The following is a 115,343-nucleotide window of genomic DNA, read 5'->3' on the forward strand; positions in this document are numbered from 1 at the left end:
GCTGGGCGCACCAAAAAAGAAGTCGTCTCATCAACGAGACGACCTCTCTTGTATGCCTTCTGTTTTCGTTACTCCAAAATATCTTTACCTACACTTTAAATCTTTGCACCAAGTCGTTTAACTCCTCCATCATCTTGGAAAGAGCTTCTGCCGACGAAGCGATTTCCTCCATGGCCGCAAGCTGCTCTTCGGTGGCGGCGGAGACATTTTGCGAACCGGAGGCGGTTTCATTGGCGATATGGGCAATCTGGCGGATTACGTCCATGACCCCGTCCATTCCGGCCTTCAGCTTTTCAGCAGAAGAAGCTACACTGTCGATCTGCTGTGCTACCTCGCCTACCGAGCCTTGAATGTGGCCAAAGGATTCCCCTGCGCCATGCACCAACTGGATTCCTTCCCGTACCTCTTGGGTGGCCGACTCCATCGATGTAACGGCCTTCGCTGTTTCTGCCTGAATAGCTGCGATCAAATCAGCGATTTGCTGTGCTGATCCGGAAGACTGTTCAGCCAGCTTCCGCACTTCGTCGGCAACAACGGCAAAGCCGCGGCCATGTTCGCCAGCACGAGCGGCCTCGATCGCAGCATTCAGAGCCAGCAAATTGGTCTGTTCGGCAATACCTGTAATCACCTCGATAATATTGCCGATCTGCGTGGAACGTTGCCCCAGACCTTCGACCACTTCGGAAAGCTCCTCTACCGTGTGATTGATAGAATTCATCTGATTAATCGCGGTCTGGATCGCCTTGTTCCCTTCAAGCGATCTCTCCGATGCCTGCTGGGATGTGTGGGTGACAGATATCGCTGCATCTGTGATCCGCTTCACTTCACCGGCCATTTCATCGACTACGCGGCTGGCGCTGTCAAGCTGATCGGCCTGCTTTTGCGAGCCAGCGGCTACCTCCTGAATGGCAACGGCTACCTGCTCGCCGGCCTGCGTGCTCTGTTCAGCCGAAGCTGACAGCTGCTCCGCGGTAGATGCTACAGACAGCGTGCTGCCCCGCACTTCCCGGATGACCTCCTGCAGGTGGCTGGTCATCTTGTTAAAGTCTTGGGCCAGCTGCCCAATCTCGTCTTTTCTGATGACCTGCACCTGATCAACCGTCAAATCTCCCTGGGAAACCCGTCTGGCGTGCTCTGCTATGTTTATAATCGGACCCGTGATCCGTTTGGCAACGAATATGATGATCAGCGTACCCAAAACGAGGGAGATGCCCAAAATCACCAGGATATAGTAAAGTACCTGATTGGCTCCCTTGTAGAATTCAGACTGGTAAGCGCCAACCCCGACGATCCAGCCCCAATGGGGGTCCTGCTCGACATAAGCAATTTTGGTATCAATGGAATCTGTTGTTGCGACTCGCCATTGGTAGGTGACAAATCCGCCACCGTTTGTTCCCTTTTCCACGAAGGCTTGCACCAAATTGACTCCATCCGCTGAAACCGAATCATTGATATCCGTTCCTTCGTTGGCAGGATTCATGATGCTGATGCCCTCTGGAAGGATAGCCCAAGCGTAGCCCGTTTCTCCCATCGTATATTTCTGTACGAGCGGTCGCTTATTATCGCTCCCTTTTGGGCCCAGGATTTCATCACGCAGCCTGTTTTGCGCGTCTTCGAGCTTCAAATGGCCCGCATCCACCTCTTTTTGCAGCAGGGCAATCATTCCTAGTACCATTTGGACGTTTCCCTTGAGCCGGTCCATCCCCGCATGATCCAGCTCCACCTTGGAACGTTCGTAGCCGACCAAACCGATCAGCAGGCTGGGAATTCCCAGCAACAACAAACAGATGATCAATAAGCGGCTGCGCAAAGACATGGACCGCTTCTCTTTTTCTACTGCCATTTCCTCTCTCTCCCTTCCAAGTCCTGTATTACACGGGTACCTATTCCCTGTTTTCCCCAGTCATAAACAGAAAAATGGGCGGAGAAAAAAAAGGAATAATCCATCAATTGAACCACTGACGAAATTCCCGGAAATATGCGACTTCTAGACACCTTTCATCCCTTCGGCGACTGTGAATCAATCACCGCAACGCCGAATTGCAAGCAATCCCGGCAAATCGAGACGCCCGGCCCCAGGGCCAGCTCGCCGACATCGCTTTTGCTTTTTCCGCAAAAGGAACAGCTATCGGTGTAATTCGCCACGGTCGGGCTGTTTGCTCCCGTTTTCTCCGCGGCATGGCAAAGCTGTTCGACTGCCTCCGCCTCGATGTAGTCAAATTCGCCTTTGAGCTTTAGCGATACCGTCGTGTAGGCAATCGCCATGCCCTCGTAAAAACGCTGCCTGTCCAGACTGTCGCTTTTGTCCCTGTTTTGTTCGCAAAGCTGGATCAGCCGCTCAAGCTCTTGGATGATGTCCTCGATTTTGGCGCCGCGAAATGTTTTTTTACGGAAATCCCGATCCATCTGTTTCTCCTTTCTTCATTACTGTATACATTTGTATACGCGTATTTCTCCGCCAGGAAAATGATTCCTTCCCGGTTTACAAATTGACACAATCAACCGGTCCATTCCCCATTCTTTGACATTTTTCCAAGGACATTCGCCCCGCTTTGTTGAATTAGATCATGTTCGTAAATAAGCTGTATGGAGGCATCGTCCATGAAACCTATCGCCGACATTGCTAAGCTCGTAGACATTACGGAAGAGGACCTGGAGTTTTATGGAAAGTACAAAGCAAAGCTGTCCCCGGATATTTGGGAAAAGGTAAAGGATCGTCCTGACGGCAAACTGATTCTGGTAACCGCGATGAACCCCAACCCGGCAGGCGCCGGAAAGACACTGACCACCATCGGACTTTCCCAAGCCCTCAACAAGCTCGGGAAAAGAACGATTGCAGCGCTGCGCGAACCGTCGCTTGGCCCCTGCCTGGGGATGAAAGGCGGAGCTACGGGCAGCGGAAACGCGCAAATATTGCCCGCGGATGAAATCAACCTGCATTTTACCGGGGACATTCATGCGATCACATCTGCCCACAACCTGCTCGCTGCAATGATAGACAATCATATTTACCACGGAAATAAACTAAGGCTGAATCCGAAAAAGATCGTCTGGAAACGGGCCATGGATATGAACGACCGTTCCCTGCGCAGCATCGTGATCGGACTCGGGGACGGAAACGGGCAAACAAGAGAAGACGGCTTTATGATTACGACCGCCTCGGAGATCATGGCCATCCTCTGCCTGAGCGAAAATATGGACGATCTGCGCGAACGGCTCGGCAAGATCATTATCGGCTACGATCTCGATGACAAGCCGATTACGCCAGCGGACATCAAGGCGGTAGACGCCATGTGCGTGCTTCTGAAGGATGCGCTCAAGCCCAATCTCGTCCAGACGACGGAAGGCACACCGGTGATCGTGCACGGCGGTCCGTTTGCCAACATCGCCCACGGCTGCAGCAGCGTCATCGGCACCCGCCTGGCTTTGAAGCTGGCTGATTTCGTCGTGACGGAAGCCGGGTTTGGAGCCGATCTGGGCGCGGAGAAATTTTTCGATATCAAATGCCGGAAAGCGGGCCTCACCCCTTCCGCCGCCGTCCTCGTCATCACAGCTCGGGCGATTAAATACAACGGCGGCATCCCTGTAGCCCAGTTGCACGAGGAAAATCTGGACGCCCTCCGTGCCGGCTTTGCCAACGTCCGGCGGCACATCGAGAATTTGCGGTCGTTTGGCATTCCTGTTGTCGTCGCGCTCAACAGCTTCGCCACAGACACGGAAGCGGAGCACAATCTGGTCATTTCCATGTGTGAGGAGCTTGGCGCAGAAGTGGCGCTCTCCCAGGTGTGGGCAAAGGGCAGCGAAGGCGGACTGGACCTCGCTGCGAAGGTAGTGGCAGCAGCGGATTCGCCTTCTTCATTTGACTATTTGTACGATGACCAGCTGCCGATTCGCGAAAAGATCGAGACCATCGTGAAGAAGCTGTACCGCGGCTCCGGAGTGATTTTCTCCAAAGCGGCTGCACAGACGCTGCGCAAGGCGGAAGAGATGGGGCTTACGCACTTCCCGGTATGCATGGCAAAAACGCCCTACTCGTTCTCCGATCAGCCTGACCAGTTGGGCGCTCCTTCCGATTTCACGATACATGTAAGTGAGATCAGAATATCTGCAGGTGCCGGCTTCCTCGTCGTGTTGACCGGCAGTCTCGTCACCATGCCGGGATTGCCCAAAGTGCCGGCGGCGGAATCTGTTGCCATCGGCGAAGGCGGGCAGATCCTCGGATTGGCTTAATGCAAAGCCGCCAGAACCATGTGAAAGACAAGGCAAAACCGCAGCCGCTGCTCCGGAAACGGCGGCATCACCAATGGCTCGGGAAGCATAAAAAAGGTGCGGGGGAACTGGCTCCCTGCACCTCTTTTTCATCTTGAATAGGGCCAAATCAAGCAGAATACGAAGCCTATGAACGATGCACCTGCAGCCGCCGAGAGGACGAGCTAGTTTTCCTGCCCCGAAAACGCCTCTGCCAGCAGTCTGTAGGACCTTAGCTTGGCCTCAAAATCATGAGTGATGGTCACGATCATGAATTCCGTTGTTTCGTAGGCTTTGCTCATCTCCAGGATTCTTGCCTTTACCTGTGCGGGATTTCCGACGATCATCCTGCTGCGATTGGCCAGGATTCGCTGCCGGTCAAACTCCGTGTACGGATACTGTCTGGCGGTTTCGACGGAAGGAACTCCTTGGGCCGCTCCGCCTTTTTCCAGCAGCAGCAGGGTCAAATCAAGGCTCGATGCCACCTCTGACGCCTCCTCAGCCGTGTCGGCACAGATCACAAAGACCGCGACTATCGACTGCGGGGCATCCCCCAACAGAGACGGACGGAAGCGGCGGCGATACCAGCTCATCGCTGCTTCGCCTCCCTCCCCGTTGATAAAGTGGGCAAACGCAAAAGAAGCCCCTCTCTCCGCTGCCAGCCGGGCGCTCTCACTGCTCGAGCCGAGCAGCCACACTTCTGGCGCCGTCTCTATGTAAGGCGTAGCGCGAAGCCCTGCAAACGGATGGCGAGGATCGAGCGCGTCGTGCAAATAGCCGATCAAATCGTCCAGCAGATCGGGATACTGGTCCAACCCCGGAGCCTTTCCTTCCTGCAGCGCTCTTGTAGCGAGCGGCATGCCCCCCGGCGCTCTCCCTACCCCCAGATCGATCCGATTCGGATGCAGCCCTTCCAACACGCGAAAGTTTTCCGCGACCTTGTAGGCGCTGTAGTGCGGGAGCATCACCCCGCCCGAGCCTACCCGCAGGCGCTTTGTATGTGCAGCCAGGTGGGCGATCAAAACCTCCGGGCTGGAACCGGCGAGACTGTTGCTGAAGTGGTGCTCCGATACCCAGAGTCGATGATAGCCCAGTTTATCCAGCTCCTGTGCCAGCCGTGTCGTTTGCGCCAACGCCTCCACAGCCGTGCTGCCTTCCGCGATTGGCGATTGATCCAAAGCGCTTAATCGTATCACTGGTCCCCCTCCTTTTTTGCTTCCTTATTATGTACAAGTATACACCCTTGCAGAATCCCGCACTCTTTTTCTACAATAAAAACACGTATCCGTTCATCCGCATGAAACAGTTGTCAGTGTGAACAAACTGCCTGTACCAAAGGAGACTTCCGATGAATTCAAAGAAAGTAGAAGAGCAAATCATTGAAAATTACCAGCGTGACGAGGGCATGATGATTCTGGTTTTTGCCCAGTGGTGTGTCAATCACGGTCTGGATGCCCATGAGCTTTACCGCCGCGCATATCCCGGGCAGGCAGAAAATCCGCTGCTGCGTCAAATGACAGAAATCACCGTCCCAAAAGAAGAATCCGAAGAAATCCCGGATGCGACCCTGCTGGGTGTTCTCTCGCTTTTTGGCAACGACGACCTCGCTTTTGTCGTAAACGAAGAAATCGAGAAACGCCAAAAATAAAAACTCGGCCAGTGCGCGAACATACTGTTTGAAGATAGGCAGAGCCTCCCAGACAACGGGAGGCTCTCTCTTCCTTTACAAGGTAAAGTGGCTGGTCATTCGATTCAATTCCTGAACGTTCTTCAAGCTTCCCTTGGAATACTCTGTAAGCTTGCTGTTCTCCTGGGCAATCGTTTCGGAGAGATGAACAATCGTCTCGATGTCCTGTGAGTTTTCCTGGATCGTCTGGTTTACTCTTCCCGTTGCCTCCGCGGTGCTTTTGATCGATGCGGCCAAATCCTCAAAGGTGCGGTTGAATTCACTCAGGAGCGTCTGAAAATGAAGGGCATCCTCGTTATACGTATCCGAGGTTTCCATCAGCTCGTCCAGGCTCTCTCTGACATTTCGATCCACAAAATCAAGCAGCCGGGTCAGACTGGCAGACAGATTGTGTACGGACTCGTTCACAGTACCGATGATCTGCTGAATATCGGTAACCACCTTGGCCGATTCGGAGGAGAGCTTGCGAACCTCTTCGGCGACGACCGAGAAGCCTTTTCCGCTCTCCCCTGCGCGCGCCGCTTCAATCGCTGCATTCAATGCAAGCAAATTGGTCTGGGAAGCGATACTGTGAATGGCATCTACCAGTACGTGGATGTGGTCCACGGATTTGGTCGACTGCTCTATGGCGACTTCCGCCTGCGCTTTTACTTCGCTGTAGATAAGATTGGCGCTTTGTCTGGAAGCGACGGCTGTCTCCTTCAAATGACCTGCCCGCTCGCTGACATTTTGGGCAACGTGAACGGACTTGTTGGCTTTCTGTGAAACAGACTGAATCACATCGCTTACTTCCGTCAAGGTAGCGTCGATTTCCTGCGAGATCGCGGCTGTCTCCTGCATCCGGCTGGACATCTCTTTCGTTGCCAGCGAGGTTTGGACGGAACGGCTGCTGACATCGTCACTGACGTTTTGCACGGCGCTTGCCTTCTCCACGATGGACTCTGTTACGCTCACCAAGCCTTCTGCCATTTGACGCAGTTCAGCCCGCATCTTCACGATGGCATGAAACACACGTCCCAGCTCGTCCTGCGAGGTCATGAACTTTTCATATCCGTGCTGCTCTGTAAGGTCGAAGGCGGCTGTCCTTTCGATCAGCGCGGACATCATCCGGACCGGATGGGAGATGATCCGGCCAACCAAGTAGGCGATCAGGATCGATCCGATGACGATGACCAATAGCTGAAGCATGAATTTTGACCGGTTGGCGGCTACCGCCTGGTCGACTTCATCATGATTGTAGACGATTTGAATCATCCGCGAGCGGCTCAGATCATTCGACTGTTCGTCCAATTTATACGGAACAAACCGGTACGTGACAGATTTCCCCTCTTGATCAAGAGTCGCTTCCTTCACGGTCTGGGTCTGGTACGATTCGCTGAAAATGGACTCGAGCTCAGGACTGACCCGAAGCGACTTTCCTTCTGCATCCGTCTTGCCCAAAGCATAGCCGTCATGACTGAAAACCGTAATGTCATCAATGGAGGCATAGCGTGTAATCAGTCTGTTTGATACGTCCAGGAAATTGAACTTTTGAAATAGGGGCGTTCCTTGCACATTCATCCCCAGCTCAAGCAAATATTTGTGATCAGGGGTAGGCATATAAGCGAATTTGTTGATCGACCCGGTATTGACGGACACCTCCATGCCGTCTGCGACAAAATCCTTTCCGTCGATCCTTGTTTTTAACAGCTCGGCAAACGCTCCGGCATTGCCAAAATCAAGACCGATATCCCCCGTGTTGCTGGAGTACAGGATTTTCAAGCTTCGGTCGAGCACGAAAATGTCCATTCCGTCAAACCTCTGCTTGTAGCCCGCGAAGTTCCATGCCGAGAAATCGGGGTTCCTGCTGTATTCCTCCATCAACTCCGCCATGTTTTTTCTCATCTCTTCCTCAATTTCCACGTCAAACACCTGATAGGCCACATCGACTGCCTTGATCGAATTCAGCACGCTCTCTTCCACCAGCTTCAATTGCGTGTTTCGTTCTCCGACAATCGTTTGCTCCAACTGCCTGTTGTCGAAAAACGATATTGCCAGCGTACTGATCAGACTAAAACAAAGAATGGCCAGCACCACTTTGTTTCGATACGATATGTTTCGCAGCATGTCTCTACATCCTCCACTGTCCGAAAGCGGGTGGCTCCGGCGATTTTGCTTGCAGCGCCCGCCTTTTTCTCTCTATGTAAACGCCTCTTATAGGCAGGATCGTCGGCTCTGCCGAGCGATTGCCGCTTTGCCGGGCAAAGAAAAAAGGCTTATCCATCTTTGGATGAACCTTTTTATGAAGAAAGGACCAGGATCATAATCCTTTGCAAAATCATTCAATTGGCCCGTTTTTTAGTATATTTGAATTTTGCTGGATGTATTTTCATGTTTATTATAATACTTGAGTCATACAAAAAAGACAAATACGAATTTCCGATCATTTCCATGCGAGGTGGTTATACCCGAAAGGAAGCGACAAGGCAACGGAGCTCTTCTGCCATTTTTGCCAGCGAAGCTGCCGAAGAGGATACCTCCTCCACACCGGCGAGCTGTTCTTCGGATGCGCCAGAAACCGTTTGCGAACTGGCCGCTACTGTTTTCGCCCCCTCTCCAATCATGTGCGCAGTTTGTGTGACATGTTCGCTGCTGGCAGAGATTTGCTTGATCGCCGCGGAAATTGCCTGAATCCGTTCAGTCACTTGTTCTATAAATTGTTTAATTTCACCGAACTGGTCGCCTGCCATATTTACGGTTTGGATGCCTTCTTCCACCTCTGTAATCCCTTGCTGCATTTTTTCCACGGTTTGCTTTGTGTTTTGCTGCATGCTTCCAATCAAGCCGGTGATCTGGTCTGCGGATCGAGCCGATTCCTCGGCAAGCTTGCGAACCTCGTCCGCCACGACGGCAAAACCGCGTCCATGCTCTCCCGCTCTCGCCGCCTCGATCGCTGCATTTAGCGCCAACAGATTGGTTTGGGCAGCAATTTCCGAGATGACCCCGACAATTTTTCCTACCTGCATGGAGTGAGCATCCATTTCCTGTACGGCTTTGGCCAGATGCCCGATCGTTGCATCCAGAGAATCCATTTGCTTGACCGCTCGCTGAATCGTTCGATTTCCTTCCTCCGACTTTTGCGCCGCCTGAACGGACAGAGACGAGGTGGCTTCGGTCTGGTCCGCAATGTGCTGAATGCCCATCGCCATCTGATCCATGGCCGCTACGCTTTCCTCCACACTTCTGGCCTGTTTCTCCGCCGTGACGACCACTTCCTGGATGCCGCAGCTGATCGCCTCGGACGCCCGGCTGGTCTGCTCGGCACTGGCTGACAGCTCTTCGGACGAAGCCGCTACGCCCTCTGCGCTCACATTGATTTGCCGAATCAGATCGCGCAGATTTCCCGCCATCCGGTTGAACGAATGCGCCAAATCCCCGATCTCGTCTCTGTTTTTGACGTGAAGGTCCTCACGTGTCAAATCCCCTGTCGCGACCTGCTCGGCAAGCGCAGCGATCTGTCTGATCGGTTTGGAAATGAGCCGGGAGATCAGATAGCCGATCAAAATAGAGAGGATCAAAGCCCCTGCACTAAAACCGACAAGACTCGCCGTAGCCCCGGAAACAGTCCTCTGATTGACCAAGCTCCCTTCGGCCATCAGCTCCTGCTGTCCGGTGACGATCTGCTCAATCGTCGGTTCCAGTTGGCTTGCCAAAGGCAAAATTTCCTTCATGTACGATTCCATCAGCTTCGACCCGTCTTCTTTTTGCTTGACCATTTGCAGAAGCTCTTGGGCCTCCTTCTGGTATTGGTCATAGAGCCGCATAAATGTATCCACTGTCTCTTTATCTTCCTGGCGATGAATCAGGGATTCCGTCTCCCTAATAATCCCGCGCAATTGCTCGTCATCGGCCTGCAGGCTGTTTAAAAATTGACTATCAGCCGTCATCAAATATCCCCTCAGGCTATTTGACTGTTTGATTGTCAGCACCTGTATTTTTAAGGCACTGCTCAAAATGACCGCCCGTCTGCCTACCAAATCCGAATACGAATCATTCACCTTGTCGAAATAGTAATAGGCGACACCGGCAGTCACCGCCAAAAGCAAGGCAACACTTACAAATCCCGCAATCAATTTGGTTCCAATGGTTGTTCTCACACTTCACACCCCGTTGTCATTTTTGGTTCAAATGCCCGACTGCTTGTCAAACCGTTTCATTTTTAAGGGCATTCAACCTATGCATATCGTCCTGGTTTTTTCTCTAAAGTAATCATTGTACGATATTCCAGTGACAATTCGGTCAATCATTTTTCCAAAAAGAAAAAAATTTCCAAGTCCCTCTTGGATTGTATCAAGCCAACCAAAATTGGCCCGCCAGAACGTCACTTTTTACAGTGTCCGTCTAACGGGCCATTGCTGAAATACAGACTGCCCCTCCGGCAATCTGCTTCGCGCTTTTTGCTCCTGCTTGCTGCACAACCACTCTATCCGGCTTTGCGGAACGGTGGCCGAACGGATTGTAGCCGATAACGACGAGCTTGTCATTGGCCGTCACCAGCAAGTGATAGTGGGAGCCGGGGCCTTCAATCGCGTAATCATAGGTGGGAGATATGATTCGTGCCTGATCGCGGATGGCCTCACGCTCAAACGGCTTCCAATCATGCTCGAAGATGTGTCGATCGCGAGTAATCCGCAGCCTGCCGCTGATGGCCAGCACATCGTCCTCCTTTGCGTCACCCGCCCTCGCTTCGATCCGTTCCAGCTTTGCCGCATAGGGCGGCACCCGGTTTACGATGATTTCATGCACGCGTCCCTTTTCATCGAGCGCCCAGACGGATTCCGGCTCCATCGTGTACCGGACGAAATATTCCGGGGCCAATGCCTTCAGCCAAGTTTGCTGCGTTCACGGGCTTGAACGAGTCCAGAGGATCTCCTGCGCTACCCGGATTTTCCGTGTTCCCCATGTTTTCGTAATGGGCCGAATTCTCTGGCGGACATGAAGACATTTGTACCTGAATAGCCTCCTGCTGTCCGACAGCCTGCGACATCACGAACGCGTCTCTTGTTCGTAGGCGTATCCAAACTGGTAGAGCTTTGCTTCCTCTCCGTGCTTTCCGATCAGTTGAAACCCGATAGGCAAGCCATCCTTTGAAAATCCGCATGGCACAGACAAGCTTGGGTTGCCCGTAAAATTGGTCGGGGCTGTAAGCCGCAGCAGTGCCGGACGGACACCATCCTGATAATCGCCGATCATCACTGTTCGCTGACCAATGTCTGTCGGCAGAATCGGCAGTGTCGGCGTCAGCAGGACGTCAACGCCGGCAAACACCTCGTTGTAGCTCGCCGTGAGCCTCCCGCGCCGCTGCTGTACCTGCACGTACTGATAGCCGCGCACTTCCTTGCTGTCCAACAGGCGCTCGCACACCTCCTGATCCAGATCGGCTGCGTAATCCCGCAAGGTTTTCTCGTGAACAGCCGAGGCTTCGGCCTGGACCGTAATGCGCTGTGCTTCGACCAGCTCATCCATCATCGACAGCTCAACCTCCCGCACCTCTGCTCCGAGTTCCCGGTAGACTTCCATCACCTGCTGAAGCGCCTGTACGATTTCCCCTTCCACATGCTGATAATACCAGCGCGGAACTCCGATGACCTTTCCCCGGATCGCTGTGCCGAGCAAACGGGCGTAGTCCTCCTCAGGCCAGGAGAGCGAATACGGGTCGTTGTGATCGTAGCCTGCCAAAAGGTTCAGCAGGCCGGCGTTATCCCTGACGCTTTGTGTCATCGGCCCTACGTGGTCAAGGGTGTAGCCCAGATCAAACGCGCCGTACTTGCTGACAAGGCCAAATGTCGGTTTCATCCCTACGATGCCGCATGCGGCAGCCGGTATCCGCACCGAACCGCCCGTATCTGTTCCGAGTGCAGCATAGGCGAGATTGGCGGCTACAGCAGCCCCGGACCCGCTGCTGGACCCGCCGGTAATTTTCTGCGGATTGTGGGGATTGCGGGACGGACCGAAATGGGATTTGTCGCCGGTCGGGCCATAGGCGAATTCATGGGTGTTCGTCTTTCCGAGCACAATGGCCCCCGCTTCCTTCCATTTCCTCACGACCGTTGCGTCCTGTTCCGGGACGAACCGCTCGAACACTTTGGAGCCCAATGTCGTCCTCACCCCAGCGGTGAGAATCATGTCTTTGACCGCGACAGGAATCCCGTGCCACATGCCCCGCCACTCGCCGCGCATAATGTCGGCTTCAGCCTGAGCCGCTTCCTTCCGCGCATCCTCGGCGCAGATCGTGATATACGCATTCAACTGATCGTTTTTCGATTCGATCGCTGCCAGCGTTTGCGCGACCAGTTCGACTGGCGAAACCTTTCTCTCGCGAACAGCTTCTGATAGTGCAAAAACATCCATGCGAGTACCCCTCCACTCCTTCTTCATGCCGGCTTGGCCTCGAAAATGCCTCTAGAAGAGACACAAGCATCACGCAGCATAGTTCTTTGACTTTCATCATATACCTTTCAGAATATTTGGTCCATGCCATTCGCGTAGAGCGAAACCGGCATCCCTTTGGGCTCATCCTCGTATCTGCTGTCGGGCTGAATTTATTCTCAGCTTGAACAAAAGGGCCGGTCCCCATAGGAGACCCGCCCTATTCTTGCATCCGCTGTCCTGTCTTTGCTTGTGCGCCATGAAAAACCAGGCGTTTTGTCTTCTCCGTTACGACCTGTCTTCTATTAGTACCTTTCTCATCTTATCCGCTCTGTGCTCTTTGTTCCTGTCCTTTTTCCCTTTCTATCACTTTTTTTGCTTCTTCTGTCACTCCGTGATCTTTCCGTCCTGCCCTTGGCTCCCGCTCTTTCCTCTTCCCAATGCTTCCAGCTCTCCGGCATGCAAGGCACACAGGGCGTACGTCTGAATCGCGATCGCCATCACGCGCTCGTCGATGTCGAATTTTTCATTGTGATGCCCCGCCGCGAGAGTCGTCCCGATCACCAGGTAGGAAGCGAGGCCGCCGTTGTCCTGCACCCTTTGAAGCATGTAGGTGGCATCCTCGGAGCCGCCCGCTACGACGAAGTCGTGTACGGTGTGCACCTCCGCCAGCTTTTCCGCCTGCGAGCGGATAAACGGGATCAGCTCGCTGCTGGAGTCGCAGCTGTTGGCCATCCCGACGACCTCGATGCTTTCCTGGACGTCGTGCATCGCAGCGGCTCCTCTGATGATTTGCACTGCCCTTTCCAGCATGTATTCATTGATCTCGGAGGTAGCCCCGCGCGTCTCCACCTTGAGGAAAGCCGAGCCGGGCACGACGTTTCTCCCGCTTCCCGCCTGCAGGACGCCCACATTGATCCGGGACGAGCCCTGCGAATGCCGGGAAATGCTGTGCAGATTGAGAGCCGCCGAAGCTGCCGCGAGCAGCGCGTTTTTTCCGTCCTCGGGATGGCCGCCGGCGTGGGAGGAATACCCTTTGTAGGTGACATCGAGCTTGGTCGTCGCCAAATAGCCTCTCGCTCCGCAGACGATCTCACCCAATGGCACGCCGCTGCCGATATGGCCGGAAAAGAAAAAGTCGACGTCGTCCAACACGCCCGCCTCGACCATTGCCTTGGCTCCGCGCACCCCTTCCTCGGCTGGCTGGAAGACAATTTTGATCCGTCCGTTCAGCTCTTCCTTCATCGCCATCAGTACTTGAGCGAGGCCAAGACCGATGGTGGTGTGGGCGTCGTGGCCGCAGGCGTGCATCATGCCGGGATTGACCGAGACGTAGCCGTTTGCGGCCGGGAGATGATCCGCCTCCTCCGACTCCTGAATGTCCAGCGCATCCATGTCAACGCGAAAGCCGACCGTCGGACCCGGGCGCCCCGTATCGAGAATGCCGACGACTCCTGTAAAGCCGCCGGAAAAATAGGGCAGCCACTCTTGTTCCGCCCCTTGCTCTACTGCCCGTTTTTCCTGCTGCGCCAAAAACGCCGCTGACGGGACGCCCATCCGCGCTTCATCACGGACCACTTCCTTACCCGCCCGGACCTCATAGCCCCATTCCTTCAGCTTGGCGGCCACCTTGGAGGCCGTGCGGAATTCCACCCAGCCGGATTCGGCGTACTTGTGAAAATCACGCCGCCACGCCGTCCATTCCGGGGTCAGGCTCTCCACCAACTGTTTCATCTGCTGATTCATGTGCGTCTCCTCTTTTCTGATCATGATGCTTGCCTGCGAAAAAGGCAGCGGCCTCTCCAGAGAGATGACGGCTGCCTTTTGAGATGAAAATGTTGTTACTGCTCGAACAGATGGCAGGCGACGTGACGTCCGGGCGACACCTCGCGCCATTCCGGCACAGCCTGGCGGCAGCTGTCCATAACGTATGGACAGCGCGTATGGAAGGTGCAGCCGGTCGGCGGCGATTGCGGATTGGGCACGTCGCCTGTCAGCACGATTCGCTCCCGTGCCGCCTCCGGGTCAGGGACCGGGACAGCAGACATCAGCGCTTTCGTATACGGATGCAGCGGCTCGGCGAACATCTCGGCCGTCGGCGCCATTTCCACCATTCTGCCCAGGTACATGACGCCTACCCGGTCGCAGATGAACTTCACCACAGACAAATCGTGGGAAATAAACATATATGTCAGCGAAAACTGGCTTTGCAAGTCCTGCATCAGGTTGAGCACTTGGGCCTGGATGGACACGTCGAGCGCCGATACCGGCTCGTCGCAGACCACGAATTTGGGCCGGAGCGCGAGTGCCCGGGCGATCCCGATCCGCTGCCGCTGTCCGCCCGAGAACTCGTGGGGGAAACGGCTCGCATGATACGGGGCCAGGCCTACTACGCTCATCAGCTCGGCGATCCGGTCCTTGATCTCCGCCTCGGACAGCTTCAGGTGGGTGCGGAGCGGCTCTTCCAGCGTCCGCTGAACCGTCCACCGCGGGTCCAGCGAGGCGTACGGGTCTTGAAACACGATCTGCATGTTGGTGCGGAATTTCCGCATCTCGTCTGGCGGCAGCTTGCGAATGTCCTGGCCGTCAAACAGCACTTCACCCGCAGTCGGCTCGATCAGACGAAGAATCGCCCGGCCTGTCGTCGATTTTCCGCAGCCCGATTCGCCCACGATCCCGAGCGTCTCTCCCGGCTGGATGGAGAAGGAAACGCCGTCCACCGCTTTGACTGCGCCTACCTGCTTGCCAAACAGACCTTTTTTGATCGGGTAGTGCTTTTTTAGATCCTTTACTTCCAACAGCGGCTTCACGCTTCCACCTCCTCATACAACAGGCAACGGCATTTATGCCCGGCCTCTACTTCCAGCAGCTCCGGTTTGACGCGGTCGCAAGCGTCGATCCGGAACGAGCACCGCGGGGCAAACCGGCAGCCCGGCGGCATTTCCAGCGGATTGGGCACGTTCCCCGGGATCGACTGCAGGCGCGTCTGATCGCCCGCAAGCTGCGGCAAGGACGCCATCAGCCCTTTGGTGTACGGATGCTTGGGGTCGCGAAACAGCGTCTTTACATCCGTCTCCTCGACGACCTGTCCCGCGTACATGACGACGACACGGTCGCACATTTCGGCCACGACACCGAGATCGTGCGTAATCATCAGGATCGCTGTCCCTTCTGTCTTTTGCAAATCCCGCATCAGATCGAGAATTTGCGCCTGGATCGTCACGTCGAGAGCCGTCGTCGATTCGTCGGCGATCAACAACTGCGGATTGCAGGCCATCGCCATCGCGATCATGACGCGCTGCCTCATTCCGCCGGAGAGCTGGTGCGGATATTCGTCCGCGATCTGCTCCGGGCGGGGAATCCCCACTTTTCTCAGCATCTCGATCGAATGCTCCCATGCCGCCTTTTTTCCGAGCTTCAGGTGGAAGCGGACTGCCTCCGAGATTTGGTGTCCGATCTTGAACACGGGATTGAGCGAGGTCATCGGCTCCTGAAAAATCATCGCCAGCCGGTTCCCGCGAATCTTGCGCATTTCCGCATCCGAGAGGGACGGCAGGCTCTTTCCTTCAAACCGGATGTCCCCCGAGGCGATGCGGCTTTGTCCTTTGGGCAAAAGCCCGATGATCGACAGCGATGTCACGCTTTTTCCGCAGCCGGATTCGCCCACGACGCCCAGCGTTTCGCCTTTGTGCAAGACCAGATCGACCCCGTCCACCGCCCGAACCACGCCCGCATGGGTCACAAATTCTGTTTGTAAGCCGGTGATCGAAAGCAGTGGTTGCATAACGAGTCGCCTCTCTTTCCTAATTCTTTGAAACGCCGCCCAGTGTTTGCAGGTGCTTCATCGAGCCGTACAGCTCCTGGATGCGGGCGAACTCCTCCTCGGAGTGGAACGAGCATTTGCCCCTGCCGTACTGCTTGGCCGTCTCAACGGCGAAACGGGCCGCAAGCGCGATGTCGACCTCGTGCGAAGCGCCTGTCGCGCAGCCGGGAACTGTCGAAGCTGCCGTGACGGCTACGCCGACCACAGGAGCCGAGGTGGCCACGGCTGGCTGCAAAATGCTGTTGATGTGGTACAGGCCGTTGCCGTACGGAGTAATGTCCTGCGTCGTGACAGCAAAGGTGACGGCTGGCTGCCCGGTTACGGTCTGAAGAATTTCAACCAGATCCTCGCTGATCCGCAGTACATACCCCTCGCGCACGGTCGGAGAAATGGCGATGCCTTTGTGGTTGATGACGCGGTTACCTTTCGTCGTATCAATGGAGAGAATCGCCTCCATTTCCGGCGATACCTCGTACTTGTTCATGGTCAAAATGTCTGTCGGCGAATCCATAAACGGAACGGGATCATGCGGTCTTGTCGGCGCATCGGGGCAAATGTGGGTGGCGATGATGACATCCCCGTCCAAGGTGTCGCCCTTTGCCTGCATTTCGATCAGCTTGGCGGCAGCGGCGATGGCTGCAGCCGCACCGTCGCCATCGGATACGAAGCCGATTTGTTCAGGCCGGGCACCGATGCCGCCGAGACGGCCGATGATTCCGAGAGTGGGACTTTGTCCGCCGTTTGTCCGTCCGGTCTTCCCCGGGATTTTGATCTGAATGAAGTCGGTGGAGCCTTTCGGGGAAGAAACCGTTTCGACGTGAATCGCTGCCGCTCCCTTGCCTTGCAAGTACGCCTCCACCTTTTTTCCGTTTACTGTCGCGTCATCGAGCAAATCTACTACTTCCAATACTTGTTTTAACAAGGCAGTACCCTCCTTTTACTTGTTGGCATTTGTGGTGCCGAGATATTTCAAGGCGGTCAGCGCGTATACCTTTGCCGCCTGGATCACTTGATCGACCGGCACGCGCTCGTTGAACGAGTGGATGCCAGCAAGCTCGGAAGGACCGTATTGCAGCACCGGAATTCCGTGCTTTCTGAAGTGGCGAGCGTCGCTTGACGCCCATTGCAGCACGCCGTACGCTTCCTTTTGGCTCACGTCCGTAATGCTTTCCACCAGCAGGCGGACGATGTCTTCGGAATCCGATGTCCAGTTGGCGTTGCCCTGGAATCCAAACGGCTTCAGCTCCACATCGATTCCCTCTTCCAAGAGCAGCCGCTTCGCTTCGGCGAGCACGTCCCGATAGTCGAGGCCAAACGGCACCCGCGTATCCACCTGCACGGTGCAGCGGTCAGCCACCACATTTACCTTCGTCCCGCCGCTGATCGTGCCGATGTTGATCGTCACGTGGTCATGCACGGCGCTGACGTCCTTGCCGGGATTGCGCACGAGTGCAAACTCTTTGGAAATGTTGATGATGTCCTGTACCTCTGCCGGAATGTCCGGCTTCAGCTCCCACAGCTTTTGCAGGGCCTGGATCGCCCGGGCCGCCTTCAGGATGGCGCTCTCGCCGTTGAGCGGAGCGAGACTGCCGTGACCGGGGGTGCCTTCAACCGTAAATTCAAACCAGCAGCTGCCCTTTTGCCCGATGGTCGGGTTTTGCGGATGGGATGGCTCCGCGATCACCGCTGCTGTTCCCGTGATCAGACCGCGATCGAGCACCCAGGGCACACCGAGATCGCCGCCGGTCTCCTCGTCAGGGACAATAAAGAGAGACAAATTCCCCGCCAGCGGAACGCCCAGCCGGGCAAACAAGCCCGTGACGAAGATCAATCCGGCAAGACCGCCCTTCATATCGGTTGCGCCGCGTCCGTGAATAAAGCCGTCCTTCACCAGGCCGCTGTACGGGGGTACGTCCCACCGGGAGAGGTCGCCAGCCGGCACTACATCCGTGTGGCCGCAATACAAAAGATGGCGGTCAGGCGACGGGCTGCCGATGGTGGAGATCAGGTTCCACATCGTTTCCCCGGATTCGTGGATCGCGGTGTCGATCCCTTCCTGCTTCAAATAGTCGATGATGAACTTGCTGATCGGCCGGGAATCTCCCGGCGGGTTTTCGCTGGGAAACTGAATCAGCCTGGAGCAAAGCTCAATCAGCTCGTCTTGTCGCTTGTCAATTTCTTCGATAACCAATCGATTCCAATCAGTCATTGGTGCACCCCTTTTCACGGCAATAAGTAGATGTGATGGCCCATCGGCGAAAGGAAACTGCCAGGTACGGAAAGTGAGTGCCCCCGTTGTGCGAACCGGGGGCTGTTGTCTCTACTCTTTGGAGAGCGGGTAGAAGCGGATGATTTCATCCGGGAAGAACGCGTACCCTTTCAGGTTTTTGTTCACTCCGACTACACGGTTGTATTCGTACATGTACGCCCACGGTGCATCAGCCGTGATGAGCTGCTGCGCCTCTTTGTACATTTCGTAGCGCTTGACCGGATCGGCCTCGACATCCGCCTTCTCCCACAGCTCGTCCACCTTCGGATTTTGGTAGTTGATGTAGTTGGAGGAGCCTTTGCCGTACAGCAGGAAGCCAAGGTGATAGCCGGGGTCGTTTACAAACGAAGTCCACTTGGACAGAAACGCCGTCAGATTCTTTTCTTTTTGCATTTGCAGGAACTGCGCGCGAGCCACTTTCTTGATGTTCATTTTTACACCGATTTTTTCCAGCTCGGCCTGAATCAGCACCGCGTCATCTTCCCAATCCTGGAACCCGGAGCCGAGCGTGAAGTCAAACGAGAATCCGTTCTCAAGTCCCGCTTCCTTCAGCAACTGCTTTGCTTTTACCAGATCGTGCGTGTAGACAAAACCGGCGTCGGTAGAGCCTGGCGTGTTGCTCGGAACGGCACTCTTCAACTGTTTGGCCTGGCCGTACATGACGTCGTTGATCAGCTTGTCATACGGAATCGCGTAGGAGATGGCCTGACGGACCTTCGGGTTGTCAAACGGCTTTACTTTGTTGTTCATGGCGAAATACAGAATCCGGTTGCTCGGGTTGGAGTGGATCGTGACGTTTTCATTTTGCTTCAAGCTTTCCACGTCTTTGACGGGAATTTCGATAGCCAGATCGACGTCGCCTTTGCCCAAAAGCAGGACGCGGCTGGACGCTTCCTTGGTGAATTTCATCGTGACCTTGTCTACCTTTGGTGCGCCTTGCCAGTAGTCGGGATTGGCGACCAGAACCGCTTCGGAAGCAGGGTCCCACTTTTCCAGCTTGAACGGACCGGAGCCCGCAGCGTTTGTCTTCAGGTAGTCGACGCCCTTCTCTTTGACCACCGACGGGTCGATGATCGAGAAGTTGTATTGCGCCAGGTATTGGAGAATCAACGGATTTTGCTTGCTCAGCTTCAGCTCGACAGTCTTGTCGTCCTTGGCCGTAAAGCTTTCGATGCTGGCCATTTTGAAGATACTGGACTCCCCGTTTTTCAGGTGATCCATCGAGAAGACGACGGCCTCTGCATTGACCGGATTGCCGCTGTGGAACTTCGCGTCATCACGGAGCGTAAAGGTATAGGTCAGCCTGTCGTCGGACACTTTCCATTCTTTTGCCAGCATCGGCTTGACCACTTCGGTATCGGCGACCTGCGTGCCGTCTACCTCTTTGGTTCCGAATTGGACGAGCTGGTCGTAGGTCGCCACGATCAGCGTATCGGAGGTCAGATCGCTCGCCTGCGCAGGGTCCATCGTCGTGCCGCCTTCGGAGTACGCGATGGTAATGCCTTTGCCTGCCTGAGGCTGCGCCTGCTGCTGTTCAGGCTGTTTTTGCCCCTCGGCCGGCTTCTGGTTGGCATTGGGACTGCAGCCCGCAGCGACGAGCATGGCTGACAGTGTTAGTAGAGCTAGCCACTTGCGTTTCTTCACATGAATCTCCCCCTACTTTTGTGTATATGTGTTACCTGCTGGATCGAAGGCGCGGGTCAAGGACATCTCGCAGGCCGTCTCCCAGCAGGTTGAAACCGAGAATCGATGTGGCAATCGCCAAGCCCGGGAAGGTAACCAGCCACCATTCGCCGGAAATGATGTACTCCCGCCCCTCCGAAATCATCGCGCCCCATTCGGAGATCGGCGGCTTTACACCGAGACCGAGGAAGCTCAGACTGGCTGCGGTCAGGATCGCAAAGCCCATCCCGAGCGTCGCTCGGACGAGCAATGGCGCCAGCGCGTTGGGGAAAATGTGGCGAAACAAGATGATCGAATCCTTTACGCCGGTAGCCCGGCACGCTTCGACGAATTCCTTTTCGCGAAGGGAGACGGTCTGTCCGAACATCAGCCGGGCAAACTCGGGAATCCCGACGATCCCGACCGCGATCATCGCGCTGATCAGTCCGGGACCAATTGAAGCGGCAATCGCCATCGCGAGGACGAGCGACGGAAAGGCGAGCAAGGTGTCCATCACCCGCATGATCACGTTTCCGGTCACCCCGCCGTAGTAAGCGGCGATCCCGCCCAGCGGAACCCCGATGCAAAAGGAGATTCCCACGGCGATCAGGCCTGTCCAAATCGAAATTTGCGCGCCGTAGAGAACGCGGCTGAAAATGTCGCGGCCGAAGTTGTCCGTACCGAACCAATGCTCTGCGCTTGGCCCCTGCAATTTAATGGACGTATCCGGGGCATTCGGCGCGTACGGTGCGACCAGCGGCGCCACGAGTGCCGCTACGGTCCACATCACGATAAAAAATAGTCCGAGCGCTGCCAGCCTGTTTTGCAGCAGCAGCCGAAAAGTCGACCTCGGTTTGATTATCTTTGCACTCCCAACGGTTGTGGGCGAACTCTGTGTTGCGCTGTTCATGAAATCCCCCCTTTGCTTCGATGCCTAGTCATAACGGATGCGCGGATCGATAAATCCGTAAATCAAATCGACCGACAGATTGATCAGGCTGTACAGGATGGCGCTGACCAGGGTAAACGCCTGGATGGGAGCGTAATCCGTCGCCAAAATGGACTCAGTCACATAGCTTCCCAGGCCGGGCCAGGAAAAGATCGTCTCGGTAATGACCGCTCCGCCCAGCAACTGGCCGAACTGGAGTCCGAGTATCGTCAAGGTCGGAATCAAGGCGTTGACCAGACCGTGCTTGAAAATGACGATACGCTCCATCAAGCCCTTTGCTCTCGCCGTCCGGATGTAGTCCTGTCCGATCACTTCCAGCATGCTGGAGCGGACCATCCGTGCGACGATTGCCATCGTCCCGGTACTCAGACAGATCGCCGGGAGCAAGATGTGCGACAGCGCCTGCTTGAAGGCGATCATGTCGCCGGACAGCAGGCTGTCCACGAGGAACAGCCCCGTTACATGGGTAGGCGGATTGATTTCCCCGCCGATCCGTCCCATCGGTGCAGGGGACCAGCCCAGCTTGGAATAAAAGAAGTAGATCAGAATCAGTCCGAGCCAAAAAATCGGAACACAGGCGCCGATCAATGAAAACACCCGCGATATGTGGTCGGTGATCGACTCTTTTTTCGTCGCCGCAACGACCCCGACAGGGATGGCGACCAGGATCGCGATCAAAATGCTGAAGAGCGTCAGCTCGACCGTTGCCGGAAAGCGCGTGGCGAAGTCTTCGAGCACGCTGTGGCCGGTGTGCCAGGCAAAGCCAAGGTCGCCTTTCGCAAGGGCGCCCAAATAGTCGAAAAACTGAACGTAGAGCGGATCGTTTAGCCCCAGGTCCTCTCTGATTTTTGCCAGCTGTGCCTCGTCCGCTTGCTCTCCCGCTATCATCAGGGCGGGATCGCCGGGCAGCACCCTCGACAAGAGGAATGTAATCAGGATAATCCCGATGAGGCCCGGAATCATTAGCAGCAATCTTCGGAAAATGTAAATGAGCAATCTCCCAACCCCCCTCATACTTCCGATCCAGATCTGAAATATGAAAATTTTCATATATTTGTGGTTATTGTACCTGTACCGACTTCTTGTCCACTACGTCCGCTCGCAATAAAAAAGAGGCATAACATTTGTCCCCATTGAACAAAGAGCCCCGGTTTCACTCGCTTGCACCCGTGCAAAAAAATACCGAACAAATACATAGCATGAATGGAAAATTGTTTGTAAAAAACAGGAATCTCCAAAGCAACCTGCCATAAAGGCATGCTTATATGGAAGAGAAAGGAGACATTTGATTGTTCCGAAGGACGGTGAGACGGGGAAAATAAAGCCCGGAAGATAGGCTGGCAGGATCAACAGAAACGTATTTTCGAGTCTGGAGTACAGAGTGGAGTAATCCAATATGAAAAAACTCGATTTCCTTCGTGTACAGGAAATCGAGTTCCATCTTGCATCCAAGTCCCTAGTGTTTTTTATGGCATGAGGAGTGTGGCCACGATGGCCACATGAAGTACAAGTCGCAACAAGCGTTTTTACTACTTCTGATTATCTTCTGGAAGTAGCGAATTTTCCAAACCCATAAAACTGGCTACAGAGAGCTCTTCTTCGTTTATAACCTGAAATCGGTAATTGGCAGGAGACAATAGCGCCTGTTTATCAGCTTCCGTCAAATTTTCTTTTAGCTTCAGCTTTTGCGAAACCGTATACAGATTCTCTTTACTGTTTAACTCAATTTGAACGAGTGAAGGAGATTCAGCAAGCAAATTCTTAATTGTCTCGTTACCCGGCAGATCTCCAAACGTAAAGTAAATGGTTTTTTCCGTATGCATCATTTTTTCTTTCAAGGAATCCGAGAGTAAGATTCGTAACGTGAGTTCTACCGAATTATCGCTTTTTTTGATTTGAAGCACGGATGTTTTCAAATTCTCCCCTGTAAATTCTTCGAAATAGTCGTAGACGCTTCCATACGACTTTTCTTTGGGGACTGTTTGCATCATGTCACTTGGTGTTTTTTCCACTGTTTCTGATGAATTATCCCCGCTACAACCACTAAGAAGAACGATAAACAGAAGGAGAAGAACATGGAGAGGTCGGATCATAGATTTTTTGATTTTTTACTGGAATATTCTTTGTACGAATATTTGACGTTAACGTAGTTAGAATCTTTTACTCTCCCTTGGAAATATTTCACCAGGTTTCCGGTTGTTTTTACAGCTTTTGATCCGTATTCAACGGTTGTTATCGTACGCTTTGGTATGACCCAAGTGTGGGTTGTTTCTATAGTGTCTTCTTTTCCGAATGAAATTTCTGCATGAATCCCGACTTTCCCCTCTATTATCCTCCAGTTGACTTTCGTCTCGCCTGACCCACCTATTTTTCCGGTCAAAAAGGTTTTTCTTGTTACCTTTCTTGAAAAGGAATCGTTTTCGTCACTATCATTTTCGATTTCAGCTTCATAAGATTTTGATTTGTATAGATCCTTGGTGGACATTTCATAGACTGTACCAGTCATATCATTGCCTAAGGGACCAATCTTATTTAAATCACTCTTTGCTAGGGCTTTTGTAAAATCATATTCTACCGGGTTTTCATATACCCGTTCAACAATCGTAAGGCTCCCTATTTTAATTGTCTCGCCCTGAGATGCTGCGAAGGCAGAACCAGCTCCAGATACGACTAAACTGCTAACCAAGACAGTCGCAATAGAAAGTTTTTTAATATTCATTTTCTCATTTTCTCCTCCTAGTATTCCCCATAATTTCAACACGGAATGATTCTAACACAAAATCCCAATTATTTACAATGGTTGGGATTTGTAGCAATGCATGGCAATCGCCGCTGGATCATGATTCGTCCAGAAGACGGCTGCAGCGGGCTATTCATTTGCTTTCAAGTAATGATACGTCAGACATAGATGATAGACAAAACGCTGCCTCGGACAGCTCAAGTCGATTGGAATGATTTCGCGAATCCGCTGCAGTCTGTATTTGACCGAATTGCGGTGAATATAGAGACGATTGGATGTCTCGATCAAATTTCCCGATGACTCCAGGAAGTGGTAAAGAGTTCGCAAAAAGTCGCTGCCGTGCTCTTTGTCATGTGCATGGAGTTTCCCCAGCTTTCGCTCGAACAGCTCGGAGAAATGAGCATGATCCGCATACTCTGCCAACAGTTGAAAGGCCTCGACATCTTCAAAGGCCGTGACCTCCATGGGACGGGACAGCTTCATCCCGATCGCCAGCGCTTTTCTCGCTTCCGTATAGCTCTGATGCACATGCCACAAGGGATAGGCTCTTCCGCATCCGATATGGATATCATGCCGTTTGCCCCCTTGCTCGCGCAGACTTCGCTCAATGCCATGCCGCCACTCAAAACCGGGGACAGCTTCGGTTTCCGTGCCTTTCTTGGCCTTTCCTGGCTGTTCTTGGCCTGCCGGTTTGCTGGAGAGCAGAAGCAGCAGCGAATTATGCCTGACCTCCACGTGTGCCTGGAAGCCCCTCTGCTGAGCCTCCTGCTCCAGAGACTGGCGAAAACGCGAAGCGGGCGCCGCGATCTGGCGAACAACCGTTTCGTTGCCTTCAATAATGGCTACCTCCCAATCCTGGCTCGGGTTCAAGCCGAGCTGTCTTCCCCTCCGCTCTACCTCATGTCTGGCGGGGGGAACGGCGGAGAGCAGCTCGTCGATAAAATTTCCTCTCAATCGATTCTCTGTATCCATGGCCGTTTTGGTACGCATCAGCTCCAGGGCGACCACGACTCGCGCCTGCTCCACGCATACCTGCTGGATGTCGTCCAGGCTTTCCTTGTCTATCTGGAGCTTGCCTACTACCTGCTTGTCTACCGCTATATCCCATTCCAGCTGCTTGGACTGCGGCTTCCAGTCCGGCGGGACGGAGACGAGTACGTGTCCGTGGTTGTCCAGCACCCGGACCGCTCCTTTGACCAGCTCCGAAACATTATCTGCCACCGCTTGCAGCCCGCTGTTTTCCAAAACCATCGTCGTCAGCGTCCGGTATACCTCCTCGGAGCGGCGCAGCAGAGCCGCCTGGCGATCCAGCACCTGCTCCATGACGGCATGGGTGATGTCCATATAGGGGATCATCGCCGGCAGCTCAATGATCGGCAGCTGATAGCGATTGCTCACCGAAATCATCTCTTCCGGCAGGTCGTGGAGAAACCTCTCCGGCTTGATCGCCAGTGCCGCTGCTCCCGCCTGGGCCATATGTTCGACGATTTCGGGCAAAAGCGAAGGATCGTGACGGATGGAGTACGCTGTAGTCAAAAGCAGTTCGCCTTCTCGCAGCCACCCTCTCAAATCCGGGACTTCCATGATATCAATAAACCGCACCACACGATCCATGCCTTCAAATCCACTGATAACACGAGCGTCTTTCAAAAGGGGCATCTCCATTAACTCTCGAATGGTCACTCCGTTCACAAAGCTTCCCTCCTTCGCCGCGCTGTTTGAAAAATAGTGTAGCAAAAATATAGTCAAAATAGACAAAAAATTTAGTATTAACGATAAAATTTTCTTGCTGGTTGAAATAGACAGGGGCAGGCGACACTCTCTGTATCAAAAGGGGCAGTCCGATCAAGTAGTTGCCTACGATAGGACTGCCCCAGTTTGCTATCCATTCTTCAGTTCGTCATCCTCTGTAGATTTAGCCCAGCTCTCCCAGCACCCGCGCGACCAGCGTCCGCGACAGGATGACCGGCTTGCCTGTAATCTGCTTGACCGTCCGCTTCATTTCCTCCGTATAGCCCATGCAATCCAGCAAGATCAAGTCTACATCATGCTCCTTCAGCGAAAGTGCCGCCTTTTCGATCTCGTCGCCCGGCAAGTACGGAGAACCGGCTGCCGTGAAGACCTCGAGTCCGTCGCGTTCCCATTTCTCCAACGAAGCTTCGCGCTGCTCGGGTACCGGATTGATGACGCCGAGCTTGCCCTTTGCCAGCAAGCCGTGAACGGCGTTGTTTAGGATGCGGTCCGGCTCCAGCAGTAGAGCGTTGCAGTCAAAAGACGGAAAATGACCGGTGCACAACAGCAAAATAACGTCGACTCCATCTGCTTGCAGCTCGTCGATCCGCTGCTGCATCAGGTGCAGGATGGACTGCTTGGACATCGTAACCTGCGAGCCGTCCCGCAAGCGGCTGACCAGCACATTTTCACCCGGCTTCGGCGCAAGGGCTGCCAATTCTTCCGGGCCAAGCCCGTCCAATGCCCCTTTTTCCACGACCTGAAACTCGGTGAGAAAAGGCAGCATCTCCGGCGTTACATCGACACGCGGTGATTGACCGATGGTGATTGCCCCCAGCTTTTTCATACGGCGGCTCCATCCGGGGAAAGCGAATTCTGTTTTTTCAGAAACATCGAGGCAGTCGCTCCGATCGCCATGATCGGGTCCATGGCGGGCAGCTGCAGCCTCTCCATCAGTTCCTTGGCAAAGCCGATCGTGGCAAAGCCGGTGCAGCACAGCACGATCGATTCTGCTCCTTGTTCTTTCAGCCACTTCGCCGCTTCGAGCGCATTTTTCCGTCCTTCCGGGGTTTGCAGATCAAGAGTAGTTCGCACTCCATCGGGCCTTTTCATGCCGACATAGGCATCCCCGAGGATTTGTTTGACCAGCGGCGGTGCATCATCGAGAATCGTCAATACACCCGCCTTGCGCGACATCGCCATCGCCTGATGGGCGGCAGCCGAGCCCGCTCCGATCACCGGGACACGGACAGCCTGTCTCACTTCCGCCAAAGCCGGGTCGGCCGCGCAGCTGATCCCGATCGCTTGACAGCCCTTTGCCTCCAGGCGTTTGGCCACCTCAATGATTTTCGGGACCGCAATGTCCTCTGTTTCCTGATCGTAGATGCCTTTCGGCTGATCCCAGATGCACTCGCTCACTACCGGAATCTGGTACTGTCGCTCGATTAGCTCCCCGTGACGGTGTACATCGCGGGGATCGGAAAGCGTGAGAACACGAATAATGCCCAGCATGCCAACCCCTCCTGTCAACTTTGCCTTGTGTTTTCCTTACATTATAGGCAGAGCCGTTTGGCGAGGAATACGGCCTGATCAGCTAAAAAGACGGATAAAATTTGTCCCTTATGCACAAATCAGTGCTTGCAGAAAAAAGAGAAAAGCCACCTCTGGGGTGACTTTTCACGTCGTGTGGCATTTCAATAGCTTGACATGGCTTTGACTTCGCTTTTGTACTTGTTCCAGAAATGCTTTTCGTTCTTTCGTTCTCGTTCCTCTACTTCTGTCTGGTTTCTGTTTCCGCTTCTTCGGTAGCCACTTCTATGTGTTCAGTTTCTGCGTCTTTCGCTGTGACTTCTGCTGGTTCTGCTTGGGCTATTTCTGATTCTACGGCTTCTGTTTGTACTTCTACTGTTTCTGCTACTACTGTTTCCATAGCTTCTGCTTCCAGTTCTTCTTTTTCAACTACAACTGTCTCCACAGCTTCTGCTTCCACTTCTTCCGCTTCCGCAGCCTCTTCCGCCTCTTCTTCATCCACAAGCTTCAAATTCCAATCAAGCCTCCGCCACAGGCTGTCCTTATTCAAAACAAGGCTTCGGACATAGTCGGTATGCTGCTTGGCCTTCTCCTCACTGATCGTCCCCAGCCAAAACTGACGGCCAGCCACGTAGCTGATGCCGTACTCCAGCCAGCCCGAATACGATTCCTGGGCCACGACCGCCACTTTCCTGATCAACTCCCATGATGTTTCCTCGGATATGTATCCGACAAAAGCCCCCATCCTGCACAAATCGACATATCTGCCAAAATCCCATGCTGCGATGCCCGCCAGAGGAAGCTTGTGCATGTACGCCTTTACCAGGATGTACTGCATATGCTTTTCCGTATTTTTCGGCAGCGTCTCAAGGAAGGCTGATTGATCCGCCATAGACAGAGTGGACAAGAAGCTACGCATTTCGTAAAAGGAGGTGCGATGCCCCTCTTCCTGAAGCCAGCGCAGGTTGTTCATCAAATCCTCGGTGCTCTCGATTCCCCAGCCTCGTTTCAGAGACCGCCGGATTGCTTCGAGATTCTCTTCGGTTGGCTCGATTTCGTAGTTGTTTGCGGCATCGTAGCCGTTCATCTCAAATAAAACGGCCCCCAGCGCCAATCCCCACAAGTCGGTCGGATCGAGTGTCGCTTGTTTGCTGCTCATCGGCTATTCCTCCCCCTGCCAATAATGTATGTCGGGAACCTCTTCAAGCTCCTGGTGCCATACGAAGGGAAGCGAAGATGGCCACAAAGCTTGGGAGGATTGTTTTTTACGGAACAGACCGAAAAGCCCTTTCTTGCTTTGGCTGACGATTCCCTCGTAACGGCGCTGATACTCGGCATTTCCGGGAACGGCCTCCAACGCTTTCTTGGCAAAAGCAGCAGCCTCTTCCATCCTGCCCAGATCAAAATAGACCATGCTTAAATAACTGCATGTATCGCCGTCCGCTTTGAGCCGGTAAGCCTGCTCCAGGTAAAGCGCAGCTATCTGATAACGCTCCAGGCGGTAATGAACATAGCCGGCATAAAACAGGAGGGTCGGGTCCCACTGCTCCTTCGGTACCACATTGCGGAAATTGTCTGCGATGGCGACAGCCTCTTCCCACTCCCCTTGCTGGATCGAGATGTTGAGCAATGAAGTGGCGGCCCATTCGCGATAGTCCTCGCCCAGCAGCAGCTGCTTGAGATACGGAATCGCTCTCGTCTGAGCATTCTCCTTCAGCAGGCTGTATACAGCCATTTTGACCAGATCCTGATTGTCTGGGAACTGGGCAGCCCCGCTGCAGTACACTTCCCGTGCTTGCTCCTCGTCTCCCATCCCGCGATACACGTCGCCCATCACCAGATAGGCATCGGGGTCGTTTTCGTGGCTCTCTTTGTAATATTCAATGGCCCCGAGCGCATTCTCGTAATCTCCCAACTTGAAATGGCAGATCGCGATAAAGTAAAAGGACAGCTCGTTGTCCCCCCACCGTTCGGATTCGTGAAAGCCTTCTATCGCCCTGTCGTATTCGCCCAGACGAAAATGGCTGTATGCCTTTCGATGCCAGGCCCCGGAGAAGTTGTACTCGTGGTTGATGACGATCTGATGGTCATCTCTGGATTCCTTGTAATGATTCAGCCAATAGTGGGCGAGCCCCCTGGTCGAATAATAAATCCAGCGTGTAGGGTTCAACGAAATGGCCTGATCGGACAGCTCCACGCAGCGTTTGTATTCCTTCTGGCAGCGATATGCCTCCGCCAGCTGATGGAGAATCTCGGGATGGTTGGGCATAAGCTCCATGGCGGCGGTCAGGTCTTCGATGGCCGCCTCGTATTGGTTGCTTTCCACATACGTAGTACCCCGCTCCAGGAGAATCGCCCACTCGCTGTCCCCTGCCTGGCGGGCAAGCTCCAACGCCTTATCCAGATGAGCGAGTCCTTCCTCCGTCTGTTCCTGCTTGATCAGCGCCCGGCCCCAGAGCAGCTCCATGTCCACTGTAAGCGGAATGGCTCTCTGAATGCGGTCGAGTGATTCTACGCACTCCTCATACCGTTCCAGATCGAAGCAGACGCTCGCCAAGCAAAACCTGCGCTCGTGATCGTCCGGCGCCTCCTGCAGTTCCTCCTGAAGCTGATCGGCGAGCAAGCCGTTTAGCGCAAGCAGGCGGACTTGTACGTCGATGTCGTACGGACATTGAACGAGTATCCGCTTCAGCACCGCCCTCGCCTCGGTCAGCTTTCCAAGCGAGACATAGCAGCGGGCAAGCCCGCTCAAAGCGAGTTCATTGTCGGGAGAAAGCGAGAGGACATGCTGATAGTCTTCTTGCGCCTCTTCGTACTTGCCAATCTTCCGCAATATGTTTGCCCGATGGATGTAGCCGTCGATCTCCTCCGGAAGCACCTCGGTCAGCCGGTAAAAGGCATGAAAAGCGTTCTCCAGATCGTCTTTGCGCAGATAGAAGTGCCCGATCATCCTCAGCAAATCGGGGTCCTCGGTAAACATGTTGGAAGCAATCGCGAGGTACTTCTCGGCTTCCTCCAGCTCATTGTCCAGCATCGCCCGAAACGCGTGCTCCCGGCAATCGATAAAGTCGTCGTACTCGTAATCGCTGTCCTCGTCTTTTTTCAAAAAATCGTAGCGAAGCTCCCACGGCTTTTTGATCTGGTTGATGACAAAGCGAATGAAATTTTCCGGAAACTCCTGGGAAAGCTCCATCTCCTGATCGGTCCAGAAGAAGTAATCGTTCAACAGCCTCCATATTTGACGGGGCAAATGGTACTTCTCCATCAGGAATGTCAGCATTTCTTTGTTGGTCCGCTGCTTGACTTCCAGCTGCCAGTATTCTTCCTTTTCCAGCAGCGCCACCCATTTCTCGCGGTCAATCCGGGATGGGAAATCAGCGTAGAGCACAGTCACTTGCGAAATAAAATGCTCGGCAAGCTCCTCGGGTGTGGCCGGCTCTTTTCCCGCTGAAAAGCTTCGGCTGGCCAGCCTTTCTCCCGCTTGCTCAGGGACCCCTGCTTCAAGGGCTTCCCCTTCGCGGGGTCCTTGCTCCCGGACGCCAGTCCATACCGCTTCTGCTGCCGGAGCTGCTTCCTCCTCCGGATCGAGTACAAAAACAGAACCAGCCGCATCGCCTGACGCAGCCGCTTCCTGTAAAAATTTCGCTTCGCGGAGGGCATGCTCATACGCTTCCCGCAGCCGCTGAAACCCTTCCGGATCGTCCTCCGGGTGATAGGTTTTCAACAGTCTGGCATACGCTCGCTTGATTGCCCCCTGATCGGACGTAGGTTCGATACCCAAAAATTCCCAACTGTTCATATTAATAGTCCTGGCACCTCTCAATCCGATCCAGCACAGCCTTCAGCAGCTCCGCTTCCTTCTTGATTTCCGCATCATTTTGACGCTTGAGGACATTTTCGAAGCGCTGCAAGGCTTGGGCGATCTCGTACCGTTTTTCCGCCAGCGATTCTTCGTACATCCTCTCTCCCCGTGCCAGGAGCAGCCTGTTTTCCATCCTGTCTCGGGGATGGATCTTGATGGCCTCCAGCTCCTTCAGACGTTGCTCGATTTCCTTGCGGGAAACGGCCCCGGGGTTCTCTTCGATAATCATCCGTTTTTTCACGCCCGTCTCGACGACGGTGACCTCTACTTCCAGAATGCCGTTAATATCGTAAGTGTAGCGGACGTCCACAGCCTGCTGGCCAGCGGTGGCGGGAGGAATCGGGATTTCCATCTGCCCGAGCTTGATGTTGTTTTTCGTCAGACGGCTCTCTCCCTGATAAATCTCCACCTTGATCACCTTTTGGTTCTCGTGCACAGGGTAAAGACGCTCTACCTTGCTGACCGGGATCGTACTGTTGCGTTCAATGATCGGATAAAAATGACCCGACTCGTAGCTTCCCGAGTCCGTCTCGACCGCGACCATAGTGCCGAGCGTGTACGGACAGACGTCAGTCAATACCACTTCCCGCAGCGCTTCATTCCGCTCCTTCATCGCGGCCTGAATCCCCGCTCCCAAAGCCACGGCTTCATCCGGGTGGATATGCGATGCAGGCAGGCGCCCAAACAGTTTGCCGACAAACGAATAGATGAGCGGCATCCGTGTAGCGCCGCCGATCAGTACGATAGCGTCCAGCTCGCGCGGAGTAATCGACGAATCGCGCAGGGCCCGCTCGATCGGAGCGCGGAGCTGAGCAAGCAGCGGCTTTGCAATGACTTCAAATTCATCCCGGCCGATCTGCAATTCGTAGGTCTTGTCATCGATCATGCAGCTCATCGTGCCGTACTTTTCTGTGCCGAGCTGCCGCTTGCACAGCTCCGCCTGCTTACGCAAGGCGTTCATCGCTTTTTCGCTGACATCGCTCGCTGTCAGCAGATGGTGCTGGAGAAAGTGCGAGCAGAGAAGCTCGGTGAAATCTTCGCCGCCCAGGTAGTTGTCACCGGCGATCGCTTTGACCTCCATGACCTGATCAAACAGCTCCAGGACGGAGACGTCAAAAGTCCCGCCCCCGAGGTCAAAGACGAGGAATTTGGTTTCCGGGTCCTGGAGATGCAGACCGTAGGCGATCGCGGCCGCCGTCGGCTCATTGAGCAGCCGCTCCACTTTCAAGCCGGCCAATTCTCCGGCCCTCTGCGTGGCTTTTCGCTGCGCATCATTAAAATAAGCCGGAACGCTGATCACGGCCTCTGTCACGGGTTCTCCCAGAAATGCCTCTGCATCCTCCTTCAGCGAACGGATGACAAATGCAGACAGCTCTTCCGGGGAAAATGTATACGATCCAAGCTGAAAGGTTTTGTTGCTGCCCATATACCGCTTGAATGTCTCTACTGTCAGATGGGGATGTGTAATCAGACGCTCCTTGGCCACTTGTCCGACGAGGATCTCCCCATTTTCATCTACACTCACAACAGAAGGCGTCAGGTTGCTTCCCAAAGCGTTGGGAATGATCACTGAGCCCTCCTCTGTCCAACAAGAAACCAGGCTATTGGTCGTACCTAAATCAATGCCAATAATCGGCATAATACGATCACATCCTACAAAAAATTCTTGAAAGTAATCATAGCATTTGCCAATATATTGAATCAACTTTCACTTTTGGAAAAATCATGAATCGTTTTTCCTATATATAAGGACAAGCAAATGAAACAGGACTTTCGGACCACGCTGCCATTTGCTGTGCGGACCGCAAATGGCACAAACCGGCATTTTGCCTCGTCTCGCTTCTTTCTTCGCAAAAAAGCGCAAATCTGCTGTTGAGGCAGACCTGCGCTTCTCGATTTCCTCTATTTTAGTGAAACGATCTCCAAAAATCCCCATTCTCGCCAATGATGTCCGCGATCTGCGAAAAAGGGATGCGGAACGTCGGAAAGCCTGCAGCGTAGGGCGCAATTTCATACGGAGCAAAGTAGAGATACAGGGCGTTTTCCTTGACATAAAAAGGCTGATCGGGACTGATTCCTTTAAAGGAGTCCGGGAAAACGTGCGAGTATTCGGGATTGTTTTTGATTTGGTTGCCGACGATATCGCTCAGTACCCTGACGTAATCGCTGCCCGGCTTAAACAGGTCTTTCAGAGCATAGATCCGTCCGCTGACCAAATCAATCGGGACATAAGTCATGGTCGGCATTCCGTGAGCGGCGCCAAACGGGTAATTGTAGCCGGTCAGCTCCAGCTCCACCAGCCGATTTTTGAAGAACGCCACAGCAAAATCGCCAAAGTAGTTGTAATCCAACTGTGCATTTGGATCAATCGGTTTGATCTGGGACAGCTCACGCAAGCGTTGGTTGACCGCCTCCTGCGCCTGTCTGTTCGCCATGCCCCTGATTTCGGGGTAGTAGACGAGATAATCTCTGTTCGGAGCGTACTTGTGCTCGACAACCCGGTACTGACCAGTCAGCGGGATGGCGGTGTTTTGCTTCCAGACCAGTTTTCCGCTGCGGTCATAGTAGGATATCCGTTGATCGACAAACGCCTTGACCAGCTCCCCTTCCAGCGTCAACGTTCCGCTGCCCGGGACGACCGGAAGATTTCTCGCCACATGTCCCGTTCTGTCGATGAAAAAGGTTCTCTGGCCATCGGTTGCAGATGCTACCCCTTCTTTGTACTCGGCGACCTGGTCGTAGAGAAAATCGGTCAGGAAACGGCCGTCTGTGTCCGTTATCGCATAGGCCGATCCGATGTAGGGCTTGCTCGGATCCTTTGCCCGGCCAACAGCGAGACGCCCTGCTCCCAGCATATTGATGTCGTTGTATTCCGGCTTGATCACGTACGCCCCGGTCTTGTCGATCAGACCGTACAGATTTTCCGAGAAATCCCTGGAGGCATTGACGATGGCTCTTCCCGCTTCGAACGGCAAGGCCACCGAAAATTGCGGCGGGATGACCACCTCGCCGGATTCATTGATGTAGCCCTTGGGGCCGCTCTCCGTCTCCGAGAATGCCAACAGGCCGTCTCCCGGCGGTCCTACATAGGGATGCTGGTAGGAATGAAGCGCCTTCCCGCTGCGGTCGATGAGGGCGAATTCTCCCTCCCTGACCTGCACAAGCGCTCTTCCGTCCTGAAAGTCGTTGGCAGACATATACACCGGCGGGATAATTTCCGTGCCGGAAAGATCCAGGTAGCCGTAATGGGAACGGCCTTGTGCATCGACCTTTGTGAAAACTGCCCGCCCCTCCTTATACGTTCCGATATAGGAGTAAGGCGTGGCCGTTAACATGTTCCCTCTTTCATCAATGACCCGAAAGCCGCGGTCATCGACAACGGCTGCCCGCCCTTCGGAAAAGGGGGCAATCGACTGATAAATAGGACCTACGACAAATATCCCGAGCTGGTTGATCAGGCCGCTGTGGTTGTTTGCTTGCACGACGGCCAAACCGTTATTTTGAAAATCTTCGGCGTAGTCAAAACGAGGTGAAATGATAAAACGTCCGTTTCTGTCAATGTACCCCCATTTTGTACCTTCTGCCGTTTTGACGGGGGCGGGGTACAAAGCAGCCCTGGTTTGCAGCTCGCTGCGGATCAACCGGATAACCGACTGCCATTTTCCGGCGGATGACGGGCGCAGCTTCACCGCTGTAGCGAGCGAGTGAACCGCCTGTGCCGGCAGTCCTGCTTTTTGCTCGGCACTGGCAAGCTGGTACCAGAGACTCGCATCTTCCGGCCGTTCTTTTGCCTGTTCCCGAAGTTGCGCAGCTATCTGCTGAAAATAGGAAGGAAAGCGATCATTGGCTTGCTGCAATCGCTCCCCGTTCCATTTGTATACATCGGCCGTATACACCCCTCCCTCCTCCTGCTGCCAGAGGATGATCTCGGCAATCCCGTCCACTCCCGCAGCAGATTCGAGATCGGCTACTTCCAGCTTGTGATAGGAGAGAGGGGGCATCGCTCTGTTCAAAAGCCCGCGCTGCGTCCACTCATAGACAGCAAGCGCGGCTGGCTCTGCTTCTCCCGCTTCTCTGGTTGTCAGCACAAACGGCCAATCATGCCGGGTTTGAATCAACGCAGCTTCCCCGTCAGCCTGCCAGCCGATGATGACGTCAAACTTTTCGCTGCTGGTCACGGGCGCCGTGTGCAGATCGCAAATGACCGCCTTTCTGCTGGAAAGCGTCTGGACTGCATACCAGCCGTCCGCTCCATTTTTCCATACCGTGAAAAAGGTTTCCCCGACCCACCTGTAGGCGCCAGCCAGCTCTGCCTCTCCATCGCCGTCCAGATCGCGCAAACAAATAAACGGCGAGGGAGCCTCGTCCGACGGCGCCTTCCCTGCTGCTGCGAGGATCTTTGCTCCACAGGGCAAAAGCTTATCTACCGTAAGTTCCAGCTGTTTATCCCACATTGCCTAACTCTCCCATGTAAATGTTTTGAGATATCATATGTGGGCAAATACAGGTGGTGACCCAAAATGCTGGCCATGCGACAGCCGTTACACCGGGGGGATTTCCGGTTCAGGTCCCGGCGTCATGTACCCCACCAAGGCCTGTTGAAGCGTTCCTTTCATAATAGCTTTACTGTCAAACGATATTCCGTTTCTGATCATGACCTTTACGATTTCCGGGCGCATACCGGTGATGACACCCTTGCAGCCCATCATCGCTATGCCTTCGAGCAGGTGCAAGAAGCGTTCCATCACGGCTATCTCCATTTCGGCAACGCCGGAGAGGTCCAAAATCAGCACCTCGATTTTATTCGTGCCAATCTGCGTAATGACTTTATCCTCAATTAAAGAAAAACGATGGCTGTCTATCGCTCCTACCAGCGGCAAAATGCACATGGCAGGCTTTAACGGAATGAACTGGACAGATAAATAGTCGACGAGTTCTCTCTGCTTCTGAATAAGCTGCTCCTTGTAATCGGAGTAGCTGATAAAGAAATAATTAAGGAACCGATCGACCAACTCATTGATTTGTTTTTCCAGCGAGTAGAAGTTTTCCCGGCTGCTCTCGAGATTCTGCAGCTTGTCATAATTGTACAGGAAATCCCAAAGAACCCTGCGGATGGATTGCACCCACTCGAGCTTGAACGCTAATGTCAGCGAATGCTTGGCCCAGACAACCCCTTCCTGTCGGGCGAAGGAAATCACATCGTGCTCGCGGCCATCGACGATGTAAAGGACCAGCTTATGAGCGTTCGCCAGCAAGTTGACGTTTCCCACCTGCTGTATTTCGTGTATTTTCTCCTTGACGTTGACCGCCTCAGCCAGCAAGCATTGTTCGAATTCGTTCCGATTTTCCAGAAAGAAATCCCGCAGCTCCTGGCCTGCTGTTGAATGCAATTTCAATTCAATCACTCCACGAGTTAACCTTGTTGATTCCTTGGGGATGCTCAGCGTGAAGCGTGTACCCTTTCCTTCCTCGCTGTAAACCTGAATCCTGCCTCCATGTTGATGAATGACAGAAAACACTTGGGTCAGTCCCATCCCGGTCCCGTCGACTTTTGTGGAAAAGAAAGGGGTGCCCAGCATAGACAGCTTTTCCTGCGGAATTCCCGTTCCGGTATCCTCGATGGAGATAACCACTTGCTCCTCTTCCACCTTGTGTTCAATCGTGATGGCTCCCTTGTCCGGAATCGCTTCAAAAGCGTTTTTCAGCAGGTTGAAAAATGCTTTTTTAAGCTGATTCTTCCGTCCATACACGCAGGCGTCCGTATTGTGAATTTTCTTTCTTATCTCCACGCGATACAATTGGTCCTGAAAAAGATGTACCAAGGATTCCAGCTCTACAGAAAGATTAACGGACTGTATGGACTCCTCCTCCAGATCGGGCTTGGCTACATGCAAAAGGTTTTCAAGCGTAGCCAAAGCATTCTGCAGTTCCGATTGGGCAATGTCAACGTATGTTTCATTCGGCTCCTCCTTGAGCAACTGCAAAAAACCCTTTACGGCTGTCAGCGGGTTCTTTACCTCATGTGCAATCCCTGCGGCGATTTGCCCTACTGAGGCTAGTTGACTGATGTGCACATCATTTTTTACACGATGCGTTTCCATGAAGTTCACGTCCTGCTCCTTTCCCCAGCTTGTGAGAGAACTGTTTGCTCCCTTTCTTTCGTTGGATATTTTTTCATGGGTAGTTCTTCTTTCTTTTAAAGCTGGGCAATCTCCTTTTAAATTTGTCGAATTTGTCCCGTTTCCCCTCATTTAAACAGGAGAGGCGACAGATAAACGGAATTTTCGTGCAATAGGAGCTGCGAGCACTGACCCCTTCTTCATACAATTGCGGCCTTTTTGTTCCAGGCATAAAAAGGACCGGAGAAGTTTCCGGTCCCGATTTGCAGGAATAGGAGGCTCCTTGTCAGCCCCTTCCTTCGCTGTCTTATTCAACGGCTACGTAAATCCGAACGACTGCATTCTGCGGATCAAAGTCACGGGCATCGTACAATTCAAAGTCTCCGGTAAAGGTACGGCGCTCCTGTGAAGTCGCAGACCATTCCCAGATGCGCTTCCACGCTTCGGTCACGACGGCGCCGACCGGCCCTCTCTCCGAGGTAAAGACGGCATACTTCGCGGCCGGTACCGAAATGACCTCCATCCCCTCTTCTGCCTCGCCAGCTTCCGACTCATGGCCGATCAGCACGGTATATTCGCCAGCCGCTCCATTTTCGTAATTCGCATAAAGCGTGTAGGTGAGATGAGGGTTTTTGACTGCTTTCGCCCGTCCGCTTACATCCGTGGTGAAAAACCGTTCCCACAGGCCCGGAATTTTTCCTTCTCCCCGTGCTTCCCGCTCATTCGTCGTCCTGGCAGCAATCCCCTTTATGTACAAAGCATCCTGAAAAACATAGGTCGGTTCCATCCCAATTGCTCCCTTCATTGTCTCTGTCTTTACAAACACATTTTACGGGTAGAAAGTTGACAACTGGGTGTCATGTTTGATCAGCCAATTCCCGTTTTTTCCGGAGGCGCTTGCACCTGTATATCCCTATGCTTCTTTTTTCTGTTTCCCCTGGTAGCACATGCACGTCACAATATGGTCGTTTACCATTCCGACGGCCTGCATGAACGCATAGCAGATCGTGGTTCCCACAAACTTGAATCCCCGCCGCTTCAAATCCTTGCTCAGCCTGTCGCTTACCTCTGTGGAGGCGGGCACCTCGCTCATCTCTTTGAAATGGTTTTGGACCGGTTTCCCGTCCACAAATGACCAGATGTACGCACTGAATGAACCGAATTCCTCGACAACCCGAAAATACGCCTTGGCGTTTGCAATAACAGCGTTGATCTTCAGCTTGTTTCTGACGATGCCTTCGTTTTGCAGAAGCTCGTCTATTTTCCGCTCGTCATACTTGATGATTTTTTCGGGCTCAAAGTTGTCGAAAGCCTGCCGGTAGTTCTCTCTCTTTTTGAGGATTGTGTACCAGCTCAGCCCTGCTTGCGCGCCTTCCAGATTCAAATATTCAAAGAGCAGACGGTCGTCGTAGACCGGAACGCCCCACTCCTTGTCATGGTATTCGAGGTAAAGCGGATCTTGTGTCACCCACCCGCATCGGTTCATCTGCCTGTCCTCCTGTTTTCACCATTGCAAACAAACGTTCGCAATCCGTTTCTTCTATCATATACCGGAGCCGCTTGTTTATCAATCTCTTCGTTTCGCTCCATCGATTACCTTAGGTAACACCCGTTGTTCAAATCAAAGGTAGCGCCAGTATAATTCCTCCCCTTTTCAGACAGCAGAAATACAACCGTGTTTGCCACATCGACAGGCAGCACCGGGGACTTGATCAGCTCGTGCTCTCTGTATTCGTTCTTTCTCCACACAGGCAGCTTGTCCATCATCGAGGTATCTACCAGTGTGGGTGCTACGCAATTCACCCGGATATACGGCGCAAAATTCATCGCACAGCTTTTGGTCAGACCGACTGCGGCCGCCTTTGACAGACCGTATACGGCATCAGAGCTTCCTTCCAATCCCGAAACGGATGACAGGTTCACAATGACTCCGGCTCTTTTTTGATCAAGCAGCATTCTCCCGAACAGCCTCGAAAAGTAGATGAATCCCTTTATGTTTACGTTGATCACCTGGTCGATTTCATCCACGTCATAATCGAGGATGCTTTTTCCCAGATAAATGCCGGCGTTGTTGACCAGCCCGTTGATTGCGGGATGCCGTTCGCTGGCCCAGGCGAAAAAGCTTGCAACCTCCTCGTATCTCGTGACGTCCAAAGTGTATACGTCCAGCGCGTCCGAGTTGATAGATTGCTTGATTTCCGCAAGCTTCTCGCGATTTCGGTCGCAGGCGATTACGTGGGCATTCTCTTGAATGCATTGTCTGGCAATTTCAAGCCCGATGCCTGAAGCAGCGCCCGTAACGATAATGGCTTTCTCTTTCAGCAATGTCGGCTTCCTCCCTTTGCGGAATCAGGAATCTGAATATCCATGCATATCATCCTTGTGCATATGAACATGCTGACGAATTGCCAAGCTTCAACAAGTTCGTTACCATACGATGGAATTCTCTTTAAAATTTACATGTTTCATACTGTCTGTATTCTAATATAATTCAAAGAATAGTTTACTATCATGAAAACTGATTCTTTTTCATCTTTTTCTTCATTGAAAATGATGATGTTTCATGAAATAAACGAATGGAGATTACTTGCTTATGTCCACCGACTCGAAGATCCTGAAAGCCTTGTTTTTCATTCAACTGCTTTCGTCCTTTCTGGTCGTCGCCGGTCATTTTACCGCTTCCGTGCTGGACTTTACCGATCCCTTCTGGGTGCTTGCCTTAAACCAGATCAGCCGCTATGGCACAGTGCTTTTGGCCATCGTGAGCGGATACATGACCGCCTATACGCTTGAAAAGAAAAAGCCGGGCTTTTGGCAGTTCTTTTCGGGAAAGCTCACCTACATCTACGTGCCGTTCCTGGTGTGCGGCGTCTTGTATCATTACTTGCTCAATGACGTGTGGCCTCGCACTTCCACAGATTTTTTCAACATCTTTCTGGGAAAAACGGGCGGCCACCTGTATTTTGTGTTTATGATTTGCCAGTACTACCTGTTCGCCTACCTGTTCCGCAATGTGATTACCAAGAAAAACATCCTTTTTCTCATTTGGGTATTCATGGCGGTTCAATATGTGTACATTAATTACCTCCACCAGGGGTGGCTTGGCTTGACGACTCGCCATCTTCTCCCGACGTGGATCTTCACGTTTTATATCGGCCATCTGGTGTACTGGTATCGGGAAACCATCTTTGCTTACCTGCAAAGGAAACAGTCCTACCTGATTTTGTTTACAAGCGTCTCCGTCATCAGTGCTGTCTTTTTCATCCTATCCAGCAAAATGTATGTGGCGGTTCATCTGTCCTTTGTGATTGCGACACTGATTACCTTTTTGGTCATGGTCGTCTTCTTCCTGGAGCTGGTCGACAAGGTACAGCTCAAGTTTCGCAAAGGTCTTACCTATTTTATCTACCTGTTTCACTCGGCCTTCCTCATTCTCTACAAGGAATGGCTGAAGGATCTTTTCGGAAATGACGTCTCGTGGCTGTTCAGCAACACGTGGTATTCGCTGATGTATTTGCTCGTCGTCTACGCGAGCACGGGGCTTGCTTCCATCCTGCTGGTGCAAATTACGAAAGGCATTGAGAGCCTCATCAAGACGAGGTGGCGGGTCATTCGGGAGAGATATGAATAAGACGACAGCCGAAAAAGGCATCCAAGCTGATTGGGTGCCTTTTTATATATTTTGGTGTCCCTGCTTTTTTGCTTTCACTTTCTTGCTCTCAGAAGCAGTCTTCGCTATCCGGGTGCATGGCGGGCTGAGGATGAAATTGGTAGATGCTCAGGTTGATTGATTTCCCGCCGATCACCTCGACCCCTTCCCCTTGCAGCAGAAGCATTTGCATGGTCCGGGATTCCTCTTCCTGCAAGCTGATCTTCCCTTCCGCGTTTATGACGCGATGCCACGGAAGGCGATGCTTATTGCTCATGGAATGGAGGATTCTGACGACCTGCCTTGCCCCCCTCGGACTTCCGGCTAACGCGGCAATTTGCCCATAGGTCATCACTTTCCCCGGAGGAATACTGCGGATGATTGCCACCGCTCTTTCTGTGAATGGCCGCATGCTTTTTTCTCCTTTTCTACTGCCGGGGAAGCCACTGGCAGGTTTGTCCAGTTTCCCCTCTGTTTTTGACAGAAAATTTATGCTACGCTACTCGGTAAGCAATCCTACCCATACTAACGGGATTGCCATCCTGGTTTTTGAAAGGAGCTGAATGGTTATGAGCACATATTTGAACACTCGTTACGATACAAATCATCACCACTTGTCATTCTGCAGGGGGATGCATACCCATTGACTCCCCCCATTTCAGGAGGAGGTACTGCATGCAGCGGAAAACGGCATTGCTTGTCATTGACGTACAAGTAGGAATTGTCGAAGGACCCGAAATCGGTCCGGTTTTTCAAAAGGAAGACGTTTTGCAGACCATAACGAAACTGATTTCCACGGCGAGAAGCCAGTCCATACCTGTTGTTTATGTTCAAGATTTGGATGTAGCCGCCCAAGACTCGGCCGAATTTCAAATACATCCCGAGATTGCGCCGCTTTCCGGCGAACTGGTCATCCGAAAAAAAGCAACAGACGCGTTTCAGCTCACGGAATTGCACAAAGAACTTCAAGCGCGGAAAATCAACCATCTGGCAGTCGTCGGTTGCAAGACGGAATACTGCGTAGATACGACGTGCAGAAGGGCGACCACCCTCGGATATGATGTGACACTGGTGGCAGACGCCCACTCGACGACTGGCAACGATGTTCTTTCGGCAGAGCGAATCATCGCTCACCACAACGCGCTGCTGCATGGTCTGGACAATGTCAGCGGTTTTGTCATGGTGCGCCATTCAGGCGAAAACGTTTTTGAACCGACCCACGATCAGTATAGATAAAAGCGAATGAAACAGCAAACCCCTCCCGACAATGCTGGGACTCGCCCGCTTGTCTGGAGGGGTGTTTTTCTATCGTGGGATCTCTATATGAATGTTGCGTCCGTACTCTGAACGTGTGGCAAACTGAATGTACCCGGCCCTCCGAAAGGCATTGGCCATCGGTTCGTTATGCACGTCGGTATCCGCCCGAATAGGAGTGACCCCCGCTTTCAGCAGGATGTCCGTTCCCCGCCCAAGAAGCTGATGGATGTATCCGCGTCCTCTTTGCTCCGGCATCACGCCGATGTAGCCGATCGTAGCAAAGGCAGGGCTTTTCGCGGGCATCACCAATCCGATGCATTCATCGTCCTGGTTATAGGCAAGCTGCCACCAATGCGGATCATACACCAGCTGCTGCAGGTCCTGAAACAATTCCAGCGCTTGTCCCCTTGCTCCCAGGCGCTCACTGTCATGCAAAATGCGACGGTCCAGCGTTCCTTCAGATACGCGCATGACAGCTTCGATAAAGACCTCGTTGCCCACTTCGGCGAGCGAGCGAAAGGAGAGACCTGCAGGCACGGGAATGTCTGCAATACCCGGCTTCCACTCAAAGCGACAGGTCTCCCGCTCCAGGCGAAACCCCATCTCTCTGAGCAGCTCCCTGCGCTCTGTCGGAAACGTCTGCCACTGGGGGGCCAAAGGAGGAGTATCCAGCACATGCCCCACTTCCTTGACTCCCATGCCGCGCAGGGCTTCCAGCGCTGTTTGCAGCAGTTCTTTGCCGAGAGAAAGGGAATCCTCACTATCCCATGGAATATCGAGCAATACCAAGTCAAGCGGTTTGTCCAGCTTGGGCAGTGTCCAAAATGCTACACGTCCCCGCAGCCGGTTCGCTTCCTCTATGACAAAGCACCATTCCGGGCGCATCGAACCGACTGCGATCATCTTTTCTACGTAACGCTTTACCTCCTGCACGCGGGCCGGATCGCTATTGCCTACTCCTGCGAAATCATCAATCTCTTCCGGTCTGATCGGGCGCACTGCGGCCACTGTCATTCGCTTCCCTCATTCCTTTTTATAAAAACGGGTTTTGAAACCGAATTTATGTAACCACCAAAATAACTGTTAATAGTTACAAGCTGATTGTATCACAACCCATCCCAGCCCGGCAACCACATTTTCCCAGCGCCTTTTGTTCATTTCGCGATCCGACGCGATCCAACAGAATGCTGCCCCTTCTTAACCGAACAGTAAACTGGTTTTGCTTCTCACTTCGCCTCAAGAAACCACACTTTGCTAATCACCTGATCGTTGACCTCATAAATGGCCAAGGCTTCAAATGCTCCGCGATTGTCTCTTCCCGTAATTTCCTCGCGGTCGATGACGTAATTGGAATAGCAAATACGATCTTTGATAACGCAATGGTTGTTCGGATTTTCCTGGAACATTTTCGCGTAACGTTCTGTCAGCGCTTTTTTTCCACTGACCAACACATTTCCGCTCGGATGCTCCATGATCAAAACATCCTCGGCATACGTGGACACAAATCCCGCCAAGTCCTGGCTGTTGTAGCAGAGCAGCTGCTGCTGCACGATTTCCTCCGGCGTTTTGTTCTTGTGCACAAAAAAGCCCCCCTGCAATGTCTTTCTTATCGCGGCCTGCGGTCATGCAGCCAGTCCTTGCCTTCCACCTTGCCTACGGAAGCCATCAAGACGGAGAGATGCTCCTGGCCGTCAATTCCCAAATATTCATTCATTTCTTTGTCGAACCAGTGGCCGATCGTGGACACGCCCAATCCCAGGCCATTTGCCGCGATATGCAGATTCTGGGCAACGTGGCCGGCATCCCACCAAATGTACCGGTACGCCCGTTCCCTGTATTTATGCCGTGTACGGTTGACCACTGCCGTCCACACGAAATTGACAGCCGCCCGGCGCGTCATTTCCTGATTCTCCGTCAAGGCATAAGCCGTTTCAGACACGTCCTCCAGCTTTAACCCTTCCAGGCACCACTCTTCCACATCCAGGTGATACAATCCTTTTTCCAAGCCCTCGACGTTGTTTACGAGCAAATAGGTCTCGATCGGATACAGCGCTCCCGCGGAAGGGGTCGCGCGGATTTGGTAATCGCCCATGTCGGCGGTGATGCCTTGGGTTCCCCAGAGCAAAATGTTCAATTCATTGAGTGTCATCGGTTCACACAGGAAATTCCGTCTGGAACGCCGATTCTTCATCAGCTCCCAAAGATCCGGGGACGGGGGCAGCTCTCTTGGTCCCAAAGGTATGCGGACTACCGCATCGTCATACCGCATGTAAGTAGGCGGTCTTTTGTCAAAGTCATATTTGGCGGCCCAGCCTTCCTCCAGATCGCCGACTGCGTATGAGGTCGCCTGTAAAAATTCGTTGCATAGTCTTTGCCATTCCGGATGCATGGTGTTCTCCTCCTCTTGTGCTTGCGACTGTATCTCGCTAAAATCGAGTATACGAACAGCACAACCATTAGTAAAACGATGTTTATTAATATAATTCATTAGATTTTACTAATAATTCAAGGAGAATCCCTATGACACTGGCCCAATTGCAAGTGTTTATCGCCGTGGCCGAAGCGAAAAATTTCACGAAAGCCGCTGAATCTCTCGGTTTTACACAATCGGCTGTCTCTCAGATGATTCAAAGCCTGGAAAAGGAACTGGGCGTTCCTCTGTTTCACCGCAGCCGAAAAGGGGTCGCCACGACCAACATCGGGGAGAGAATGCTGCAGCATGCAAGGGAAATGCTGCGGATCAGCTCGCGCATGCAGCAAGAGGCAAAAGCGGCGCAAGGGATCGAGACGGGTACGCTGCGGATCGGTTCCATCCACAGCGTGTCCAATAAAATTTTGCCCGGCTTGATCGGCTCATTCCGCAAGCTGTTCCCCCAAGTGGACATCGTCTTGTTTGAGGGGGAGTATGAAGAGGTAAACAGTTGGATATCCGGCTCTGTCGTCGATGTCGGCTTTACCACCGTGCCGGGAAAGGATATGGAGTCATACACGCTTGCAACCGACAGAATGGTCGTGGTTGTCCCCGATGACCATCCGCTGCGGAGCGAGCCGTATCTCACTTTCTCCCACATTCGGGACAAGTGCTTTATTATGCCGAAGGACGAATGCATCAAAAAGCTGCTTCACACCAACGGGCTTGCTTCCACCGTTGCTTTTGAAGTCCGGGACGTGACGACGATTCTGGCCATGGTGCAGGAATGGGTCGGGGTCACGATTGTTCCGGAGCTCTACTTGCCGGAAATGCTGCCCAAGGTAGTGCCCGTCCCTTTGTCTCCCACGATTACGAGGGAGCTGGTCATCAGTACCCGCAGCTTTGATTCGGTCTCGCCGATAGCGGCAGAGTTCATTGTGCACAGCCAGCACTACATCAAGCAGCGAGCCGTCGCGATTTAAAAAAAGATCTTGCTCCTGAAAACAGGCAGCAAGATCTTTTTGGTACATACTTAAATTGTGCTTCCGTCGAATTCGATGTCGTGGTCGTCTCCATCACCGGAGAATTCATACTGGAGATCATCTTCGACACTATCAATGATTTCGCCGTCAATATTCGCATCTTCAAATTCGTCCCAGATGTCGTTGCAAATTTCTTTTACGAGTTTTTTCAACTGGCTCTTAGTCAAATCATTAAATTCATCTTCATAATCATCGAAGTCAATCGCGATCTCTACGGAGATGTCATCCTCATCGCCGCTCAGCGAGATGTCCCATTCAAGGTCTTCGTAATCGCCGTAATCGTCATTCAAATCGGTTTCCAGATCATCGATGCGATCATCGACATCGTCGTCCTTGCTGCTCTTTCTGTCTTTGAGGTCGTCGATTTCATCTTCCAGATCGGCAATTTTTGCTTCCAGATCTTTGATTTTCGCGTCCTTCGTTGCGACTTCCGCTTGCAGAGCGGTTACGCGCGTATCCGGGCGGTCTTTGACATCAATTGTGTAAGTCGTTCCATTCCAAACGACATCCTTGTTAAAGACGTTGGCCATCATCCGCACCGGGATATAGGTGCTTCCATTGACGATGAACGGCTCGATGGTCGTTGGAACATTTACACCGTTATACATAACTTTGATATTATTGTAGCTAGCCTGCACATTCTTTTTTCCGACAGCCGCATCCGTGGTGACCGGCAAGAAAGTCGCACCCGCGAGTACTACAGACGACAAGATCGGTACCCATTTTTTCTTCCACATACTACATCTCTCCCATCGTATTTTTCTGTGATGCAAAGCATTTATTTCCAATATTCAGTTGACTGGTGGCTTCACCAAAGCTTAATCGCTTTCCCTGCTACTACTGATGCTCCCGCCGGTATGTACTTTCGCGGTGCTTCCCGCATACAGTGCCCTCATCGTTCGTGGCCAAAGCATCATCTTTTACTGTACCTGTGAACGGTGAAAAAACGGTGAAATTCTGCGCCCTCTTCCAACTTTTTTTCATTCATTTTTCACGAAAATACGGTAACATGATCGCATAATGGGTTATGTGAAAAAGGGGTGGAAAGCCGTGCACATACTGGTAGCAGAAGATGATCTGATGCTGGGTCAACTGATTGCCCATCTCTTGAAGAAAAAAGGCGGATATCAGGTAGAGTGGCTGACAACAGGTGACGATGTCTGCGAGTACGCTTTGAAATCGCACTACGATGTCCTGATCCTCGACTGGATGCTGCCGGGAGAGGAAGGCGTGAGCATCTGCAGCCGATTGCGGAAAGAAGGCTATTCGGGGGCTATCATCATGCTGACCGCCAAGGATGCGCTTGAGGACAAGATTAACGGATTGGATGCCGGAGCCGATGATTATTTGATCAAGCCTTTCGAAATTGATGAGCTGCTCGCCAGAATTCGGGCTGTCAGCCGGAGAAACTTCGCTCCGATCCAGGAACAACTGGTCGAGCTGCAGAATATTCGCGTGAACCTGACACAGCGCACCGTTTTTGACGGAGAAACAGAGGTTTACCTTACTCCGCGGGAGTTTCAATTGCTGGACTTGCTCATCCGCAATAAAGGCCAGGTATTGTCCAGAGAATTGATCTACGACCGGATTTGGGGGTACGAGGCCGACGTCTCTCTGAAGACGATCGATGCCACGGTCAAGCTGCTTCGGAAAAAGCTAAACTGGAATAGCGAAAAGGACTACATACAAAGTATTCGCGGGGTGGGATACAAGCTTGATATCTGACTGGTTTTCACGCACTCGTCTTCCTTGGAGAAAGGACGTATTTGTCCATACCCAGACCAAGCTGGCCTTTCAGTACAGCATCGTCATCATGATTTTTCTCTCTCTTTTCATTACGATTGTCTATTTTTTGGTCCACTTCGCGATCTTTTTTGAACAGGAAAGACAACTGTACACCATCACCGAGCAACAGGCCCAGATCATCAAGGAATCGCTGCCGGATGAAAACCTCGACCAGCAGGATCTCGATGACCTGAGCACCATTCGCGAAAGCGGCAGGCAATTTTTTTACTATTACATAAAGCCGGATGGGAAGCTCTTGTTTGGAGATGCATGGAACCGCCGCTTGCAGCCGGAACTGCTGAAGCTGGTACAAGACTGGACACCCGGCATCCGGGAAGTCCGCTACGAGACCATGACGATCCCCACTCCTCCCAGCAACAAGCGGGGGACCAATGCTTCTCCGAACAAAGTAAAGGTAAAGAACAAAGAGGCGGATCGCGAAATAAACCTGATGATTACCGGCCAGCGCATCTATCATGGCAATGAATTAGCCGGAACGCTTTATACGGGGCGCGAAATATCGTACACCTACGAGCTGATCAAAAGGCTCCTGACGATTTTGATCGTATTGGGCATCCTGTTTCTCGGGGTTGCCGTCCTGCTCAGCTACTTTATGTCCAAACGCGCCATGATCCCGATCCGGCAATCGTTTCAACGGCAAAAGGAGTTTGTCGCTGACGCCTCTCATGAACTGCGGACACCGCTCAGCATTCTGAACTCCTCGCTGGACGTGTTTGAAATGGAAGACGGCGAGCACCTCTCCGACTTTTCAAAGACCGTCCTGGTCAACATGAAGGATGAAGTAAAGCGGATGGCCAAAATGGTCAGTGATCTGTTGACCCTCGCACGTTCGGAAACGGATCGCCCGGCTCTTACGGTTGAGCGGTTTGATCTGGTCCCGACAATCGAGCAGCTGGTGAGCTCCACAGGGCCACTGGCGCAATCCAAAAACATCAGCCTGCATCACCACATGCCCTCTATTCTGATCGTGTACGGCGATCATGAACGAATCAAGCAGCTTCTCTACATCCTCGTGGACAACGCGATCAAATACACGCCGCCAGGGGGAGAGGTGCACCTCACTGTATCTGTTGAAGCACGGGAGAAGCAAACCATGATTCTCATCAAGGTACGGGACACCGGCGTCGGCATCGCGCCAGAGGATGCGGAGCGCATTTTTGACCGCTTTTACCGGGTTGAAAAAAACCGTTCCCGGAAGATGGGAGGAACAGGTCTGGGACTTGCTATCGCCAAGTGGATTGTGGAAATCCACCAAGGCAACATTCATGTCTCCAGCGTTCCGGGCCAGGGAAGCACGTTCACCGTGGCGCTTCCGATTTCTACAAGCAAGAGCGCAGCGATTTAGTCCGCTGCGCTCTTTCCGTTGTATTTTCGAAAGCATCCACTGGCCTCCCGTTATTTCGCTAACAAAACTGAGTCAGATCAACAACTCTGGTGCACAGCCGGTTGATCAGGCTTTTCTCGTGGCTTACCACGAGCACGCCCATTTCTTGCTTGCGGGCATAGTCCAGCACGGCGTGCCAGATTTGCGCCTGGGTGATCCCGTCGAGCATCGCTGTCATTTCATCGGCGATCAAAAAACGGGTTTGCGGCCGGAGCGCCCGCGCTACACAAAAGCGCTGAAGCTCCCCGCCGGACAGCTCGTTTGGCCAGCGGCTGAGCCACTCCTCTTGAATGCCGAGAGCCGCCAGCAGCTGTTCATCCGGCCCCCCGCCCTCCGCAAGCGTTTTGCGCATCCTCCAACGGGGATTGACCGCTTTCTCCGGGTGCTGGAATACAAGCTGGACAGGATGGTACCCGGTTGCGGGGAGCGCTTTGCCATCCAGTGCAACGCTGCCCTCATGCGGGCGCTCATACCCGGCCAGGATGCGCCCCAGCGTTGTTTTTCCGCACCCGCTCGGACCGATCAGACCAACGACTTCACCCGAACGTATTGCAACGCTGACTCCCCGGAGGACCCACTGATTTTTGCTGTATCGAAACCCGATCTCACTTGCTTCAAGAAGCATGGATACACCTCACCATCCCCTCGCGAACCGCTCGCATCTCCGGCCGTCCTGCCGTACATTCGGGCGTAGCCATCGGACAACGAGGCTGAAACAGGCAGCCCTCGGGAAGCGCATTGGGATGCGGCTGAAAGCCCGGAATGGGCGCAAAGTCGTTTTTCGGAAGCGACCTCCACAGCGCTTTTGTATACGGATGGCGGAGCGCTTCGCCACCTCCGGAAAAGTCCTGTACAGGTGCGACCTCGACCGTCGTGCCTGCGTAAAAGACGGCGATCCGGTCTGCGATTTCAAGCGCCGTTTCGATATCGTGAGTGATGAGCAGCACGCCGCGCCCCTGATCAGCCAGCTCCCGAAAGCAGCCGAGTGTTTCCCGGACAGCGGCATCATCGAGACCCGGCGTAGGCTCATCCGCGATCACAAGCCGGGCACTGCTGACCAGCGCAGTGGCTACCAGCACACGCCGTGCCATGCCGCCGGACAATTGAAACGGGAGCAGCCGCTCCACTTCCGGCGCCAGGTTGTACCGGGCAAATGCCTCGCGCTGGATTTTGCGGGCAGCTGCACGGTCTGGAGAGCTCCCCCTCGCAATCTTTGCAGCGTTCCGCACCTGTTTGCCCACCTGCATCAGCGGGTCCAAATAGTTGACGGATTGCGGGATGAGCGCGATCTCCCGTCCTCTGATCGCTTCCTGGTACTCGGCTGTAAGCTTTTGGCCCGCAAATCGGATCGATCCCGAAATAGCAGCATTGCCCGGCAGTATCCCGAGTATGGCATGGGCAAGCAAGCTTTTTCCTGATCCGCTGGAGCCTACCACGGCTACAATTTCACCAGGGCAGACGGATACGCTCAAATCCGCAATCACCTTCAGGCTGCTCTGCCGAAGGCCGCTCGTATACTGCGCAAATGAAATGGAGAGCTCCTCCACCTCAAGGATCGGTTTGCTCTTCGTCTGTGTTGGCACGTACATCCTCCTCTCTTATCCCGCAAACCGGTCGGGCATCTGTTACTGATGGGCACGATGCGGGTCGGTCAGCAGCCGGAGATTGTCGCCCAGCGTATCGAAGGCCCGCACGATGATGAGCAGGGAGATTCCCGGAAAAAACGCCAGCCACCACATTCCCGAAGTCAAGTAGCGCATCGATTCCGAAAGAATGATGCCGATTGCCGGCTGGTGGGGCGACAGTCCAAAGCCGAGGAAGCTGATCGACGCCTCATGCAAAATGGCGTGGGGAAACAGCAGCACCAAGCCGACAAGCAGCTGCGGAAACAGATGCGGCAGAATATGGCGGCTGGCCACCCACCAGCGTGATTTGCCCAAACGGCGGGAGATTTGCACATACTCGGCGGACCGGAGCTGCATGACCTCAGCCCGTATGATCCGAGCCAGGCTTGGCCAATGGGTCAGCGCGATTCCAGCCACTACCCCTTTCAATCCGCCGCCCAGTGTAAACGAGATCAAGATAAGGGCGACCAGATGCGGAACGCCAAGGAACAAGTCGATCAGCCAGCTAATGGCGGCATCGACAGCCTTGCCCATCGTGGCCGCCAGCATGCCCAGCACAAGCGCAATGGCGGCACTGGCTGCAGCGGCGATGACACCCACGCCGATACTTACGGTCAACCCCTTCAGCGTCCTCGTCAGCATATCCCGGCCGAGGTGGTCTGTACCAAATGGATGCTCAAGCGACGGCGATGCGTTTCTTATGTCCAAATTGGTGGAGAGCCGCTCCTCGCCCAGCGTCAATCCGCCGACAACTACACCGATCAACAAGATGGCGGCACAAAAGGTAGTGATCAGGGTTATTTGCCTGCGGTTCACGCCGATTCCCCCTTTCTGATCCTCGGATCAACCACGCGGTAGATAATATCGGCCGCAAGATTGCCGACGAAAACGAGGAGGGCGCTGAAAATGACGATGCCCAATAGCAGCGGTACATCGCTGCGCAATCCGGCCTGAACCGTGGCCTGTCCAAGGCCGGGGTAAGAAAAGACCTGCTCGGCCAGTACCGTCCCACCAATCAGCTCACTGATGGAAGCAAATTGAATCGTAACGGCGGGCAAGGCGACGTTGCGCAAGCCATGCCGCCAAAAGAGCTGCAGTCCCTTTTCTCCCCTGGCCCGGGCAAACAAAATGTAATCGCTGGCCAAAACATCCACGAGCTTCTGCCTCGTATGCAGCGCAACATTGGCTACGCCGAGAATGCTCAAAGTCAACGCTGGCAGGATGAGATGATAGATGCGGTTTGCCAGTGTAACATCATCGGCAAGCTTTCCCGCCGGCACTCCCAAGCCGACCGGAAACCAGCCGAGCCAGACGGCAAATACCATGACGAGCAGCAGCCCCAGCCAAAATGCCGGTGTCGAAGCCAGCGTAAAGCAGTACCATTTGATCAGCCGGTCCGCCCAGGTGCCCTGCTTCATTCCGGCGACAGCCCCGAGCGCAAACCCCAGCACACCGGACAGCAGCCAGGCCGTGCTCATCAAGGCCAGCGAAGCCATAAACCGTTCTCCAATGACCTCCGCTACCGGGCGGCGGAAAATCATTGAGGTACCCAGATCTCCGTGCAATACAGCCGAGCCCCAATGCAAAAACCTCTCCAGGGGCGGCTTGTTCAGCCCCCAGTACTCGGCGATCATTTCGCTCTGCTCGCTGCTTACCCTCGTCATATCGGCTCCGACATACGCCTGCACCGGGTCCAGCGGGGAGTAGCTCACCAGCCAGAATGAGAGTATACACAGGGCAATCAGCAGTGCAGCCATTCGCAGCAGTTTTTTCAGAATAAAAGGTACCAGGCCCATTTGCTGTCACCCAAACTCCTCTTCTCTTTGTCTTTACTTCTTCCAGGACCATTCGACGATATTGTCGGTAATCGGCCATCCATGACCGTGCGGCTGAATTTTCGGCTGCCCGATATCAAGCCCGTCCCGTACCAGATACAGGTGCTGACGGTTGACCAGCCAGGCCCAGGGAGCGTCACCCTTGGCACTGAACCCGGTTTTTCCGTCCCACTGCGCCTTTTTCCAGTAGCCGAGCGCTTCTTCCTCTGTCGTCGCTTTCAGCGCCTTTTCCATGTATTCATCAACAGCCGGGTTCGCATAAAAACCTGTATTGTACCAGCCAATGCCCGCTGTTTTGCTGCTGTACAAATTGTACATCTCCAGCGGATCGTAGCTGCCCCAGCCGAACAGCACCGCATTGGAATGCATCATGCGCGCGATGTCATCCCAGCTGCCGCCTACTACTTTGATATTGATTCCGAGCGGCCTGATCATATCGGCTGCCGCGATGGCGAGCGATTGGCGCGATTGATCATCAGCCTGATAGACGAGCGTAAACTCCGCCTTCAGAGATCCTTTCTCCAGAATGCCGTCTCCATCGGCATCCTTCCAACCGGCCTCGGCCAGAATTTTCCCTGCTTGGTCGAAATCAGCATCCTCAATCACGGTATCCGGGTTCCACCACGGCATGCCGTCCGCAACCGAGTATGCGGGCGTGCCGAAACCATCAAAAATGCCTTCCACCAGCTTTTTGCGGTCGATGGCGATATTGATCGCTTTCCGGATAGCGATATCTGCGGTCACGTCATTGCCGACCGGAGCTCCGTCCTTGGTCGCTCCGCCTGCCTTTACGACCGGGAACAGAATCCCGCGGTTATCCACGCTGTTTACCGTGACCAGATGCATGCCCGGCACTTGCTGCTTGGCGGCATTCGGCAGCACGAACGCCATGTCCACTTCCCCCGCTTTGGCAGCGGCATACGCGGCATCTTCCTTCAGGAAAAGGAAGGTCAATTTTTTAAAAGCGGACTTCGGTCCGTAATATTCCGGGTTGGCCTCGACGATCAGCTGCTGGCCCGCATCCCATTGGACGAGTTTATAGGGTCCCGAGCCAATCGGCTTTTTGGCATAGTCCTCGCCATGGGCGTGTTTGGGAACAATCCCGGTGGCGACGAGTATATTGACAAATGTTGATTGCGGATGGACGAGCGTAAACTTGACCGTAAACGGGTCGACAGCCTCCACGCTTTTCAGCACGGTGAGATCAATAACCGATCCGCTCTTGGAAGCTGTGTCATAGGTGTACGCCACATCGTCCGCCGTCAGCGGCTGGCCGTCAGAGAATTTTACATCGCTCCGCAGCTTTACCGTCCAGACCAAACCGTCGTCGCTTACCTCATAGCCTGTTGCCAGGTCGTTTACGATTTTCAAATCCTTGCCGCGTTTCAGCAGGGTGCTCTGGAACAGCGGCGAGCCGTAACGTCCCCAGCCTGTCGTCGGGTCAAAGCCATCCTCGGGCTCATAGCCGATCGCCAGGATCAGCTCATCTTTTTTCTTTTCTGCCTCAGCACCCGTCCCTTGATTTTTGTCGGGTGCGCAGCCCGCCGCAAGCAGAAGAACCATCGCCATTATCGCCGCGATTGGCTTTGCGTACCATTTTCCAAGCATTCTTTTCTCTCTCTCCCATTCAGCAAGTAAATTTGTATGGAATCATCAGAATTTGGCCTATTTTTTCATCATACCTTATTCCCGGCAAGTTTTTTACCCTCCTCGAACAAAAAAGCAGCGTTCCGATTCAGAAACTTTTTACAATACTATGGCGAAACGAAAGTCCCGACGAATCGTCTTTATCGCAGTAGGAGTGATGATATGGGCAAGATCATAGAGGGATTGGTGATCACGACCATTTTGTATTTTGTGACTCTTTGGAGCGCATTTGCACTCTATTATTGGATTTATCAAATCCCTTTTGATCACGATTGGGATTTGTCCGGAAACTTTATCGGCATATTCATGATTACGATTCCGTATATCACGTACGGTCTGCTCATGCGCTTCATCCAGGACAACCCCGTCAGACAAGCGTTCACAGTCAGCCTGGTCACGGTCGTTTGTGAATTTTGCAGGTGGGCTCATCAGCGTGGCCCTGTGTGTCATCGCCGCCGGGATTCGACGAAGATAGCCACTGCCCGTCCTCCTAAAAAGCCTGGCTGCACTTGGCCCCGGTTCCTTCTTGTAAATCCAAGTCGGGAGGAAAAGTTGGTGCATGTAATTTGAACATTCTGACTAAAATTATTTCATTTCCACTTTCATGAAATATATGGTAGAATCACTTTTGCGTTTCCTTTCATTACCAAAAAATCGTTAAAGGTGGAAAAAACTCAAAATGAAAAAGGTTCTCTCAACAGCCGCACTACTCGCTATGTTGACTGTTTCTGCTTGTTCAAACCAGTCGACAGACACGAAGCCAGTACCACAAAACGAAGCAACAAACGCGACTCAGCAAGCTTCCGGCACGAATGGCAGCGACTCCTCGGCCGCAAAAACTGAGGCGCCTGCGGAAAACGCAAGCAATCAGACAAGCGACAAGCTTGAGCTGAAAAAAGTATTGTCTGACAAAGTCGAAATTCTGATTCCGAAAGGCTTTGACATCATGTCGGAAGAAATGGCAAAAGTGAAGTATCCTTCAGAAAATCGGCCAACATTGATCTACACCGATGCGGAAGGCTCCATCAACGTCGCTTTCAATCATACTGCCACACCGATCCAAGACGGCCAGATCAAGGAACTGAAGGATCAAATGAAGCAAATGTTTGAAGGGCTCTACCCGGATGCGACATGGTATAAGGACGAAGTAACCCAGATCAACGGCAAAAATGTCGGCTATTTTGAACTGTTAACGCCTGCTGCAGATACGAAGGTGTACAATCTCATTTTCTTTACGGAACTGGACGGAAAATTGTTAATGACCACCTTTAACTGTACCGAGCAACAAATGGATGAGTGGAAACCGCTTGCCCAACAAATTTTGCAGTCCTACAAAGTCAACTAAGGCTCTGTTCTCCGACTTGCAGACAGGCAGCCTCTTTCAAGCGGCACGCCTGTAATATTGAACACAATCGCATGATCGAAAATTGCCCTCCCCTCTCCAGAGCGGAGGGCTTTTCCTTATTGAAAGCCCCCTTGTCCATGCAGCAAAAAAGAAAGCCCCGCTAAAAGCAAGGCCTTCTCATAAACCTGAAACAGCTAACCGGTCATTTCCCGTATGAGACGTCGGAAGGAAGTGTTGGCTCCTTTCCTGATTTCGCCTCCGGAAACCTAGCGGATCACGGCTTTCCCGCTGATGGCATCAATATAAATGTATTTATCGGCGTACTTTTTGTCGCTCATCGGTACATAGATCAGCTTCGGCTTGGCGAGCTTTTCATCTTCCACGCCCTTGATTGTATAGGCCAATTGCAGCGGCATGTACGCCAGGTATTCCCGGACAGCCTGCTCCACGGGAACCGCTTTGCTCTTGTCGGGAAGAGCGACTGCTTCCGCCGACGCCGTTCTGTTCAAGAACCCGTTCGCTTTGCCCGTGGAAGGGTCCACCGTTACGATGTAGGCCTCATCGGGATATTGCTGAAGTACGGGTACTCCGTCATGGCTCTTGATAAATTCAAACTGCCAGTCTCCGGATGTGACCGGCGAGGGCTCTCCCGGTTTGATAATCTGGCTCACCTGTACCTCTGTGACTCCCGGATCGACGTATTTTTCCAGGACGCGGATCGCTTCCTTGAGCGCAGCCTGCTCCGATACGGAGATATTCGTATCCTTGCGGGGAATCGTGACATCCACGACCCGCCCTGTTGCGGCGTCCACGACGACCTCCAGCCTTTTTTCGTCTTTTGTCTCCCAGTGGAAGACTTTCTCTTTTCCTTCGCCCTCGCGCTTCTCTTGCTCCCGCTCGCTATACGGCAGGCCTTTCAGATCGGCTCCCCATTCCTCTGTCAGCAGGGCTGCCGCCTCTTCCTTCGTTTTGATGGCGGCCGCCTGCTTCTGCGCTGCAAGCGTGATCGGTTCGTGCGTGCCCAGGCGGTCGTACTCCATTCCGTTGTTTCCGGTTCCGAACTGGATTTTCCCTGTTTCCGCGTCGATATACCAATGAAGCGACCCGGACTGACCCATTTGAAAAAAGGCGACCGCCGGGGTGTAATCGAGCAGCGGCCCGAGGTCTTGCTGTTTTTGGTCAGAGGAGGAGCGCTCAAACAGCCGCTCGATGTAGCGCAGCTTCATGTTTGCGGCTACTTCTTTTTCCGCCGCCTCTCTGGAAACCGCTGTTGACGGATCAGGCAATGCGGCAAGGTCGTACGCTGACGCGTTCTTGGCAAAATCCGTGACGCGTCCCGTCTTGTCGACGACAACGTACAGATCGTCCCCGAGCACAGGCAATCCGTTGTGATAGCGTTGATATCCCGGGATGTCGGAGGAATCCTTTTCCCGGTAGTTTTTCAAGTCTTCACCCAGGACGCTTTGCAGGAACTGGCTTGCCTTTTCGCTTGCCAATGCCTTCGGAGCATGCACCCATCCCTCGTCCCGGGGGGCATCGACGCGGTAGCGGGAAATTGTATCGCCTTTCCCCTGTGTGATGACCATTACTGTGTTCCCCTGTTCATCTGCATTCGCAAGCGTCAGCGAGGAGCCGTCCTTCCGTTTGTCTTTGTTTACCAAAACGGCCCCGGTGTTGAACTCTGGCAGCGCCTTTGCCAGTTTGTCGAGGGTTGCCTGCTCCTCGCTGTTCAACTGTCCGAACGCGACGATCCGGCCTGCGCCATCCACCCAGAGCGTGATGTCGCCAAACGGCACCGCCTTGCCGTCTTTCATTTGTTTGTAAGTGACATACATGCCGTTTACGTCCAGCTCCAAAAAACCGTTCTGCGGGCGGTATATCTCGCCTGCCGCCGTCTGTTCGTACTGCTTGCGCTGCTCGCCAAGGAGCGCGTCCAGAAACGCATTCGCTTTCTCCGCGGCCGCTTGCTCCGTGAGAGCCTGCTTGCCGGCATCGCTTGTGAACCATTTGAACATTTCCAATTGCTCTGTGCCTGTGTTGACGGCCACTTGGGCGTACTCATTGTCGCTCTTTCTCAACTCGGCCATGACCACGCCCGGCCCGACTTCCTTCACAGTCAACTGATAGCCGCCCAGCTCGGGAATCGCTTTTTGCAGCGGCTGCAATGCCTTTTGAACGAGCGCCTTCGCTTTTTGCCCCGACAGCTCGGCTGCCGCTTGCTGCAAATCACTTGGAAATAGAGACGCCACCGGCTTCCATACCGCAAACGCCAAAGCAATGCTGGCGGCTACCGCACCTGCCGCGTACAGACTGCGATACCCTTTCGCCCGTCTTTTGCTTAGCTGATCATTGATCCGCTTTTCCAATTCGGGAGTGAATTGTATATCCTGTGCCGACTTGCGGCTGACATTTCGGACCGCCTCGCGAAATTCCTTGTCTACGTCCATTCCAGCCCCTCCTCTTCCAACAGCGCCCTGAACTGCTTCCGTGCCCGGGACAGTTTGGTCCGGACCACTTCTTCTGTTACATTCAGCACCTGCGCGATCTCCTTGATCCGCAAATCCTCGTAATTATGGAGCACGATGACCTGCCTGTATTGAGGGGACATTGCCATGACCCTCTCCGCCACCTGCTCCTTGGTCCATTTTCCGATCACCGCATCCTCTACATGCTCGTCGTCTTCGCAGTCCGGCACGTCAGCTTTTTTAAAGGTAGAGAAGATGTGCTTGAAAGACCAGGAGCGGAGGTACTTGTTCGATTCGTTGATGGCGATGCGATACAGCCAGGTTTTCATATTGCTTTCCGCGCGAAAGGTCCGCAAGCCGCGAAACGCCTTGAGAAATACCTCCTGCGTAATATCTTCGGCCATGCTTCGGTCTTTGACGATGAGGTATACGAGCTGGATGATCTTCTCTCCGTACTCTCTCATCAACTGTTCCAAGACAGCCTCATTTGTCATGCGCAGCGACTGATCCGCCTGGTTAGTTTCGGGATACACGTCAGTTTGTCTCCTTCATTTCATCTCGTCCCTTGCTCTGCGCTAGTTCGCCAGGCCGTTTTCCGGCGTCACGAGGAAGCTCCAGAAGGTTCCTTTTTTGTTGATCTGGGCGATAACGGTGGGTTTGCCCTTTTTCGTAAAGGTGTACGTATCGTGCTGGACAGCCATGTTGTATCCGGTCAAATCGATCTGAAGGTGTTTTTTCACCGCCGGGCCTGCAGCGCCGATTGCTTTTTCTTTCGTGTAGAAAGGTTTCGCAAACACTTTGGGGATGTCGCTTTCAAAGACGAAATTGTCGCCGGAGATTTGTTCAAGCATTTTGATGGATACCGGTTTCCCCGTTTTGGCTCCGATGCCCACTACGTATTTTCCGTCTTTATCCGAAAGTCCCCACAAATTGTCGATGTGCTCCTGCGGGTTTTTGTAAAGCGTCGCGGAAGGCGCCAAGGGAACCTGCTTCCCCCCGGACAGTCCTTTCAGCGTTTGCTGAGCAGCTTGAACGACTGCTGCGGGAACCTGTGCCGCTTCATATTCCGCGTTGGCGTGTAGAACTTTGCCTGTGCCGGGCTCAAGCGCCACATTGACGCCTTCTCCGTTAAACGACCAGATGTTTTGCTTTTCCCACTTGATCCGCTCGACCTCACGAATGTTGAACGAACGCTTGGCGTCCATTTCTTTCAGCGTGTTCATGACAGTCGCTTTCAAAGCGGCATTTACTTCGTCGAGCTTGAAGCGTATCCGCATCGAAACAATGTCGCCATTGCTCTTGGCGATGAGGACTTCTCCCCTGTCGTCTTTGGCAGAGAGAACCCAGCAATCTTTATTTTGGCCGCTGACTCTCTCCAGCACAATGGGTTTGCCTTCTGCTAGTTGCTGCATGGCTTGGGCTGCCGCGTCGACAACCTTTTTGTCCAGCTCCGCGATGGTGATCATTTTCGGGGCCGCAGCTGGCACTGGGGCGTTATTGGCTGCGTGCACGGTCGAAGAGATTCCTGGGAACGGCGATGCTGCGGCAGATACCAACAGCGCCAGCATGCTTATGGACAAGAGTGTTTGTTTTTTCATCACGAAAATCATCCTTTCAGCTTTCGAATCACTCATTTGATCCAGCAGCGGCAATTTCGTGACACCTACAAGCAAATATTCCTCCAGAAATTTTGGATGAGTTGGATCCGTCAGGAAATCACCTCCCAACAAATCAGGGAGCTTCCCCTCTCGTTTCAGGGAGCTCCCTTACAGATAAATCCATTGATTTCCCCTACAATTGCAAGTGAACCTATCTGGAACACACCCCGCCAGGCTGAAAGGTTCAACTACTCAAGTCACAAGATGGAGATGACCGTTATGATCGTGAACTGGCTTCGAAACAATGCATACGCCTCCGTGCTGCTGTTGCTCGCGCGCCTATACATCGGATGGCAATGGCTGACCGCAGGCTGGGGCAAGCTGACCAGCGCTGAAGGCTTTCAAACCGCCAAATTTCTGCAGAACGCCGTTGCCAACCCCGTTACCAGCCATAATGAAGTGATTTATCCGAACTTCACCGCATTTCTGGAGAGCTTCGCCCTGCCTAACGCCCAACTGTTCAACTTTCTGATCCCGCTGGGCGAGTTTCTCGTCGGGCTTGGCTTGATCCTCGGCTGCTTGACCACGGCTGCCGGATTCTTTGGGGTCGTGATGAACTTCGCTTTCCTCTTGGCCGGCACCGTCTCTACCAACCCGTGGATGATCTTGTTTGGCATCTTCCTGCTGGTCGGCGGCCGCAATGCTGGCATGATCGGTCTTGACCGCTATCTGTTTCCGTTTTACGACCGCTTGTTTCATAAGAATCCGCCCAAACCGATCCTTCTTACAAACCGGAAGATCATTTAACCGGAGCTCTTGTGTTGGATGCGTGAAAAGGCCCTGACCCTCCATGCGGCAGATTGCTGGAGGGCCAGGGCCTTTTCAAGGAAGTTATTTCTGTTTCTCATAAATGGCAACAGCTATGGAGGTCAATCCAATTACAACGGCCAAAGGCAGAGCCCTTGCACTATGTACTTCACCTATATAATCATGAAACTGATACACTACAAGCAAGGATAAGCATGAAACAACCAGAATGCATAACAAAAGCCATCTAATAAGTTGATTGATCATACGAATCTCCTATTTTCTATCGACAGAGTAGTGGTAGATCGCCGGAACTCCTACAGTGCTAGAGTATTCTTTTGTCCAAAGCTTCCCGTCCCAATTTGATCTGTGTTCCTGAACAATCCGCACCGCATGAGTGTGTCTACCATTTTTGTAATAAAAATCTCGGCTACTGTAACCAGCGTCTGGCCCCGACAGTTTTACTCTTACTGTTACTTTTTTCGTTCCGGATGAACTCAACTCAAAAGCGTCATTAACAGAAGATTTGGCTGCACTTGGAATATTTGTACCATATGAAGCTGTAAAAGTTGAAGAAACCTCTTTAGATTCTTCATATTCCATACCTCGTGCAACACTAATGATAAAATAAGGATTTGAAAGGTAAGACCAGCTTTGGGTTATTCCCTGATCGTACACATACCATACATCGTATTCTCTATAGTCCTGTGGTTTAGATTTGCCTGAATTTTGTACAGGTTCATAGTATCCTAGTAAAACCTCATGCTTCCCGTCATATCTTTTCGTTACAGGCTCATTGTATTCTATAAAGTTGTACCCTTTCAAGCTTTTCCCTGTTAAAAATTCAATATCCTTAATTGGAACTGAAGAATTTTTTGCCTCAACCGTCTTAGGAGAAGCAACTCCTGTAAACAGTATTGCCCCGATTAAAAATAACGAAGACAAAGAAGAAATTAATTTTTTCATCACTTAACCTCCACTTTTTATTTTCCAATTTCAATTCCTATTCCTTTGATGAACGAGTCACTCTATCTATAGCAAATACACCCTACAGAGTCACAGTCAACCGCAAAGTTTTCATTATGTCTCTGTAAGGTGTATCTTACTTTATAGTCTTTAACTTTTTATCTCTTGAGGTATTTTGAATCATTTCCATTGTTGGTTATTTTTTTCTTCCGTCATCTTTACAAACCTATACCCCTGCTTCTGCAGCTCTTCGATGATTCTCGGCAAAGCCTCTGCCGTGTGGATATCGTCCAGCATGTGAAGGAGGATCACGCTTCCGTTTTTCGTCTGCTTCAAAACGGCATTCACGATATCATCCGCGCTGTTTTTCGAATCGTGATCGGACGGTATGACCGAAAACATGGCGATCGTAGAATAACCAGTAGCGGCGATGGCCTTCAGCGATTTTTCGTTTTGCGCTCCAAATGGCGGCCGGAACAGCATCGCAGGCTTTTGCTGAATCGCTTCGGTAATGATCTGGTGAGCCTTGACTACTTCCTCCTGCAGCTGCTCCGGCGTAATTTCGGTGCCAGTCGGGTGCGAGTACGTATGATTAGCCACATCGTGCCCCGCTTCTGCCATCGCCCTGGCCAAATTGGGGTTCTTGACCGTTCCGTCCGCTCGCAGGAAAAAGGTCGCTTTCACCTGATGCTTGTCCAGGATGTCGAGAATTTTCGTGACGTTCGCGTCGCTCCCCCAATCGTCAAATGTCAGGGCGACCTTCTTTTCGTCCGTATCCAGCTCTTTCACGAGCTTGTACGACGCGTTGCCGTAGTCGGGATTGATTTTTGCCGCGTCGTATCCCTCAATGTCTTTGAGCGGCTTTTTCTCTGCTCCATCCTTGATCAGCTTGTCCAGCTTGACGTACTCGTATCCCGCATCTGCCGCGGCCTTGGCGAGCAGCGGAATGGATACGGCCAGATGCTTGTTCTCCTCGATATCCAAGGCGATGATGCCTCCGCGGTTGATGTACTTTCTCACGTAGTGGTACTTTTGCTCATCGGTTTCCTTTTCCCAGTTGTGCAGAAACAGGCTGTACCCGATCACGGCATCCTCTCCGTTATGAGCAGCCGCCCGTAGGACATCATCCGTATATGTTCCCAAACTCGTCCTGACATACCGGGGGACTGCACCCGTTTTCTGCTTGATCAGCTCCTGGCTCGCTTTTATCTCCCGGTCCATTTGCTCGTAGGTCAGCTTTGTCAAATCCAGCGAACGCACCGCATTGTTCTCGATTTCATGCCCCCTGGCGATAATCTCCTTTGCCAATGCAGGCTGCTTGGCTACTTTGTCTCCCGGCAAAAAGAAGGTTGCCTTGATCTTGTAGGTGTCGAGATCGTCGAGCAGCCGCTTCATCTTTTGTGCGTCCCCCAAGCCATTGAAGGTGAGGGCCAGCTCCCGTTTCGTGGTGTAGACCATCGAGATCGCTTTGCTCTTTTCGGCAGTATTGCGGGCGGTTTGGGTGGCCGGTTTGTTCAGTGTCTGGGAGCTTGCAGCAGCATTCACCCGGCTTGCCATAGAGCCCCAGCTCGTCAGCAGGACGAGGGCTGTCGCTGCCAATATCGTTCTAGCAAAAATTCTAGTTGTTGCTCGGTTTTTACAGATCGTCATGCTTTCTACTCCTTTCTCGAAACATAATTAATGAAAGTTGGTTTTTCAGAGAGGTTGAGCCCGGGTTTAAGCAATCAGCAGGGGCCATGCGGTTTGGCAAACAGTAAGCCGAATCAGCATCGTTTATCTTAGCAAGCGAAACTGAAAGGATTCTGAACAAGTAGAAATGCCCCAGTGATCTCGCCTGCCGCCGCGTTTGCAGTTATTGGAGGACGAAACCCCAAAAAGCTTAGAATCGCTTTTAGCTGCTGCTGCCAGGCAAAGGCAAATAGGATGCATCTAAAGCTAAAGAAGGCAGTCGCAGTGAGAGATCTTTCCTCTCGCTGTGACTGCCTTCTGCTGTTAATCAGTTCCCAACTGCTTTGGCCGGTACTTCTGTCCGACGTGCAGTGTGTTAAGCGTTTCTTCTCTATTTTCCTGCTCTCACGATGTCAGGCTGGGCTTCCCGCCATTTTGACAGCGTATCAAAATGAGGAACAAGCGAACGGTACACATCAGAAAACAGCTTATGCAGCTCCTGATACACTCCTGTGTGTTTTTCGTTCGGAGTATAGGTCTCCGTAATCCTGACGATCGAGCGCGTCTCCTCCAAAGTAGAGATAGCCCCGGTCGCCAGCATGGCCAGCATAATAGCCCCGAGACACGCGCTTTCCCGAGAAGCCGGCACGTGGACAGGTACGCCGAATACATCTGCCGTCATCTGCAGCCAGACCGGAGAGCGGACAAAGCCGCCTGTCGCCAAAAGGCTTTTTCCAGATTGTTCTGTCGACATCAGCGATTGGTAGACGCTGAATGCGCTGAAAACGACTCCCTCCAGCACCGCCCGCATAAAATGCTGGCGCCGGTGATTCAGCCCGGCCCCGAAAAATACACCCCGCGCCTGCGCGTTCCAATGCGGCGCACGTTCCCCGGTCAAATACGGGAGAAACAGCAGGCCCTCTGAGCCCGGCTGTATCCGCTCCGCTTCCCGCGTGATGATGTCGTAGATGTGATCCCCCGTCTCCGCCGCCAGTACCCGTTCGTCTCCGGCAAACTGGTCCTTGAACCATTTGAGCGCAATGCCGCCGTTGTTGATCGGGCCGCCGACGACCCAGTAGCTTTCGGTCAGCGCATAGCAAAAGGAGCGCATCCGCTCATCGGTCAACGGCTCTCTTCGCACGGTGCGGACAGCGCCGCTCGTTCCGATCGTGATCGCCGCCGCTTCCCCCGTGATGGCCCCTACCCCGAGATTGGCCAGGACGCCGTCGCTTGCCCCGATGACGATTGGCGTTTGCGGCGGAATCCCGAGCTCTCCGGCCTTGTCCTTTTCCGAGATCTCCAGGATATGTGTCGTCGGAACTGGCCGGGAAAGCTGCCCGGGCGAGATGCCTGCGTACTCCAACGCTTCCCGGTCCCACTCAAGCTGCCTGAGGTTGAACAATCCGGTGGTGGAGGCAATTGAATAATCGACCGCATACGTTTTGCATAGCTGATACAAGACGTATTCCTTGATCGAAATGATCTTGTGGGCGCTTTTCAGCAATTGCGGCCTCATCCGCGACAGCCAGCGCAGCTTGGTCAGCGGCGACATGGGATGGATAGGCGTCCCCGTTTTTCGGTACAGCCCAAGACCTGCGCTGCTTTCCAAAAGCTCTCTCGCTTCTGCCGCGCTCCGGTTGTCCGCCCAAATAATGCACGGTGTCAGCGGCTGATGCGCTTCATCCACGAGTATCACACTGTGCATCGCGCTGCTGAAGCCGATCGCAGCCAATTGCCCGGTCTGTGCCGCCTCTGACCGCATCAGCTGCCGGGCAACCATCCATACGGCCCGGGAGATTTCATTCGGGTCCTGTTCCGCGCAGCCGGGCTGCGGCTGGTAGATGGGATACTCCACCATGCTCTCCGCCAAAATCTCACCGGACAAATTGCTCAGTACGCCTTTGGTGCTTGTAGTCCCGATATCTAAACCCATGTAGATGGTTTGTTGTCCCATTGATGTACCCTCTCAATCAGAAAATCATATGGGGTAAGGCAAGCAAAATGGTCAATACCGCTTTTGGGCAATCAGCTTCCGAACCTGTGCCAGATTGTCGTAGGTTTCTTCTTCCCGCAGCATGGAGACGCCGATAAACAGCGTATCCAGGATGCTGATCTGCGCCAGTCTGCAAGACATCGACTCGGGGCGCAACAGCGTCTCCCGCGACGACGTATACAGCACGATGTCAGAGATTTTGGTCAACGGCGATTTGGTATAGTCCGTAATGCAAATCGTGGTCACGCCCGCTTCCTTGGCAGCCTGTACCGCGTCGATGATGTCCTTGCTGCTACCGGAATGCGAGATGCCCACCACGACACTCCCGGGCTTCAGCAGTCCGGCGGATACGATCTGCAGGTGGGAGTCTGTCAAGGCGATGCATGACAGGCCTGTCCGCACAAACTTGTGATACGCGTCCAGGGCGATGGGCCCTGAGCCTCCGCAGCCGTAGAATTCCACCCGGTCTGCTTTGGCGATCGCGTTTACCGCCTGCTCCAGGGAGTCGGGGTCCAGCACCTGCAATGTATCGCTTAACGTCTCGGCGTTTACCGTAAACACTTTTTTGGCGATCGTCGCCATATTGTCCGAGATTTCGACCTCTTCATGAATCGCCTGCAGCGGCGTCACCAGGTCGGCAGCCAATGAAATTTTCAGCGCCTGGTACCCTTCGTAGCCAAGTCGCCTGCAAAACCGAAAAATAGACGCATCCGCACAATTGGCCATCTCGGCAAACTGTGTAATCGAGAGGTGAATGATATCCTTCGGGTGATTCAGTATATAGTTGGCGATATTCAATTCCGTAGCCGTGAAATTGTCGTACATGTAGCGAATGCGAGCCAAGCAGCCCTGGTCTTCTTTCCAGGGGAAATTCGGTTTGTTCATTGGGAAACCTCCTCAAAAACACGCAAGCGGACTATTACCATGATTTTACCAAATTCCGCTCCCGCGCATAGCAACTTCTTCGGAAACCTGTTGCCCGTCGACACTCCCGCTGCGAAGGCTAGTCGGCTTTTTCCACAGCGTGGCCGCCAAACTGGTTCCGCAGTGCGGCGACGACCTTGCCGTGGAACACGTCCTCATCCAGCGAGCGGTAGCGCATCAAAAGGGACATGGCGATGACAGGCACGGATATTTTCAGGTCGAGAGCCGTTTCGACTGTCCACTGTCCTTCGCCCGACGCGTGCATCACGCCTTTGATCGTGGAAAGCCGCGGGTCTTCCGAAAAAGCCTGCTCCAACAGTTCCATCAGCCAGGAGCGGATGACCGAGCCGCTGTTGAACAACCGCGCCACTTTCTCGTAGTCATAGGAAAACGGCCCTTTGTCGAGAATTTCGAAGCCTTCTCCAATCGCCTGCATCATTCCGTATTCGATGCCGTTATGCACCATTTTCAGGAAATGTCCTGAACCGGCAGGACCCGTGTACAAGTAGCCATGCGCCAGCGAAATATCCCGCAGCAGCGGCTCTACTACAGCGTACACGTCCTCTTCTCCTCCGACCATCAGACATGCGCCATTACGTGCTCCCTCAGTTCCTCCGCTCGTGCCGATATCCAGGTAATGAACGCCGGATTGCTTCACGCGCTCGTATCTTCTGATCGAGTCCTTGTAAAACGAGTTTCCGCCGTCAATCAGAATATCTCCCGGAGACAGATGCGGCAGGACGGCCTCGATGACTTGGTCCACCAGCTCACCTGCCGGCACCATCATCCAGATGATCCTCGGGGAGACGGACAGCCGCTCGGCCAGCTCCTGATAGGATTGGCTGGCCATTCCTCCGGCCTGTTCAAACTTTTGCAGAGAATACTGGTCAATATCGCATCCAATTACGTGATGCCCTTTTGCGATCATGCTACATCCTAAATTCAGCCCCATTTTTCCTAGACCAACGAGACCAATATTCATAATTCCACCACCATGCAAGAAATTAAGACGCTTGTGTTCGACGAAAGCCTACTGTGCCTTTGGATCAAGCGCATCGCGCAATCCATCGCCAAACAGGTTGAATCCGATCACGCTTGCCATAATGGCAAAGCCGGGAATCATCACGACCCACGGTGCCGTCGTGATATAGTCGCGGGAGTCTGCCAGCATTTTTCCCCACTCCGCTTCCGGAGGCTGCGCCCCCAGTCCGAGGAAGCCCAGCGCGGCCGCTTCCAAAATGGCGGAAGCCACGCCCAGCGTCCCCTGAACGATCAAGGGAGTCCAACTGTTGGGCAGTACATGGCGAAACAGTATGCGGACCTGCGACATGCCCTGCGCTCGCGCCGCCATGATGTACTCCTCTTGCTTGATACCCAGCACCTTTGCCCTCACCAGACGGCCGTACATCGGCACGTTGACGATCGCAATCGCCAAAAGCGCGTTGAACAGTCCCGGTCCGAGGATCGCGACGATCGCGATGGCCAGCAAAATGCCGGGAAACGCCAGCATGACGTCGAAGATGCGGGAAATCAGCGTATCGATCCATTTGCCGTAAAACCCGGCAATCAAGCCGAGCAGCGTACCTACTACCAGGGAGCCCAGGACAGAGAAAATACCAATCGTCATCGAGATGCGGGCTCCGTACAAGATTCTCGAAAACATATCCCGGCCGGAGTCGTCCGTTCCAAACCAGTGCTCTGCAGACGGAGGCTGCAGCGTGTTGGCGAGGTTTTGCTCGATGGGATCATGCGGCGCGAGCAAAGGCGCAAACAATCCCGTGAGGATGAACAGCAAGACCAGCGCGCCGCCGATGACTGCCGCTTTTTGCTTGCGCAGTCTCCTTACGCCTTCACTCCATGGTGTTCGTCTCCGTACCTTGCCGGCGGACAATTCTTCTGCCGGCATCGTTGCCAAACCCGACTGCATCAGGGAACACCTCGCTATTTGTATTGAATTCTTGGGTCAAGATAGCTGTACAACAAGTCGACGATCAGATTCACGACAATGAAGATGACAGCAAGCACCAAAATGCCGGACTGGATGACAGCGTAATCGCGGTAGCCGATGGCATTGTAGATGTACTGGCCAACGCCCGGCCATCCGAAGATCGTCTCGGTCAACACGGCTCCTCCCAGAAGCCGCCCAACCTCCAGGCCGATGATCGTCATCACAGGAGCGAAGGCATTTTTCAATCCGTGCTTGTAGACGACAAAGAATTCGTGCAGGCCCTTTGCCCGCGCAGTGCGGACATAGTCGTGCTTCAGCACCTCCAGCATGCTCGACCGGGTCATCCGGGCGATGTACGCCATCGGGATCGTTCCCAGCGCCATCGCCGGAAGGATCAGGTGGCGCACGGAGGACCAGAACTGCTCGTAATTCCCCGCCAGCAGCGTGTCGATCAGATAAAAATGGGTGATGGTCTCGACGGTCACCCGCGGGTCATTGCGTCCGAGAACCGGCAGCCATTCCAACTGCAGCCCGAACAGCCATTGCTCCATCAAGCCGAGCCAAAAGATCGGCATGGACACCCCGACCAACGCCAGCAGCATCGGTATGTAGTCGATCCAGGTGTTCCGTTTCCACGCCGATACAATTCCCACATTGACCCCGACGATCACGGCAAAGATCATCGCAAACAGCGTCAGCTCCGCCGTAGCCGCCAAATGCGGGAGCAGCTCTTCGCTGATCGCCTTTCCCGTCACCAGCGATGTGCCCAGGTCTCCCTGCAAAATGTTCAGCAAGTAGTTGCCGTACTGCTGATACAGCGGCAAATCAAGCCCGAGCTCGTGACGCAGCTTCTGTATCGACTCCGCGTCCGCCCGCTCGCCCAAAATGACCTGCGCAGGATCGCCCGGAATCAGGTTGATGATCGCGAAAACGATAATGGATACGCCGAAGAGTACCGGGATTAATTGAAAGATTCGTCTGGCTGTGTACCTTATCACTGGTTTACACCCCATTGCTTCAAAATCTGTCCACAGCCTTTGCGGCCTGAACGGTATCTGTTACACCCGCCTTAGTACAAATGACAGGCAACCAGCTGCCCTTCGTGTGCCTCTCTGAAATCCGGACGGGTCGTCCTGCACACATCCATCGCATGCGGGCACCGTGGATGAAAGGCGCATCCGACAGGCGGATTGACCGGACTTGGCACATCGCCCTGCAGGATGATCCGCTCCCGCTGTTGGCTCGGGTCGGGAATCGGTACCGCTGAAAGCAGCGCTTGGGTGTATGGATGGAGCGGGTTTTCGTACAGCTTGTCGCATTCCCCCTGCTCGACGATCCGGCCGAGGTACATGACCCCCACCCGGTTGCAGATGTGACGCACCACGCTCAGGTCATGGGCAATAAACAAATAGGTAAGCTGAAACTGCTTTTGCAAATCCTGCATCAGGTTGATCACCTGGGACTGGATGCTTACATCCAGAGCGGAAACCGGCTCGTCTGCCACGACCAGCTTTGGCTTGAGGGCAAGCGCCCGGGCGATCCCGATCCGCTGCCTTTGGCCGCCGCTGAATTCATGCGCGTACCGGTCGGCGTGATACCGGTGCAATCCGACTACTTCAAGCAGCTCGCTGACACGCCGCTGCCGCTCTGTTTTGCTCTTCACCCCGTGAACCAGCAGCGGTTCCTCCAGGATCTGACCGATCGTCATGCGTGGATTCAACGAAGCGAAGGGGTCCTGGAAAATGATCTGCAAGTCTCTGCGCTTGGCCTGCATTTCCCTTTCACTCAGCGCAGCCAGATTCTCCCCTTGAAACAGCACCTCGCCATCCGTCGGCTCGGTCAGGCGCAGGATCGATCTGCCTGTCGTCGACTTGCCGCAGCCGCTTTCGCCGACAAGTCCAAATGTTTCGCCCTCATAAATCGTAAAGCTGACATCGTCTACCGCCTTGACAAAATGCTGCTGGCGACCCAGCAGCGATTTGCTTCCGACCGGGTAGTACGTTTTGAGTCCGTTTACTTCCAACAGCGCTTTTTTCATAGTCACTCGCTCCTCGCTTCCGGGTTCGCCAGGTGAGAAGGTCGTTCTTCCGCAAAGAGCCAGCATCGCACTTGGTGCGGTTTGGCGCCGCCCACCTGCTGAAGCACAGGCTCCTCCCCGAGACAGATTTCGGAGGCATGCTCGCAGCGCGGCGCGAATTTGCAGCCTTTGGGCATTTCCGCCGGTATGGGCACGTTGCCCTTGATCGAGTCGAGCCTGTCCTTTCGCTCGTGCAGCGTCGGCATCGACCGCAGCAGTCCCTGCGTGTAGGGGTGCTTCGGGTCGGAGAACAGCGTGTGGACATCCGCTTCCTCCACGACCTTGCCGGCGTACATGACGACGACCCGGTGGCACATTTCCGCCACCACGCCAAGGTCGTGGGTAATCAGCATGATGGCTGTTCCCGACTCCTTGGAGATGCGCTTCATCAAATCGAGAATTTGCGCCTGAATCGTCACGTCCAGCGCGGTCGTCGGCTCGTCGGCAATCAGCAGCTTGGGATTGCACGCCATCGCCATGGCGATCATGACGCGCTGGCGCATTCCTCCAGAAAGCTGATGCGGGTATTCGTCGACCACTTGCTCTGCCCTCGGCAGGCCTACCTGCTTCAGCAACTGGATGGCACGCTCTTTGGCCTCTTTCTTTTTCAGCCCCATATGCAGCTGAATCGTCTCGCACATCTGCTCGCCAATGCGGAAGACCGGGTTCAGGCTGGTCATCGGCTCCTGGAAAATCATCGCGATCTGATTGCCGCGGATGGCGCGCATCTCTTTTGCCGACAGCTTGAGCAGGTCCCTGCCTTCAAACTGGATTTCCCCGCCGACCACCTTGCCGGGTGGGTTGGGCACAAGCCCCATGATCGACAGCGATGTGACGCTTTTTCCACAGCCGGACTCTCCGACGACACCCAGGATTTCCCCTTCGTCCAGCGTGAGATCTACACGATCAACGGATTTGACAACCAGGTCGTCAGTGAAAAAATAGGTTTGCAAACCACGCACAGATAGTAGTGGAGCCATCGTTTTATCCCTTTCTGTCCAAGCTATTTGAGCAGTGAAAGTGCAACGTTCGTAAACGCTTTGACGCCGATGACAAGCGAATCCTCATCAATCGTAAAGCGGGGGTGGTGATGCGGATGGACGATTCCTTTGGACACGTTGCCCGCTCCCACCCAGAAATACGTGCCGGGCGCCTTCGTAAGGAAAGAAGAAAAGTCTTCTCCGCCCATCGTAGGAATCAGCGGCTGAACCTGATCTGCCCCGAATACCTCGACCAACGTTTCTTTCACTTTTGCCGTCAGCTCATTGTCGTTAATGACCGGGGCATTTCCGTACGTGTAATGGAACTCGTACGACGCTCCGTGAGCCTCGGTGACGCCTTTGATGACGCGTTCCATCAAAGTGGGAATCGTCTTGCGCACCTCGGGATTGTACAAGCGGACTGTACCGCCCAGGTGGACAGCGCCAGGAATGACGTTGTTGGCCGTTCCCCCTGTCACTTTGGTCACAGAGAGGACGAGCGGCTCGATCGGGTCCGTATTGCGCGAGACCACATATTGCAGATTCGTTACGACCTGCGCGGCTACAGCCAGACTGTCTACCGTGTCATGCGGCTGCGCGGCATGCCCGCCTTTGCCCAACACCGTAATTTCAAACGTATCGGCAGCCGCGTGGGAAGGCCCCGCACTGACGGCCACGTACCCTACCTCCAGCGGAGAATGCAGGTGAAGCCCGATCACCATGTCGACTCCATCCATCACGCCCGCCTCGACCATTTGCTCCGCTCCGCCAGGGAACTGCTCTTCGGCGTGCTGGAACAGGAAGCGGATTTCCCCTTTTACCTGCTCGCGCATGCCGGCCAGAATTTTTGCCGTCCCGAGCAGGATCGAGGTGTGTCCATCATGTCCGCAGGCATGCATGACGCCGGGATTTTTGGAAACAAACGAAAAATCATTTTCTTCCGGGATCGGCAATGCGTCGATGTCGGCCCGAATCGCCAATGTTTTTCCCGGCTCGCTGCCGATCAGCCGGGCCATTACGCTCGTTTCAGTCGGCCGCGACAGCTCCAGTCCCTCAAACGTTTGCAGCGTTTCATATATAAAGCGGGAGGTGTTCACTTCCTCATACGAAAGCTCCGGATTTTCGTGAAGGTGACGCCTCCATGCAATGACTTGTTCCTTGATTTGCTCTGCCATAGTCTCCAGATGATCGCGTGTGGTACTCATCGGGCACCGTCGCCTCCTCGCGCTTCGTCATTCTTTCCCCGTAAGGTGACCGCACCTGCACGCGTTGCCGCAAGACATGCAGGTGCAGCTCTCTATTTTTTGCCCTCACGTTTTTGTAAAACCGTGCAGGCGTTTTCTAATTGGTGAGATCTACATCCGTAAACTGCGGACCGTAGGTAACCTGCGGAACGTAATTCGCTACCCTCGCGCTAGCCGCCCGCACCGGAGTCGAGTGCACCAGCGGGTTGATCGGCGCGTCTTGATAGATGATTTCCTGCGCTTTTTTGTACATCTCCGCCCGTTTTTCCTGATCGGGCTCCTGTAGTGCATCATCGAGCAGCTTGTCCACTTCTGGATTTTTATACATTGAGATATTGTTGGTCGGCACGCTGTCCGTGGAACGGTGATGCGTGTACATCATCGTCGTCGGGTCCCAGGTAGCGGAGGACCAGCCCAAGAGAGCCATTGGCGCTTCGCCGCTCTGTACCTTGTCGAGATACGTCGCCCATTCAAACGAAACGATTTTGGCGTCGACACCGATCTGCTTCATGCTCGCCTGCAAGGCCGTTGCGATTTTTTCCGGCTGCGGCATGTACGGACGGGCGACAGGCATGGCCCACAGTTCCGTTTGGAAGCCGTTTGGATAGCCTGCTTCGGCCAGCAGCTGCTTTGCTTTCTCGATGTCAACCGGATAGGTTTTCAATTCCTTGTTGAAGCCCCAGCTCCCCGAAGGAAGAATCGTTACAGCCGGCTCCGCCTGTCCGTAATAGAAGGCGTCGATCAACGCTTGCTTGTCGATAGTCATGCTGATCGCCTGACGGACGCGCGGATCGTCAAACGGTTTTTGCTTGGTGTTGAAAGACAGATAGCCGACGTTGTTGCTCGCGCTGGTGTACGTTTTCAGATTGGGCAGCTTTTCCAGAGAGCTGACATCGGAAGGATTGACCCCTTCCATCAGGTCGATCTGCCCCGACTTCAATGCATTCAGACGAGCCGAGTTGTCTTTGATTACCTGGAAGATCAGCTGGTCTACTTTCGGGAAGCCAGGAACGCGGTATTCCGGATTTTTCTTGAGAACGACCTTGTCGTTTGGAGTCCAGCTTACAAACTGGAAGGCCCCGGTTCCGATCAGTTGGTCTTTAAACTGACCATTGCTCTTCTTCAAGCTCTCCGGCGAAACGATGCCGTATTGCGGTTCTGTCAGCATCGCGACAAACGGGGCAAACGGGTGCTTCAGCTTGACCCGTACCGTATGGTCATCTACCTTCTCGATGCCTTCGATCACGGTAGAATCATCGCCTTTGAATCCGCCCATATCCGTTTTGAAGATCGAGAACGTTCCCTGATGGTACGGATGGTTCGGGTCCCACCAGCGCTCGAAGTTGAACACGACTGCATCAGCGTTGAACGGGGTGCCGTCATGGAACTTTACATTTTCCTCCAGCTTGAAGGTCACCGACAGCTTATCGGGTGAAACCTCCCAGCTCTTGGCCAGCAGAGGAGACAGATCGGAGGTCCCTTTTTTGTATGTAACCAGGGTTTCGACGACTTCCTCTGTCACGCGATTTGATTCGTCTTCTGTGGATTGCGCCGGGTCGAGGGTGACTGTGTCTCCGCCCCGTCCCACTACGAGTATTTTCTCGCTTGCGGACTTTTCTGACGATTTATCGGACGGATTGGAACCGGACGAACATCCTGTAAGCGCTAACAGTGCAGCCAATAAAACAACAGACGTCTTGATAGCAAGCTTCTTCATTACAACTCCCCCTTTTTTTCTCCTGAAATTGGTGCCGGGTAACTTCCAAGTTGTCATTCCTGATGAAAGCTGCAAGCCTCATGTCAAACCACTTTTTTGTCAGCTCCTCCTCGCCGAGAGATTTTGATAATGTCGAAAAATAGAAAATCTTATTAATTTGTCGAATTGACTTTAAGGTGGATTATAGTAAATTTTTTTACATTTGAAAATAGTATAAAGAAAATTTTTTTACAACCGGAAGGTCATATTTCGTTAAAATGGCTTCTTTATGCCCTTTTTCGTTACTCTGGCAGTTCAGTCAAGAAAAAAAGACACCTGCGTTCAGATGCCTTTCTCTATGATTTGCAGCAACAGCAGTTTGTCGTTTGTCGCGTTTGCGGCAGCTCGCGACGATTTGTGCAGTTTGTCGCGTTTGCAGCGCTGGCGACCATTTGCAGCGGTTGCGACGTTCGCGGCAGTTTGCAGCGGTTGCAGCATCGGCAATGGTTTGCAGTATTTGCAGTATTTTCAGTATTTGCAGTATTTTCAGTATTTGCAGTATTTGCAGTGTTTGCAGTGTTTGCAGTGTTTGCAGTGTTTGCGGCGTTTGCTCCAGTTTACGCCAGGTCGCGCCAGTTTACTGCTGTTCACGCCCGGTTGACGCTATTTACGCCAGCCGGCAGCCCTGAAAAAAATTTTCTTTCTGGATTTTCGGCTGCCTTGCTATCCCGAGTCAAAACCTCCTCTTCCATGCGTTTTATTCGTTAAGGGACAAATTGTATGAATCTACTGACTTTTTATGAGCTAATTTCGGCTTATATTTATACATCACGGTGAATGACATAATCATTTTTCCACCTTATCCTTTTAGCAATGACAAAGACAATTTGGGAGGAAAAGCATGAAAAAATGGTTTTCAGCCTTGTCCGCCGCGGCTTTGCTCTTTAGTCTTGTAACGGGTTGCAGCGAGAATGCTTCACAGAATGCTCTGCCTGCTTCCGAAACGTCTTCAACCGAACCGATGGTACTGCATTGGAGCATCACCGGGGAACCGCCGACGATGGACCCGGGCATCGCGACAGATGCGTCTTCCATGGATATGATCAATCTTGCCTTTGAAGGCTTAACCGCTGTGAATCGGCAAGGAGAACTGATCAACGCAGTTGCCGAGAGCTTTACCAATACCCCCGATTTTACCCAGTTTCGTTTTATCCTCCGCAGGGATGCCAAGTGGAGCAACGGCGATCCCGTCACCGCACACGATTTTGAATACGCGATCAAGCGCAATCTCGACCCCAAAACCGCCTCAGCTTACGCCTACCAGCTCTTCTACATCAAAGGCGGCGAGGAATACTTCAACGGGACAGGGACGCCGCAGGATGTAGGAGTCAAGGCAACAGACGACTACACCGTCGAATTCACCTTGCGCTCGCCGACTCCGTTTTTCCGCGAGCTTACCTCCTTCACCACCTACTATCCACTGCATAAGGAAACGGTCGAAAACAGTCCGAAATGGGCTACGGAAGCAGCCACCATCGTTGGGAACGGCCCGTTCGTGATCGATGAGTGGGAGCATAAGGCCAAGATGGCATTCAGTAAAAGTCCGACCTATTGGGACAAGGCCAGCGTCAAGCTGGACCGCATCGAAATCGTTATGATCGAGGACAACAACACGGCCCTTTCCATGTTTGAAAACGGCGACCTCGACTGGGGCGGCTACCCGTCCTTTGGCTTGTCGCCGGACGCGGTCGGACAGCTCAAAGAAGAAGGCCGGCTCCTTGTCGCGGACAATCCCGGCACCAAGGCCGTCATCTTCAACACGGAAAAGCCGCCGTTCACCAACAAAAAGATTCGCCAGGCATTCGCCTATTCCATCAACCGCCAGGAGCTGATCGACAACATCCTGCAGACTGGAGTTCCTCCGGCGTACGGCTGGGTGCCCATTTCCATGGGGCTGAATCCGGACGGCTATTTCAAAGAAGATGTGGAAAAGGCAAAGCAGCTTCTGGCCGAAGGGATGCAGGAGCTGGGACTGAAGGAATTCCCGAAGGTCACCTACTACTATGACACCGGCGAGACGGACAAAAAGCTGGCGCAAGCCCTGCAGGACGGGTGGAAGCGAACGCTGGGGCTCGACATCGAGATCCGCACCTCGGAGTGGAAGGTGTTTAATTCCGACGTACAAAATGGCAAGTACGATTTTGGCATCTGGCTGTGGGGGGCGGATTTCAACGACCCGATCAACTTTCTGGAAATGTACAAGGACAAGGCCGGGGGCAACAACGTAGTCCGCTTTGACAACAAAAAGTATCGCGATCTGCTTAACCAAAGCTACTACGAAACCGATCCGGAGAAGCGCAAAAAGCTGATGTTTGAGGCAGAAAAGATTTTGATGGAGGAAATGCCGCTGGCTCCGCTCCACTTCCGCGGAAACGCCTATGTGAAAAACGACAAGGTGAAGGATTTCGTCATCCTGCCGCTGGGCGGTTCCTACTTCAAGTACGCGTATATCGAAAAGTAGCGTGGAAGCCGGGGCGTCCGGTTCATATCATGCACGCAGCCCACACGATGAAGTGTGGGCTGCGCGGTTTTTTGTCAAATTTTCGATTCGGGTAGAGCTATGGCGACTAGCGTTGCCTTCATTTTTCCGTACCGCTCGGTCAGCCTCGGAAGCAGGCAGCCACTCCCCCGTACTCCTCACCCAGTACGGCAAACAGGCTCGCAACCAACTTACCTGCGAATACGGAGCCCCCTTACCTTCACCCGTTAGACAAACAGATCAGGACGGCCATGCTGATCAGGCCGAAAAAACTTCCGTAACCGCTTGCCGATGACAGAAGCAGGTTCTTTCGCCATGACTTTTGTAATATATCCCCCTTCCCGGCCGACCATCGTATACAATAGTGCTTGTACTGACGCTTACTTTTGGATGTGACAGCTGTGAAAAACAAACATACAGGGCTTATGACTATACTCTTGCGCGTTGCCCTCGTGCTCCTTATCGAAGCGGACATTTTTACCATGCCGAACACCTCGCCAGTGATGAAGACTCTGTTTGCAATCGGCATTTTGCTTATCCAGGCAAATGACTATATACGGCACGCTTATCGTCTGCTCAGCACAAACCGCAGGCTTTACTATTTATCCATGTCTGCGAGTATCGTCGGGATCGGTGTCTACATGGTCTGGTTCAACAGCTCCGCCACCAGCGTTTACTATGTCTTTCCCGCAATCGAGCTGTTCCTTGTCACCGGCGCTCTTCCCGTCAGCATGCTCGTTTTGCATGCGCTCGTGTACCTCTGTGCTGTCCTTGCCCTCAAAGCTGGACTGAAAGAAGCGCTGTTCCCTTACCTCGGCATGCTGCTGATCGTTTATTTGATCCGGCAGATCAATTTGGAGAAAGAAAAAGGGGCGGCAGCGAACGCTCAATTGCTTGAAGCCAACGCCCAGCTCCTGGCGTATTCTGAGGAGATGAAAGAAATGGCCGTTGTAAAAGAGAGGACAAGGATTGCGCAGGAGTTGCACGATTCGATCGGGCACGGACTGGTGGCGCTCAAAATGCATCTGGAGTTTGCCGCAAATGTCCTCGATTCCAATCCCCGGCAGTCAAAGGAAGTGATAGCAAAGGCGCTTGGCATCTCGAAAGCGTCCATGAAAGATCTGCGCAAGGCGGTTGATCTGCTCAAGGAAGACGCCGGGAAAAACAGCGGCGGGAAGCTGCAAGAGTCATTGGAGGAAATCGCAAGCAGCATGCACATGTCCGGCAGATTGACATGCCAGCTCGTTTTTGACGAAGCCGTAGAGCACGCCATTCCGGACATCAAAAACTGCATTTACAAAACGGTGCGGGAAGCTGTCACCAATGGTGTGAAGCACGGAAATCCCGGTGCCTTTCAGATTGAAGTAGCCAAGCGAGGCCATTTCATACACGTCGCGGTAAAAGACGATGGCAGCGGCTGCAGCGAGATATCCAAATCTCATGGGCTCCGCGGCATCGAGGAAAGAATCCAGCTGCTTGAAGGCACGGTCCGCTTTTGCTCGGAAAAAGACCGCGGCTTTGCGGTAATCGCCAAGATTCCTTATGTCACAGCTAGGGAGAGTGTCTAGATGACAGATATCATGATTGTCGATGACCAGAGAATTGTTCGAGATGGCTTGAAAATGACCCTCATGGACCTCAGGATGCGCGTCATGACTGGCGCGGAAGCGACCAAGGCTGTAAAGGAAACATACCCTGCGGCCGAGCAGGTCATGCAGGGCAAGAGGCTATTGACGAGACACTGTTTCTGAGCGAAGGCACCGTAAAAAACTATGTGTCCCATATCCTTGGCAAGCTTCATCTGAACAGCCGCACTGAGCTGGTGCTGTATTTGACAAAAGAGAAATAGCGAAAGCATCTCTCCCTGTTGAGTGCCTCCGACAGCTCGTACCAGAACAAAAAACCACCCGACGAGGTGGTTTTTCTTATGTGCAGCGTATTTCAGGCGATTAGGCCTCATCGACGATCACCTGCATGCGGAATTTGAACACCAGACAGCTAAACCCGGTCTACCGCTGATAGGAACGGAAGAGAAACTTTCGTCATTCTGCCGCTTGTTACTTTCGTAAACGTTCACGATGACTATCGGAATTTCCTCTCTGCAGGGCAGCTCCCCCTGACCAAGCCTCATGCATTTTTGATACGGTCGAAATCAAATCGCCCATGCAAGCAAAAAATCGCCTGTTCCGGTGACCTGACTGAGAGATGAGGCGGACATTCCATACAGCCAAATCCGGGTGAACTAGTCGATTGCGCGGCCTGTAATATCGTGGATAAAGCGCTCCAATGCCGTCACGTCCGTAATCCTTTTGTTGCACTGGGCGCTGTCCGTGCAAATATAGTTGCCAATCGCTTTGTAATAATCGGGCGATACATGAGCCATCCTTGTTTTGCTGATAGCCGAAAACAAAGCCACTTCCCCGTGCCCATTGCATAAGGAGCACGTATTTTTCCTGTTTGCGATCGTATACTTTCCTTCGATCCCAACGACATCTTCCCTTGCAGGGTACACGATGAACAACTTGTTTGTGGCGACATCCATCCAGCCCAGATACGTTATTGCGTGGTAATCAATCGTCAGCAGATCGGGAACCTTGAGCTTTTTATTTTTAGGGAACAGCTTCTTGAGCTGTTTTTCGGTCACCTGCGGAAACGGGATTACATACGGCAATAGCGAGTGTACATACTGCTTGAAATCCTCTGCCTCTTTTAGAGAAGCTATTTTCTTCAACAATTGCACCTGGATTTCCGTAGCATGCGGAAACGCGTTCAATACCTTTGATTCCGCGCTGTACCTTACGGCTTCCAGCACTTTCGGATCGGCAACGGATACGGTCGCCTTCTGCACGATCTCCGCCTGATTTTTAATGAAGTTATATTGATGGTGTCGAATAAACGGTTCAACCATACCGTTCCCTCCTTGCAATCAATTTGTCGTCCGTTCGTTCTCGGGAGCTTTGTTCATTTGCGCCCCCTTTCACTATAAAAAAATGTGCTGCTCGCAAGAAATGCCGGATTTGATTTAGAAACGAACTCGCCATATAAAAAGCTTCCCTTTGAATCCTTTTCGCAGCAGCGGATTCTTTGGCAGCAAAAGCTGTTTATGCGGACCGGAACGCTTATACTGAGCCCTATACACTTGAGAAAAAAGTGAAACGTCCCTGCAAGAAAAAAGCACCGGCAATCGATTCCCTCGATAACCGGCGCTTCCGTCGTCTTTTCCTATTTGTTTGTATACACAATCTTTTTGATCGTCTCCACTGCAAGAAAGTGATCGTCAGCCAATTGATGGATCGTCTTTCCTTTTTTAAACGCTTCTTTAATCGCGCTGTTTCGCTCCTGGATGGCCCTTCTTCCTCCAGAACGCGCCCCCCATTTTTCATAGGTGGTTTTCGGTTTTGGAATATAGATGGTTTCACCCTGGATATATTTCTGAATTTCGCTGATCAGCTCTTCAGGTAATATGTTCGTTGCTTTTACATATTTCATTTCTGCCCGCTCCTTATTCATTCGAGAATGGAAATAAGGGGCAAAGCCAAATGATTAGAAATGATCGATGCTCATACGGGCGATGAAAAATTCATGTCCGCCCCATGCAAAGTATCGCCTCCAATACTTGGCTTTGCATGAGTGGCTGCCGTATGCGGCAACAAACCCGTTATTGCCATTGCTGCTCACCTCCCCGGACATTTGCTGTCTTTGAAACGATTGTCCGCTCCCTTTCATCATATACATGAACGGATTCGGTGTTCAATAGCAGGCCTGGATTCGGTGAAAATTTTCGTTTCTTCCATTTCCTTCAGAAAAGCTCCCGTACCGCAAACTGTTGCCTGTCGGCCTTTACTGTCGCCACGGCCATTTTCGTTTCCCTGATTTGCAAGACAAGAAAAAACACCCTGGGCGCAGTTCATTGTGGCGCACAGGGCGGTTTGATGGCATCGAATGATTTGTACAAGATCAACTTTTATACTGTTGATCTGGGGCAGCAGCAGCTCTTCGTTCCGCTACGGGCATGGCCGCTGCCTTCAGGCGAATCGTTTAGCAGCGTATTTTTTCCTGCATCCTTTTTCCTCAAGCTTGTTCACATCGACTATACGGAGGGTTCGATCAAGCCAAATCCACCGTCATTTCGCTTGTAGACCACGCTCACCTGATTGGTTTCCGCGTTGGAAAAAACAAAGAAATTGTGTCCGAGCAAATCCATTTGCAGGATCGCCTCATCCACGCTCATCGGTTTGTACTCGAACCGCTTAATTCTGACGACGCTCTCCTGTGCTTCCGCCGGTTCCTCTGCAAACGCCTCAGGCGGAGAGGTCAGCAATTGCCTGTTGCGGGTTTCCAAGCGGTTTTTATATTTGCGAATCTGTCTGTTCAGCTTGTCAATTACAAGATCGACAGATGCGTACATATCCTCGGTGGATTCTTCAGCCCGAAAAATGGCGCCTGGGGTCGGAATCGTCATTTCCGCCGTGTGGCGTTTCTTCGTTACGCGCAGGGTTACCCGGCACTCGTCGGAAGCGGTCAGCAAATCGAATTTCTCCAGACGGCTTACCTTGTTTTCCACATACTCGCTTAAAGCTGGCGTAACAACCAAATGGTCACCGTGAATATTGCATCTCATGAGCGAAAACCCCTTTCGCGGCTTCTGGGGAGCTTTTCTTGTCCTCCCTAGTTCTCATTATGGGCGATAAAAAAAAGAGCGGTGTGAGATAAATCACACTTTGCTCTCGAAAAGCGTCAAATCCCGCTCGGCAGTTGCAATATTTAAAACATTTGCCACAAATAGCCGCGGCCGCAAATAAGTGGCTCCGCCTCTATTCACCTTCCCAAGCAAACGTATATCGCGTGAATGGCTCCGATAAGCCATCTCCGAGTATATCTCGTATATCCTTACAGTTAGTGCCATCATAAAGAACTTCACGTTATCATAAGAATCATTCCGATTACTAATAAAGCGATTACAGAAATGCTTCCTAATGGATTGAGAACTTTTTGGGCGAACCAAGTTTTTTCAAATCGAGGCGTTGTAAAGATGATCAGCAAAATCAATGTTGGCACACCAATGAAAAATACCCCCGTCCATTCTGACAACAGTTTTGAGATCCAGCTCACCAAAAATAGCAGTATTAATTTATCTAACGGGTGAAAAAATCCCTTACAAATAAAATCAAAGAACTTTTTCAACATAACCACTCCTTGAATATGCTCTTAAAAAATAAAACAACCCCTGTGTCATATCCAGGTGTTGTTTCGCAGTAGCTAACCAATCACAGCAATTATTTTATTATATTCGCCGAACCGTCACGTTGTCCCTTTTTCCTTTCGCATCAGGTCGTAAGGCTTTACCGGCTTCTCCACTCTCACCAAAACCTTTTGCATCGGGTGCGGGGCTTCGTCCAGACTGTTCCCTTCTTCATCCCACATCTCGCCGATCCGCTGGATGAACCTCTCCCGTCCCGGTCCGATAAATTCAACCTCTTGCCCCCGTTTGAAATGGTTGCGCTGCTCGATGGTGGCGATGCCCGTCTCTTCATCGTAGGCAAGCACCAGTCCGGCAAAATCATAGGCGGTCATTTTCGGCGGCACGCCAAAGATCTGGTCGTCTTCGGTCGGCTGGTGGAAATAAAAGCCGGTGGTCAGCGGACGGTTGGCCGCCTTCATGATCTCTTCCCGCCACTCCGGCTTGAACACGAACGTTTCCGGGCTGTCCCAGTAGGCGTCAATGACTTGCCGGTACGCGTTGACAACGGTAGCGACATAGTGAATGCTTTTCATTCTCCCTTCAATTTTCAGCGAGTCCACCCCCGCTTCGATCATCTCCGGGATATGCTCCAGCATGCACAGGTCTTTGGAGCTCATCGTAAAGGTCTCATCACCCTCGGCAAATAACGGATGCATGTCGCCCTCTTCCTCCGCAAACAAATCGTACTTCCAGCGGCACGATTGGGCGCAGCCGCCGCGATTGGCGTCGCGGTTCGTCATGTGGTTGGACAGGACGCACCGGCCCGAGTAGGAAATGCACATGGCTCCATGCACGAACGCTTCGATCTCGATATCGACGTGCCGTTTGATTTCGCAGATTTCCTGCAGTGAAACCTCACGGGCCAGCACGACTCGCGGAATTCCCTCTTCCGCCCAAAATTGCACCGCCTGCCAGTTGGTGACGGACGCTTGCGTGCTGATATGGATCTCCAGACCGGGGGCCGCTTCCCTGCACACATCGACGATCGCCGGATCGGCCACGATCACGGCGTCAATGCCAACCTTTTGCAGCATTTGGAAATAGTCGGCCATCCCCGCGAAATCTTCGTTATGGGCCATGATGTTCGCTGCCACATACACCTTCGCTCCCCGTTCATGGGCGAATGCCACGCCCTCCCGCATATCCTCAAACGTGAAGTTTCCCGCCTTGGCACGCAGCCCGTATTGCTGCCCGCCAATGTATACCGCATCCGCACCGTACAGCACGGCGAACTTCAACTTTTCCAAGTTGCCGGCAGGTGCGAGCAGTTCCGGTTTTTTCCTGGTCTGATTTGTCATCGCAGTTTCCGTTCCCCCTTTAATAAACCTGCTCTCGAAAGTAAAAGCCGGTACCAATCGGCCGTTCCGTCGGTTGAACCGCATTGATCGCATCCAGCAAGGCAGGGTCAAGTGCAGCCTGCGGATTTTTCGCCAGGCAGTCAATCGCCTGGCGATAGACGGAGACAACCTGGCAATTGTAAGAAAGCGGTTTGCCCAGCGCCTCTATGTAGAAGGAATCGATGCCGTTTTCGATCAAAACTCCCAAGTGCTCCAGCATGCATATATCTTCATGGCTCATGACATGTGTGCCGTTGTGATCCTCAATAATGGGATAGTGCTGTCCGCTGCGCGTATTTTCCTTCAATACCATCAGCTGCTCCTGCTTGTTGTCCCCTTTGCCCAGAATGTGCAGGTAATTGCTGACCAACGGCCGCTTTGAATGAAAGATGCAGGTCATGCCGTGAACCTGGACCTGGACCGGAATCCGGCTTTGCTGTTTCACGCCAATGACTTCTTCTAAAGACAGCTCACGGGCCAGTATCGCCCGGCTCGCCCCTTTTCTCGCCCAGAAATTGACGGTTCTCCAGTTCGTCGACGTCGTTTCCGTACTCCAATGCCGCTTCAACCCGGGCGCTGTTTTCTGCATTGCCACGAGTACCGCCGGATCACCGAACACCACCGCATCCACTTTACTTTGCGCAAGCTGCCGTACGTACTCGTCCAACCCGTTCAATTCCTCTTGATGCAGCAGGGCATTCAGGGCGACATATACTTTTTTCCCTTGCCCGTGAGCGATACGGACAACGTCAGTGATCATCGGCATGGAAAAATTGCCCGGCACGCGCAGCGCATACCGCCCGTCTCCCACCGTTACGGCATCTGCGCCTGCTGCAAGCAGCTTCTCTGCTTCTTCCGGGCTGCCTGCGGAGACAACCAACTCCGGTATGTGGAAATTCATCAGAACCATCCTTTCTTTCAGACAGGCCAACAGAACCATTTTATGGACCAAAGCGCTTCCACTCAATCAGGGGGTTCCCCCATTTTCTCCGGTGAAATCACTGATTTTCGGAATGACAATGCCAGTTGAAGTCTTCTCCCGGCAAAAGGGTGGCTGGACGGATACAAAAACAGAGCCCTGGCCATCCCCACGGGCGATTAGATGACCAAGGCTCACTTTGTTACTGACGGCTTTTTTTATACACGGACACAAGAAACTTCCAATCTTCCAGAAAATAGGCCCAAAGGTTAGGGCGTCTGCGCACAGCCAATGGATGGTAGGAAACTGCCGTTTTCACACCACGGGGGAAGTGCCACTGCTGCCGCAGCGCCTTCACCTCCGCTTCCCTGTTTGCGAAAAACGCCTGTGTGGCTACATTTCCCAAACAAAAGGCGAGCTGGGGCGTTTTGCTTTGCAGTTGGACGAGCAGATGCTGCATGCAGGCTTCTCTCGCTCCTTCTTTGTCATAAGCCCGGGTCGGACGGCGCTTCAATACATACGTAACGTACACATCTCTTTCCTCGAGCCCTGTCTCGTAAGCCACCTTTTGCAGCGTTTCTCTCGTGCCGCAAACAAACGGGTTTCCGTGCCGGTCTTCTCTTGCTCCCGGATTGTCGAGCACGACCATGATCGGCGCATGCGGATTCCCTTCGCCCCAAATCATCCGCGAGCCGTGCTCAAACAGTCCGCAATCCATGCAGCTCTCAACGCCCTTTGGCGGCTCCTCCTCAGGCCAAATGGCCGGGCATGTTGCATCCATCGCGATCCCTCCGCCGTCGTTGTCGGCTATCCGCCTATGAATAGGATTGGATGGAGGAAGGAGTTTCAAACGCATACAAAGAAGAAGCAGCTCCTATGAGGGCTGCTCCTTTTTAAGTTACCCACAAGGAGAAACTGGATACACTTGGGAATGCATTTGATTACATCTATGTCGACCTGGCTCCCGAATTCCGAGGTTGATCTTTATATCCCAATCAAAAAAGTTCAATAAAGATTGTCCCTTCAATGCAAGGGACTTTTTCTTTTGTCATGCAAATGATGATCTTCCGTTAAGCAGTCAAGTTTTGGGAAAGCTAGATGAGGACACTAGCAGAACGGTATTCATAAAGGATGAACATCATTGAAAGACAAAATGTTTACCAAACGGACATTCTTACATGGACATACAAACTCCCGCAACGCGCAGGCTGCACTGAGAGGAGAGCTGTCGGGCGTAAAAAGGCTCCTTCCTTTTCTGGGCCCCGCATTTATCGCTTCTATTGCTTATATAGATCCAGGAAACTTCGCGACAAATATTACAGCCGGCTCAAAATACGGCTATCTGTTGCTCTGGGTGATTGCCGTCTCCAATCTGATGGCCGTCCTGATCCAATCCTTGTCAGCAAAGCTGGGCATCGCGACGGGAAAAAATCTGCCCGAAGTAGCACGTGAACGGTTGCCTAAAGGCGTGTCTTTTTTTCTATGGGTGCAGAGCGAACTCGTGATTATCGCGACAGATTTAGCGGAGTTTATCGGAGCGGCACTCGGGCTCTCTTTGTTATCCGGCCTTCAGATGCCTGCAGCTGCAGTCATTACGGCTGCAGGCTCGTTTGCCATATTGGAGCTCCAGCGAAGGGGCTACCGCTCCTTTGAAGCGGTTATCGCTTCCATGCTGCTTATCGTCGTATTGGCATTCGCGGTCCAGACCTTCATGGTAAAGCCGGATTTTGGAGCCATTGCAAAAAGCTTGTTTATGCCGAGGTTTGCAGGCACAGACAGTATCCTGCTGGCCGCTGGCATATTGGGTGCGACGGTTATGCCCCATGCCATTTATCTACATTCCTCGCTGACAAAAAATCGCGTAATCGGACGGAACGATCATGAAAAAAAGCAAATCTTCAAGTTTGAATGCATCGATATCGTCATCGCAATGGTTATCGCTGGAGCGATTAATATGAGTATGCTGATCGTGTCCGCCGCAATGTTTCATGTACACGGTCTATTCATCGAAGATTTAACCACAGCCTTTCACGAATTTAACGCTTATGTCGGCCCAGTCGCATCCTTTTCGTTCGGGCTTGGACTGCTCATCGCCGGATTGTCCAGCTCGTCGGTCGGAACACTGTCAGGCGATATTGTCATGCAAGGGTTTGTAAACATGCGAATCAACTTGTATATTCGCAGAGCCGTCACGATGATTCCTCCGCTGCTGCTCATCGTTTCGGGAGTAAACCCTACGAGTGCATTGGTGACAAGCCAGGTCGTTTTGTCATTTGGAATTGCTTTTGCCCTTGTCCCGCTCATTCTATTTACGAGCAACAAGAGCATTATGGGGGGATTGGCGAATCATCGTGTGACAACGCTATTAGCTTGGATCGTCGCTCTTTTGGTTGTCATTTTGAATATATTTCTGCTGGTTGAGACGCTTTTTTAAAAGGGGTTCGCCACTCACTTGCATGGCTTACCGGCAATCCGCGTCTCAGCCATGGATGGCTTGGCCTGTCGCATTCAGTATGGCCTCCAGCAGCGTTTCCGACAGAGTCGGATGGGCCGCGATAAAGTCTTCCATGGCATCTGCCGTCATTTCCGCATGCAGCATGACGGTTCCCTGACCGACCATTTCCGTCGCCCGGGGACCGACAATCGAGATGCCGACGATTTCATTGAATGTCGGCTCGACGATAACCTTCACTTTTCCCGCCTGTTCATGTAAGATCAACGCTTTTCCATTTGCGGCAAAAGGGAATTCGCCAACGCGGACATCTCCGTACCGCTCTCTGGCTTGCAACTCCGTAAGCCCGACACTGGCGATCTCCGGCGAGGTGTAGATACAGCGGGGGACAGCGCGATAGGATGCTTTCTTCTCCACGCCGCAAGCGTTGAGTGCCGCCACTTCGCCCTCGTGAAAAGCGACATGGGCAAGCTGAATGCCGCCAATGACGTCTCCGCAGGCATATATGTGGGAGACGCTTGTCTGCATAGTCTCGTCAACCTGAATGCCTTTCCCGGAATACTGCACGCCAATCCGGTCCAACCCCAGCTCCTCTACCCTCGGCTTTCTGCCAATTGCCACCAATACATGCTCCGCCCTTATTTCTTCCACTCCGGCTCCCGTTTGTACGGACACTGTTTTCGTTGCCGCATCTGCGCCCGACAGGGCAGTCCCGGTATAAATGGTTGCCCCATCCTCTTCCAACCGCCGTTTCAGCACCTCTGCGATGTCGCGGTCTTCTCCCGGCAACAGTTGTTCAGCCATTTCTACGATCGTGACCTTTGCGCCCATTCTGCTGTAGATGCTGGCAAATTCACAGCCAATCACCCCTCCCCCTACGATCAGGAGCGTGGCGGGAATGCGAGAAAGCGACATCGCCTGACTGCTGTGGATGATCCAGCTTCCGTCAAATGGAGCAAACGGCAGTTCGATCGGCTCGGAACCCGTTGCAATAATAAAGCGGTCAGCGGCGACTTCTTCCACTCCGTCCGGTTTTTCCACTTTCACGACCCGGTCCGTCAAAAAGGAAGCTTTCCCCTGGATGACTTGCACCTTGTTTTTTTTCATCAGGTATCCTACGCCGAGGACGAGCTTTTTCATCACGCTGTTTTTATATTGCTGGACCCCGTACCAGTCGACGTACACGCCGCTTGCCGGCACGGCGATCCCGAAGGCGGAGGCCCGCTTTACCTTTTCAAGCGTTTCCGCGCTTTCCAGCAGCGATTTCGTCGGGATGCAGCCTTCGTTGAGGCAAGTGCCGCCCAATTGGCGGTCCTCTATGACAATGACTTGCTGTCCTTTGCGTGCGGCTGTTATGGCAGCGACGTAGCCTGCCGGTCCTCCGCCGATAATGACTACAGTTCCCACGAGGTCTCCTCCTTACAATAGCAGACTCAGCGGATTCTCCAGGCAGTCCTTGACGCTTCCCAGAAATTGAGCCGCCGGCGCTCCATCCAGCACACGGTGATCAAATGTGAGGCTGAGTGGAAGCAGGCTGCGCCGTTGCAGCTCTTCTCCCCGGTAAACGGGCACCGCCTCGATTGCGCCGACACCGAGAATGCCGGCCTCCGGAGGATTGAGCACAGGCGTAAAATGCTCTACCCCGTACGCCCCCAAATTGCTGATCGTAAAGGTTGATCCTTTCATCTCGTCGCCGCTCAGCCGGTTGTTGCGGGCTTGCTCGCCAAGCGACTTGATCGCCTTCGATAGCTCCAGCAGCGAAAGTTGGTCAGCGTGGCGGATTACGGGGACCACGAGCCCCTTCTCCAGAGCGACGGCGATTCCGAGATGGACATGTCCATATGTCTCGATTCTCGGCTCCTGCTGATCGGTCAAATACGCGCTGTTCATCAGTCTATGCTTTTTCAGCGAAAGGACAACCGCCCGGGCGATCAAGTCGGTTACGGTAAGCTTCCCTTCCTGGCGCTTTTCCAGTTCGGAGGCAAGCTGTCTTTGCAACGCCAAAAGGTCGGTCAGGTCAGCCTTTGCGGTCATCGTTAGTTGGGCGCTCTGCTGCAGGCTTTCCAGCATGCGTGTGGCGATTACCTTTCGCATTCCGGTCACTGCGGTACGCTCCACCACTTCCTGATTGGAAGCCGTTTTTGAAGCTTCCACGGCAGGCTGCGTGGATGACAAAGGGGCTGCCGCAGGCTGAGAAGTCCCTTGCGGCTGAGGGGCCGTTTCTGCGCGGGAAGCGGCCTCCTTCGCCAACGCCTTTTCCACGTCCTCCTTCGTGATGCGGCCTTGCGGGCCAGTACCTGTGATGGACTCCAGATCCAATCCCGCTTCTTCCGCCATTTTTTTGGCGACCGGCGAAACTCTCAGATTGCTGCCTTTGCGCCCTGCCGGCGCTGGTGTCGTGTTTTCCGCCGTGACTGCTGCTGACACCGGCTCCGTTTTTTCCGCCGCGACTGCCGCTGCGGCCACGTCCTGGGTTGATTCTGCTCCTGCATGGGATGCGTGTTCAATTTGCTCCCCCGACTCTCCGATATAGCCGAGTACGGTTCCATAAGGTACAACTCCGCCATCATTGACGGCGATCGCAATCAGGATGCCGTCTGCCGGCGCTTCCAGCTCCATTTCGATTTTTTCCGAGCTGATGTCGACAATTCCCTCGCCTTTCGCGATTGGGTCCCCGACTTGCTTTTTCCAGGCGATCACCGTTCCTTCCACCATGGACATTCCCAATTTGGGCATGATCACTTCCGCTGCCATGTTTTCCATTCCCTCCCTCGTTTATTGGGCTGGCAGGCACTCCTCCGCGCTCGGGGAGTGCCCCGCTTTTTCAGGAAACCGCCATGATGGACTCGTCGCCGATCAATTCGGAGACGACCTCGATCACTTTTTTCGCAGAGGGCAAATACAGGTCTTCCAGAGGCGGCGAGAACGGCACAGGCGTATGCGGAGCCGTAATCCGTTTGATCGGCGCATCGAGCGTGTCAAAGCCTTTGTCTGCAACGAGCGCCGCGATGTCGGTCGCAATGCTGCAGCGCGGATTGGCTTCGTCGATGACGATGAGCCGGTTGGTTTTGGCTACGGAGGAGAGGATGGTGTCTTCGTCCAGCGGCGACAAGCTGCGCGGGTCTACCACCTCGACCTCGATGCCCTTCTTGGCGAGCAGCTCGGCCGCCTCCAGAGCCGTGTGCACCTGTTTGCCGATGGCGACGATGGTCACATCGGAGCCGGTGCGCTTGATGTCCGCTTTCCCGAGAGGAATCGTATAGTGTCCTTCCGGTACCTCACCCGTCATGTTGTAGAGGGTTTTGTCTTCGAAGAAAACGACCGGGTCGTTGTCGGCGATGGCCGTCAGCAGCAAGCCTTTCGCATCGTAAGGTGTCGACGGAACCACCACCTTGATGCCGGGGATGTGGGTGAACATGGCATACAAGCTCTGCGAGTGCTGGGCCGCAGCGCGGAATCCGGCCCCGTGCATCGTGCGGATCGTGATCGGCACCTGGGCTTTGCCTCCGAACATGTAGCGGAATTTGGCCCCCTGGTTCATCACCTGGTCGAGACAACTGCCGATAAAATCGTTGAACATCAGCTCCGCAATCGGCCGCAAGCCCGTTGCGGCTGCAGCCATGGCCGCCCCCACATAACCGGCTTCCGTAATCGGCGTATCGAGTACGCGGTCCCGGCCAAATTCCTGGACCAAGCCTTTGGTCACGCCAAGAACGCCGCCCCATGCTTCATCGTCCTGCAGATGATCGACCTGCGCCCCTCCGGCTACGTCTTCTCCCAGCAAAATGACGTTTTCGTCCTGCTTCATCGCAATCTTCATCGCTTCATTAATCGCTTTTGAAAAACTGAGCTTTCTCGCCATCATTTCTCCTCCCTTCCATTAATAAGAGACGTATACATCGGTCAAGAGCTCGCCCGCTTCCGGGTATGGACTCTGTTCGGCAAAGCGGATCGCGTTCTGAATCGACTGTTCCGCCGCTTCCTCTATCTGCCCCAATTCAGCTTCCGCTAGCAGCCGGCTTTCCGTCAGATAATCCCGGAACAGCTTGATCGCATCGCGTTCCTGGATGTGGGCCTGTTTTTCCGATTCCTTTTTATACTTTTGGGCGTCGCCCTCGAAATGACCGTAGTTGCGATAAGTAATGCACTCGATCAGGGTCGGCCCTTCTCCCGCTCTGGCCCTTTTCACCGCTTCTTCGGCGACACGGTAGACCTCCAGCACATTTTTGCCGTCCACGATAACACCGGGGATATTGTAAGCGCTTGCGCGGTCGGCTATATTTGTACAACTGGAGGCATACGTAAATGGCGTCGCCTCCCCGTATCCGTTGTTTTCGGCGACGAAGATCACGGGCAGCTTCCAAATCGCCGCCAGGTTGATCCCCTCATGGAATGTCCCCTGGTTGTTGGCTCCGTCGCCAAAAAAGCAGACGCTTACACTTTGAGTCCGCTTCAGCTTGGCTGTCAAAGCCGCTCCGCACGCCAGAGGGAAGCCTCCTCCCACGATGCCGTTTGCTCCCAGCATCCCTTTGTCCAGATCGGCGATGTGCATGGAGCCGCCTTTCCCTTTGCACAGCCCCGTCGCCTTTCCGTAAATCTCGGCCATCATCCCGTCCAGATCGCAGCCCTTGGCAATGCAGTGGCCGTGCCCGCGGTGTGTGCTCGTAATCGTGTCCCGCACTTCAAGATGGGCTCCGACTCCCACCGCAATCGCCTCCTCGCCAGCGTACAAATGAACAAATCCCGGAAGCTTCCCTTGGCCAAACAGGAGATGCACGGCATCTTCAAACTTGCGAATCTCCAGCATTTTTTGATACATCCATCTCGCCTTTTCCTGTGACAACACCTTATCCTTTGTCGCGGTTATCTTCATTCGAGCTTCCTCCCATCTTTCCTGAGCTTACAACCCGCAAATCAACTACTCGCACACGATTCCCAGCTTCGGCCAGCCTTCCCCCTTCCTTGCCCTATACCCGAAGCAAGTCGTGTGCCAACGCGGCAAACACCGCCGCTTCGTTGAAAAACGGGCATTGTCCGCGCGTCGTCCCATTATCTTGCAATACGAAATGAGACGAATTCCCAAACTGTCTCATTTTGTCTCAGACGTGCCCCAGAGCTGCTTTTGGACAAAAAAACAGCCACCGGTGCGGAAAACACCGATGGCTGCGCTTTTGTTTTTTCCTTACACGTGCACAGGGTACCTCCTGCGGCAATCGTCCACAGCCTGCTGCAAGCCGTCCAGCTCAAACCGCAAGCAGTCGCTGTACGGCACGAGTGATGACAGCGAGGCAAGCTGCTGTGTGAGCAGCCCGACAAAGTCTTCTGCGGTCATGTCCCCCACAAGCTCCGACAGACTCGACATGCGGGCCGGTTCCACGATGGGATGGTCTGCCGCAGACGCTCCCCCGGCGGCGAGATCATAAAACGCTTTGACCAGCTTTCCTCTCGCCTCGCCGCTTCCTTCGACCAGCACAAATGCCTGGACGATGACTGCTCTCGTCTGCCTTCTTTGGGCGATTCCGCAAAACTTTTTCCCCCTGACGCTGACGTCAAATTCTCCCGGACAGTACGAGCCGCTTACTTCCCCGGTTTCGATCCTGCAAGACCGGCTTTTCAGACTTTGCCGGATGAGCTCCGCCATCAGGGCAAAGTGGCGCTGTACATCCAGATCGCCTTGCCGATTGGGCAAAATCAGGGACAGATTGACGACGCCGGGGTCCAGCGGCACTGCCGCTCCTCCTGAATTGCGAACCGTCACGGAATAGCCTTGTCCCTGCAGCCACTGGACAGCTTCCCGGACCCGGGGCAGCTTCCAGTCTCTCGACCCGAGCACAAACGCTCTTTCATGCCTCCATAGATGAACAGCGGGCTCCAGCAGGCCGTGCCCTACTTGCCTTCCGTACACTTCATCGAAAGCAAACGGAACCACGATGTCTCCTGTCATCACGTTGGCTGCGGCATCGATAGCGCCTAGCCGAGCAGGCAAGCTTGCTTTGTCCATTCCATCTCCTTTCCGCGCTGCCTTACAGGTTGTACTTTTGCAATTTCCTGTAAAAGGTGCTGCGTGGCATTCCCAAAAGACCAGCTGCAGCGGAAGCGCTTCCATTCGTTTTCTGCAAAGCCTGGATGATCGATTGCTTTTCAAGCTCCTCGCGGTACGTCAACGTTTCCGCACGGCCGCCCCCGCTCTCGCCACCGCCTTTCACAGCAGTCAGCGATCCAGCCATCAGGTTTGGGGACGCTGCCCCTCCCGCCCCGGTCTGAAATTGTTCATGCAGGAGGTATGGCAGCTCCTCTTCGCCGATAATGCTGAGCCTCTCCAATGTATTGAACAGCTCCCGAATGTTCCCGGGCCAGTCGTATTCCATCAGCTGCCGCATGACATGAGGGATAGCCGGCAGCTCCACTTTATTCTGCTGGCAGAAAAAGCGAATCAGACTGGGGATGTCTTCTTTCCGCTCGCGCAGCGGCGGCAGATAGAGCGGGAACACGTGCAGACGGTAGTACAAGTCCTCCCGGAACTTCCCTTCCTTCACCAGCAGGGCCAGGTCCCGGTGCGTAGCGGCAATGACGCGAATATTTACCGGAATTTCCGCATGGCTGCCGATCGGCGTAACCTTCCTTTCCTGCAAAACGCGCAGCAGGGCAACCTGCATCTGATGCGGAATCTCGCCGATCTCATCGAGGAACAAGGTGCCTCCGTTTGCCTGCTCCAGCTTTCCTTTATATCCGTGGCGCCGCGATCCGGTAAATGCCCCTTCCGCATAGCCAAACAGCTCGCTTTCGATCAGGTCTTTGGGGATGGCGCCGCAATTCACCGCAACGAAGGGGCCCGCCTTGTACGGACTGTTCAGATGAATGGCCCGGGCGACGAGCTCCTTCCCCGTCCCGCTTTCCCCCCGGATGCATACATTGGCGCTGCTTTTGGAGATGCGTTCGATTTGCCCGAGAACGTGCCGGAACGCTTTGCTTGTTCCTGCTTCGCCCGGGAACTGAATCTGACTGGACGGAAACGGAGCTTGCAAACGCCGGATGCTTGCCTCGGACTCCAGCAATACCGCACAGTACCCGAGCAGTCCTCCGTGCTGCCTGGAGTAGACAGGCGTACGCTTTCGTTCCACATAGCGGTACTCGTCCAACAGGTCCTGGTAGTCGCATGCTCCCGGCCACTGCAGCATCTTTTGACGAACAGCTTTGTTGACGAAAACGACCTGCTGTCGCAGGTTCAAAATCACGATCGGCTGATTCGTCTCCGCCAGCTCCCATCCACAGCGGATAAGCTCCAGCTCTTCCAGCTCGCGCCTTCTGCTCCATTCCTGCTCTACGGTATAAGCGATGGAGGAAACGATGGCCAGCATATGGGGATGGCTTCGCTCCAGCGGGCACGAGATATCGAGGATGCCGACCAGTTTGCCTTCGTCGTCGTGAATAGGCGCGGCCGAGCAGCTCCATTTATGGGAAGCCACCGAATAGTGCTCCGGGCCGCTGATCAGGATCGGCTCTCCGGCATGGAGCGCTGTGCCAATCGCGTTTGTTCCCACCTCTTCTTCGGTCCAGCGAACGCCCTCCACGAAATTGATATCTTCGGCATATTGCAAAATGGACTTCTTCCCTTTCATGGAGAGCACATAACCCTCAGCGTCTATCAGGATGGCGATCATCCCGGTGTCTTCAATAAATTTGGACATTTTCTCCACATGCGGCAAGGTAATTTCGAGCAATTGCCGATGCTTCCGCTTCTGGCTGTCAAAAGACTCGCCCTTCAAAATTTCCCGTCCCGTCCCCAGATAGGGATCGACATACCTGTTTTTGCAGCGAAGCCACGATTCAGAGATTCGCTTGTTGATGCGTGCAGAGTCGATAACACCTTCTTGTACAAAACGTTTCCACATTTTCGAAGAAAGCGTTTCGTTATACAAGGAGCCGCCCTCCTTTGCTTTTCATGGATAAGGGAATATCTATAGATTACCTGTTTTCATCCGGTTTCTCAATATTCCGAAAATGACCTCTTTGTCTTGGCTGCCGGTGTTTCCGTCGAAAAGCCAGCTCATTATAGTTTGCCTTTTTCGTTCAATTTTTCTTCTCCTGTAGCTTGGGATAGCGAATGGCTTTCTGTGATTTCTGCTTCGCAAAAAAAAACACCCAGCGAGTTTCACGCAAAGTCTGATAATCATTTATGATGGACAAAACTGTATTTTTGCCCGTATCGACTGACAGGGCATCAGTTTTACACGGAATATGACCTTAACCACAGATTGTTAACCTTCACAATACCGCCAGGATGATGTAGCACTAAATCAGCCAATTCCTTTACCATCAACTGAAACTCATCGCTTCTTGCTTCATCTATTAGCAAATATTGTACGGTGACTGATCCGGCAGAAGGTGAAATGCCCCTCGCACTCAACCGTTTGAAAAAAATTAAGAAGAGACCCGAACCTTTTTCCCATAGAGAGGCAATATAGGGTGTAAGCTGCTTACTCAGGAGGGCCCTCTGAATGCAAAATGAAGAGATGTACCAATTACTCATAAAAATGAAAGAGGGTGATCAACAGGCGTTTCATACGGTGTATGATGCCACCTATAAGGACATCTACCGGACAGTCTCCTTTCTGGTGGATCATCAGCAGGATCGGGAAGATATCATGAATGAGATCTATATGCAAATGTGGACCTCACTTGCCAACTACGATACGAACCGTCCTTTCCACTTTTGGCTGCACGGCTTGGTAATCCGTCAAGTGCAGAGATTTCGGGTCAAGAGCTGGAGGAGATTCCGAATTTTTGAACGCATCCGTGCCTTCTCTCGGGAAGAGTCTTATTGGGATCAACATACTGCTTTGATGGATGGTACAAACCAAATGATATCGCAATCCATACGAAAACTGACCGACAAACAGCGGACAGTGATTATCTTCCGCTTTTTTCACGACTATACCCTTGAAGAAATTGCGACTTTGCTCGACATTCCGCTGGGTACAGTGAAGTCTAGATATCATGCTGGCCTCCAGGCGCTTCGAAAAAACTTAGGGAATCTCCCCCTGGAAAGGATGGAAAAGATCAATGACTATCGAACGCAAAATCCGTGAGCATCTGCACGAAGAGGCAGAAACGATGGAGTGCCCTCCGGCCATTTCCAAACGAATCGAACAATCCTACTATCAATATTTGCAACGAAAAAGGAGCGAAAAACCCATGAAAAAACGAGTAATTGGCGGAATCGTTGCTGCTGCGTTTTTGATTCCAACCGCAGCATTTGCGGCCCCTGCCCTGATTGAAATGCTTACCAGAACACCAATGACTGCTGAACAAGTCAAGGTGGATGAGGTTGGCAAAGCAGCACTGGAGAAGCTGTATAGCGCATTTCCCGAAACAAGATCGTTTGAGATTGTCGATGCAAGCTACCTTGGAGAAGCCCCCGCTGATTCAACTAAAAAGCAAGCGATCCAGACAAGCATCGCACTGCAGGAAAAGGGAGGAGCCGGCAAAAAGATCAGCCTTACCATCGGTGTTACGGGCAAGATTGACAGCGTGATTCAAGAGAATTGGGAGGAGAAGCCTGTCAGTTCTTTAACCAATCAGGAAATCAAAGAGAAAGTAAATAACCTCATTGACAAAATGTATGGCAGCATCGACGGCTATGAGGTTTCTATGGAGCCAATGGGGGAGCCGAATCAAAAGACGTTTCTATTGAATTACATCGAAAAGGGGTCCCAAATACCGTTCTACCAGGTATTTGTTAAGGACAATAGAATAGATGTTACTCTGCACGGAGGCGAGCGTACACCTTCAAACCTTGTTAAAGTAGAAGGCTTTTTCACCAGAGATGGCAAGCCTGATACTTTTGCTGATTCCTTTTTAAATGATGAAAACCTGTTTTCTTTACTAAACATGAGCCCAACAGAATTGAAACAAGAATTAGCAAAAGGCAAATCTGTTGTGGAGGTTGCCGCCTCTAAAAATGTCTCTAAACAACAAGTGATTGATGTGATTGCAAAAACACAGGTTGAAAAAGAGCTACAAGCTGACCAAAATGGAGCAAGTGTAAGCAATCATGTAAAGGAACAAATGATGAAAGCACTTGAACCAAAAGTAGTACATGTTATTGAACACAAATCTGAAACGCCAGCGAAGAACTGACCAGTCACCACAGTATCAATCGAGATTCGTAACAAGAATAAGAGGCCGGTTTCCTTATTGTTCAGGAAACCGGCTTTTTTAGATCAAACGGGGCTTAGCGTACAAAATCCGCAGTTTGTTGGCGGGACCTTTCTTCAACCGCCTGTGAGTGTAGGACAGGAAAAGTCTAGCGTCAAGGGTTGATTTATAAACTTTTCCACCCTTGTTTGAAAGGTTGAAGAAAGGCTTCGTTGCTATTGCTCTACCTGGATCGGAACTTCCCATTTTACATCATGCTGTTTGATTTTCTCATCATACGTGATCGTGAACTCTTTCACGTCTTTATTTTTCGTCCTGATCTTAATCTGGGCATTCAGCTTCCTTGTTCCGTCCTCTGCGATGGTTATTTGGGGACTGAGTAAAAGAGCGTTGGACTCTCCCTTCTCGTCTGTTGCCATCCAGCTTTTCCCAACACCCACAACATCCTTTGCCAAAGTGCCTTCCATATCAATGATGTAAATGGTATCATCCCCACGCTCTTGCTTTTTGACGGGTGTAAACGTAAACGTATTTCCTTCCTCTGTGACCGTCACTGGCTTTTTATCCAGTTCAGCAATCGAAAGCTTCGCACGAAAATCAGCTTTTTCTGCTGTATAGACAGCATCCAGTTTCATTGTTACTTTTTTTGTGTGATCAATCGGAGCGAAGGAATGAACCCAGACGTTTTTATAGGGCAAACGTCCTGCATTATACATTCCACCTCGACTTAAACCCGGTATGACATTGCTGCTCAGCTCTTCACCGGGATAAATCACATGCAAGTCGTCCCAAGAAGCCAAAACCGTTCCCTGCTCATCAATCAGGCTGTACCGGACACCTTTGTCCCGGCCGGTCCCCTCGCTGACGGCAAACTGCAGCTGAGCCGCGCTTGGGCTAAAACGAGCTTCCTTCAGATCGATCCATTCTCCTTGCGGTGTCGTGAGCTTCTGCTGGACGGAGACCGTTTTTGTCGCTGCTTTTGCCGGTCGCAGATCAATCGGGATATCAAAGTTCCAGCTCCCTTTCGTCTCTCCCAATTGCTTTACCCGTACTTCGAGTATCGCTTCGTCCGGCAGCCTGCTCCGATCGTCAAATAGCTCTGCAAAATCACGTCCGATTACAAAATTCTCACCGTTTGGCAGAGGCATCCATCGAAATGAATCTGGAAGCTTTGAATTAGGCGGGTTCAAGACACGCCCATTTTTGTCTTTTAACTGGATGACTCGATACTCTTCCACATTTTCACTGGAAATTCTGCTGAACTGGTCCTGCCAGAAGGTATCCAGCTTTTTCCCCTCCTTGTCGGCAAGCGAACCCAGAACCATGATTCGAGCAGAATCGGCCAACACTGCCTTCATTTCCATGGTCAGGCCCTGATCCGTCACTTTCAGGTTAAGGGGCTTTACATATCCCTTCTCGGCAGCTACGAGAGCTCCTTTATCTGTCTGCTCTTCTGAATACAAGCTGACAACGCTCTCGGTATCGGTATACGGCCCTTTCAGCGGATTTGCTGCATAGAACAGTCCATTCACATACGAAGCGAAAGTCGGTGACACAAGTGTTCCCAAAGCCACAACCACAGCCAGTCCTGCTACAGCCATCGTCGTTTTTTTCATCAAAGCAACACTCCGTTTTTTCCAGTCTATTTTCTGGGCTCGGTGTCTATCGATCCGTCTCAACACATTCAGGGGATGAGGCGGGACCTTTTCCATGACTTGCTGAATGACTGCATCGGTGTGCCATTTTTCCTGCTCCCCAAGCGTACCCGACTCGTCCAAATACTGCTCGAACAGCCGTTGACAAGCCGAGCAGGTGAGCAGATGATTTTGTACGTTTTGTCTATCCCGCAAAGAAAGTGAGTCTTCCAGATAAGCATCCAGCATGTCTTTGTCCAGGCATGTCATAGATAGCAGTCCCCTCCTTTGCCTCTTCTCGTCAGCGCTTCCTTCAGTTTTGTCTTCCCTCTGGACAAACGCGTACGAACCGTGCTGATCGGAACACCCAGCTTTTTACTGATTTCTTCATAACTCATGTACTGGAGATACCGCATTTCCAGGACGACACGATGCTTCGAATCCAAAGCCTTTATCCGATCCTGCAAATAAGAGTTTTGCTCTTTGACAAGGTACTCCGCTTCGGGCGTATGACTGGTGGCCAGCTCCACTTCTGTGTTCGTAACCATTATCGACCGTTTTCGGCTTCGCAGTTCATCGAAACAATGATTGGTCGCGATCCTGTACAGCCATGCGCCAAATTCGTAGCTTTTGTTGTAGTCGCCCAGATGGTAGTACACCTTGATAAATATTTCTTGAGCGATGTCTTGCTCATGGGGCGGCTGCCCTAACATCTTGCGGATCAGAAGCGTGATTCGCCTATTATATTTTTGTATGATCTGAGCAAAGGCCTCTTTGTTGCCTCGGAGGACCTCGTCCACGATCATCTTGTCGTCCTGCATCTGTTCTCCTCCCATTCAAAAAGGTCGCTGCGCAGCGGTCGCCTTTTTGCTGTACATGTATATACGACGGAAAATGGAGGAAAAAAATCGCATTTTTTTCTTTCCTGACACAAAAAAGCTGCCGGGATGATCCCGGACAGCCTTTACATTCTACTCTTTTTGATCTTACAGATTTTGCAATGGCGGAATGCTATCTTCGGCGCCTGCATGTTTCCCGTAAATCCCCATATCCAACTGTTTCGTAACCTTGCTTGTAAGCAATCCTGCTGTCATGCTCCCGCTTACGTTGACGGCTGTCCGTGCCATATCAATCAGCGGCTCGATTGAGATAAGCAGCCCGACCAGTGCCACTGGCAGGTTCATCGTAGAGAGGACAATAAGCGCCGAAAACGTTGCTCCTCCCCCTACTCCTGCAACACCAAAGGAACTGATGGCCACGACGGCTATCAAGGTCAAAATAAAGGTTGGGCTCGTCGCGTCGATCCCTGCCGCAGGTGCGACCATGACTGCCAGCATGGCCGGATAAATTCCGGCGCATCCATTTTGTCCGATCGAAATTCCGAATGATCCTGCAAAATTGGCGATTCCCTCGGGGACGCCCAATTCTTTGTGCTGTGTTTGGACATTTAGCGGCAGGGTGCCTGCACTGGAACGCGAGGTAAAGGCAAAGGTCAGGACAGGGATCGCTTTCTTTACGTAGGTCAAAGGATTTAAGCCAGAGAGCGCAATAAGCAGCAGGTGAACACCAAACATAATGAGCAGAGCGACATACGAAGCCAGCACAAATTTGCCAAGCCGCCAAATGGCATTCAGATCACTCGTCGCCGCTATTTTTGTCATTAAGGCAAGCACGCCGTATGGAGTCAGTCGCAGAATCAATGTCACGACTCTCATGATGATCGTGTAAAGGGCGTCGGTCATCTTCGCAAACATGTCGGCCTGGTCCGGTTTTTTCCGCTTCACTCCCAGATAAGCCATGCCCAAGAAGGCGGAGAAGATCACGACCGCAATCGTCGATGTCGGACGCGCTCCCGTCAGATCCAGAAACGGGTTGCCGGGGAGGAGCTCTACCAGTTTTTGCGGTGCGGACATGTTCTCAAGATTCCCCAATGTTTTTTCGATTTTCTCCAACTGGGCGACCTCTTTCGCTCCCTGATCCAGCTGCAAGGACTGCAAATCGGCCGCAAGCGATGCCCCTATGCCGATTGCCGCAGCAATCGCAGTCGTGCCAACCAATAACCCGATGATCAAGCCCCCGATTTTGCCGATATTGTGCGACAGCGTCGCTTTCGTGAATGCGGACAGGATCGAAATGAACACGAGCGGCATGACAACCATCTGCAGCAATTTGATATAGCCATTCCCCGCGATGTTGAACCAATCGACGGACAGCTTGATCACTTCAGACCCTGATCCGTAGACAAATTGCAGCAAGAGGCCAAACAGTATTCCCAGGCCCAATGCGGCAAACACCCGCTTGGTAAAAGAGGCGAACCTCTTTTGCATGGAATACAGGATGAATAGAATGATCAGCATGCCCAGGATGTTCAGAAGCACCTGTACAGTCATGAGGACTCCCTCTTTTCATGGTTTATTGGACCCATTTGTGAACGGCACTGGCCATTCTCTGCAAGCCCTCTTCCAGGACAGACCGTGGACAAGCGATATTCACTCTCGTAAACCCTTCTCCTCCCTTCCCAAATTTGTAGCCCTCGTCCAATGCCACCTTGGCCTGCTTTCGAAAGAACTGTTCGAGTGTCTTCGCATCCATTCCCAATTCGCGGCAATCGAGCCATACCAGATAGGTTCCTTCCGGCTGGATCACTTTGATGGGCTTTATATGGGCTTCAATAAAGTCTGTCAGAAAAGCCAGATTGTCTCCTACATACGCGAGGCATTGATCCAGCCATTCATCACCGTGTCGGTAGGCCGTTTCGGCAGGCCAAATGTGTTGGACAGACTCAGATGAAGCATATCCAATGCTTTCGTAAACATCGCCCGTTTCTGTTGATCCGGAATGATGATGTTGGACATTTGCAGACCTGCCATATTAAATGTTTTGCTTGGTGCTGTGCATGTAATCGACCCAAGCGCAAACTGCTCCGAAATGCTGGCAAACGGCGTATGGCGATGTCCATTGTGGATCAGATCGAAGTGAGCCTCATCGGATACTACAAGGATGTCATGCTCGGCACATATTTTGCCCAAGCGTTCAAGCTCCGCTTTTGTCCACACTCTCCCGACCGGGTTGTGCGGGTTGCAAAGAATGATCATCTTTACCTTTAGATCGATTTTGCCGATAAGATCGTCGTAATCCATTTCATACCGGCCATTGTTCAGCATCAGCGGATTTAGCACCAGCTCCCGGTTATTTTTTTGCACAATACCGGGAAAGGGATGGTACACCGGCGGCTGAATGATCACTTTGTCTTCCGGCTCCGTAAAGGTTTGGACAATGATGCTCAATGCTGTTAAAATGCCTGGACTGCAGCGTATCCATTCTTTTTTGATCTCCCAATGATGCCGGCGTTTCACCCAGCCGGCAAACGACTCAAAATAGCTGTCGGACCTCGCTGTATAGCCAAAAATTCCATGCTCCGCCCTGCTGATCAGACGTTCAATGACGGGCAGAGGGCAGCGAAAATCCATGTCGGCTATCCACATGGGCAGGATATCTTTGTCACCGAACAGCTTTTCCGTTCTGTCCCACTTGATCGAATCAGTGTGAAATCGGTTGTGGACTTGATCGAAATCGTAGTGCATGTACCTAACCTCCCCATGATGGCGCTTTCATTTTATTGTTGCGCTGCCTGTAAAAAAGCAGGCAGCCATTCCCTTTTGGCAACCGTCTATTTTCATCGGCCAGAGCCACTGATACAGACCTGCCAAACTCGCGAAGACAGGCTTCTCGATCCCGAGTGGCAGCATCGTGCTCATAAACCTACCTGGTCCATGTTCGATTAGGTTCTCCTTGTCTCTCGCCTTACGATGGGAAGCCCTTGTTTCACCCATTCGTCAAAGCCGCCGATCAAGTTCCGAACATTTTTGAAGCCGTGTGCCTGCAAAAGGCTCACCCCGATGGCGGATCTTCTCCCTGATTTGCATTGGACCAGGATCGGTTTGTCACGGGGCAATTCCTGAATGCTTGCCGGCAAGTATCCAAGCATGATGTGTTTCGCTTCGGGAATACAGCCATCAGCATGCTCTTTTGCATAACGGACATCTAGAACGTATATCTGTCCCATTTGTACTTGCTCCCCTACCTCCTCTGGCGTTACCTCCTCGTATTTGGCGAACTTCGAGTCATCATGGAGCTCGAACACATCCAGATCCATCGTGGAAGCGACCTGGTCCAATCCGATTGACTGCAAAGCCTTTCGAATATCTGGAACGGACTGCTTGTCGGCCAACAGGTAGATGGGCCGATCATAGTCGAGCAGCCAGCCAGCCCACGTGACGAATGATTGGTCATAAGGAATATTGATGACTCCCGGCAAATGCCTTTGGGCGAACATGCTTGCCGGACGGGTATCGACAACCATGCCTTGCTGCACCCATGCCTCTACTGCGTCTAATGAAGCCTCTGCTTGCAACGGAGCTGCTATCTCTTGCACCAGTTGTGGGCCCATTTTATTGAGCTGCTTCATCATCGCAAAATAGGTTGGCGGCTCGGGCTGCCCCGCCAGCAATTCCTGGATAAAATCATTTTCATGCTCATGCTGCAACGCCCAATTCGTCCGTTTCTCATAGCCGACCGTGGACGATTGGACGGCCCCGATCGCCTTGCCGCACGCGCTGCCCGCCCCATGCCCGGGCCAGACTTGCAGATAGTCAGGGAGTTTTTTGAATCGCGCCAGCGAGTGAAACATTTTCCGTGCCATCTCCTCAGCGGAGCCGCTTACCTTTGCCGCTTTTTCCAAAAGGTCTGGACGCCCCACGTCACCGACAAACACGAAGTCCCCTGTGAAAATCCCGATCGGTTCGTTTGCCGAAGAACCGCCATCTGTCAACAGCAGCGATATGTGTTCGGGGGTGTGTCCCGGCGTATGGAGCACCTCGAACGTCAGATTGCCAATCTGGAAGGTGTCCCCGTCCTTTAGCAAGCAATGCTTGTATTCGCTTGCGTATTGGTAGCGCCAATCCGCCCCTCCTGCATCGGACAAGTACAAGGCAGCTCCGAATCTCGAAGCGATTTCCCGTGCGCCGGAAAGAAAGTCGGCATGAATGTGTGTTTCCGTCACGCCAACGATCTTCACCCCGTTTGCTTTTGCAGCTTTGGCATATGTTTCGATATCGCGGGCAGGATCAATGACGATGGCCTCGCCGGAAGCCTGGCATCCCACCAGATAAGATGCCTGGGCCAATTTGTCATCATAGAAATACTTGAGCAGCATAAGTCAGCCTCCATCCATCTTCTCGTTAGTTTTTGTCGATCTGACAAGAGATCGGTAAGCAAAGCGTTTGTGCGGAATGGTTTGGTTTTACATCATCCCTTTGAGCATGCCCTTCCAGTACATCACGGGAAGCAAATCCTTTTTCAGCCAATACATACTGAGCCTTTCACGGGATTGATCAAAGGGAAACGACTCTTGGGGATTGAGCTCATAATCGAATTCCGCCAATATCAATTTTCCATAGCCGGTCACGAGCGGGCATGAGGTATATCCGTTGTATTTGTCGCAAACAGGCTTTCCGCTGATCATGGCCAGCAGGTTTTGCACGACGATCGGCCCCTGCTTGCGGATCGCGGCGCCCGTTTTTGATGTCGGCAAATTGGTGCAGTCCCCCACCCCGAAAACATTCCCAAACCGTTTATGCTGCAGTGTGTATTTATCCACATCGAGCCAACCGTCGCCTGCCGCAAGCGGACTTTTTTTGATAAAATCGGGGGCGCTCATCGGCGGCACGACATGAATCATGTCATAGGGCATGATCACACGCTCGTTGGTATCCATGTTCACAAAGACCGCTTGTTTTTTATCACCGATAATTTCAACGAGATTATGCTTGAACCGTGTCTCGATTTGTTTTCTTTCAATCACCTTCTGCAAAGCATCCGCATACTTTTTCACGGCGAATATGCTCGCTCCGCCGGAGACAAAACGGATGGATGCCCGGGAGCGTACGCCTGATTTGCGAAAGTAATCATCCGCCAAATACATGATTTTCTGAGGAGCCCCGCCGCATTTTACGGGAGTATTGGGGTTGGTAAAAATCGCCGTGCCGCCCGTAAAGCTGCGAATATTGTCCCATGTGCTCTCGACGTAATCATAAGAGTAATTGCTGCAAACCCCGTGTTTGCCAATACTCTCCTTCAGCCCTTTTACCTTCTCCCAATCAATCTGGATGCCCGCTGAAACGACCAGATAGTCGTAGCGGATTTTGTCTCCGGACGCGGTCACGACGGTGTTTTCGTTCGGCAAAAATTCAGTAACGGCATCTTGCACCCATTTCGCGCCATTCGGGATCAGCGATGCTTCCTCGCGCTCGGTAACCTCCTTGCGAACGACACCGGCACCGGCAAGCGTCCACAATGGCTGATAGTAATGCTTCGTCGAGAAGTCTACGATGGCAATCTTTCCGAACAAATCACGCGACTTGCGCAGAAGACGTGCTGCAACCGAGATGCCTGCGCTGCCTCCGCCTACAATCACGATTTTGTAGTGAGCAACTGACATTTCCATCCACCCCATCCCCATGTAAAGTCACATATTCAAGGCCTCTGCATTGAAAAACAGCATGTAAATGGCAACTGCGGCCCGCCAAACATTGACCTGCTCACCAGCAGCACTCGCCTCCTCTTGCTTTTTCTTTGGCATAGACATTCGGACAGCCATGCTCATCATCGAGATGGAAAATAAAAACAATAATTGGTTTTCAGGTATCAATGTACCGGCAAACGATCCGAAATATGCTCCTATTGCACCAAGAATGGCAAAAATCACCGCTGTTTTCCATCGGACATGACCGGCCCTGGCGTGCGGAATGAAATTGGAGCAACGACATGATTGCGAGAATCACGTGAATCGATGTCTGCTCAACCTTCTCCTTCTGACAACATCGGCCTTTTGGACAACACCCGTCCTTTTGATAACTCCCTCCTTCCCGACTCGCTTGCCCTCCCTTCAGACATACTTGACCATGAGTAATAGCAAGAAGCATCGTGCCAATTCGATTTTTCCCGTCAAATCGCCATTTTTCGCTTGTCGCTTTTATGCGCAATTGTCAGCTTTGAAAGCATAATTGATGGAATATTCAGTTATAATTTGAGCTTGAAGCCTCTTGCAACACTGACAACGGTTTGGCATTGTTGGCAAAAGGCAGGCAGAGATTCGGGAAGCTACGCAAAAAAGCCACCCTTTCAGGTGACCTTGCAAATCTTATACCTCGCCTCTCCCAAAACGGGAACGGGCTCTACCACGCCGGTTCGGCAATTTCCTGTATACACTCCGCTACATCATTTTTTGGACTTCCGACAATATGGGAGACAGGGTAGGCTCGCATCTGCGCCGCATCGTAAGGAGTGAGAAGCGACCTCAGCAATTCAGAGTCGCATGTATCGCGATCCAGCCAAATTGCTTCCTCCTCAGGTCCCTTTAAAATAACGGGCATGCGGTCATGGATGCCTGCGACAACCTCGTTGGCACTGGTCGTAATGATTGCACAGGTATGAAGCTTCACCCCATCTGCATTTGTCCAGGTATCAAAGAGACCGGCAAAAGCAAACGGTTCCTCATTTTTCATCATAATGCGCATGGGCTGCTTGCCTTTTTGCGTTTGCCTCCATTCATAAAAGCCGTCAGCCGGAATGAGACAGCGCTTGCGGACAAAGAGCTTTCGGAAAGCCGGCCTCTCGGTTAAAGTCTCGGCCCGCGCATTGATCATTTTATAACTGTTCCTGTCGTCTTGAGCCCATGACGGAACAAGCCCCCAGCGCAATTGTCCGAGTCTTTGGCGCCCTCCGTCAGCTAGAATGGCCGGAATTGGCTGGCCGGGGGCGATGTTGTACCGCGGCTTTAGGTCGAACAGGATTTCCTGCAGTTGAAACCGGCTCATCAGCTTCTCCGGGTCGGTGACAAGCGTAAAGCGCCCGCACATAGGCAATTCCCTCCTGCCACCAGCATTCCTCATTCCCAACAAAAATACCCCCTCCCCGAAGCACGGGAGCGATTAGACGTGTCATCCCCTCTCCTACTCTCCGGTACATAACAAAAAAGCCCCCGAAGGCGCTTTTTCTTCATAATCCCGCTATTCTTTTGCCCCATTTCTCTCTAATAACTCTGTGAGCTTTGCGTCGTTTATTTCCCTTGAGATTTTTAACGGCGAGTCTCCATAAAAATCTTTGATATTGGGATCGGCTTTGTTCATTAGCAAGTACTCCGCTACCTCATGCTTTTTCCCGATGACAGCATGTAAAAGCGCCGTTCTTCCATCATTGTCTGTAACATCGGGATTCATATTATTCTGGATGAACGGCTTTACCTCGTCCACATTGCCGTTTTGTGCAGCACGGATGAACTCATTTGGGTTGAAGGTTTCATCGTAATTGTCATTGTAATTCTTCGTTTGCCCGAGGTGAAAAACAGCGGAAAATTGAAATAAACCGATTCCAACAAGCACAGTGAATAGGGCAAAAATCAAATATCGTTTATTCATATCGCACCTCATTCTTTATAGACAACCCCTATGAACGTATATGGCAGCAGCAAGCCTAACTCTTTGCATCCTGTTTACGTAACAGAGTCATTTCAACGAAAGGCTGCTTTGCTTATTCCTTTCTGGAACGACAAGCACTTTGGAAGGCCACTCGCCAACTGCCACTTGTTGCTTCTGTTTAAGCTCCTCAGTATCAAACACCGATAGGGTCCCCTGTGTCATATTCGAGACAAGGAGGTTTGAACCATCCAAAGCGATAGAGGAAGGCGTTGGGGATTGCAGCTTTGCTTTCAGCTCCATTTTTTTCAGGTCATAGACTGAGATCGTGTCCCCCGTCATGTCCAAGTCCGTAAAATGATTAACGAAGGCTATGTCTCCCTTTCGCACAATGGATTGAGGAAAGGTTTCTTCCAAAGTGATCTCCTGCAAGACAGAACCTGTTTTCGGATTCAGCACCTTCATTTTGCTCGTATAGGATTCCAGACGTTTCACCCACTTCGGTTTAGGTCCTTTGGCGAACCCGGCATAGACAGCTATATAGTGATCCTGAAATGGAACAACGCCATTGGGCGGAAGTTCTTCCGGAATATCGTTCATGGTTATGATTTGGTACTTGCCCGTCTCGGCTTTGCCAATTTGGACCTTTTTTGCATACTGCCCATAATTATGCGCCCCGCCTGAGTTCACGTACATCGTTATGCCGTTTTCTGCCGGGATCATAGAGCGCACGGCCCCAGGTACGGTTAGCGTCTCGATGAGAGAAAAAGTGTCGAGATCGACAAGCATGAAATGAAAACCCACATTTCGGGATTCCACGGATGAAGCAATATACGCGATTCGATCGTGAATAAAAAGCTTTTGCGGAATGTAGGGCAGGGTCAATGTTTCGTACGAAAGGTCGTATAGATTCACGGCGTACAGGTCTTTTCTGGGCTCCTCAATTCCTGGATCAATCAGATACAGCGTTTGCCCATCGATCTGTGCATCGATCAGGAATTTGCCGATTTTCTTCTCCTTTACTACTTTGTAGTCTTTATCCAAAGTAACAACATTGGATTTCCCCGCTTGTTTGATGACTGCCAGATGCGGTGTTTTATTTTGCAAAGGCATTTCATCCGTATTCTGGCAGCCTGCTATGAACAGGATGGATACGAGCAGAAACAGCATGTATTTTTTCAATTGGGAACTCCCTCCGATCATACAGAAACGGACAGAGGCAAAATGGCTTCGGTCCATTATAGAACGCAACTACCTGAGCGAAGATTCTGGCGTGAAACGAACTGTATAAATCATCCAAAAAATTACTTAGCCGGACTGATCATCTAACGGATAATGCAACTTTTCATTTGACTATTCCGCAAATTCCACAAAAACCCTTTTCCGCGGGGACGAAAAATGAAACTGGAACTGGGATAAAATTAATTCAATGTAGTTAAACGTATCCGAAAAGAGTATAATTATGTAAATGGCAAGAAAAACCATTAGATGAGCCTTGTACGTTTCTATCAATCCAAAAGGAAGATGACATATGCGGTTGTCATCTTTTATCAAAGCAAGGATCAACTCAAGAAAGAGAGAACGATATGAAAAAAAACCTCTTGATCGTCATGAGCTTGCTCATCATGATGAGTGTACTGACAGGTTTCCAAGCGGTATCCACCAACCCGTTGCAACAGTCGGTGAAATCCAGCCTCGTCCCTGTTTCCAAAATGGCGCTTCCTTCGAAAACCATTATCGGGTTTGGGGAAGCTACACATGGCAACAAGCAATTTACGATGCTAAAGTTGGATATTTTCAAGCATCTCGTAGAAAAGCAAGGATATCGCGTATTCGCCATCGAAGGCGATTTTGGCGGAGGGCAAAAGGTCAACGAATACATACTGGGAGGCAGCGGAACTGCCCAAGATGCGGCAAAGGCAATCGGATTTACCATCTACAATACGCAAGAAATGGCAGCCCTTCTCTCCTGGATGCGCTCCTATAACGAGCATCGGGATGCAAAAGACAAAATTCATTTTTACGGGTTTGACATGCAGCGCTATGACCACAACAAAAACGGGCTGTTCTCCTACTTGAAAAAGGTGGACCCGCCACTTGCCTCCAAGTATGAGACGGCACTTGCGAATCTGAATGACAAGACAGTGTATGATCAAAAGAAAGCCACCGTACAAGACGGGCTCTCCCATATGAAAAGCCTGATGGAGCGTATGAAAGAAAATAAATCCGTTTATATCGCCAAAAGCTCCGAGCGAGAATATGAGCTGGCACTGGCCTTTGCCGAGGCGATCAAGCAAAACGCTACTCTTCGCGGAACCAATGCCAACTATAGCAATACCCGCGATTTCTATATGGCGGAAAAAGTGAAGTGGGTCTTGTCCTACGAAAAGAAATATTACGGTCGCGAAAAACTGTTCATCACCGGACATAATGGACACATTGAAAAAACCTCCACTACCGCAGGAACAGCCACTTGCATGGGGGCCCATCTCGCCAAAGCCTTTGGGGACCAGTATTACGCCATCGGCAGTGAATTTTACGAAAGCTCCTTTATTGCCAATGACGCCTTTACCAATGAGCGAAAGGAGTTTCATGTAAAAAATAGCGGCAACGATCGGCTGGCTGTACTGTTTGCACAGACAAACATGCAGGATGGATTCCTAGATTTTGCAAAGGCCAAAAATAATGAAAGTTTCACCGCCTACCTGAATAAAACGCAGCCCATCAGTGCCATCGGAGCAGTCTTTAGCGGATTGTATGAAAAAATGGAAAAGATGTATACGTTGCAGATGGTTCCGGCGAAAGCTTTTGATGCGCTGATTTTCGTGCGGACTGCTACTCCTTCGGTAATGTTAAAAGAGTAACGGAGCGGGAATTGTCGGGTTCCTTGCTGATCATACCGTAGTTTAAAGAAAGAGAATGCCCTTTTTGCTGATGCAAAAAAGGCATTCTCTTTCCTAATTCTATCTGCTTTCCGTATAAATTTGAAAGGTCACGCCAAATTTGTCAGTTACATCGCCAAACCCTGGGCTAAAAGAGTTTTCTTCAAATGGTATATTCACTTGACCGCCTTGCTGCAGGGCTTCAAAAAATCGTTTTGATTTTTCCACGTCATTCGTTGAAAGGCAAATGGTTACCTGTTTGCCCTTGGGAATAGACGAACCGGTTGGAGCATCGGAAAACATGAGTTCCGTTTCACCCACACGCAGCTTTGCGTGTGCCACAAGATTCTTTACCTCATCCGTAAAAGTATCAGGCATTTCCGGCATATCACCGTAAGTAATGATGGTGAGGACTTCGGCACCTATCGCTTGTTCATAAAACTGAATAGCTTCCCTTGCGTTCCCTTCCAAATTTACATAAGGGGTAAGTTTTACTGTCATCCTAGATCAGCTCCTTTTTTCCCATCATACCTTTTATCAAATGCGTTGATTTCTTTTCAATTGCTATCTTCAATAACCCAAACATTGTATTGGTTCTTCTGCTCATTTATCAGCCTCTCATTCAAACAAGCTGTGGTGCAAAAAATACTGTTTGACAGGACACCAAATGGTGTCGTATTATCAAAACAGACACCATTTGGTGTCCGAATGACGATTTATTCATTTTGTAAAGTTTGAATCTGAATAAGTTTGACTTGAACCAATTAAAAGAAGAAAACCAATGAGCAAGCTTATTGGTACGGAAACAACTGCGAAAGTAGAAACCCAGTCAGAGGAAAAAAGATTGAAAAAAGTGCATGCTGACGAAATATCGCCTCGTGGACACTGCGTCCGAAGAGTTGCATACTGTAAGGAGGTGGTGAAATCAACGGCTGTCCCTTAGTACACCATAGATTTCTCCTACATAAAATCATATTTTTTGGAGCGGGTAGCTGTGAACGAGAACAACCAGCGGGATGTGTTTGACGCGATTGCAGATCCAACCAGGCGCCGATTGATTCGTCTGTTGGCAGAGGCAGAGGAGATGCCGCTTCATGAGTTAACCACGCATTTTGAAATGGGCCGTACAGCGGTATCCAAGCATTTGACAGTCCTGAAAGAGGCCGGACTGGTACTTGATCGAAAAGTCGGCAGAGAAACGCGATATAGGCTGAACGCCTCTCCACTCAGAGAAATTCAAGATTGGGTGGCTTTCTACAGCAAGTTCTGGAGTACGAATATGTTGCGCTTGAGCCAACTATTAGAGGAGGAAGAAGAATGAGTTTAACCTTATCCCTGGATTTTCAGTACAAGACATCGATGGAGAAGCTTTGGACCGCCTTGACCGATTCAAGCAAGCTTGCCAAGTGGGTGGTCAACATCCACACCGGTCAGGCAATGGAAAATGATTTTAAACCCGTCGTAGGACACCGTTTTCAGTTTCGTACGGAACCGAACGAATATTGGGATGGAATTGTTGAAGGCGAAGTGCTTATCGTGGAGCCACCACACCGATTGTCCTATACTTGGGGCAGCGGAGAGGAGAAGCATACGATCACCTGGACGCTGCAGGATGTAGGGGACGGAAAGGTTAACCTTCATCTCGAACAAACCGGATTCTCAAATGCCCAAGCACTGGGTGGAGCTAAGTATGGCTGGACCAAATGGTGCGGCGAGCTTGAAAAGGTGTTGGAACAATAAGCGCATTCAATATTTATGCATCAATGGCGACAGCCGTATCGAGGCGATAAACAGCAAAAACCGGAGCACGTAATCGCTCCGGTTTTTTGCTGTGCCATGCCATGGCCCCTCAGACGTTTCGACCACGCTGGTTTCGTTTATTCGATCTCGTTTCGCTGGACGGAAGCGACCGGCTCCACGTTTTCCGTGTACATCCGCTTCACCAGCTCGCTCTCGCCCTCTACTCGATCCCCCTGCTTTGCCAAAAAGTCCTGCGACTCCCGCTGCTGATCATTCGGCTTTTTGTTGTTCGGTCTGGACATGTCTGTCCCCCTCCTGTTCTGCGGTAAACACCCTTCTTACTATGAGTGCCTCTGAGGGATTTTATTCCGGGTCCGTGAGGTTACTCAGCCAATCTTTTTGCCCCGCGCAGATCCGGTGTCCCGGTTACGCTGAAGCGGATACCTTCGATCTTTTTGCTGTTGAGGTAGTTTTCGTTGTTGAAATAGATCGGGATGACCGGCATATCCTGCATCAACACGGTTTCGGCGTCGTGCAGAAGCTTCATGCGCGCTTCCTCGTTTTGTTCGACCTTCGCTTTTTCGATCAGCTCGTCAAACTTCGGATTGGCCCAGTTGGTAAAGTTGCGGGAGCTTTTCCCCGTGTACAGCTCCAGCATCGCGAGCGGATCGAGGTAATCGCCGTTCCACCCCATGCGGGCGATCTGGAAGTTTTTCTGCTTGAACGTATCGATGTAGGTTTTCCACTCCTGATTTTCCAGCTTCACCTGCATGCCCAGGTTTTTCTTGAACATTTCCTGCAGCGCTTCGGCGATCTTCTTGTGGTTTTCCGCCGTGCTGTATTTCAGCGTAATCGGCGGAAGCTCTGTCCAGCCTTCTTCCTTCAAGCCTTCCGCCAAAAGCTGCTTCGCCTTGGCCGGATCGAACTGATAGTATGGCGCCACTTCTTCCCGGAAGTCCTTGCCCGCAGGAGTTTTCACCCCGAATGGCGTGTAGCCGTACGCCGGGAGCTGGCCTCCCATGGTCACGTTTGCCGTCAGGATGTCCCGGTCGATTGCGTAGGAAAAGGCCTGACGGATTTTCGCGTTGGTGAACGGCTCTTTCTCTACGTTAAACGTGTACGTATAAATGCTGTAGTCCGGGAACGATTTGTACTCTTCTTTTCCCTTTTCCTGCTCAATCACGTCGATTGGCAAAGAGTCGATCAGGTCAAGCTCTCCCGTTTTGAACATCTGGTAGTAGGTAGTCGCTTCGTTCACCATCTTGAAGTGGACGGTCTCCATCGTTACCTTGTCTTTTTCCCAGTAGCTCTGGCTTTTGGCGATGGTCAGCTGACTGTTGTGGTCCCAGCTCTCCACGGTGTACGGGCCGTTGGTCACGATGCCTTTCGCTTCCGCTGCCCAGTTTTTGTCCGCTTCCACAACTTTCTTGTTCACCGGCAGATAGGCGCGGCTCATCATGATTTTCGGGAAATAGGTGATGGGGTCTTTCAGTCTGACGACGAGTGTGCGGTCATCCTTTGCCTTGATCTGCACGTCATCCACGCTGCCTTTGCCCGAGTTGTACGCCTCCGCGCCTTGTATGTAGTAGAGCGCAGATGGTTCATAGGCGGCAGTCTGCGGGTTCAGCACACGCTTCCAGGAGTATTCGTAGTCATGCGCCGTTACCGGATCGCCGTTCGACCATTTCATCTCGGGGCGCAGGGTAAACGTGTAGGTTTTGCCATCCGGGGAGACTTCCACCTTTTCGGCTGCGCCTTCCACGATGTCCCCGTTTTGGCCGTAGCGGTACAGTCCTTCGTACAGATGGTCGATCACCCAGTACGAGGTGGTATCGGAAGCGAATGCCGGGTCCAATGTGTACGGTTCACCCCGCAGATTGGCGGTCATGACTTGTTTGACGGCTGCCCCCGTCTGTTGATCGGAAGACGCAGCCGGCTTATCGCTGCCGCATGCGGAGAGCGCAGGCACGGCGAGCGCCAGCAGTGCGGCAAAAGCGAGCAATCCTTTTTTCATCGATGATTTCCTCCTTGTTCTCCTCTGTCTACTGTACAAAATGGCAAGCGATCCAGTGTCCGCGCCTCACCTCCTTCCACTCCGGCGCTGCTTCGGCGCAGACGCCTTGGGCCGCCGGGCATCTGGTGCGAAACGGGCACCCGCTTGGCGGATGAATCGGGCTCGGCATCTCTCCGGTCAGGACAATCTGCTCCCGCTCTTCGCGCTGGGCAGGATGGGAGACCGGCATGGCGGAGATCAAAGCCTGCGTGTACGGATGCAGCGGTGCTGCAAACAACTCCTCGCCCGGTGCCAGCTCCATCATCTGCCCCAGGTACATCACGCCGATCCGGTCGCTGATGTGCTTTACCATCGCCAGGTCATGCGCGATAAACAAATAGGTGATGTCCCGCTCTGCCTGCAGATCTGCCAGCAGATTGACGATTTGCGCCTGAATGGATACATCCAGTGCGGAGATGGACTCGTCCGCCACGATAAAGCTCGGCTCCACCGCAAGCGCCCGGGCGATCCCGATGCGCTGCCGTTGTCCGCCGCTGAATTCATGCGGAAAGCGTTTGGCGTGGCCGGGGTGCAGTCCGACCAGCTCCAGCAGGCGGTAGATGCGTTCTTCCCGCTCTTTTCCTTTTGCCAATCCGTAGGCGTCGATTCCTTCGGCGATGATGTCGCCCACCCTGAGCCGCGGATTAAGCGAGGCTTGCGGGTCCTGGAAGATTAGCTGCATGTGGCGGTTTGCTTCCCGCCTTTCGTGTCTGTCCATCCTGGCGAGGTCTTTTCCTTGAAACAGGATGCGCCCCGCCGTAGCCGGGTACAGGCCCACGATCGTCCTGCCCAGCGTCGACTTGCCGCAGCCGCTTTCCCCGACGATACCGAGCGTCTCCCCCCGCCTGATGGCAAAAGAAACGCGGTCAACAGCCCTGACCCGTTGGCCGCCGCCAATTTCAAACGATTTGGCGAGATTCTCCACCTCCACGATGTTGTCAAGCATATGTCTCCCTCCCTGCTGCAATCCACGCTTCCGCCTTCGGGGCACGCGGGTCGTTCAGCCAGCAGCTCGCCTCATGAGAATCGGAAAACGATTCGGCTGGCGGCATATGCGCCAGGCAAATTTCCATAGCAAAGCGGCAGCGGGCGGCAAACGGACAGCCGGCTGGCGGACGAAACAAATCCGGCGGAGTCCCTTCGATGGGGACCAGCCGCTCTTTTTTTCCTGCCGCAAGACGCGGCACAGACTGCAGCAGCCCTTGTGTGTATGGATGGCGCGGGTTGTCAAAAATCTCTTCCGCCCGGCCGCTCTCCACCACTGCGCCCGCGTACATCACCGTCACGTGGTCGGCCACCTCTGCGACTACGCCCAGATCGTGGGTGATCAAAATGATCGATGTGTTCAACTGCTGCTGCAGCTCCTTCATCAGCCGAAGGATTTGCGCCTGTATGGTCACGTCGAGCGCCGTCGTCGGCTCGTCGGCGATGATCAGCTCTGGATGGCAAGCAAGTGCCATGGCGATGCCGACACGCTGCCGCATGCCTCCGCTCAGCTCGTGCGGATATTGTTCATACCGCCTCGCCGCCTCCGGAATGCCCACCCTCTCCAGCAGCTTCAGCGTCTCTTCCTTTGCTTCCGCCTTCGTCTGCTTTCGATGCTTGATCAGCCCTTCGGCAATCTGTGTCCCGATTTTCATCGTCGGGTTCAGCGAGGTCATCGGGTCCTGAAAGATCATGCCGATCTGCGAGCCGCGAATCTGCTGCCACTCCTGTTTCGTCAGCCGGGTCAGCTCACGCCCGCGAAACCGGATGCTGCCGCTCTTTACCTGGCCGGATCGGGGCGGAATCATCCCCATCAATGCCCGGGCAGTCACGCTTTTTCCGCAGCCGCTCTCTCCGACAATGGCCAGCGTCTCTCCCTCCCTCACGGAAAAGGACACCCCTCTCACTGCCTGCACCTCTCCGCCGTACGTGCGAAAGGAGACGCGCAGCTGGTCTACTTCCAACAATGGCTTCACGATGAACTCCCCCTCATTTCCTGATGCGCGGGTCCAGCGCGTCCTGCAGACCGTCCCCGAGCGCGTTGCACGCGAACATGGCAAGCGAAATCATGAATCCCGGAAAAAACAGCCGCCACCACTGCCCGCTCAGCACAACCGCCAGCGCGTCGTTGGCCATCGTTCCCCAACTGGCCGTCGGCGCTTGCACGCCCAGACCGAGAAAGCTGAGAAACGACTCGGCGAAGATCGCATGCGGAATCGTAAAGGTCAGGTTGACGATGATCACGCCAATCGTATTGGGCAGCAGATGCCTGATGATGATTTTGGCATGGGAGGTGCCCAGCTTTTCTGCCGCCAGCACAAACTCCTGCCGCTTGATCTGCATGAGCTGTCCTCTGACCAGGCGGGCCATGCCCACCCAGCCGGTCAGCGAAAGCGCAATAATGATCGTGGCGAGTCCCGGCTCCAGAACGACCATCAGCAGGATCACCACCAGCAGATACGGGATGCTGTAGAGAATTTCAGCCAGCCGCATCAGGATGTTGTCCACTCGGTCACCCAGCCTGCTCCTTCCT

102 protein-coding genes and 1 pseudogene (1 of these 103 running past the window's edge) are annotated in these 115,343 nt (G+C 52.6%); 21 read left to right on the top strand and 82 right to left on the bottom strand.

Features of this window, described 5'->3' with window-relative positions; translation table 11 throughout:
• Positions 1 to 88 precede the first annotated feature (88 nt).
• On the bottom strand, positions 89 to 1,843 hold the full coding sequence (locus EDM54_RS04180) for a methyl-accepting chemotaxis protein (protein ID WP_003390035.1): 1,755 nt from the start codon (positions 1,841 to 1,843) through the stop codon (positions 89 to 91).
• Positions 1,844 to 1,998: 155 nt separating this feature from the next.
• Positions 1,999 to 2,406, bottom strand: a complete 408-nt coding sequence (locus tag EDM54_RS04185; protein ID WP_003390036.1) for a ClpX C4-type zinc finger protein — start codon at positions 2,404 to 2,406, stop codon at positions 1,999 to 2,001.
• A gap of 180 nt (positions 2,407 to 2,586) precedes the next feature.
• Here EDM54_RS04185 and EDM54_RS04190 point away from each other — a divergent pair, with 180 nt between their 5' ends.
• Positions 2,587 to 4,230, top strand: coding sequence for a formate--tetrahydrofolate ligase (locus tag EDM54_RS04190; RefSeq protein WP_304363371.1), 1,644 nt, complete (start codon positions 2,587 to 2,589; stop codon positions 4,228 to 4,230).
• Between the two features lie 203 nt (positions 4,231 to 4,433).
• Here the strand turns inward: EDM54_RS04190 and EDM54_RS04195 are convergent, their stop codons facing one another.
• Positions 4,434 to 5,444, bottom strand: coding sequence for an LLM class flavin-dependent oxidoreductase (locus tag EDM54_RS04195; protein ID WP_031931685.1), 1,011 nt, complete (start codon positions 5,442 to 5,444; stop codon positions 4,434 to 4,436).
• Positions 5,445 to 5,596: 152 nt separating this feature from the next.
• On the opposite strand from EDM54_RS04195, the gene yxiS reads away from it, so the two are divergent.
• Complete coding sequence (yxiS, locus tag EDM54_RS04200; RefSeq protein ID WP_003390039.1) at positions 5,597 to 5,896, top strand: protein YxiS; 300 nt, start codon at positions 5,597 to 5,599, stop codon at positions 5,894 to 5,896.
• Between the two features lie 75 nt (positions 5,897 to 5,971).
• Here yxiS and EDM54_RS04205 read toward each other — a convergent pair whose 3' ends face one another.
• The 25 genes from EDM54_RS04205 to EDM54_RS04330 form a co-directional block, all read right to left on the bottom strand.
• Positions 5,972 to 8,041 carry a methyl-accepting chemotaxis protein gene (locus EDM54_RS04205; protein WP_051567445.1) on the bottom strand — a complete coding sequence of 690 codons (2,070 nt, stop codon included), beginning with the start codon at positions 8,039 to 8,041 and terminating at the stop codon, positions 5,972 to 5,974.
• Between the two features lie 335 nt (positions 8,042 to 8,376).
• Positions 8,377 to 10,071, bottom strand: coding sequence for a methyl-accepting chemotaxis protein (locus EDM54_RS04210; RefSeq protein ID WP_003390041.1), 1,695 nt, complete (start codon positions 10,069 to 10,071; stop codon positions 8,377 to 8,379).
• Positions 10,072 to 10,315: 244 nt separating this feature from the next.
• The gene (locus tag EDM54_RS04215; RefSeq protein ID WP_141334177.1) at positions 10,316 to 10,792 is read right to left on the bottom strand and encodes a hypothetical protein; all 477 of its coding nucleotides are present in this window, start codon (positions 10,790 to 10,792) and stop codon (positions 10,316 to 10,318) included.
• 168 nt (positions 10,793 to 10,960) lie between these two features.
• On the bottom strand, positions 10,961 to 12,325 hold the full coding sequence (locus EDM54_RS04225) for an amidase (RefSeq protein ID WP_122957815.1): 1,365 nt from the start codon (positions 12,323 to 12,325) through the stop codon (positions 10,961 to 10,963).
• A 405-nt stretch (positions 12,326 to 12,730) separates the two neighbouring features.
• Positions 12,731 to 14,089 carry an amidohydrolase gene (locus tag EDM54_RS04230; protein ID WP_031931688.1) on the bottom strand — a complete coding sequence of 453 codons (1,359 nt, stop codon included), beginning with the start codon at positions 14,087 to 14,089 and terminating at the stop codon, positions 12,731 to 12,733.
• Between the two features lie 95 nt (positions 14,090 to 14,184).
• The gene (locus tag EDM54_RS04235) at positions 14,185 to 15,153 is read right to left on the bottom strand and encodes an ABC transporter ATP-binding protein (protein ID WP_122957816.1); all 969 of its coding nucleotides are present in this window, start codon (positions 15,151 to 15,153) and stop codon (positions 14,185 to 14,187) included.
• On the bottom strand, positions 15,150 to 16,127 hold the full coding sequence (locus EDM54_RS04240) for an ABC transporter ATP-binding protein (protein WP_122957817.1): 978 nt from the start codon (positions 16,125 to 16,127) through the stop codon (positions 15,150 to 15,152). Before EDM54_RS04240 ends, EDM54_RS04235 begins: the two co-directional genes overlap by 4 nt.
• A gap of 19 nt (positions 16,128 to 16,146) precedes the next feature.
• A complete protein-coding gene (locus tag EDM54_RS04245; RefSeq protein WP_003390049.1) occupies positions 16,147 to 17,088 on the bottom strand; it encodes a DUF1177 domain-containing protein in 942 nt (313 codons plus the stop codon).
• Positions 17,089 to 17,103: 15 nt separating this feature from the next.
• Positions 17,104 to 18,375, bottom strand: coding sequence for a M20 family metallopeptidase (locus EDM54_RS04250; protein WP_031931690.1), 1,272 nt, complete (start codon positions 18,373 to 18,375; stop codon positions 17,104 to 17,106).
• A gap of 111 nt (positions 18,376 to 18,486) precedes the next feature.
• Positions 18,487 to 20,079 (bottom strand): ABC transporter substrate-binding protein, encoded by a 1,593-nt coding sequence (locus EDM54_RS04255; protein ID WP_024985243.1) that lies wholly within the window; start codon positions 20,077 to 20,079, stop codon positions 18,487 to 18,489.
• A 31-nt stretch (positions 20,080 to 20,110) separates the two neighbouring features.
• The gene (locus EDM54_RS04260) at positions 20,111 to 21,007 is read right to left on the bottom strand and encodes an ABC transporter permease (protein ID WP_122957818.1); all 897 of its coding nucleotides are present in this window, start codon (positions 21,005 to 21,007) and stop codon (positions 20,111 to 20,113) included.
• Between the two features lie 24 nt (positions 21,008 to 21,031).
• Positions 21,032 to 22,042 carry an ABC transporter permease gene (locus tag EDM54_RS04265; RefSeq protein ID WP_003390054.1) on the bottom strand — a complete coding sequence of 337 codons (1,011 nt, stop codon included), beginning with the start codon at positions 22,040 to 22,042 and terminating at the stop codon, positions 21,032 to 21,034.
• 533 nt (positions 22,043 to 22,575) lie between these two features.
• On the bottom strand, positions 22,576 to 23,058 hold the full coding sequence (locus EDM54_RS04270) for a hypothetical protein (protein WP_255320320.1): 483 nt from the start codon (positions 23,056 to 23,058) through the stop codon (positions 22,576 to 22,578).
• 77 nt (positions 23,059 to 23,135) lie between these two features.
• Positions 23,136 to 23,765, bottom strand: coding sequence for a hypothetical protein (locus EDM54_RS04275; RefSeq protein WP_122957820.1), 630 nt, complete (start codon positions 23,763 to 23,765; stop codon positions 23,136 to 23,138).
• A gap of 150 nt (positions 23,766 to 23,915) precedes the next feature.
• A complete protein-coding gene (locus EDM54_RS04280; protein WP_024985241.1) occupies positions 23,916 to 25,478 on the bottom strand; it encodes a PucR family transcriptional regulator in 1,563 nt (520 codons plus the stop codon).
• Between the two features lie 223 nt (positions 25,479 to 25,701).
• Positions 25,702 to 26,364 (bottom strand): AroM family protein, encoded by a 663-nt coding sequence (locus EDM54_RS04285; RefSeq protein ID WP_039070157.1) that lies wholly within the window; start codon positions 26,362 to 26,364, stop codon positions 25,702 to 25,704.
• Positions 26,361 to 27,029: an aspartate/glutamate racemase family protein gene (locus EDM54_RS04290; protein WP_003390060.1), complete on the bottom strand. Its 669-nt coding sequence runs from the start codon at positions 27,027 to 27,029 to the stop codon at positions 26,361 to 26,363. Before EDM54_RS04290 ends, EDM54_RS04285 begins: the two co-directional genes overlap by 4 nt.
• Before the next feature lie 259 nt (positions 27,030 to 27,288).
• Positions 27,289 to 28,206 (bottom strand): DUF1266 domain-containing protein, encoded by a 918-nt coding sequence (locus EDM54_RS04295; RefSeq protein ID WP_122957821.1) that lies wholly within the window; start codon positions 28,204 to 28,206, stop codon positions 27,289 to 27,291.
• A gap of 3 nt (positions 28,207 to 28,209) precedes the next feature.
• The gene (locus tag EDM54_RS04300; RefSeq protein ID WP_024985237.1) at positions 28,210 to 30,846 is read right to left on the bottom strand and encodes a J domain-containing protein; all 2,637 of its coding nucleotides are present in this window, start codon (positions 30,844 to 30,846) and stop codon (positions 28,210 to 28,212) included.
• Between the two features lies 1 nt (position 30,847).
• Positions 30,848 to 32,548: a molecular chaperone HscC gene (locus tag EDM54_RS04305; RefSeq protein WP_024985236.1), complete on the bottom strand. Its 1,701-nt coding sequence runs from the start codon at positions 32,546 to 32,548 to the stop codon at positions 30,848 to 30,850.
• A gap of 268 nt (positions 32,549 to 32,816) precedes the next feature.
• The gene (locus EDM54_RS04310; RefSeq protein WP_122957822.1) at positions 32,817 to 35,363 is read right to left on the bottom strand and encodes a WG repeat-containing protein; all 2,547 of its coding nucleotides are present in this window, start codon (positions 35,361 to 35,363) and stop codon (positions 32,817 to 32,819) included.
• 87 nt (positions 35,364 to 35,450) lie between these two features.
• Positions 35,451 to 37,010 (bottom strand): ATP-binding protein, encoded by a 1,560-nt coding sequence (locus EDM54_RS04315; RefSeq protein ID WP_122957856.1) that lies wholly within the window; start codon positions 37,008 to 37,010, stop codon positions 35,451 to 35,453.
• A 325-nt stretch (positions 37,011 to 37,335) separates the two neighbouring features.
• Positions 37,336 to 37,815: a GyrI-like domain-containing protein gene (locus tag EDM54_RS04320; protein ID WP_003390067.1), complete on the bottom strand. Its 480-nt coding sequence runs from the start codon at positions 37,813 to 37,815 to the stop codon at positions 37,336 to 37,338.
• A gap of 126 nt (positions 37,816 to 37,941) precedes the next feature.
• A complete protein-coding gene (locus EDM54_RS04325) occupies positions 37,942 to 38,514 on the bottom strand; it encodes a DNA-3-methyladenine glycosylase I (RefSeq protein WP_003390068.1) in 573 nt (190 codons plus the stop codon).
• Between the two features lie 107 nt (positions 38,515 to 38,621).
• Positions 38,622 to 39,353, bottom strand: a complete 732-nt coding sequence (locus tag EDM54_RS04330) for an SDR family NAD(P)-dependent oxidoreductase (protein ID WP_024985232.1) — start codon at positions 39,351 to 39,353, stop codon at positions 38,622 to 38,624.
• A gap of 268 nt (positions 39,354 to 39,621) precedes the next feature.
• On the opposite strand from EDM54_RS04330, the gene EDM54_RS04335 reads away from it, so the two are divergent.
• The gene (locus EDM54_RS04335; protein ID WP_003390072.1) at positions 39,622 to 40,659 is read left to right on the top strand and encodes an acyltransferase family protein; all 1,038 of its coding nucleotides are present in this window, start codon (positions 39,622 to 39,624) and stop codon (positions 40,657 to 40,659) included.
• A gap of 88 nt (positions 40,660 to 40,747) precedes the next feature.
• On the opposite strand, the gene EDM54_RS04340 is transcribed toward EDM54_RS04335, so the two are convergent.
• Positions 40,748 to 41,089 carry an MGMT family protein gene (locus tag EDM54_RS04340; RefSeq protein WP_122957823.1) on the bottom strand — a complete coding sequence of 114 codons (342 nt, stop codon included), beginning with the start codon at positions 41,087 to 41,089 and terminating at the stop codon, positions 40,748 to 40,750.
• A 263-nt stretch (positions 41,090 to 41,352) separates the two neighbouring features.
• On the opposite strand from EDM54_RS04340, the gene EDM54_RS04345 reads away from it, so the two are divergent.
• The gene (locus EDM54_RS04345; protein WP_122957824.1) at positions 41,353 to 41,913 is read left to right on the top strand and encodes a cysteine hydrolase family protein; all 561 of its coding nucleotides are present in this window, start codon (positions 41,353 to 41,355) and stop codon (positions 41,911 to 41,913) included.
• A 69-nt stretch (positions 41,914 to 41,982) separates the two neighbouring features.
• Here EDM54_RS04345 and EDM54_RS04350 read toward each other — a convergent pair whose 3' ends face one another.
• The 3 genes from EDM54_RS04350 to EDM54_RS04360 all read right to left on the bottom strand — a co-directional run bounded on the left by EDM54_RS04350 (position 41,983) and on the right by EDM54_RS04360 (position 44,323).
• Positions 41,983 to 42,948 (bottom strand): GNAT family N-acetyltransferase, encoded by a 966-nt coding sequence (locus EDM54_RS04350; protein ID WP_035990070.1) that lies wholly within the window; start codon positions 42,946 to 42,948, stop codon positions 41,983 to 41,985.
• Between the two features lie 212 nt (positions 42,949 to 43,160).
• On the bottom strand, positions 43,161 to 43,514 hold the full coding sequence (locus EDM54_RS04355) for a nuclear transport factor 2 family protein (RefSeq protein ID WP_003390076.1): 354 nt from the start codon (positions 43,512 to 43,514) through the stop codon (positions 43,161 to 43,163).
• A gap of 26 nt (positions 43,515 to 43,540) precedes the next feature.
• Positions 43,541 to 44,323, bottom strand: coding sequence for a SagB/ThcOx family dehydrogenase (locus EDM54_RS04360; protein ID WP_024985227.1), 783 nt, complete (start codon positions 44,321 to 44,323; stop codon positions 43,541 to 43,543).
• 131 nt (positions 44,324 to 44,454) lie between these two features.
• Between EDM54_RS04360 and EDM54_RS04365 the strand changes: the two genes are divergently transcribed.
• A complete protein-coding gene (locus EDM54_RS04365) occupies positions 44,455 to 45,327 on the top strand; it encodes a LysR family transcriptional regulator (RefSeq protein WP_024985226.1) in 873 nt (290 codons plus the stop codon).
• Between the two features lie 50 nt (positions 45,328 to 45,377).
• Here the strand turns inward: EDM54_RS04365 and EDM54_RS04370 are convergent, their stop codons facing one another.
• Entirely contained in the window at positions 45,378 to 46,124 is a 747-nt protein-coding gene (locus tag EDM54_RS04370) for a stalk domain-containing protein (RefSeq protein WP_003390080.1), read from the bottom strand.
• 313 nt (positions 46,125 to 46,437) lie between these two features.
• On the opposite strand from EDM54_RS04370, the gene EDM54_RS04375 reads away from it, so the two are divergent.
• Together EDM54_RS04375 and EDM54_RS04380 are read left to right on the top strand one after the other, a co-directional pair.
• Positions 46,438 to 47,112: a response regulator transcription factor gene (locus EDM54_RS04375; protein ID WP_003390081.1), complete on the top strand. Its 675-nt coding sequence runs from the start codon at positions 46,438 to 46,440 to the stop codon at positions 47,110 to 47,112.
• Positions 47,102 to 48,538, top strand: a complete 1,437-nt coding sequence (locus tag EDM54_RS04380) for a sensor histidine kinase (RefSeq protein ID WP_122957825.1) — start codon at positions 47,102 to 47,104, stop codon at positions 48,536 to 48,538. Before EDM54_RS04375 ends, EDM54_RS04380 begins: the two co-directional genes overlap by 11 nt.
• A 58-nt stretch (positions 48,539 to 48,596) precedes the next feature.
• Here the strand turns inward: EDM54_RS04380 and EDM54_RS04385 are convergent, their stop codons facing one another.
• The 5 genes from EDM54_RS04385 to EDM54_RS04405 are packed head-to-tail and all read right to left on the bottom strand — an operon-like array spanning position 48,597 to position 53,645.
• The gene (locus tag EDM54_RS04385) at positions 48,597 to 49,202 is read right to left on the bottom strand and encodes an ABC transporter ATP-binding protein (protein ID WP_003390084.1); all 606 of its coding nucleotides are present in this window, start codon (positions 49,200 to 49,202) and stop codon (positions 48,597 to 48,599) included.
• Positions 49,192 to 50,160 carry an ABC transporter ATP-binding protein gene (locus tag EDM54_RS04390; RefSeq protein ID WP_003390085.1) on the bottom strand — a complete coding sequence of 323 codons (969 nt, stop codon included), beginning with the start codon at positions 50,158 to 50,160 and terminating at the stop codon, positions 49,192 to 49,194. The genes EDM54_RS04385 and EDM54_RS04390 overlap by 11 nt, the downstream gene beginning before the upstream one ends.
• A 42-nt stretch (positions 50,161 to 50,202) precedes the next feature.
• Positions 50,203 to 51,018, bottom strand: coding sequence for an ABC transporter permease (locus EDM54_RS04395; protein ID WP_122957826.1), 816 nt, complete (start codon positions 51,016 to 51,018; stop codon positions 50,203 to 50,205).
• Complete coding sequence (locus EDM54_RS04400) at positions 51,015 to 51,998, bottom strand: ABC transporter permease (protein WP_122957827.1); 984 nt, start codon at positions 51,996 to 51,998, stop codon at positions 51,015 to 51,017. Before EDM54_RS04400 ends, EDM54_RS04395 begins: the two co-directional genes overlap by 4 nt.
• Before the next feature lie 33 nt (positions 51,999 to 52,031).
• Positions 52,032 to 53,645: an ABC transporter substrate-binding protein gene (locus EDM54_RS04405; protein ID WP_024985223.1), complete on the bottom strand. Its 1,614-nt coding sequence runs from the start codon at positions 53,643 to 53,645 to the stop codon at positions 52,032 to 52,034.
• Between the two features lie 201 nt (positions 53,646 to 53,846).
• Here EDM54_RS04405 and EDM54_RS04410 point away from each other — a divergent pair, with 201 nt between their 5' ends.
• Together EDM54_RS04410 and EDM54_RS04415 are read left to right on the top strand one after the other, a co-directional pair.
• Positions 53,847 to 54,254: a hypothetical protein gene (locus EDM54_RS04410; RefSeq protein WP_003390089.1), complete on the top strand. Its 408-nt coding sequence runs from the start codon at positions 53,847 to 53,849 to the stop codon at positions 54,252 to 54,254.
• Positions 54,255 to 54,363: 109 nt separating this feature from the next.
• Positions 54,364 to 55,029, top strand: a complete 666-nt coding sequence (locus EDM54_RS04415) for a hypothetical protein (RefSeq protein WP_003390090.1) — start codon at positions 54,364 to 54,366, stop codon at positions 55,027 to 55,029.
• 266 nt (positions 55,030 to 55,295) lie between these two features.
• On the opposite strand, the gene EDM54_RS04420 is transcribed toward EDM54_RS04415, so the two are convergent.
• From EDM54_RS04420 to EDM54_RS04430, 3 genes are read right to left on the bottom strand one after another with little or no spacing between them, the layout of a single operon-like run.
• Positions 55,296 to 57,476, bottom strand: coding sequence for a YcdB/YcdC domain-containing protein (locus EDM54_RS04420; RefSeq protein WP_122957828.1), 2,181 nt, complete (start codon positions 57,474 to 57,476; stop codon positions 55,296 to 55,298).
• A complete protein-coding gene (locus EDM54_RS04425; RefSeq protein WP_122957829.1) occupies positions 57,467 to 58,027 on the bottom strand; it encodes a sigma-70 family RNA polymerase sigma factor in 561 nt (186 codons plus the stop codon). Before EDM54_RS04425 ends, EDM54_RS04420 begins: the two co-directional genes overlap by 10 nt.
• A 42-nt stretch (positions 58,028 to 58,069) precedes the next feature.
• Positions 58,070 to 59,092, bottom strand: coding sequence for a hypothetical protein (locus EDM54_RS04430; RefSeq protein ID WP_039070216.1), 1,023 nt, complete (start codon positions 59,090 to 59,092; stop codon positions 58,070 to 58,072).
• 279 nt (positions 59,093 to 59,371) lie between these two features.
• Between EDM54_RS04430 and EDM54_RS04435 the strand changes: the two genes are divergently transcribed.
• Positions 59,372 to 59,899, top strand: a complete 528-nt coding sequence (locus EDM54_RS04435) for a DoxX family protein (RefSeq protein ID WP_003390095.1) — start codon at positions 59,372 to 59,374, stop codon at positions 59,897 to 59,899.
• A 276-nt stretch (positions 59,900 to 60,175) separates the two neighbouring features.
• On the opposite strand, the gene EDM54_RS04445 is transcribed toward EDM54_RS04435, so the two are convergent.
• From EDM54_RS04445 to EDM54_RS04495, 11 genes are all read right to left on the bottom strand, one after another.
• Positions 60,176 to 60,865: a hypothetical protein gene (locus tag EDM54_RS04445; protein ID WP_031931711.1), complete on the bottom strand. Its 690-nt coding sequence runs from the start codon at positions 60,863 to 60,865 to the stop codon at positions 60,176 to 60,178.
• 180 nt (positions 60,866 to 61,045) lie between these two features.
• Positions 61,046 to 62,515 carry a polysaccharide deacetylase family protein gene (locus EDM54_RS04450; RefSeq protein WP_122957830.1) on the bottom strand — a complete coding sequence of 490 codons (1,470 nt, stop codon included), beginning with the start codon at positions 62,513 to 62,515 and terminating at the stop codon, positions 61,046 to 61,048.
• A gap of 409 nt (positions 62,516 to 62,924) precedes the next feature.
• The gene (locus EDM54_RS04455; RefSeq protein ID WP_122957831.1) at positions 62,925 to 64,487 is read right to left on the bottom strand and encodes a gluconokinase; all 1,563 of its coding nucleotides are present in this window, start codon (positions 64,485 to 64,487) and stop codon (positions 62,925 to 62,927) included.
• A gap of 51 nt (positions 64,488 to 64,538) precedes the next feature.
• The gene (locus tag EDM54_RS04460) at positions 64,539 to 65,411 is read right to left on the bottom strand and encodes a MurR/RpiR family transcriptional regulator (RefSeq protein ID WP_122957832.1); all 873 of its coding nucleotides are present in this window, start codon (positions 65,409 to 65,411) and stop codon (positions 64,539 to 64,541) included.
• A gap of 118 nt (positions 65,412 to 65,529) precedes the next feature.
• On the bottom strand, positions 65,530 to 66,432 hold the full coding sequence (gnd, locus tag EDM54_RS04465; RefSeq protein ID WP_003390099.1) for a phosphogluconate dehydrogenase (NAD(+)-dependent, decarboxylating): 903 nt from the start codon (positions 66,430 to 66,432) through the stop codon (positions 65,530 to 65,532).
• Positions 66,433 to 66,480: 48 nt separating this feature from the next.
• The gene (gene nikC / locus EDM54_RS04470) at positions 66,481 to 67,356 is read right to left on the bottom strand and encodes a nickel transporter permease (RefSeq protein WP_371862602.1); all 876 of its coding nucleotides are present in this window, start codon (positions 67,354 to 67,356) and stop codon (positions 66,481 to 66,483) included.
• A gap of 35 nt (positions 67,357 to 67,391) precedes the next feature.
• The gene (locus EDM54_RS04475; RefSeq protein WP_003390102.1) at positions 67,392 to 68,396 is read right to left on the bottom strand and encodes an ABC transporter permease; all 1,005 of its coding nucleotides are present in this window, start codon (positions 68,394 to 68,396) and stop codon (positions 67,392 to 67,394) included.
• A 71-nt stretch (positions 68,397 to 68,467) separates the two neighbouring features.
• The gene (locus tag EDM54_RS04480) at positions 68,468 to 69,436 is read right to left on the bottom strand and encodes an ABC transporter ATP-binding protein (RefSeq protein ID WP_003390104.1); all 969 of its coding nucleotides are present in this window, start codon (positions 69,434 to 69,436) and stop codon (positions 68,468 to 68,470) included.
• Positions 69,437 to 69,438: 2 nt separating this feature from the next.
• Positions 69,439 to 70,455 (bottom strand): ABC transporter ATP-binding protein, encoded by a 1,017-nt coding sequence (locus EDM54_RS04485; RefSeq protein WP_003390105.1) that lies wholly within the window; start codon positions 70,453 to 70,455, stop codon positions 69,439 to 69,441.
• A gap of 23 nt (positions 70,456 to 70,478) precedes the next feature.
• The gene (locus EDM54_RS04490; RefSeq protein ID WP_003390106.1) at positions 70,479 to 71,660 is read right to left on the bottom strand and encodes an amidohydrolase; all 1,182 of its coding nucleotides are present in this window, start codon (positions 71,658 to 71,660) and stop codon (positions 70,479 to 70,481) included.
• A 136-nt stretch (positions 71,661 to 71,796) separates the two neighbouring features.
• A complete protein-coding gene (locus tag EDM54_RS04495) occupies positions 71,797 to 73,416 on the bottom strand; it encodes an ABC transporter substrate-binding protein (RefSeq protein WP_003390107.1) in 1,620 nt (539 codons plus the stop codon).
• A gap of 165 nt (positions 73,417 to 73,581) precedes the next feature.
• Here EDM54_RS04495 and EDM54_RS04500 point away from each other — a divergent pair, with 165 nt between their 5' ends.
• From EDM54_RS04500 to EDM54_RS04520, 5 genes and pseudogenes are all read left to right on the top strand, one after another.
• The gene (locus EDM54_RS04500; protein WP_141334175.1) at positions 73,582 to 74,163 is read left to right on the top strand and encodes a hypothetical protein; all 582 of its coding nucleotides are present in this window, start codon (positions 73,582 to 73,584) and stop codon (positions 74,161 to 74,163) included.
• Between the two features lie 133 nt (positions 74,164 to 74,296).
• A complete protein-coding gene (locus tag EDM54_RS04505; RefSeq protein WP_122957834.1) occupies positions 74,297 to 75,916 on the top strand; it encodes a peptide ABC transporter substrate-binding protein in 1,620 nt (539 codons plus the stop codon).
• A gap of 419 nt (positions 75,917 to 76,335) precedes the next feature.
• Positions 76,336 to 77,502: a sensor histidine kinase gene (locus EDM54_RS04510; RefSeq protein WP_122957835.1), complete on the top strand. Its 1,167-nt coding sequence runs from the start codon at positions 76,336 to 76,338 to the stop codon at positions 77,500 to 77,502.
• Complete coding sequence (locus EDM54_RS04515) at positions 77,503 to 77,685, top strand: response regulator (RefSeq protein ID WP_122957836.1); 183 nt, start codon at positions 77,503 to 77,505, stop codon at positions 77,683 to 77,685.
• A pseudogene (locus EDM54_RS04520) lies at positions 77,676 to 77,783 on the top strand (LuxR C-terminal-related transcriptional regulator); the annotation flags it as partial. The gene EDM54_RS04515 and the pseudogene EDM54_RS04520, both read left to right, overlap by 10 nt.
• A 393-nt stretch (positions 77,784 to 78,176) precedes the next feature.
• Here EDM54_RS04520 and EDM54_RS04525 read toward each other — a convergent pair.
• The 7 genes from EDM54_RS04525 to EDM54_RS04555 form a co-directional block, all read right to left on the bottom strand.
• The gene (locus EDM54_RS04525; protein WP_024984639.1) at positions 78,177 to 78,842 is read right to left on the bottom strand and encodes a FusB/FusC family EF-G-binding protein; all 666 of its coding nucleotides are present in this window, start codon (positions 78,840 to 78,842) and stop codon (positions 78,177 to 78,179) included.
• A gap of 314 nt (positions 78,843 to 79,156) precedes the next feature.
• Positions 79,157 to 79,423, bottom strand: coding sequence for a CD3324 family protein (locus EDM54_RS04530; RefSeq protein ID WP_122957837.1), 267 nt, complete (start codon positions 79,421 to 79,423; stop codon positions 79,157 to 79,159).
• Between the two features lie 601 nt (positions 79,424 to 80,024).
• Positions 80,025 to 80,555, bottom strand: coding sequence for a ribosome hibernation-promoting factor, HPF/YfiA family (gene hpf, locus EDM54_RS04535; RefSeq protein ID WP_024984637.1), 531 nt, complete (start codon positions 80,553 to 80,555; stop codon positions 80,025 to 80,027).
• A 296-nt stretch (positions 80,556 to 80,851) separates the two neighbouring features.
• Positions 80,852 to 81,118, bottom strand: coding sequence for a hypothetical protein (locus EDM54_RS04540; protein WP_141334173.1), 267 nt, complete (start codon positions 81,116 to 81,118; stop codon positions 80,852 to 80,854).
• A 117-nt stretch (positions 81,119 to 81,235) separates the two neighbouring features.
• Positions 81,236 to 82,474 carry a peptidase U32 family protein gene (locus EDM54_RS04545; RefSeq protein ID WP_122957838.1) on the bottom strand — a complete coding sequence of 413 codons (1,239 nt, stop codon included), beginning with the start codon at positions 82,472 to 82,474 and terminating at the stop codon, positions 81,236 to 81,238.
• 19 nt (positions 82,475 to 82,493) lie between these two features.
• The gene (locus tag EDM54_RS04550) at positions 82,494 to 83,414 is read right to left on the bottom strand and encodes a peptidase U32 family protein (RefSeq protein WP_255320319.1); all 921 of its coding nucleotides are present in this window, start codon (positions 83,412 to 83,414) and stop codon (positions 82,494 to 82,496) included.
• A 220-nt stretch (positions 83,415 to 83,634) separates the two neighbouring features.
• A complete protein-coding gene (locus EDM54_RS04555) occupies positions 83,635 to 84,213 on the bottom strand; it encodes a uracil-DNA glycosylase (protein WP_122957839.1) in 579 nt (192 codons plus the stop codon).
• A 372-nt stretch (positions 84,214 to 84,585) separates the two neighbouring features.
• Between EDM54_RS04555 and EDM54_RS04560 the strand changes: the two genes are divergently transcribed.
• The gene (locus EDM54_RS04560) at positions 84,586 to 85,866 is read left to right on the top strand and encodes an Nramp family divalent metal transporter (protein WP_122957859.1); all 1,281 of its coding nucleotides are present in this window, start codon (positions 84,586 to 84,588) and stop codon (positions 85,864 to 85,866) included.
• Between the two features lie 45 nt (positions 85,867 to 85,911).
• Here EDM54_RS04560 and lpdA read toward each other — a convergent pair whose 3' ends face one another.
• The 6 genes from lpdA to EDM54_RS04590 form a co-directional block, all read right to left on the bottom strand.
• Positions 85,912 to 87,291, bottom strand: coding sequence for a dihydrolipoyl dehydrogenase (gene lpdA, locus EDM54_RS04565; RefSeq protein WP_039070176.1), 1,380 nt, complete (start codon positions 87,289 to 87,291; stop codon positions 85,912 to 85,914).
• A 12-nt stretch (positions 87,292 to 87,303) separates the two neighbouring features.
• Positions 87,304 to 88,638: a dihydrolipoamide acetyltransferase family protein gene (locus EDM54_RS04570; RefSeq protein ID WP_122957860.1), complete on the bottom strand. Its 1,335-nt coding sequence runs from the start codon at positions 88,636 to 88,638 to the stop codon at positions 87,304 to 87,306.
• 70 nt (positions 88,639 to 88,708) lie between these two features.
• A complete protein-coding gene (locus EDM54_RS04575) occupies positions 88,709 to 89,746 on the bottom strand; it encodes an alpha-ketoacid dehydrogenase subunit beta (protein WP_003390124.1) in 1,038 nt (345 codons plus the stop codon).
• 18 nt (positions 89,747 to 89,764) lie between these two features.
• A complete protein-coding gene (locus EDM54_RS04580; RefSeq protein ID WP_122957840.1) occupies positions 89,765 to 90,757 on the bottom strand; it encodes a thiamine pyrophosphate-dependent dehydrogenase E1 component subunit alpha in 993 nt (330 codons plus the stop codon).
• A gap of 309 nt (positions 90,758 to 91,066) precedes the next feature.
• Positions 91,067 to 91,885: a lipoate--protein ligase family protein gene (locus tag EDM54_RS04585; RefSeq protein ID WP_003390128.1), complete on the bottom strand. Its 819-nt coding sequence runs from the start codon at positions 91,883 to 91,885 to the stop codon at positions 91,067 to 91,069.
• A 22-nt stretch (positions 91,886 to 91,907) separates the two neighbouring features.
• A complete protein-coding gene (locus EDM54_RS04590; protein WP_035979890.1) occupies positions 91,908 to 93,776 on the bottom strand; it encodes a sigma-54-dependent Fis family transcriptional regulator in 1,869 nt (622 codons plus the stop codon).
• A gap of 606 nt (positions 93,777 to 94,382) precedes the next feature.
• On the opposite strand from EDM54_RS04590, the gene EDM54_RS04600 reads away from it, so the two are divergent.
• Both EDM54_RS04600 and EDM54_RS04605 read left to right on the top strand, forming a co-directional pair.
• Positions 94,383 to 94,973, top strand: a complete 591-nt coding sequence (locus EDM54_RS04600) for a sigma-70 family RNA polymerase sigma factor (RefSeq protein ID WP_003390131.1) — start codon at positions 94,383 to 94,385, stop codon at positions 94,971 to 94,973.
• Positions 94,948 to 96,024, top strand: coding sequence for a hypothetical protein (locus EDM54_RS04605; RefSeq protein WP_003390132.1), 1,077 nt, complete (start codon positions 94,948 to 94,950; stop codon positions 96,022 to 96,024). Before EDM54_RS04600 ends, EDM54_RS04605 begins: the two co-directional genes overlap by 26 nt.
• A gap of 233 nt (positions 96,025 to 96,257) precedes the next feature.
• Here the strand turns inward: EDM54_RS04605 and EDM54_RS04610 are convergent, their stop codons facing one another.
• From EDM54_RS04610 to EDM54_RS04655, 11 genes are all read right to left on the bottom strand, one after another.
• Complete coding sequence (locus EDM54_RS04610) at positions 96,258 to 97,946, bottom strand: DUF4179 domain-containing protein (RefSeq protein ID WP_003390134.1); 1,689 nt, start codon at positions 97,944 to 97,946, stop codon at positions 96,258 to 96,260.
• Positions 97,943 to 98,497, bottom strand: a complete 555-nt coding sequence (locus tag EDM54_RS04615) for an RNA polymerase sigma factor (RefSeq protein WP_003390136.1) — start codon at positions 98,495 to 98,497, stop codon at positions 97,943 to 97,945. Before EDM54_RS04615 ends, EDM54_RS04610 begins: the two co-directional genes overlap by 4 nt.
• 165 nt (positions 98,498 to 98,662) lie before the next feature.
• Entirely contained in the window at positions 98,663 to 100,066 is a 1,404-nt protein-coding gene (locus tag EDM54_RS04620; RefSeq protein WP_122957842.1) for an L-cystine transporter, read from the bottom strand.
• Positions 100,067 to 100,088: 22 nt separating this feature from the next.
• Positions 100,089 to 100,478 (bottom strand): aminotransferase class I/II-fold pyridoxal phosphate-dependent enzyme, encoded by a 390-nt coding sequence (locus tag EDM54_RS27320; RefSeq protein ID WP_327925947.1) that lies wholly within the window; start codon positions 100,476 to 100,478, stop codon positions 100,089 to 100,091.
• Entirely contained in the window at positions 100,379 to 101,260 is an 882-nt protein-coding gene (locus EDM54_RS04625) for a MalY/PatB family protein (protein WP_307723544.1), read from the bottom strand. Before EDM54_RS04625 ends, EDM54_RS27320 begins: the two co-directional genes overlap by 100 nt.
• A gap of 197 nt (positions 101,261 to 101,457) precedes the next feature.
• Complete coding sequence (locus tag EDM54_RS04630; RefSeq protein ID WP_122957843.1) at positions 101,458 to 102,891, bottom strand: MBL fold metallo-hydrolase; 1,434 nt, start codon at positions 102,889 to 102,891, stop codon at positions 101,458 to 101,460.
• A gap of 87 nt (positions 102,892 to 102,978) precedes the next feature.
• A complete protein-coding gene (locus tag EDM54_RS04635; protein ID WP_003390141.1) occupies positions 102,979 to 104,181 on the bottom strand; it encodes an NAD(P)/FAD-dependent oxidoreductase in 1,203 nt (400 codons plus the stop codon).
• A gap of 21 nt (positions 104,182 to 104,202) precedes the next feature.
• Positions 104,203 to 104,484, bottom strand: coding sequence for a sulfite exporter TauE/SafE family protein (locus EDM54_RS04640; RefSeq protein ID WP_122957844.1), 282 nt, complete (start codon positions 104,482 to 104,484; stop codon positions 104,203 to 104,205).
• A 427-nt stretch (positions 104,485 to 104,911) separates the two neighbouring features.
• A complete protein-coding gene (locus tag EDM54_RS04645; protein ID WP_003390143.1) occupies positions 104,912 to 105,595 on the bottom strand; it encodes an SOS response-associated peptidase in 684 nt (227 codons plus the stop codon).
• Between the two features lie 150 nt (positions 105,596 to 105,745).
• Positions 105,746 to 106,153 carry an ankyrin repeat domain-containing protein gene (locus EDM54_RS04650; protein ID WP_227277873.1) on the bottom strand — a complete coding sequence of 136 codons (408 nt, stop codon included), beginning with the start codon at positions 106,151 to 106,153 and terminating at the stop codon, positions 105,746 to 105,748.
• 87 nt (positions 106,154 to 106,240) lie between these two features.
• Positions 106,241 to 107,332 (bottom strand): YncE family protein, encoded by a 1,092-nt coding sequence (locus EDM54_RS04655; RefSeq protein ID WP_122957846.1) that lies wholly within the window; start codon positions 107,330 to 107,332, stop codon positions 106,241 to 106,243.
• Positions 107,333 to 107,736: 404 nt separating this feature from the next.
• Here EDM54_RS04655 and EDM54_RS04665 point away from each other — a divergent pair, with 404 nt between their 5' ends.
• Positions 107,737 to 109,014 carry an erythromycin esterase family protein gene (locus tag EDM54_RS04665; RefSeq protein WP_031933190.1) on the top strand — a complete coding sequence of 426 codons (1,278 nt, stop codon included), beginning with the start codon at positions 107,737 to 107,739 and terminating at the stop codon, positions 109,012 to 109,014.
• Between the two features lie 99 nt (positions 109,015 to 109,113).
• Here EDM54_RS04665 and EDM54_RS04670 read toward each other — a convergent pair whose 3' ends face one another.
• On the bottom strand, positions 109,114 to 109,533 hold the full coding sequence (locus tag EDM54_RS04670) for a VOC family protein (protein ID WP_003390150.1): 420 nt from the start codon (positions 109,531 to 109,533) through the stop codon (positions 109,114 to 109,116).
• A 493-nt stretch (positions 109,534 to 110,026) separates the two neighbouring features.
• On the opposite strand from EDM54_RS04670, the gene EDM54_RS04675 reads away from it, so the two are divergent.
• Both EDM54_RS04675 and EDM54_RS04680 read left to right on the top strand, forming a co-directional pair.
• Complete coding sequence (locus tag EDM54_RS04675; RefSeq protein ID WP_003390152.1) at positions 110,027 to 110,353, top strand: ArsR/SmtB family transcription factor; 327 nt, start codon at positions 110,027 to 110,029, stop codon at positions 110,351 to 110,353.
• A complete protein-coding gene (locus EDM54_RS04680) occupies positions 110,350 to 110,772 on the top strand; it encodes an SRPBCC family protein (RefSeq protein WP_003390153.1) in 423 nt (140 codons plus the stop codon). The genes EDM54_RS04675 and EDM54_RS04680 overlap by 4 nt, the downstream gene beginning before the upstream one ends.
• Before the next feature lie 137 nt (positions 110,773 to 110,909).
• On the opposite strand, the gene EDM54_RS26370 is transcribed toward EDM54_RS04680, so the two are convergent.
• The 5 genes from EDM54_RS26370 to EDM54_RS04700 form a co-directional block, all read right to left on the bottom strand.
• Entirely contained in the window at positions 110,910 to 111,074 is a 165-nt protein-coding gene (locus tag EDM54_RS26370; RefSeq protein ID WP_155808004.1) for a hypothetical protein, read from the bottom strand.
• 80 nt (positions 111,075 to 111,154) lie between these two features.
• Entirely contained in the window at positions 111,155 to 112,786 is a 1,632-nt protein-coding gene (locus EDM54_RS04685; RefSeq protein ID WP_122957847.1) for a peptide ABC transporter substrate-binding protein, read from the bottom strand.
• A gap of 28 nt (positions 112,787 to 112,814) precedes the next feature.
• Positions 112,815 to 113,771: an ABC transporter ATP-binding protein gene (locus EDM54_RS04690; protein ID WP_024984618.1), complete on the bottom strand. Its 957-nt coding sequence runs from the start codon at positions 113,769 to 113,771 to the stop codon at positions 112,815 to 112,817.
• Positions 113,764 to 114,786: an ABC transporter ATP-binding protein gene (locus EDM54_RS04695; protein WP_122957848.1), complete on the bottom strand. Its 1,023-nt coding sequence runs from the start codon at positions 114,784 to 114,786 to the stop codon at positions 113,764 to 113,766. The genes EDM54_RS04690 and EDM54_RS04695 overlap by 8 nt, the downstream gene beginning before the upstream one ends.
• A gap of 13 nt (positions 114,787 to 114,799) precedes the next feature.
• Positions 114,800 to 115,343, bottom strand: partial view of an ABC transporter permease gene (locus tag EDM54_RS04700; protein WP_122957849.1) — the 3' portion only. 404 nt of this gene lie beyond the right edge of the window; the window shows 544 of its 948 coding nt (coding positions 405–948); its start codon lies off the right edge, out of view — the gene reads right to left on this strand; its stop codon occupies positions 114,800 to 114,802.

It is taken from the genome of Brevibacillus borstelensis (genome assembly GCF_003710865.1).
Lineage (GTDB): Bacteria > Bacillota > Bacilli > Brevibacillales > Brevibacillaceae > Brevibacillus > Brevibacillus borstelensis.

What these genes read in the sequence shown, in the direction of transcription:
- EDM54_RS04225 (WP_122957815.1), bottom strand. Translation starts at nt 12,325, where the DNA reads ATGGATGTTTTTGCACTATCAGAAGCTGTTCGCGAGAGAAAGGTTTCG.
- EDM54_RS04460 (WP_122957832.1), bottom strand. Translation starts at nt 65,411, where the DNA reads ATGAACAAACCGAATTTCCCCTGGAAAGAAGACCAGGGCTGCTTGGCT.
- EDM54_RS04630 (WP_122957843.1), bottom strand. Translation starts at nt 102,891, where the DNA reads ATGCTGCTCAAGTATTTCTATGATGACAAATTGGCCCAGGCATCTTAT.
- EDM54_RS04310 (WP_122957822.1), bottom strand. Translation starts at nt 35,363, where the DNA reads ATGTGGGATAAACAGCTGGAACTTACGGTAGATAAGCTTTTGCCCTGT.
- gnd (WP_003390099.1), bottom strand. Translation starts at nt 66,432, where the DNA reads ATGAATATTGGTCTCGTTGGTCTAGGAAAAATGGGGCTGAATTTAGGA.
- EDM54_RS26370 (WP_155808004.1), bottom strand. Translation starts at nt 111,074, where the DNA reads ATGTCCAGACCGAACAACAAAAAGCCGAATGATCAGCAGCGGGAGTCG.
- EDM54_RS04315 (WP_122957856.1), bottom strand. Translation starts at nt 37,010, where the DNA reads ATGGAAACGCATCGTGTAAAAAATGATGTGCACATCAGTCAACTAGCC.
- EDM54_RS04405 (WP_024985223.1), bottom strand. Translation starts at nt 53,645, where the DNA reads ATGCTTGGAAAATGGTACGCAAAGCCAATCGCGGCGATAATGGCGATG.
- EDM54_RS04365 (WP_024985226.1), top strand. Translation starts at nt 44,455, where the DNA reads ATGACACTGGCCCAATTGCAAGTGTTTATCGCCGTGGCCGAAGCGAAA.
- EDM54_RS04450 (WP_122957830.1), bottom strand. Translation starts at nt 62,515, where the DNA reads ATGACGATCTGTAAAAACCGAGCAACAACTAGAATTTTTGCTAGAACG.
- EDM54_RS04615 (WP_003390136.1), bottom strand. Translation starts at nt 98,497, where the DNA reads ATGCAGGACGACAAGATGATCGTGGACGAGGTCCTCCGAGGCAACAAA.
- EDM54_RS04680 (WP_003390153.1), top strand. Translation starts at nt 110,350, where the DNA reads ATGAGTTTAACCTTATCCCTGGATTTTCAGTACAAGACATCGATGGAG.
- EDM54_RS04560 (WP_122957859.1), top strand. Translation starts at nt 84,586, where the DNA reads ATGTTTACCAAACGGACATTCTTACATGGACATACAAACTCCCGCAAC.
- EDM54_RS04620 (WP_122957842.1), bottom strand. Translation starts at nt 100,066, where the DNA reads ATGACTGTACAGGTGCTTCTGAACATCCTGGGCATGCTGATCATTCTA.
- yxiS (WP_003390039.1), top strand. Translation starts at nt 5,597, where the DNA reads ATGAATTCAAAGAAAGTAGAAGAGCAAATCATTGAAAATTACCAGCGT.
- EDM54_RS04290 (WP_003390060.1), bottom strand. Translation starts at nt 27,029, where the DNA reads ATGCTGGGCATTATTCGTGTTCTCACGCTTTCCGATCCCCGCGATGTA.
- EDM54_RS04335 (WP_003390072.1), top strand. Translation starts at nt 39,622, where the DNA reads ATGTCCACCGACTCGAAGATCCTGAAAGCCTTGTTTTTCATTCAACTG.
- EDM54_RS04285 (WP_039070157.1), bottom strand. Translation starts at nt 26,364, where the DNA reads ATGAAAAAGCTGGGGGCAATCACCATCGGTCAATCACCGCGTGTCGAT.
- EDM54_RS04635 (WP_003390141.1), bottom strand. Translation starts at nt 104,181, where the DNA reads ATGGAAATGTCAGTTGCTCACTACAAAATCGTGATTGTAGGCGGAGGC.
- EDM54_RS04525 (WP_024984639.1), bottom strand. Translation starts at nt 78,842, where the DNA reads ATGGTTGAACCGTTTATTCGACACCATCAATATAACTTCATTAAAAAT.
- EDM54_RS04685 (WP_122957847.1), bottom strand. Translation starts at nt 112,786, where the DNA reads ATGAAAAAAGGATTGCTCGCTTTTGCCGCACTGCTGGCGCTCGCCGTG.
- EDM54_RS04555 (WP_122957839.1), bottom strand. Translation starts at nt 84,213, where the DNA reads ATGGATGCAACATGCCCGGCCATTTGGCCTGAGGAGGAGCCGCCAAAG.
- EDM54_RS04320 (WP_003390067.1), bottom strand. Translation starts at nt 37,815, where the DNA reads ATGGAACCGACCTATGTTTTTCAGGATGCTTTGTACATAAAGGGGATT.
- EDM54_RS04180 (WP_003390035.1), bottom strand. Translation starts at nt 1,843, where the DNA reads ATGGCAGTAGAAAAAGAGAAGCGGTCCATGTCTTTGCGCAGCCGCTTA.
- EDM54_RS04230 (WP_031931688.1), bottom strand. Translation starts at nt 14,089, where the DNA reads ATGAATCAGCAGATGAAACAGTTGGTGGAGAGCCTGACCCCGGAATGG.
- EDM54_RS04610 (WP_003390134.1), bottom strand. Translation starts at nt 97,946, where the DNA reads ATGACATGCCTGGACAAAGACATGCTGGATGCTTATCTGGAAGACTCA.
- EDM54_RS04575 (WP_003390124.1), bottom strand. Translation starts at nt 89,746, where the DNA reads ATGGCGAGAAAGCTCAGTTTTTCAAAAGCGATTAATGAAGCGATGAAG.
- EDM54_RS04275 (WP_122957820.1), bottom strand. Translation starts at nt 23,765, where the DNA reads ATGAATATTAAAAAACTTTCTATTGCGACTGTCTTGGTTAGCAGTTTA.
- EDM54_RS04430 (WP_039070216.1), bottom strand. Translation starts at nt 59,092, where the DNA reads ATGAAAAAACAAACACTCTTGTCCATAAGCATGCTGGCGCTGTTGGTA.
- EDM54_RS04340 (WP_122957823.1), bottom strand. Translation starts at nt 41,089, where the DNA reads ATGCGGCCATTCACAGAAAGAGCGGTGGCAATCATCCGCAGTATTCCT.
- EDM54_RS04305 (WP_024985236.1), bottom strand. Translation starts at nt 32,548, where the DNA reads ATGCCGATTATTGGCATTGATTTAGGTACGACCAATAGCCTGGTTTCT.
- EDM54_RS04530 (WP_122957837.1), bottom strand. Translation starts at nt 79,423, where the DNA reads ATGAAATATGTAAAAGCAACGAACATATTACCTGAAGAGCTGATCAGC.
- EDM54_RS04295 (WP_122957821.1), bottom strand. Translation starts at nt 28,206, where the DNA reads ATGAGCAGCAAACAAGCGACACTCGATCCGACCGACTTGTGGGGATTG.
- EDM54_RS04545 (WP_122957838.1), bottom strand. Translation starts at nt 82,474, where the DNA reads ATGACAAATCAGACCAGGAAAAAACCGGAACTGCTCGCACCTGCCGGC.
- EDM54_RS04445 (WP_031931711.1), bottom strand. Translation starts at nt 60,865, where the DNA reads ATGAAAAAATTAATTTCTTCTTTGTCTTCGTTATTTTTAATCGGGGCA.
- EDM54_RS04585 (WP_003390128.1), bottom strand. Translation starts at nt 91,885, where the DNA reads ATGGACAAAGCAAGCTTGCCTGCTCGGCTAGGCGCTATCGATGCCGCA.
- EDM54_RS04490 (WP_003390106.1), bottom strand. Translation starts at nt 71,660, where the DNA reads ATGAGTACCACACGCGATCATCTGGAGACTATGGCAGAGCAAATCAAG.
- EDM54_RS04570 (WP_122957860.1), bottom strand. Translation starts at nt 88,638, where the DNA reads ATGGCAGCGGAAGTGATCATGCCCAAATTGGGAATGTCCATGGTGGAA.
- EDM54_RS04665 (WP_031933190.1), top strand. Translation starts at nt 107,737, where the DNA reads ATGAAAAAAAACCTCTTGATCGTCATGAGCTTGCTCATCATGATGAGT.
- EDM54_RS04645 (WP_003390143.1), bottom strand. Translation starts at nt 105,595, where the DNA reads ATGTGCGGGCGCTTTACGCTTGTCACCGACCCGGAGAAGCTGATGAGC.
- EDM54_RS04455 (WP_122957831.1), bottom strand. Translation starts at nt 64,487, where the DNA reads ATGGGACAACAAACCATCTACATGGGTTTAGATATCGGGACTACAAGC.
- EDM54_RS04345 (WP_122957824.1), top strand. Translation starts at nt 41,353, where the DNA reads ATGCAGCGGAAAACGGCATTGCTTGTCATTGACGTACAAGTAGGAATT.
- EDM54_RS04650 (WP_227277873.1), bottom strand. Translation starts at nt 106,153, where the DNA reads ATGAATAAACGATATTTGATTTTTGCCCTATTCACTGTGCTTGTTGGA.
- EDM54_RS04485 (WP_003390105.1), bottom strand. Translation starts at nt 70,455, where the DNA reads ATGGCTCCACTACTATCTGTGCGTGGTTTGCAAACCTATTTTTTCACT.
- EDM54_RS04670 (WP_003390150.1), bottom strand. Translation starts at nt 109,533, where the DNA reads ATGACAGTAAAACTTACCCCTTATGTAAATTTGGAAGGGAACGCAAGG.
- EDM54_RS04205 (WP_051567445.1), bottom strand. Translation starts at nt 8,041, where the DNA reads ATGCTGCGAAACATATCGTATCGAAACAAAGTGGTGCTGGCCATTCTT.
- EDM54_RS04370 (WP_003390080.1), bottom strand. Translation starts at nt 46,124, where the DNA reads ATGTGGAAGAAAAAATGGGTACCGATCTTGTCGTCTGTAGTACTCGCG.
- nikC (WP_371862602.1), bottom strand. Translation starts at nt 67,356, where the DNA reads ATGCCGGCAGAAGAATTGTCCGCCGGCAAGGTACGGAGACGAACACCA.
- EDM54_RS04590 (WP_035979890.1), bottom strand. Translation starts at nt 93,776, where the DNA reads ATGTGGAAACGTTTTGTACAAGAAGGTGTTATCGACTCTGCACGCATC.
- EDM54_RS04435 (WP_003390095.1), top strand. Translation starts at nt 59,372, where the DNA reads ATGATCGTGAACTGGCTTCGAAACAATGCATACGCCTCCGTGCTGCTG.
- EDM54_RS04600 (WP_003390131.1), top strand. Translation starts at nt 94,383, where the DNA reads ATGCAAAATGAAGAGATGTACCAATTACTCATAAAAATGAAAGAGGGT.
- EDM54_RS04250 (WP_031931690.1), bottom strand. Translation starts at nt 18,375, where the DNA reads ATGACTGATTGGAATCGATTGGTTATCGAAGAAATTGACAAGCGACAA.
- EDM54_RS04580 (WP_122957840.1), bottom strand. Translation starts at nt 90,757, where the DNA reads ATGAAGATAACCGCGACAAAGGATAAGGTGTTGTCACAGGAAAAGGCG.
- EDM54_RS04260 (WP_122957818.1), bottom strand. Translation starts at nt 21,007, where the DNA reads ATGAACAGCGCAACACAGAGTTCGCCCACAACCGTTGGGAGTGCAAAG.
- hpf (WP_024984637.1), bottom strand. Translation starts at nt 80,555, where the DNA reads ATGAGATGCAATATTCACGGTGACCATTTGGTTGTTACGCCAGCTTTA.
- EDM54_RS04420 (WP_122957828.1), bottom strand. Translation starts at nt 57,476, where the DNA reads ATGGACGTAGACAAGGAATTTCGCGAGGCGGTCCGAAATGTCAGCCGC.
- EDM54_RS04605 (WP_003390132.1), top strand. Translation starts at nt 94,948, where the DNA reads ATGACTATCGAACGCAAAATCCGTGAGCATCTGCACGAAGAGGCAGAA.
- EDM54_RS04240 (WP_122957817.1), bottom strand. Translation starts at nt 16,127, where the DNA reads ATGCAACCACTGCTTTCGATCACCGGCTTACAAACAGAATTTGTGACC.
- EDM54_RS04415 (WP_003390090.1), top strand. Translation starts at nt 54,364, where the DNA reads ATGAAAAAGGTTCTCTCAACAGCCGCACTACTCGCTATGTTGACTGTT.
- EDM54_RS04400 (WP_122957827.1), bottom strand. Translation starts at nt 51,998, where the DNA reads ATGGGCCTGGTACCTTTTATTCTGAAAAAACTGCTGCGAATGGCTGCA.
- EDM54_RS04185 (WP_003390036.1), bottom strand. Translation starts at nt 2,406, where the DNA reads ATGGATCGGGATTTCCGTAAAAAAACATTTCGCGGCGCCAAAATCGAG.
- EDM54_RS04300 (WP_024985237.1), bottom strand. Translation starts at nt 30,846, where the DNA reads ATGAACAGTTGGGAATTTTTGGGTATCGAACCTACGTCCGATCAGGGG.
- EDM54_RS04480 (WP_003390104.1), bottom strand. Translation starts at nt 69,436, where the DNA reads ATGAAAAAAGCGCTGTTGGAAGTAAACGGACTCAAAACGTACTACCCG.
- EDM54_RS04495 (WP_003390107.1), bottom strand. Translation starts at nt 73,416, where the DNA reads ATGAAGAAGCTTGCTATCAAGACGTCTGTTGTTTTATTGGCTGCACTG.
- EDM54_RS04325 (WP_003390068.1), bottom strand. Translation starts at nt 38,514, where the DNA reads ATGAACCGATGCGGGTGGGTGACACAAGATCCGCTTTACCTCGAATAC.
- EDM54_RS04690 (WP_024984618.1), bottom strand. Translation starts at nt 113,771, where the DNA reads ATGCTTGACAACATCGTGGAGGTGGAGAATCTCGCCAAATCGTTTGAA.
- EDM54_RS04385 (WP_003390084.1), bottom strand. Translation starts at nt 49,202, where the DNA reads ATGCTTCTTGAAGCAAGTGAGATCGGGTTTCGATACAGCAAAAATCAG.
- EDM54_RS04505 (WP_122957834.1), top strand. Translation starts at nt 74,297, where the DNA reads ATGAAAAAATGGTTTTCAGCCTTGTCCGCCGCGGCTTTGCTCTTTAGT.
- EDM54_RS04190 (WP_304363371.1), top strand. Translation starts at nt 2,587, where the DNA reads ATGGAGGCATCGTCCATGAAACCTATCGCCGACATTGCTAAGCTCGTA.
- EDM54_RS04350 (WP_035990070.1), bottom strand. Translation starts at nt 42,948, where the DNA reads ATGACAGTGGCCGCAGTGCGCCCGATCAGACCGGAAGAGATTGATGAT.
- EDM54_RS04515 (WP_122957836.1), top strand. Translation starts at nt 77,503, where the DNA reads ATGACAGATATCATGATTGTCGATGACCAGAGAATTGTTCGAGATGGC.
- EDM54_RS04550 (WP_255320319.1), bottom strand. Translation starts at nt 83,414, where the DNA reads ATGAATTTCCACATACCGGAGTTGGTTGTCTCCGCAGGCAGCCCGGAA.
- EDM54_RS04410 (WP_003390089.1), top strand. Translation starts at nt 53,847, where the DNA reads ATGGGCAAGATCATAGAGGGATTGGTGATCACGACCATTTTGTATTTT.
- EDM54_RS04360 (WP_024985227.1), bottom strand. Translation starts at nt 44,323, where the DNA reads ATGCATCCGGAATGGCAAAGACTATGCAACGAATTTTTACAGGCGACC.
- EDM54_RS04625 (WP_307723544.1), bottom strand. Translation starts at nt 101,260, where the DNA reads ATGCACTACGATTTCGATCAAGTCCACAACCGATTTCACACTGATTCG.